The following is a 115343-nucleotide window of genomic DNA, read 5'->3' on the forward strand; positions in this document are numbered from 1 at the left end:
AGGTGTTCCACACCCGGCCCTGCTGTCGTGACGATGCCGGTGCGCATGGCGAATCTCCTCGCCGTCGAGTGTCGAGTGAGGTGGCTGAACCACTCGTGGTTGCGGTTCGCTCGGCCACCGGTGAGGAGGCGTCGAATCGGCTGATCCGTCACCGGTGCATCGTGCGACGGGCTGCCGACCGAGTCCGGGGGCGGACGACGAACGTGGCCTTCCCACCCCGGCCCGCTTCCACACATAGGGCGCCCGGGGATCCCGCACCCGCCGGCCCGAGAGACGCCTCCGAGCGGCGCTGTTTGACCTTGACACCGTGACAAGGTCTTCACTGCTCGTCCAGGAGGTGGTCGCGATGACGGTCACGAGGCAGGACGCGGACGGGACGCGGGCGGTTCAGGGGCTATCGGACGGCCGGGCGTCCGTGCGGCTGCGGGCGGCACTGGAGGTGGGGACGGCGCCCGACCCGCGCTTCGTGGACCAGGTCGTCGAGCGGTGTGCGGTCGAGCCCGAGTTCTTCGTCCGGGACATGCTGACCTGGGCGCTCACCCGTCACCCGGTGGTGGTGACGCTTCCCGCGCTGCTGCGCGAGACCCGTTCGGAGCGTGCGCAGGCGCGCAGCCAGGCGCTGCACACGCTGTCCAAGATCGGGGACCGGCGGGGGTGGCCCGCGCTCACGCGGACGCTGTTGTGCGACGGCGACGACGAGGTGGCGCGGAGCGCCTGGCGGGCCGCGGTCGTGCTCGTACCGGAGGGCGAGGAGCCCGCGCTGGCCGCGGTGCTGGCGACGCAGCTCGGGCGGGGTGGCCGGGAGACGCAGCTGAGCCTCAGCCGGGCCCTCGCCGCGCTGGGGGAGGGAATCGTTCCGGCGCTGCGGGCTGCGACGATGGCCCCTGACCCGCGCGTGCGCACGCACGCGCTCGCCACGGAACGCCTGCTGCGCGACCCCGACGCCGGATTCGAGCTCGCGGTCGAGGAGGCGAAGCGCGTCGTGGCTCTCCAAGGGCCCGGCCAGGAGGGACGGTAGGACGTGTTGATCGGTGAGGTGGCGCGCCGCTCCGGGGTGAGTGCCCGCATGCTCCGGCACTACGAGTCGCTCGGCCTGGTGCGCCCCTCGGTCCGTACGGGCTCCGGCTACCGGGAGTACTCCGGGGCGGACGTCCAGCGGATCTTCCACGTCGAGAGCCTGCGGTCGCTGGGGCTCTCGCTGCGCGAGATCGGACGCGCGCTCGACGACCCCGGCTTCACGCCCGCGGCGCTCGTCGACGACCTCATCCGTCAGACGCGTGAGCGCATCGCGGCACAGACCGAGCTGCTCACGCGGCTGCGCCGGATCGACGCGGCTGACCCCGCCGACTGGGAGGGCGTCCTCCAGGCCGTCGCGCTGCTCCAGGCGCTGGGGTCGAAGCGGGCCGACGTGCGCCAGCGGGCGGCCCTCTCCTCGGCCGACGAGGTGCCGGTGCCGGTGGAGGCCCTGGTCGAGGCGGCCCTGGGCGAGACCGACCCGAACGTCGCCGGGGCCCTGCGGTGGGCCCTGGCGCGCTCGGACGGCGACGGCCCGGCCCTGCTGGCCGAGGCCCTCGCCGCACCGGAGGCCGCGGTGCGCGAACGCGCCGTTCAGTGCCTCGCCGAGATGCCCGGCGACGAGGCCGCGGCGCGGCTGCGGGACGCCCTCGCGAGCTCCGACGCCGTGGTGCGCGGATATGCGGCACTGGCCCTCGGGGCATCCGGTGTGGCCGACGCCCTCCCCACCCTCGTCGACATGATCGTGGAGGGACGGCGCGACACGGACGCGGCCGACGCGCTGAGCGTGCTGGCGAGCGATACCGCGACGGCGGACCGGATCGCGGGCATGCTCGTCGACCGCCTCGCGCACGACGCGACCCGGGCGCCCGCACGCGGACGGCTGACCCAGGCGCTGGCGGGCGTCCCGGGAGGGACGGCCGCCCGCGCCCTCGTGGAGCTGTCGCACGACGCGGACCGTGCCGTGGCCGTGACCGCGGCGTATCTGCTCCAGCTGCGCGACGCCCGGTGAGGGGCCGTGCCGCGGCGCCGGTGCCATGGGCGCCCGCCTACCGGGCGAGTGCGGCCGGTTCGTCCAGGCGCGTCAGCTTCCGCGGATTGCGGACCACGTAGATCCGGGTGACCCGGCCGTGTTCCACCGCGAGGCTCACCGCGGCGGGTGCGCCGTCGAAGGCGACGCGGCCCGCGGGGGCGCCGTTGAGCCAGACCGGCCGCGCGTCGAGGGCGGTGACCACCCGGTGGGCGCGGGCGAGCAGGGGCGCTACCGCGTCCGCCCCGCGGATCGGGGTCAGCGCGGCGGCGACGAGGCCTCCGCCGTCGGCGATCATGACCACGTCCGGGGCCATCACCTCCATCAGCTCCTGGAGGTGCCCGGTGCGCAGCGCGGCCAGGAACCGGTCCACCACGGCCTGCTGCTCCGACCGGCTCACCCGCACCCGGGGGCGCCGGGCCGCCACGTGCTCGCGGGCCCGCCGCGCGATCTGCCGGACCGCGGCCGGGGACTTCCCGACGGCCCCGGCGATCTCGCCGTACGGCACCTCGAAGACCTCGCGCAGGACGAACACCGCCCGCTCCGTGGGCGCGAGCGTCTCCAGGACGGTCAGCATCGCGACGGAGACGCTGTCGGCGAGTTCGACGTCCTCGGCGACGTCGGGGCTGGTGAGCAGCGGCTCCGGCAGCCACTCGCCGACGTAGTCCTCGCGGCTGCGCGAGAGTGTGCGCAGCCGGTTGAGGGCCTGGCGCGTGACGAGCCGGACGAGGTAGGCCCGGGGGTCACGCACCCCCGGGCGGTCGACGTCGGCCCACCGCAGCCAGGACTCCTGGAGCACGTCCTCGGTGTCGGCCGCCGAGCCGAGCATCTCGTAGACGACGGTGAACAGCAGGCTGCGGTGGATGACGAAGGGGTCGTCGGTCATGACGCGGAGGCCGCGCCGGACCGCTGCGGACGAGCCGCCAGGGGGATCTCGCAGGCGGACGAGAAGCCCTGCGACTCCACCCCGTTCGCCACGTTGGCGCGGGTCGCCAGGTTGACGAAGGCGATGAACGCGGTGAGTTCGACCATCGCCGCCGGGCCGAGCCGCCCGAGCAGGCCCGCGTACAGCTCGTCGGTGACGGTCAGCGGTGTGCTGCTCATGGCCTCGGCGTACTCCATGACGTCCCGCTCCAGCGGGGTGAAGACCTCCGCGTCGCGCCAGCGCGGCACCTGGCTCGCCTTGGCCAGGTCCAGCTGGGCGTTGTGCGCCTGGAAGTAGCCGACGTCCAGGCACCAGCCGCACCCGACGAGGGCCGCGACGGCCATGTGCGCGAACGACTTGAGGCTCGCGTCGGCCGCGTCCCAGGCGCCGACCTTGCTGCCGAACTCCAGGTTGTCCCGGGCGACCTGGGGGCTGTGCCAGACGACTTCGACGTTCTCGGGCACGGCCCCGAGCTGGTCGATCATGTTCCGGGTGAGCTCGGCGGGGAGCTCGGCCTTCGGGATGCGCAGGGCCATGGCGGTTCTCCTTGGACGAGTGCCTGATCGGCTGTTCGCCATGAAGACACCGCCGGGCCCGCGGATGTGACACCCGGGGTCAGGACCGCGCCGCCACCTTCCGGGCCCACCGGTAGTCCGCCTTGCCGCTGGGCGAGCGCTGGATGTGGTCGGTGAACACCGCGGAGCGCGGGATCTTGTAGCCCGCGAGGCGGGCACGGCAGTGGGTCTGGAGGGTGTCCAGATCCAGCGGCGCGGCGCCGGCGCGGAGCTGGACGACGGCGGCGACCCGGGTGCCCCAGCGCTCGTCGGGCACCCCGGCGACCAGCGCGTCGTACACGTCGGGATGGGACTTCAGGGCCTGCTCGACCTCTTCGGGGTACACCTTCTCACCGCCGGTGTTGATGCACTGCGAGCCGCGTCCGAGGACCGTGACGATGCCCTCGGTGTCGACCGTGGCCATGTCGCCGAGCAGGACCCAGCGCTCGTCGCCGCGCTGGAAGAAGGTCTCGGCGGTCTTCACGGGGTCGTTGTAGTAGCCGAGCGGGACGTGGCCGCGCTGGGCGATGCGGCCGGGCTCGCCGACGGCGACCGGCTCGTGGGTCACCAGGTCCACCACCTGCGTACGGGAGTTGACCTGGATGCGGAAGCCGCGCTCGGGCCCCGAGTCGTCCGTGGCGGTGCCGTTGAAGCCGGACTCGGACGAGCCGAAGTTGTTGAGGAGCATGACGTTCGGGGCGAGCCGCGCGAACTGGGCGCGGACCGTCTCCGACATGATCGCGCCGGAGGAGGAGACGCTGAACAGGGAGGACAGGTCCGTGCCCGCGCAAGGCCCGGTCAGCGCGTCGATCAGGGGCCGCAGCATCGCGTCGCCCACCAGGGAGACGCTGGTGACCCGCTCGCGCTCGATGGTGCGCAGCACCTCTTCGGGGGCGAACCTGCGGTGGATGACCAGGCGTTGGCCGAAGTGGAAGCAGATGAAGGCGGTCAGCGTCGAGGTGCCGTGCATGAGCGGGGGCGTCGGGAAGAACGTGATGCCGTCGCCGCCCGTCGCCACCCGCTCGGCCACCTCCTCGGGCCGGGTGACCGGCTCGCCCGTCGGCGCTCCGCCGCCGAGCCCGGAGAAGAACAGGTCCTCCTGGCGCCACATCACGCCCTTGGGCATGCCGGTCGTGCCGCCGGTGTAGATGATGAACAGGTCGTCCGCGGAGCGCGGTGCGAAGCCGCGCGCGGGCGAGCCGGACGCCTCCGCCTCGGCGAAGGGCACCGCCCGCGGTCCGGCCGCGGCGGCCTCGCCGACCCGGATCAGATGCCGCAGCCCGGGCGCGCGGGGGAGCGCCGCCGCCACCCGCCCGGCGAACTCCGCGTCGAAGACGAGCGCCGCCAGGTCCGCGTCCCGGTAGAGATAGGCCAACTCCTCCTCGACGTAGCGGTAGTTGACGTTCACCGGCACCAGGCGGGCCTTGAGGCAGCCGAGGACCGTCTGGAGGTACTCCACGCCGTTGTACAGATGCAGGCCGAGGTGCTCGCCGGGGGTGAGGCCGCTGTCGATCAGGTGGTGGGCGACGCGGTTGGCGGCCGCGTCGAGCTCCGCGTACGTCAGACGGCGCTCGGCCCCGGTGCCCGGGTGGTCCAGATGCACGAGCGCCTCGCGGTCCGGCACCGCGTCGACGACTGACTCGAACAGGTCGGCAAGGTTGTACTCCACCGCTCCTCCTGACCCCGACGCCGTGACGTGCCGCTGTGGCGGTCATCAGAGCAGAGGCACCCGGAAGGCGGAAGGGGCCGTGCGGAAGAAATCTGACTGAGTGTCAGAATGCTATTGAACTGGCACCTCGCCTCCTGCAACCTGTTCCAGGTCTGAATGACGGGAGGACGGCCATGGGTGGCACGGAACATCTCTCCGTGCGGCGCGAAGGCGCCACACTGGTGCTCACATTGAACCGGCCCGAAGCCAGGAACGCGCTCTCGCTGCCGATGCTCGTGGGCCTGTACGACGGCTGGCTGGCCGCCGACGCGGAGGACGGCGTGCGGTCCGTCGTCCTCACCGGGGCGGGCGGGGCGTTCTGCGCGGGCATGGACCTGAAGGCCCTGGCGGGCAAGGGGATGGAGGGCGCCGAGGACGCGGCGTGCCGCGCGCGCCTCGCGGCGGATCCCGATCTGCACTGGAAGGCGATGCTGCGCCACCACCGGCCGCGCAAACCCGTCCTGGCCGCCGTCGAAGGGCCCTGCGTGGCCGGCGGCACCGAGATCCTCCAGGGCACCGACATCCGCGTGGCGGGGGAGTCCGCGACCTTCGGGCTCTTCGAGGTCAGGCGCGGGCTCTTCCCCATCGGCGGCTCCACGGTGCGCCTCCAGCGGCAGATCCCGCGCACCCACGCCCTGGAGATGCTGCTCACCGGCCGCCCGTACACCGCGCGGGAGGCCGCCGACGTGGGCCTCATCGGCCACGTCGTGCCGGACGGCACCGCCCTGGAGCGGGCCCTCGCCATCGCCGAGCGGATCAACGCCTGCGGCCCCCTCGCCGTCGAGGCGGTCAAGGCCTCCGTCTACGAGACCGCCGACCTGAGCGAGGCCGACGGGCTCGCCGCCGAACTCAAGCGCGGCTGGCCCGTCTTCGACACCGCCGACGCCAAGGAAGGCGCCCGCGCCTTCGCCGAGAAGCGCCCGCCCGTCTACCGGCGGGCCTGACCCGAGGAGCCGGCCCCGTGCCCGACGCGCTCAGCGCCCCCATGGTCGTGGAGTTCCCCTTCACCCGCTCCCTCGGCCCCGTCCAGTCCGCCTTCCTCACCGGCCTGCGCGCCCGCACCGTGCTCGGCGTGCGCACCACCGCGGGCCGGGTGCTCGTCCCGCCCGTCGAGTACGACCCCGAGACCGCCGAGGAGATCCGGGACCTGGTCGAGGTCGCCGCCACCGGCACCGTCACCACCTGGGCCTGGAACCCCGCGCCCCGGCGCGGCCAGCCCCTGGACACCCCCTTCGCCTGGGTCCTCGTCCGCCTCGACGGGGCCGACACCGCGCTCCTCCACGCCCTGGACGCGGCGGGGCCCGACGCCGTCCGCACCGGTCTGCGCGTGCGCGTCCGCTGGGCCGCTGAACGCACCGGCGCCATCACGGACATCGCCTGCTTCGAACCCTGCGAGGAAGGCCCGACGGATCATCAGGTCACCGCGCACGGCGGAGCGTTCGCGGGCGACGCCGTGACCGGGATCGTCGCCCCCGCCCGCCTCGACTACACCTACACCCCGGGCCGCGCCCAGACCGGCTATCTGGCCGCCCTGGCCGAGCGCCGCACCGTCGGCGAGCGCTGCCCGCGCTGCAGCAAGGTGTACGTGCCGCCGCGCGGCGCCTGCCCCACCTGCGGGGTCGCCACCGCCGAGCAGGTGGAGGTCGGGCCGCGCGGCACCGTCACCACCTTCTGCGTGGTCAACATCAAGGCCAAGAACCTCGAGATCGAGGTGCCCTACGTGTACGCGCACATCGCCCTGGACGGCGCCGACCTCGCCCTGCACGGACGCATCGGCGGCATCCCCTACGACCAGGTCCGCATGGGGCTGCGCGTCGAACCGGTGTGGTCCGAGGACGGGCGCCACCCCGACCACTACCGGCCGACCGGCGAGCCCGACGCCGACTACGACACGTACAAGGAGCTGCTGTGACAGGGGAGTTCACCGGCGCGCCCAGGAACGTGGCGGTCGTCGCCTGCGCCCAGAGCGACCACCGGCGCCGCACCGACGAGCTCTCCGAGGTGGAGATGCTCATGCCGGTCCTGCACGAGGTCCTGGAGCGGACCGGCCTGACCACCGCCGACATCGGCTTCACCTGCTCCGGATCCAGCGACTACCTCGCGGGCCGGGCCTTCTCCTTCACGATGGCGCTCGACGGCGTCGGCGCCTGGCCGCCGATCTCCGAGTCGCACGTGGAGACGGACGGCGCCTGGGCGCTGTACGAGGCCTGGGTGAAGCTCCTGACCGGCGACGCGGACACCGCGCTCGTCTACGCCTACGGCAAGTCCTCGCCCGGATCCGTACGGGACGTCCTCACCCGCCAGCTCGACCCCTACTACGTGGCCCCGCTGTGGCCCGACTCCGTCGCCCTCGCCGCCCTCCAGGCCCAGGCCCTCATCGACGCGGGCCACACCGACGAGCCCGCGCTCGCCGCCGTCGCCGCCCGCAGCCGGGACGCGGCCGACGGCAACGCCCACGCGCAGCTGCCCGGCGCGCGCCCGCAGGGGGAGTACGTCGTCCGCCCGCTGCGCACCGGCGACTGCCCGCCGATTGGCGACGGAGCCGTCGCCGTGGTCCTGGCGGCCGGGGACCGGGCCCGCGCGCTGTGCCCGCGCCCCGCCTGGATCCGCGGCATGGACCACCGCGTCGAGGCCCACTCCCTCGGCGTCCGCGACCTCACCGAATCGCCCTCCACGCGCCTGGCCGCCGAGCGCGCCGGAGCCTTCGCGCGGCCCGTCGACACCGCCGAGCTGCACGCGCCCTTCACCTCCCAGGAAGTCGTGCTGCGCAAGGCGCTCCGGCTCGACGACAGCGTCCTCGTCAACCCCTCGGGCGGCGCGCTCGCCGCCAACCCCGTCATGGCCGCCGGGCTCGTCCGCGTCGCCGAGGCCGCCGGGCGGATCCACCGCGGCGCGTCCGACCGCGCGCTCGCCCACGCCACCTCCGGCCCCTGCCTCCAGCAGAACCTGGTCGCCGTCCTGGAAGGGGAGGCCCGTGCCTGAAGCCGCCACAGCGAAGGAGCACGTCGCGGTCGTCGGGATCGGCCAGACCAAGCACGTCGCCGCCCGGCGCGACGTGTCCCTCGCCGGGCTCGTCCGCGAGGCCGCGCGCCGCGCGCTCGACGACGCCGAGCTGGGCTGGGCCGACATCGACGCCGTCGTCATCGGCAAGGCCCCCGACTTCTTCGAGGGCGTCATGATGCCCGAGCTGTACCTCGCCGACGCGCTCGGCGCGGTCGGCAAGCCCCTGCTGCGCGTGCACACCGCGGGCTCCGTCGGCGGCTCCACCGCGCTCGTCGCCGCCAACCTCGTCGCGAGCCGCGTCCAGCGCACCGTGCTCACCCTGGCCTTCGAGAAGCAGTCGGAGTCCAACGCCATGTGGGGGCTCTCCCTGCCCATCCCCTTCCAGCAGCCGCTGCTCGCGGGCGCGGGTGGCTTCTTCGCCCCGCACGTACGCGCGTACATGCGGCGCAGCGGCGCCCCCGACGCCGTCGGCTCCCTGGTCGCGTACAAGGACCGCCGCAACGCGCTGAAGAACCCCTACGCGCATCTGCACGAACACGACATCACCCTGGAGAAGGTCCGGTCCTCGCCCATGCTGTGGGACCCCATCCGCTACTCCGAGACCTGCCCGTCGTCCGACGGCGCCTGCGCCATGGTGCTCACCGACCGCGCCGGGGCCGCCCGCGCGCCCCGCCCGCCCGCCTGGGTGCACGGCGGCGCGATGCGCAGCGAACCCACGATGTTCGCGGGCAAGGACTACGTGTCCCCGCGCGCCGGGCGGGACTGCGCCGCCGACGTCTACCGGCAGGCGGGCATCGCCGACCCGCGCCGCCAGATCGACGCCGTCGAGATGTACGTGCCCTTCTCCTGGTACGAGCCGATGTGGCTGGAGAACCTCGGGTTCGCCGCCGAGGGCGAGGGCTGGAAGCTCACCGAGTCCGGCGTGACAGAACTGGACGGTGACCTTCCGGTGAATATGTCGGGCGGTGTCCTGTCGACCAACCCCATCGGCGCGTCCGGCATGATCCGCTTCGCGGAGGCCGCGCTCCAGGTGCGCGGCCAGGCCGGGGAGCACCAAGTCGACGGCGCCCGCAGGGCACTTGGGCACGCCTACGGCGGCGGCTCGCAGTTCTTCTCGATGTGGCTCGTCGGGTCCGCACCTCCCACGACCTGACGCGGGTGCTTCCGCCCCGCCGCCGTCCTCACGTCGCGGCCTGTGCGGCACCGGGGCGGAAAGCTAGGCTGGCGGCGGACGACGCACTGGGAGGAGCACGGACGTGGCCGACAGCACCACCACCACTCAGCAGCATCCGCTAGCGGGCTGGGAGAAGCCGGATCTGGACCTCAGCGCCGCCGAATGGCGGTCGAGCAGCGAGGGCCGCGGCGACGTGCAGATCGCCTTCGTCGAGGGCTTCATCGCGATGCGCAACAGCGGGCGTCCGGAGAGCCCTTCGCTGATCTTCACGCCCGCGGAGTGGGGGGCGTTCGTGCACGGGGCCCGGGAAGGGCGCTTCGACCTGACGTGACCCCGGGGACCGTCGGCCACCGGCGGTCACGTGTCAGCCGCGCCGCCTTGGGCGGGCGCGGACCGGAGGGGCCCGGCCCGGCACACCCGGCCCGGGGCGGGCGTCCGTCTCCGGGTCAGCCCGCGATGTCGCGCACCACGCGCAGCGCGACGTCCACGTCCCGCGGCGAGTTCATGACGCCGGTGCCGATCCGCGCGTACCCCAGACTGTCGTGGTACAGCGAGGACAGCCGGACCTTGCGTGCGGCCGCCCGCTCGACCACGGCGGAACCGGGAAGGTCCCGCACGCTGAAGCAGGTGATGCCCGCGGACATCCCCGGTGCCACGGGCGTGTGCAGCCGTACGCCCGGGATGCGGGCGAGACCCTCCTTGGCCCGCGTCGACAGCTCCGCGATCCGCCCGGCGACCCGGGAGCGGCCCAGAGCCTGGTGGAACGCGACGGACACCGGCAGGGCGAAGGCGTGCTCGTAGGCGAGGAAACCCCCCGGTGACAGCGGGGCGGCGCCGTCGTCCCCCATGAAGCTCGCGAACGTCGGGCGCACCTGCGCCAGCGCGTGCGGAGCCAGCCACACCAGGGCGGTGCCGCGCGGCCCGAGCAGCCACTTGTGCGTGCCCGCGACCACCACGTCGGCACCCAGGCGCGCGGCGTCGGCGTCCACCGCGGCGAGCCCGTGCACCCCGTCGACCACCAAGAGGCAGCGATCGGCCTCCGCGCGGCCCCGGTTGGCCTCCCGGACCACCTCGGCGACGGCCTCGACCGGCATCCGCACCCCGGTCCTGGACTGCACCCAGGTGACACCGAGGACACGGGTCGTGGGGCGCAGCTGCGCCCGGACCGCGCTCACCACCTCCTCGGCGGTGGCCTCCCCGGAGTCGGCGAACCACGGGACGAGGCGCACCCGGGCCCCGTGCTTCTCCGCGGCGAGGCGCGCGGCGCCCTGGTGCACCGTGTGGTCGTCCTCGCTGAGCAGGAACTCCTGGCCGGGGCGGACGCGCACGCCGTTGTACACGAGGCCGAGGCCGATGGTGGTGCTCGCGGCGAGCGCGATGTGCTCGGCCTCGCCGCCCAGGTACCCGGCGAGGGACTTCCGCACGCGGTCCCAGTCCGTCGGCCCGTCGGGCAGGGACAGCTTCGTCGGCACCAGCATCGGGTCGGCGTCGAGCTGCCGGGCCAGGTGGTCCACGGCCGCCCGCACCGCCCGCGGCTGCGAGGCCAGATAGAACGTCGCCAGATGGACCCAGGCCGGGTCGAGGCGGAACTGCGCCCGCACCGCCCCCCAGTCCGGCCGCCCGTCGGGCCCCAGCAGCCGCCGGCCGCCCGCTCCGGCGGTGTCGACCGCCTCGGCGACCCCGCCGCCCCACGCCGCCACCGCCGCGGAACCGACCGCACCCGCCAGCACACTGCGCCTGTCCACCCTGGTACCTCCCGACATCGGAACCCGGCCACGGACGAGGATCTCGTAGAGCAGGCGGTCGCGATGTCCCGATCGGCGTCGAACACCCCCCTGGGCACCCCCGGCCACCCGACCGACGGTAAGCACTCGAACGGAACGCCGGGAGGGCGTCAAGCCGGCGAACCAGTCATCATGACCCCCGCCGGAATCGTCAACTCCCCTATCTGGCGGGAGACTTGATCTGCACAATGCTTCCTGTGCCGCCTTACGACTACCTGGAGTTGACCCTCGACGACGGAGCCCACGTCCGTCTCGAACTGGCGGCCGCGGGGGAAGCCCCCGCCGCCGCGCCCGACGGAGTGGAGGCCGACCTGCCGAGAGGCATCTCCGGAGTGACCCCCGTGGGGAGCGGTGCGCGCGTGGGCGCCCTCGCCACGGACGCGCTGCGCTCCGTACTGAGCCCCCTGGGCCCCGTCCTGCAACAGGTGCACGACGCCGTGCGCGGCATCCCCGACCCGCCCCGCGAGCTCTCCGTGGACTTCGGCATCCAGATCGGCCAGGACCTGAGGCTCGGCATCGTCGGCGCGGGCGGCCAGGCGAGCATGACCGTCTCGGCGACCTGGGAGCTGTCCCCGCGGACCGAGAGATGAGCTGGTTCACGGCGACCGGCGACGACCGGCACGGGGACGCCCGCGGGGCACTGGTGCGCGTCCTGAGCGCGGACCGGACGCGCACCGCGGGCGCGGGCGTCTACCTCTGTGGACGCACCCTGCTGACCTGCGCCCACGTGGTCAACGCCGCCCTGGGGCAGCGCATGCTCAGCGCACGGGACCCCGGCGGCGTCACGCTGGACGTGTCCTTCCCCGTCCTCTCCGCCACCACCACGCGCCCCGCCCGCCTGGTGGCGTGGATACCGCCCCGCGCGCACCACCTCGGCCCCGTCCCCGACGGCGCCCTGAAGTGGGAGGGCGACCTCGCCGTCCTGGAGCTCAGGGAGGAGCCCCCGCCCCCCGTCGGCCCCGTCCGCTGGCTGGAGATGACGCGGGGGCAGGAGGTCAGGGCCTGGTACGGCGGCGGGCAGCCCTTCTCCTACGCCGACGCGCGCGTGGCCTCCTACGACGACGGCATCGGCTACCTCGACGGACAGCTGTCGGGCGCCGCCGTCGACGAGGGCTACAGCGGCGGACCCCTGTGGTGCGTCGCCGACGGCGCCGCCGTGGGCCTCGTCATGGGCCGCATCACCGCCCCCGACACCGCGCTCTCCGCCCAGCACACGGTCCGGCGCAGCTGGGGCCTCGGCTGGCAGTCCGTGCTGCTCGAACTGCGCCGCGCCGGAGCCCTGCCCGAGCCGTATCCGGCCGGTCTCGCGCAGCCCCCGGCAGCGCTCGCGGGGCCGGGGACCGCGTCCGACTCCTACGAGACCGTGCGGGACATGATGGTCGGCCCCCTGCACCTGCTGCTCGGCGACCCCACGGCCCGCGCCGCCCACGCCACCGTGCTCGCCGGTGAACTCGGCCTGCGCGCCCCCGCCGACGGCACCGCGCCCTCCGTGGCCGAACTGGCCCAGCTCCTCACCCGCACCGAGCGGGCGCTGCCCACCCTCGCCGAGTCCCTCGCCCCCACCGTGGCCGACGACCCGCGCGGCCGCGGCGAGCTCGACCGGCTGCTCGCCCTGGGCCGCCTCACGGGCGCCGCGGGACTTCTCTCGGTCGCCGAACACCGGCTGCTGCGCGCCAAGTTCGAGCACCTGTGCCGACACGACCCGGGCCTGCCGCACCGTGCCGCGACCGCCGCCCTGCCCTATCTGGACCTGCCGCACTCCCTGCACGCGGCCCGGCTCGCGCCGACAGCCGTCGACGGAGTGCTGCGCGAGCTGGAGACCTGGCCCGGCGACAGCTCCCCGGTGCCCGACGAGACGCCCCGGCTGCCCGCGCTGCTGCGGGTCGTCGAGTACGTGGCGGCCGAGACCGGCGGCCTGGCCTGCCGGGCCCTGCAGGAGTGGAGCGGCCGGGTCGCCGCCCGCCTCGGCATCCACGCCTCCGCCCTGCGCGAGCGCCGCGCCGACGCCGCACGCTGGTCGCAGCGGTCCGCCCCGGCCGGGGCGCGGATCCTGGTGGAGCTCGACCGGCACGCCAAGGACCCCGCCGGCCACTACCGCTGCGCGGTGTGGCGGCTGCGCGCCGACGGCACCGCGGCCCGCGCGGTCACCGGCACCGAACACCCCCGCGCGGGACGCGAGATCGCCCGGCTCGTCCGCGAGGTCGCGGGCGGCACCGAGGGCGCCGAGCGCGGCGTGGCCCTGGTCGCCGTCTCCGTACCCCCGGACGCCCTGGAGCTGGCGGTGGACGAGTGGGACGGGGCGGGCGCCGACGAGTACATCCCCGCGCCGCTGGGCGAGGACTTCCACCTCATCCTGCGCTGCCCGCGGCTGCGGCGGCGCTCCCGCACCGGAGCCGCCGACCTCACCCGGCGCTGGAACGCGCGCCACCGCGGCGACCCGCTGCGCGCCGACCGCACCGTCGGCGGCCGGGCGGGCCTCATCGGCCTGCTCAAGACGGTCCACCGGGACACCGCCCGCGTCCTGGTCCGGGGCACGGCCGCCCAGCGCCTCGAACTGCTCCCCGTCTGCCTGGTGATGGGCGTGCCCATCGTGCTGTGGGACCGCGGCCCCCAGGCCCCCGGGGCGGACCCGGACCTCGACGGGCTGACCCCCGACGGGCCCGTCGACCAGCTCCCCGAGCGCGTCCGGCACTTCCGGGTGCGCGCGTACGCCGATCCGCGGACCAGCACCCGCCCCGCGCTGGTGTGGGAGGACATCGAGATGCCGCTGCCCGACGAACTGCAGCTCGCCGACCCCGCCGAGGGCCTCGCGGGCCCCGCGGACGGCGGCGAGGGAACGGAGCGGGCGAGATGAGCGGGCACGACGACTGGCGGCTGTTCCGCGGCGACCGCGTCGCCCGGCGGGTGGAGCTGCCCGAGGCCCCGCCCTGGCGCCGGTTCCCCGACGGCTCCGGCGCCCGCCCGAGGCCCCGCCCGTACCTCATCGGCCGCGCCGAGGCCGACGTGGTGAGCGCGGCGCTGCACCTGCGCCGCCCCCTGCTCGTCACCGGCCACCCCGGCACCGGCAAGTCGTCGCTCGCGCACGCCGTGGCCCACGAACTCACCCTCGGCCCGGTGCTCCAGTGGGCCGTCAACAGCCGCTCGGCCCTCAAGGACGCCCTGTACGGGTACGACGCCATCGGCCGCCTGCGCGAGACCCATCTGCGCCGGGAGCGCGACGCGGGGGAGCCGGGCATCGGCACCTTCGTCCGGCTCGGCCCGCTGGGCACGGCCCTGGTGCCCCGCGACCGGCCCCGCGTCCTGCTCGTCGACGAACTCGACAAGGGCGACGTGGACCTGCCCAACGACCTCCTGACCGTGTTCGAGGAGGGCGAGTTCGAGATCCCCGAGCTGTCCCGGCTCCCGGACGACCAGTCCGAGGTGGCGGTCCTCACCCACGGAGCGGACGGCGACTGGGTCACGGTCACGCGCGGCCGGGTGCGCTGCCACGAGTTCCCCGTCGTCGTGATCACCAGCAACGGCGAGCGCGACTTCCCGCCCGCGTTCATGCGCCGCTGCGTGCGCCTGGCCCTGCCGGACCCCGACGAGGCCCGGCTGCGGGAGATCGTGTCGGCCCACCTCGGCGAGGCGGCGCTGGCCGGGGTGGACGACCTCCTGCACGCCTTCCTCAACCGCCGCGCCCCCGGCGAACTGGCCACCGACCAGCTGCTCAACGCCGTGTTCCTGCGCAAGGGCGGCGTCGACCTGGACGCCGAAGGGCTCCTGGACGCGGTGCTGCACCGGCTCGGCGGAGCGCTGTAGATGCCCCCCGGTGCCATGGGCCCCGCGGCCGGGGGGACCCACGGCGACCCGCCGCCCCGCGCCGGTGCGCCGTCCCCCGTGGTCCTCGGCGTGCTCGGCCGTCTGACCGGGCACGACCTGTCCATCCACGAACTGCTCGACGCCGTCTGGCTCGCGGCGCGCCTGCCCCCCGACGAGGACGCGCCCCTCGCCCGCGCGCTCGCCGGCACCGCCCTGCCCGCCCCGCCGCCCGGCCCGGCGCCGGAACCCGTGCCCGACGCCGCCCCGCACGCCACGGACGACCGACCCGCCGACGGCACCCCGGCGCCCGGCACCCCGGCGCCGCCCCCACCACCGGCCCAGCTGCTCGGCGCCCTGCACGCGGCCGCGGCGGCCCGCAGCGCCCCCGAGTTCGCCCGCCTCGGCACGGCCGACCGGCTTCCCGCAGACGACGGAGCGCTGCCGGTACGGGTGCCCGAGGAGAAGGCCCTCGGCGACGAGGAACTGCGCTTCGGCCGGGCGCTGCGGCTCCTGAAACAGCCCCAGCCGCATCCGCACCGGCGCGAGTTCGACGAGGCGGCCACGGCGGCGGCCCTCGCCGAGACCGGCCTTCCCGACGTGGTGACCCGGCCCGCCCGGCAGCGCTGGCTCGACCTGGTGCTGCTCATCGACGACGGCGTCTCGATGCTCCTGTGGCGGCGCCTGGCGACCGAGCTGCGCGCCCTCCTGGAGCGCCTCGGCGCGTTCCGCGGCATCCGCGTCCTCGGCCTGGACACCCGCACCCGGCGGGCACCGCTGCTGCGCGCCCGCCCCTTCGACGCGCACTCCCCGCTGCTGTCCCCGGCGTCGGCCGTCGACCCCTCCGGGGGCACCCTGGTCCTGGTCATCAGCGACGGCGTCGGCGCCTGCTGGCGCGACGGACGCATGCGCAAGGCCCTCGGCCGCTGGGCGCGCCAAGGGCCGACCGCCATCCTGCACGCCCTGCCCGCCCATCTGTGGGGCGGCTCGGGCATCCGCTCCGAACCCTGGCTGGTGACCACGCGGCGCCGGGGCGCCGCCAACGACACCTGGTACGTGTCCGACCCGCTGCTGCCCTCCGGGCTCGGCGAGGACTTCGCGGACGTCCCCGTGCCGGTGCTCGAACCGTATCCACCGGCCGTCGCCGCCTGGGCCCGGCTCGTGGCCTCGCCCGGCGCGAGCACCGAACTGCCCCTCCTCGTGCCGCCGCACGCCCCGACCCCGCGCGGCCGGGCCGACACCCGGGGCGCCGACGCGGCCACCGCCGTGCTCCGGTTCCGGGACGCCGCGTCGCCGGAGGCCTTCCGGCTCGCCGCGCACCTCGCCGCCGTGTCGCCGCTGACCGTGCCCGTGATGCGCCTCGTCCAGGCCGCGGTGGACTGGCGGGCGGACACCGCGCACCTCGCCGAGGTGTTCCTCGGCGGCCTCATGCAGCAGGTCGAACCGGCCGACGCGCGGCTGCCCGCGCAGCACCGCAGGTTCGGGTTCGCCCGCGACGCCCAGGACATCCTGCTCGACACGGCCTCCCCGATCGACCTGCTCCGCACCACCAGGACCGTCACCGAACGTCTGCGCGCGCTCGTCGGCCGCTCCCCGGACTTCCCCGCCTGGCTCGCCCACCCCTCCGGCACCAGCGAACTCCTGCCCGGCACCCGGCCGTTCGCCTGGCTGGAGGACCGGCTCCTGACCCACCTGGGCGCCCGCCCCATGGCGGCGCCCGCCCCCGAGGGGGCCGCGGTCGAGGAGGAGGTCCTGCTGCCCTCCGGCCTGGAGGCCGCCCCGTCCTGGCTGCCCCTGCGCCTCCAGGACCTGCACGCGCTCGGCCCTTACACGCTGCTGCGCAGGGACGGCGCCGGCGGCACGCCCACCGCGTACATCGCCGAGGACGAGGACGGCCTCCAGGTCCTGCTGCGCGTGTCCTCCTCCTCCGCCTCACCCGTGGCACGGGAGCTGCTGGACAACGAGCGCGGCGCGCTGCGCCGCATGGACGGCGTGTACGCCCCGGCCGTCGTGGCCAGCGACCTGCGCGACGTGCCCGTGCCCTGGCTCGCGCTGCGCCTGGACACCCTCGGTGACGGGCGGCCCGCGCCGACGCTGCGCGCGGTCCTCGACGCGGCCGGGCCGCTGGCGGGAACCCCGCTGTTCCTGTGGCTCGGCTGGCATCTGACGCGGGCCGTGAGCCGCTGCCACCGCCGGGGCATCGTGCACGGCTCCCTGACCCCGGGCGCGGTCCTGGTGACCGAGTCGACGCTGCACATCATCAGCTGGACGTCCGCGCGCATCGACGGGGCCTGGAGCGCCTCGGTCTCGGCGATGCCCCCGGCCTCGCCCTACCGGGCGCCCGAGGTGACGTACTGGGGCGAGTCGCGGATCACGGCCGGAGACGTGTACTCCCTGGGAGCCGTGCTGCTGCGCGCCGCGACCGGCCGCGCCTGGCAGGGCTACGAGCACGACGCCCTGCGGCGCGACCCGTGGTTCGGGGACCTCGACGGGGACCTCGCCGACCTGCTCCTGCGCTGCGTCACGGCCGAGCCGGAGAGCAGGCCCACGGTGCGGGAGGTGGCGGACGCCCTCGGTGCCCGGCTGCCCGGCGCGCAGCCGTGGGAGGAGACCGACGACGACGCGCTCGCCCCCGAGACGCCGCAGGAGCGGCAGCGCGCCGAGGAGCCGGAGGACGACGACAGCGAGACCTGGACCCGCACCGTCCGCGCGCCGCTGGCGAAGCCGCTGCGGATCGCGCTCGTCGGCGTCAAGGACGGCGCGGGCTGCACCACGACGGCGATGATGCTGGGCGCCGTCCTCGCCGACCAGCGCCAGGAGCGGGTCCTCGCGATCGACGCCGACAAGCACGCGGGGCGGCACGTGCGCATCGGCGGCCGCGTCTTCCGCGGCACTTTCGCGGGCCTGACCGATCTGGCGGCCTCCCTGCCCGAGGTGCGCCGCTTCGAGGACCTCAGCCTGTTCCTGTCACCGCACCGCTCGGGCCTGATGGTCCTCGCGAACGACTCGGTGTCGCGGCCCTCGGCGGGCGGCCAGTACACCGACCAGGACTTCCGCGAGGTGGTGCGGGCGACGCGGCAGTACTTCCGCCTCACCCTGATCGACTCCGACAAGCCCGTGTCCCTGGTCCTGGAGCACGCCGACCGCGTCGTCATCGTCTCCCGCGCCGACCCCGCCGGACTCACCCAGGCCCAGCAGACCATGGACCGCCTCGTCACCCTGAACCGCCCCGACCTCGTGGAGGAGGCCGTCGTCGTCCTCAACCACAGCCGCCCCGCCGCCGGTTGGACCCTCGACCCGGGCAACGTGCGCGCCCTGCGCTCGCGCTGCCGGGGCCTCGTCACCGTCCCCCGCGACGGCCACCTCGCCATGGCCAGCACCATCGAACTGTCCTGGCTGACCCCGGCCGCGTACAAGGCCTATCTGCGCCTTGCGGCGCTGCTGCTCGGGCGGCGGGCGATGTTCCCCTGACGCGCCGCCGGAGCCGCGGGCGCCGGGGCCGGTCCGCCCTCGCTGAGGCCGAAGCGGGCGTGGACGGCGCGCAGGAAGCGGGGCGCGTACCAGGCCGAGCGGCCGAGCAGGCGCATCGCGGCGGGGACGAGGACGCCGCGGACGGCGAGGGCGTCGATGAGGATGGCCAGACCGCTGCCCAGGCCGAAGAGCTGCATGAAGCTGATCTCGGCCGTGCCGAAGGCGAAGAAGCTCACCGCGAGCAGGACGGCCGCCGCGCTGACGATGCGGCCCGTGTGCCCGAGGCCGTCGGCCACGGCGGACTCGTTGTCCGCGCCGAGGTCGTGGAGTTCCTTGATGCGGCTGGTGACGAACACCTCGTAGTCCATGGAGAGGCCGAAGGCGACGCAGAACATCAGGACGGTCATCGACGTCTCCATCGGCTGCGGGGTGAAGCCGAGCAGGCCGGAGAGGTGGCCGTCCTGGAAGATCCAGGTCATGACGCCGATGGTCGCTCCCAGGCTGACCAGGTTGAGGACCAGCGCGCGCAGCGGCTGCACGACGCTGCCGGTGAACAGGAAGAGCAGCAGGAACGTGGTGACGGCGATGAGGCCGATGGCGAGCGGGAGCCTGCTGCCGATGGAGTCGTTGGAGTCGACCAGCTCGGCGTCGGCCCCGCCGACCAGCGGACGCGTCCCGGCGGGCGCGGCGGCCGTCCTGACCCCTTCGACCAGGTCCTTGGCCGCGTCGGACTTGGGCGTCAGGGAGCTCACCACGTTGAGCTGCTGCGCGCCGGGGCGGCCGAGCGCCGCGTTGCCGGGGCCGGTCGCCGTGGACTTCCCGTCGGCGTAGACCCCGGTGCTGGCCTCGACGCGGGCCACGCCCTCCAGGGCGGACAGGCCGACCGCGTACGACTCCAACGGGCCCCTGCCCACCGGCGCGTCGATGACGACGTGCAGGGCGGCCGCGTCGTTGCCGTCGAAGTCCTCCCGCAGCGCGGTGGCGACCTCGCGGCTGCGGGCGTCCTCGGGCAGCACGCGCTCGTCCGCCGTGCCGAAGGTGATGCCCAGCAGCGGGCTCGCCGCGGCGAGCAGCACCACGAGCACGGGCAGGGCGGTGAGGGCGGGCCGGCGCATCACGGTGCGGGCCAGGCGCCCCCACACCGGGGCCCCGGATCCGGACCGCCCCGGCTTCGCCCACGGCATGCGCCCGCTGTTGACCCGGTGCCCGAGGACGGTGAGGAGCGCGGGCATCACGAACAGGGTGGCGAGGGCCGCGATGACGACGACCCCGACCCCGGAGTAGCCGAACGAGCGGAGGAAGTACTGCGGGAACACCATCAGCGCCGCGAGGGCGGCCGCCACCGTCGCGGCGGAGAAGGCGACCGTGCGGCCCGCGGTGCTCATGGTCCGCCGGACGGCGTCCTCCACGCTCGCCCCCGCGGCGAGCTGCTCGCGGAACCGGCTGATCATCAACAGGGCGTAGTCCACGCCGAGTCCGAGCCCGAGGGCCGTGGTCAGATTGATCGCGAAGACGGACACGTCGGTGACGCTGCCGACGACGTAGAGCTCGGCGAACACTCCGACGACGGCGATGAGCGCGATGGCCAGCGGAAGCAGCGCGGAGACCACCGTGCCGAAGACGACCAGGAGCAGCAGCAGGATCAGCGGCACCGCGATGGTCTCCGCCAGGACGAGATCCTCCTCGGTCTGCGGCCCCATCTCGTAGCTCACTCCGGCGCTGCCTCCGGCCTTGACCGTCAGGCCGCCCTCGTAGGTGCCCGCGTAGGTGTCGATGACGCCCTTGGCGTTCTCCTGCTGCTCGGCGTCGTGACCCTTCACACGGGCGAGCACGAGGGCCTCGGCGCCGTCCTCGGACCGCAGGCCCGGGCTGTTGGTGTCCCAGTACGAGACCACGTTGGTGAGGTCCCGCTCCTTCTTGAGGTCGGCCACCAGCGCCTGGCCGCCGCGCCTGGCGGCCGGGTCGTCGACGCGGCCCCGGGAGGCCCGGACCAGCAGCACCAGGTTGGTCTCTCCGCCGAACTTCTCGTCGATGACCTCCCTGGCCCGGGACGACTGGGAGGCCGGGTCGTCGAAGCCGCCGCCCAGCAGCTTCCCGAACGCACCGGCGCCCAGCGCGCCCATGAGGGCCACCACCACGGTGGCGACGATGAGGACCAGCCGGGACCGACGGATCGCCAGCTCGGCCATGCGTTCGAACACGCGCTTTCTCCTTTGCGTTCCTGGGCAGCGGGTGCGGTGTCGCACTCTTCGGTGCCGCAGGACGACGGTAGGGAGACACAAGAAGATTTGGCAGTGTTAGATTTTTCTGGCACTTCATAGGATCCCGGTACACCGCCAGGCACTTCGGCGTACGGTCCTCGTATGACCGCAACGGACGAACTCGCCACGGCCCGGCCCTCCTTGCGCGAGCGGCGCCGCGCCGCGGCCACCCGGGAGATCCTGGAGGCCGCCGAGTCACAGATCGCCGAGCACGGGCCCGCGGCCCTGTCCCTGCGTGCCGTCGCCCGCAGCCTCGGCATGACGGTGCAGGCGCTCTACCACTACTTCCCGAGCCGCGACGACCTCGTCACCGCGCTCATCACCAAGACGTACGACGACCTGGCCGCAGCCATGCGGACGGGCCTCGACGCGGCGGCCGAGGAGCCCGGCACGCAGGGCGTGGTGGCCGTGACCGAGGCCTACCGCCAGTGGGCCGTCGACCACCCCGAGCGGTTCCAACTCCTGTACGGCACGCCCCTGCGGTACTACGCGGCGCCGCCCGAGGGCCCCACCACCCAGGCCGTGCGCCGCATGGGCGCGATGTTCGAGAGCGAGCTGTTCGGCGGGTTCACCAGGGAGCAACTCGCCGCGGCCGACGTGCCGGAGCTCTCGCCCGTGCTCCGGGAGCGCCTGGAGCAGCTGCCCGCGGACGGCATGGGGTCGCTGCCGCCGCCCGCGATCGCCCTGCTCATGAGCGCGTGGGGGCAGCTGCACGGCCTGGTCGTCCTGGAGGTGTTCGGGCACACCTCCTTCATCGGTGAGCACCAGGCCGAGGTCTTCCGCCTGGCGGTGCGGAACCTGATCGAGGATCTGCACCGCCGGATCCCGCCCGCGGGCGCGGACGTCACGTGACGTTGACGGCCGCCCAGGCGGCACCCACCGCACGGTGTTCGGCGCTGTCCGTGCCGTACAGGGCCGCGGCCGCGGCGAGCGTCGCGGTGCGCGCGGAGCGGTAGGTGCTGGAGGACGTCAGGTACTGGGTGAGCGCGCGGAACGAGATCCGCTCCGCCGCGGCCCGGCCGACGCCGGTGACGGGCTTGCCGTCGTACGTCGGGCTGTCGTAGCTGACGCCGCCCACGACCTTGGGGCCGCTGCCCTCGGCGAGCAGGTAGAAGAAGTGGTTGGCGGGCCCGGCGGAGTGGGCGGGCGGGAGCTGGCCGATGCCCGCGTACCAGTGGTCCTTGGACTGGCCGTCCCGGGAAGGGCGGTCCATGTAGCGCAGGGCGGTCTGGCCGCCCGCGTCGACGCGCTCGCCGAAGAGGTAGTCGCCGGGGTCGGCCGGGTTGGCCGCGCGGAACTCCACGGCGGCCGCGACGAGGTCGCTCGTCGCCTCGTTGAGGCCGCCCGGCTCCCCGGAGAAGCCGAGCCCCGCGGTGGCCGCCGTGACGCCGTGGGTCATCTCGTGCGCGCCGACCTCGATGCGGATCAGGGGCCTGGCGGGGTTCGACGTGCCGTCGCCGTAGGTCACGCAGTTGGAGGTGGACTCGTAGAAGGCGTTGACGTAGTCGCGGCCGTAGTGGACGCGGCTGCATCCGCCCTTGCCGTCGCCGCGCACGCCCTTGCGGCCGTGGACCTCCAGCAAGTAGTCCCAGAACACCGCGTGGATGTAGTGCGCCGCCACGGCGTCGGACTGGCGGCCGCCCTCGCACCAGGTGTTGTCGTCGTCGGTCACCACGGTGCTGGACCCGCCGGTGCCGTTCTGCATGTCGTACGTCTTGTGGTTGCCGCGTCTGGGGTCGTTGAGCTCGTAGCGTCCGGTGGTCGGGTTGTACGTGGTGTCGAGCGGGACGCGGCCCACGTTCGTGCCGCAGCCGACCCCGGCCACCGCGCGCGGCCCGGCCGGGCCCGCGTGGGCGAGGCCGCCCTGGAGGGCCGTGGCCATGACGACGGCGGACGCGAGCAGGAGCCGGGCTGCGGTGCGGCGGGTGCGACGGCGGGGAGTACGGGGCGGGGCCATGTCGGCTCCTTCCGGCGGCTGTGCGCGGGGCGGGTGGGGGAGTGCGCCGGGACGAGCCTGCCAGGGCGAGGGCAGATTGTCAGGACCGCGACAAGCCATCGCGGTGCGCTGGAACCCGGCGCCGGGGCCAGCGCCAGGGCCGGGCCGCCGGATCGTCCGGTCAGGCGGCGGCGTCGAGCTCCTCGCCCTCGACGAACGTCCGCACCACCTCGATGTCCCCGATGCGCCCCGGGTCCACCCGCCGCGGGTCGTCGCCCAGGACCACGAGGTCGGCGCGCTTGCCGGGGGAGAGGCTGCCCGCGCTGTCCTCCCAGCGGCAGGCGTACGCGGCGTCGACGGTGTACGCGCGCAGTGCCTCGTCGACGCTCACGGCCTCCTCGGGGCCGATGAGCCTGCCGGAGGCGGAGGCCCGCTCGACCATGAACTGGACGGCCCGCAGCGGCGCGCCGTCGGCGACGGGCCGGTCCGAGCTGCCCGCGAGGCGCACCCCGTGGTCGTGGAAGCCCCGCCCCCGGTACAGCCACGGCGCCCGATCGGGCCCCATGATCGTGGCGTAGTCGTCCCCGAAGTACCGCAGGAAGCTCGGCTGCACGACGGCGATGGCCCCGAGCTCGGCGAAGCGGCCGAGCTGGTCCGGGCGGACGAGGCCCGCGTGCTCCACGCGGTGGCGGGTGTCGGTGCGCGGCTTCGCGCGTCGGGCCGCGGCCAGGGCGTCCAGGGCGAGGTCGACGGCACGGTCGCCGATCGCGTGCACAGCGAGCTGCCAGCCCGCCCGATGGCCCTCGACGATGGTCTCGGTGAGCACCTCAGGGTCGGCCTGGAGCTGCCCGCTGGACGCGCTGCCCGCATAGGGCTCGGTGAGCGCGGCCGTGCGCGCCATCATGCCGCCGTCGGTGAACACCTTCAGGGCGCCGAGCGAGAGGCGCCCGTCGCCGAAGCCCGTGCGCAGTCCGAGGCCGAAGGACCGCGTCGTGGTGTCCTCGGGCGCCGCCTCGACCGGGCGCAGGGCGTCCGCCGCCACCATGAGCTGGACCCGCAGCGGCAGCCGTCCGGTCTCGTGGGCGAGCTGGAAGGCCGCGCCCTCGAGGGGGCTGTGCGCGAACAGCTCGCTGCCGATGCCCGCCTCGGCGCAGGCCGTGATGCCCTGGGACCGGCACTCGCGGCCGGACCGGGCGACGGCGTCGGCCAGTTCGGCCAGCGTGTGCGGCGGGCGCAGGGCGAGGGCGGCGCTCATGGCGTCCTCCGCGAGGAAGCCGTCCGGGCTCGCGACGTGTGGCGGCAGCTGTTCGAGGACGGCGGAGTTCACCAGGCACGCGTGCCCGGAGATGTGGCCCAGGTACACCTTGCGGCCCGCGCTCACCGCGTCGAGCTCGACGGCGGTCAGCGGCCGGTCGAGCATGCGCTGGTCGTAGCCTCCGAAGCTCACCCAGCCGCCCTCGGGAGCGGTCGCCACGGCGTGGGCCACGACCCCGAGGACGTCGTCGACCCGCCTGCTGGGCGCGACGCTCGGTGCCCCGGCTTTGAGGCCGGCCCAGATGAGGTGGACGTGGCTGTCGATGAATCCGGGAAGGACCGTGGCGCCGCCGAGGTCGAGGACGCGCCGCGCCGGAAGCCCCGCCACGTCGGAGTCGAGTCCCACGATCCGGCCTCGCCAGACGCCGAGTTCCCGGGCGGTGGGGCGGGCCGGATCCATCGTGAGGATGGTGGCGTTGGTGATCCTGGAGCAAAGCACGAACAGATCCCTTCGAAGGAGTGAATCTTCGTCCCGCGCGAGCTATTGTTAGGTGAGGCTAGCCTAAGTTTTGATGGTGGTGGGTGGGGTGGACGAGAGACGGGTGGAACGTCGGCGCGCGGCCTGTGCGCACCGGCTCGACGCCTGGGCCGATGGTGTGGTCGCGGGGCTCGACGCGCAAGAAGACGTCGAACGGTCCTTACTCCAGGCCCTGCGGGGCGACCCGAGCCTGCGCGAGGAGACCGCCGTGCGCCGCGCCGACGCGCTGCGGGCCGCCGCGCTCGGCCTCGGCCCGGCCGGATGCGCCGTGGCGGCGGGCGTCTCCGTTCGGATGCTCCGCGGCTGGCAGGAGCAGGACCCCGCGTTCGCGGCCGCCATGACGGCCGCGGCGGAGCTCGCGGAGCAGGAGCGGGAACGCGCCGCCCCGGTCGCGGCCGACGTCCCCGGTCTCGGACCCGCCGCGCTGCGCGTGGTCCTCAAGGCCATCAGGGAGGGCTCCGTCCAGTCCTCGGCCGCCGCCCTCGGCGGCTGGTCCGAGCAGTCCTTCCTCCGGCTGCGCCGCAAGAGCCCGGAGGTCGCCGCCCTGCTCGCCGCCGCGCGCCGGGCGCGCGCCAAGAAGGCGGACCGGCGCGGCCGTCCGCGCTTCGAGCGGGGATATCGACTGGTTCGCGTGGATGACGGCGATAGGGGCGGTGAGGCGGGAGGCGAGGTGGGCGCTGACCGGTCGGACGGTGGCGGCGCCGACAGCGGCAGTGCGGCCGCTGCCTCCGGGGCGTAGCCGCTCGGGGGCGGCTCGCCCATTTTTACACCTATATGAGGGATCTCGACCCCATGGGGGAGAACGGCGCGAGAGGTGGTAATTGGGGCACAAGAGTCGGCGCCCGCCGCGCGAACCGGAGTCCGTGCGGCGGGCGCCGACGGCCGGTCCCAGGGACCGGCAACGCGGGAGGCGTGTCAGGCGCGCTGGGTCAGGTAGCCGCCCATGGAGGTGAAGTACTCGGCCGCGGACAGCTCGCGGCCGTCCTCGGTCCGTACGCGCGTGATGGCCAGGCCGTGGTTGCGGCCGGTGCGGGCGTCGGCCCCGGCGACGATCACCACGCCCTCGCCCTCGCGGTAGAAGATGCGGCCGGGCGTGCCGCCGTAGCGCCCCTCGGAGACGACTGCGGCCACGACCTCGAGGCGCTTGCCCTTGTGGAAGGTGAAGGCGCTGGGGTACGGCTCCGACTGGGCGCGCACGAGCCGCTCCAGGTCCTCCGCGGGCCAGGTCCAGTCGATGCGGATGTCCTCCGTGGAGCGCTTGTGGAAGAAGGTCGCCTGGGACCGGTCCTGCCGGGTGAACTCCGTCTCGCCGGAGGCGATCAGGTCGAGCGCGCCGGTGGTGACTGGGGCGATGAGGTCGACCGTCTTGTGGAAGAGGTCGGTCGCGGTGTCCTTCGGGCCGACCGGCACGGCCTCCTGCCGGACGATGTCACCGGCGTCGAGCTCGTCGTTCATCATGTGCGCGGTGACGCCGACCTCGCTCTCGCCGTTGATCAGGGCCCAGATCAGCGGCGAGAAGCCCGCGTACTTCGGCAGCAGCGAGTCGTGGACGTTCAGCGTGCCGTGGCGCGGCAGGCCGAAGATGCGCGGGGGGATCCAGGTCCGCCAGTTGTTGGCGACGATGATGTCCGGGTCGGCCTCCTTGAGGCGCTCGAACAGCTCGTCGTCGTCGGGACGGTTGCGGATGAGGACCGGCACGTCGTGCGCCTCGGCGAGGTCGGCGACGGAGTCGCTCCAGATCTTCTCGTACGCGTGCTCGCTCTTGGGGTGCGTCACGACGAGGACCACGTCGTGCTCGGAGTCCAGGAGGGCTTGCAGGGTGCGGTGCCCCCAGGTCTGGTAACCGAACATGACGACCCGCATGGGGTTCCTCCTCAGAGCAGGGATTGACCGGCGGTAAGTAAAGCAAGGCTTACCTTGGTGTGCAATGGTCGCACGGGGTGCCGAAGTTGACGGCCGCCGGTGGGCGCGCACCGTGACGGGCCTCTCGACCCCGGTGCGAGTTTAGCTTAGGCTAGCCTAAGTGAAATGGGGAGGGGGGCTGCCGGGTGCCGACCGGCCCCGAGCCGCCGCCAGCTAGGGTGGCGGGCGCTCCGCAGCGCTCTGCCAGGGGACCAGGGCGGGGGCGGAGCCGTGGGCGCGTTCCTTGCCGGGCGCGAGGTGCCCCACCGGCCGCGCGTCCCCGCCCGAGCAAAGGGATAACGTACGTCGCATGGGCATAACTGCAGTTGAGCGCCTTGCGCCCACCGGTTCATCAGGGGTCCGCCGACGGCGGGTTGTCGGTCTGGGCGTGCTGGTGGCGGTCCTCGTCGTCGCGGCGATCGCGTCCTTGGCCGTCGGCGCGCGCGCGTTGAGCCCCGCCGAGGTGTGGCACGGTCTCTTCGCCTCGCGGGAGGCCGACCAGCGGCTCAATGAGATCAGGCTCATCGTGCAGACCGTGCGGGTGCCCCGGACGGTCCTCGCGATCGTCGCGGGCATCGCCCTCGGCGTCGGCGGGGCGTTGATCCAGGGGTACACGCGCAACCCGATCGCCGACACGGGCCTCCTCGGCGTGAACGCCGGCGCCTCCTTCGCCGTGGTCTCGGTGATCGCCGTGTTCGGGTTCACCAACCCGTTCCAGTACGTGTGGTTCGCCTTCCTGGGCGCGGCCGTCGCCGGTGTCGTCGTGTTCTCGCTCGCGAGCATCGGCAGAGGTGCGGGCAACCCGCTGACCCTCGCCCTCGCCGGGCAGGGCATCACGGTGTTCCTCACGGCGATGACCACCGCGATCGCGCTGTCGGACCAGAAGTCGCTGAACGCGCTGCGGTTCTGGAACTCGGGCTCCGTCACCGGCGTGAAGTTCGACGTGATCTGGCCGATCGCCGGGTTCGTCGCCGTCGGCCTCGTCCTCGCGGCGGTCACCCTGCCCTCGCTCAACCTGCTCAACCTGGGCGAGGACGTGGCCCGCGGCCTCGGCGTGAACATCGCGCTGAGCCGGACCCTCGGCATCGGCGCCATCACCCTGCTCGCGGGCGCGGCGACCGCGGCGTGCGGGCCCATCGCCTTCCTCGGGCTCATGGTGGCCCACATCGCCCGCTTCGTGACCGGCCCCGACTACCGCTGGCTGGTGCCGTACGCGGGTCTGCTCGGCGCGGTCGTCCTGCTGGTCTGCGACATCGTGGGGCGCCTGGTGGTGCGGCCGGGCGAGCTGGACGCGGGAGTCGTCGTCTCCCTGCTCGGCGCCCCGTTCTTCGCGGTGCTGGTGTGGCGTGGAAAGTTCAAGAGCGCGTGAACGGGGCGGACGTCGTGAACGGGACAGATGTGAAGTCGTCGGTGGCGCCGGGCATCCGGATCGGCCAGGTGTCGTTCGTGTGGCGGCCGTGGGTCGCGTTCGTCACGCTCGTGCTCACGGCGGCGACCTTCGTGGTCTTCTGCCTGTCCATCAGCATCGGGGACTTCCCCCTGGAGCTGTCGCGGGTGATCGCCACCCTCTTCGGCAGGGGCGAGCAGGTCGACGAGTTCGTGATCATGGACCTGCGGATGCCGCGCGCCCTCGCCGGGCTCGTCGTGGGCATCGCGCTCGGGGTCTCCGGCGCGATCACCCAGTCCATCGCCCGCAATCCGCTGGCCAGTCCGGACGTCCTCGGCGTCACCCAGGGCGCGAGCGCGGTCTCGGTGTTCCTGCTCACGGTGTCGGGCGGGGCGTCGGCGGCGGTCGTCGGCTCCGTGGGCCTGTCCGCGGCCGCGCTCGGCGGCGGTCTCCTCACCGGCCTGCTCGTGTACTTCCTGGCGTGGCGGCGGGGGATCGACGGCTTCCGGCTCATCCTCATCGGCATCTCGGTGAGCGCCGTGATGGAGGCGCTCACGACCTGGCTCCTGACCACGGCCGACATCAAGGACGTGGCCCGGGCGCAGTCCTGGCTCGTCGGCTCCCTGGACAACCGGTCGTGGGACGAGGTCTGGGTGGCGTTCTGGTGCTCGCTCGCGCTGCTCGCCGTCGTCGCGTGCGTCGCCTTCCAGTTCAAGCCCCTGCACTTCGGCGACGAGGTCGCCGCGGGCCTCGGCGTCCGCTTCCAGGCGGTGCGGGCGATCCTGCTCCTGTGCGCGGTCCTGCTCGCCGCCGTGGCGGTGAGCGCGGCGGGCCCCGTCCCCTTCGTCGCCCTGGTCGCGCCCCAGGTGGCGATGCGCCTCGCGCGCTGCCCCACGCCGCCGATGGTGGCCTCCGGCATGGTGGGGGCGCTGCTCCTGATCGGTGCGGACCTCCTCGCGCGCACGGCCCTGCCGGTCACGCTCCCGGTCGGCGTGGTCACCGCCGCGGTGGGCGGACCCTTCCTCATCTACCTCCTGGTGCGGGCGAACCTCAAATAGCCTGATACAAAGGTGAGGCATACCTAAATGCGCAGAGGGGGGCTTGTGGTCACTCAGTACATCACCGAGATCGAGTCCGACGTCGACGACGCCGCACGGCTCACGGCCAGGGGCGTCAGCGTCGGCTACGGCGCGCGGACCGTCATCGACGATCTCGACGTGGCGATACCGCCAGGGGTGATCACCACGATCATCGGCCCCAACGGCTGCGGCAAGTCGACGCTGTTGCGGACCCTCTCGCGGCTGCTCAAGCCGACCAAGGGGTCCGTCGTCCTCGACGGCCAGGACATCGTCCGGCTCAAGACCAAGGACGTGGCGAAGAAGATGGGCCTGCTGCCGCAGGCGCCCGTCGCGCCCGAGGGCCTGACGGTGTCCGACCTGGTCGCCAGGGGCCGCCATCCGCACCAGAGTTGGCTGCGGCAGTGGTCGTCGGACGACGCCGACGTCGTGGCGCGCGCCCTGGCCATGACCGGCGTGTCCGACCTGGCCGACCGTCCTGTCGACTCGCTGTCCGGCGGGCAGCGCCAGCGCGTCTGGATCTCCATGACCCTGGCCCAGGGCACCGATCTGCTCCTCCTGGACGAGCCGACCACCTATCTGGACCTGGCCCACGCGGTCGACGTGCTCGACCTCGTGGACGACCTGCACGAGTCGGGGTGCGCCGTGGTCATGGTCCTGCACGACCTCAACCTGGCCACGCGCTACAGCGACAACCTCATCGTGATGAAGGAGGGGACGATCCTGGCGCAGGGGCACCCGCGCGACGTCATCACCTCCGAGCTCCTCGACGAGGCGTTCGGGCTGCGCGCCATGGTGATGGACGACCCAGTGGGCGACCGGCCGCTCATCGTGCCCATCGGCCGTACGCACGTGCAGCTGGGCTGAGCCCTGCCCGTGCGGGCCCGCCGGCCCGTCCCCACACGCACGCCGGGGCCGCTCCGCGCGGGCTTGCCCCGGCGTGCGACTGCCCTTCACGCGCGGTGTGGTTGAGCCCCCTCTGCGTGGCGCGCCTCCGCGCTCCCGCGCCCGCCGGTGCGCCTCGGTGCCGCCGCACCGGCCCCCACCTGCGGCGCGACCGTGTCCGTGTCCGGGCGACCCGACTGACCCCGCGTACAGACAAGTTGAAAGTTAGGCTAGGCTTACCTCACAACCGCAAGGTAAGGTTTGGCTGCCCTGAGACAGGGGCGCACCGGACAGCGTGAAAGCAAGGGATCTCGGATGCATCTCCATCGAACGACGACCATGAGGCCCTGGCGGCGGATGGCGGCCGTGGTGTCCGCCGCGGCCCTCGGCGTCGGACTCCTCGCGGGATGCGGCTCGGACAAGTCGGACAAGGGCGACGACGCCGCTCCGGCTGCCGCCGCCGGCAAGTTCCCCGTGACCGTGGAGCACGCGTTCGGATCCACGAAGGTCGAGAAGGCCCCCAAGCGGGTCGTCACCGTCGGCTACACCGACGACCAGACCGTCCTCGCGTTCGGCACCAAGCCGGTCGGCATGACCGACCAGTACCCGAACCCGGCGGGCAAGTCCCCCGACATCAACACCCAGTGGCCCTGGGTGAAGGACAAGTGGGGCGACGCCAAGCCCGACGTCATCATGAAGAACGGTGACTCCGGCCCCAACTACGAGAAGATCGCCGCCCTGCGGCCGGACCTGATCATCGCGGTGTACTCCGAGATCGACAAGGCCGCCTACGACAAGCTCTCCAAGATCGCCCCCACGGTGGGCCGCACCAAGGGCGAGAAGGAGCCCTTCAGTGCTCCCTGGCAGGACAACGCCCTGCACATCGCCAAGGCGCTCGGCCAGGCCGAGAAGGGCGAGAAGCTCGTCAAGGACATCCAGGGCAAGCTCGACGCCGCCAAGAAGGCGCACCCCGAGTTCGCCAAGAAGAACGCCGTCGCGCTGTCCTGGTACAAGGACTCCGTCGCGCCGTTCACCTCCACCGACGTGCGCGGCCGCCTGGTGACGGGCATCGGCTTCCAGTACCAGACCAAGATCGACAAGGTCGCGGGCGGCAAGTTCTTCACCGTCCTGTCGCCCGAGCGCATCGACCTGGTCAACACCGACCGCATCTTCGTCATCAACGACAAGGCGGACCAGAAGGCGCTCAAGAAGTCCGAGCTCTTCAGCAACCTGGACGCCGTGAAGAAGGGCAACGTCTCCTACCTGCTGGACAGCGAGGGCCCCGCGGTCGGCGCGGCCATCTCCCAGGGCACCCTGCTCTCCATGCCCTACGCGATCGACGAACTCGTCAAGTCGGTCGGCTAGGTGTGAGCACTACCGCTACGAAGGTCGCCCCGGCGACCCTGCGCACGGCGACCGGCCGTGAGGCCACCCGATGGGTCACCACGCACTGCCGTGAGGTCCCCTGGCTGACGACGGCCACCGTGCTCACCACGGTGGTCGGCGCGGCCCTCCAGGTGCTCCCGGTGCTGCTGCTCGGCCGCGTCGTCGACGGCGTCGTCGAGGGCGAGTCGCGCTCGGTCCTGCTCACGGTCGGCGTCCTGATGGGGGCCGCCGCGCTGCTCGGAGCGGTGGCCACCGCGGCGTCGACGTATCTGATCGGACGGCTCGGCGCCGACCTGCTCGCGCGGCTGCGCGAAGGCGCCGTCCGCTCGGTGCTCGGGATGCCGAGCGCACGGATCGAGCAGGTCGGCCGCGGAGACGTCCTGTCCCGGGTCGGTGACGACGTGGCCGTCCTGTCCAAGGGCATCCGGATGGCCATCCCCACGGTGTTCTCCGCGGGCGTCCTCGTCTTCATCGCCACGGTCGGCATGTTCGGCCTCGACTGGCGGCTGGGCCTGGCGGGCGCGGGCGCGCTGCCCGCCTACGCCCTCGCCCTGCGCTGGTACCTGCCCCGGTCCGCCCCGCTCTACAAGAAGCAGCGGGTGGCCCAGGCCGACCGCGCGCAGGCGCTGATCAGCGGCCTGGACGGCATCGACACGGTCCGGGCGTACCGCCTGGAGGACTCCGTGCGCGAGCAGGTCACCAGCGAGTCGTGGCGCGTGCGCAACTACGGCATCGAGGTGTTCCGGTTCTTCGGCCGCTTCGTCGGCAGGGAGAACCGCGCCGAGTTCATCGGCCTCGTCCTCATCCTCGTCGTGGGGTACGCGCTCCTGGAGGCCGACGCCGCGACCCTGGGTGAGGTGTCGGCGGCCCCGCTGATGTTCCACCGGCTCTTCACCCCGCTGGGCGCCATCATGTTCACCTTCGACGAGGCACAGAAGTCGGGCGCCAGCCTGACCCGGCTCGTCGGGGTCCTCGGGGAGCCCGCGGAGGAGCGCCTCGTCGGCGACGCGGACGCCACCCCGGCGGACGCCACGCCCTACCCGGTGACGGTGCAGGGGCTGACGTATCGCTACCCCGACACCGAGCAGCCGGTCCTGAAGGACGTCGACCTGACGATCCCGGCCGGTGGTTCGCTCGCCCTCGTGGGCGCGACGGGAGCGGGCAAGTCGACCCTGGCCGCGCTCATCGCGGGCATCGGGACCCCGCAGGCCGGATCGGTGCGCGTCGGCACGACCGACCTCGCCGGTCTGGACGAGGCCGGGGCGCGCGCCCTGGTGAGCATCCTGACGCAGGAGACCCATGTGTTCTCCGGCTCGCTCGCCGACGACCTACGCCTGGCCGCGCCGGAGGCCACCGACGCCGAACTGACCGACGCCCTGCGCACGGTCGGCGCCGACGGCTGGGTCGAGGCGCTGCCCGAAGGGCTCGACACCCTGGTCGGCGAGGGCGGCGAACGCCTGGACGTCACCAAGGTCACCCACATCGCCCTGGCCCGCCTGGTGCTGAGCCGCTCCCCGGTGGTCGTGCTCGACGAGTCCACCGCCGAGGCGGGCAGCGAGGGCGCCGCCGAGCTGGAGCGGGCGGTGCGCGCCGCGTGCGCGGGCCGCACCACGCTGTTCGTGGCGCACCGGCTCACCCAGGCCATGGCGGCGGACCGCATCGCCGTCCTGGACGCGGGCCGCGTCGTGGAACTGGGCACCCACGACGAGCTCGTGGCCCTGGGCGGCCGCTACGCACGGCTGTGGCAGGCGTGGCGAGAAGGTAGTTAGCACATCTGACCCACGGTCAGGTCAACGTTCGTTCCTTGGAAGGAAACGCTGAGTCTTCGATGAACGCTGAGTCTTCGACGATGGAACCGGGCGCTCGTCGCGTACGGCTTTCTCCCGCGGCCCTGGCCGACGTACGCCGTCGAACGGGTGACCACTCCGACCGGACCATCGCCGCAGCGTGCGCCATCGGTCTCGCGTACTGGGCGACGGGCCAGGGCCCCGAGGGCATCGACCTGACCGAGGGCACGCTCTTCACCGACGTCCTCGCCTGGGTCGACAACGGCGGGGTCGCGCCCACCGGCTGGCAGGCCGACGCGGACGGCCGCGGCATCGCCGTCCCCGAGGGCGTCGCGCTCGCCGAGGCACAGCTCGCGCTCGACGACCTGGCCGACTTCCCGGACCGGCCGCTGGGCACCATCGGCCCGTCCGGTGCCACGGCCCGCCTCGCCGCCCTGGCCGAGTGGAACGACACCCACGCCGACCGGGTCCGCCCCACCATCGTGGAGATGTTCCTCGAACAGGCGCGGACCCGGCCGGACGCCGTCGCCGTCGTCGACGAGCACCGCTCGCTGACCTACGGCGAGGCGGCCGCGCTGTCCAGCCAGCTCGCCCACCACCTCATCGAGCGCGGCCTCGACCACGAACAGGTCGTCGGCATCTCGCTGGGCCGCTCCGCCGAGATGGTCATCGGGCTGCTCGGCGTGCTCCAGGCGGGCTGCGCCTTCGTGCCGCTCGACCCGCAATGGCCCGCCGCGCGCCGGTCCGTCGTCATCGCCGACGCCCGGGTCGTGCTCCAGCTCAACGACTCCGGCGCCCACGAAGCGAGCGAACCGGAAGCCGCCGCCGTCGACCTCGGCGACTGGAAGTACGGCTCCTACCCGGCCGGGGGCACCGGCGTCACCGTCCGCGGCGACGCCCTGGCGTACGTCATCTTCACGTCCGGTTCGACAGGACGGCCCAAGGGCGCCATGATCCGCCACGAGGCGATCAGCGAGCGCCTGCTGTGGCAGGTCGGCGAGATCCTCGGCTTCGGCCACGACGACGCCTCCCTCTTCAAGGCGCCGCTGTCCTTCGACATCTCCATCAACGAGATCTTCCTGCCGCTGGTGTGCGGCGGCCGCCTCGTGGTCCTGCGGCCCGGCGGCGAACGCGACCCCCACCACCTCCTGAGCGTGATCGCCGAACAGCGCGTCACCTTCACGTACCTGGTGTCGTCCATGCTGGACGTGCTGCTCGAAATGGCGGGCGAGTCCGGGCGCCTGGACAGCCTGCGCCACGTGTGGTGCGGCGGCGAGGTCCTCACCCCGGAGCTGTACGAGCGGTTCCGCACCCGGCTCGACATCCCCATGTACCACGGCTACGGCCCGGCCGAGACGACGATCGGCGTCTCCCACGTCATCTACCGGGGCGCCGCCGAGCGCCTGTCGACGTCGATCGGCAAGGCCAACCCCAACACCCAGCTGTACGTCCTCGACGACGAGCTGCGCCCGGTGCCGGTCGGCGTCGGCGGCGAGCTCTACGTGGGCGGATTCCTCCTCGGCCGCGGCTACGTCAACGCGCCGGGCCTGACGGCGTCCCGGTTCGTGGCGAACCCCTTCGCCGCCGACGGCTCCCGGCTCTACCGGACCGGTGACCTCGCCCGGTTCGCCCCCGACGGCTCCCTGGACTTCCTCGGCCGGGCCGACAACCAGATCAAGATCCGTGGCATGCGCCTGGAGATCGAGGACGTCGAGGCGGGCCTCGCCGAGCACCCCCGCGTGCGGCACACCTGCGTCGTCGCGAAGAAGAACGCGGCGGGCGGCACCTACCTCGTGGGCTACGTGATCCCGGCCGCCGGGAGCGAGGACCTGACGGCCGACGACGTCAAGGCCTGGGCCGCCGCGCACATGGTCGAGTACATGGTGCCCGCCCACGCCGTCGTGATGACGGAGTTCCCCCTCACCGCGAACGGCAAGCTCGACCGCAACGCGCTTCCGGAGCCCGTGCTCACCACCGGCTCCCTCGTCGCGCCCGCCACCGAGAACGAACGCGTGGTGTGCACCGCGGTCGCGGCCCTGCTCCAGCTCGACGAGGTCGGCGCCGACCAGGACTTCTTCCAGCTCGGCGGCGACAGCATCCTGGCGATCTCGCTGCTGAGCGCGCTGCGCGACGCGGGCCTGTTCGTCACGGCACGGCAGATCTTCAGCAACAGCGTCCTCGGCGCCCTCGCCGCGGTGGCGAGCCGCGAGGACGTCGCCACCGTGGACCACGGCGACACCGCCACCGGCACCGTCGTGGGCTCGCCCATCGTGCAGTGGCTCGGCGAGACCACCGACGCCATCGACGGCTTCGTGCAGTCGGTCGTCCTCAACACCCCGGCGGACCTGACCGCCGACACCCTCGACGCCGTCCTCACCGCCGTGGCGGGGCGCCACGACATGCTGCGCGCCAAGCTGGTGCGCGCGGAGCGCTGGAGCTTCGACATCCCCGAGGCGGACGGGTCCGCCGTCGGCTGGCAGGAGAGCGACCGGCCCCTGGAGGAGTGCGTCGCGCTCGCCACCGAGGCCCTGGATCCGGCGGACGGCGCGATGCTGCGCGCCGTCTGGCGCCGCGCGGACCGCCAGCTGGTCCTGGTCGCCCATCACGTGGTGATCGACGGCGTGTCCTGGCGGGTCCTCATGGAGGACCTGGCCACCGCCTGGCGGCAGTGCGCCGGGGGCGCGCCGATCGAACTGCCCCCGGTGGGCACCTCGTTCCGGCGCTGGACACAGCTCCTCGGCCGCACCGGGTTCGACGCCGACCGCGCCTACTTCCAGCGGCCCCTGCCGGGCGCCGACGAGCCGGTGGGCAGGCGCGCCCTGACCGCCGCCGACACCGTGGCACGGGAGCGCATACGCACCGTCTCCGTCAGCGCCGAGGCCACGGCCGCGCTGCTCGGCGAGATACCCGCGAAGTTCCACGCGGGCGTCAACGACGTCCTGCTCACCGCGCTCGCCGTCACCCTCGCCCGGTGGCGCCGCGACCTGGGGCAGGACCAGACGTTCGCCCACATCGAACTGGAGGGCCACGGCCGCGAGGGCCAGTTCGTCGCCGACGCCGTCGGCTTCGAGCCGGACCTGTCGCGCACCGTGGGCTGGTTCACCACCCTGTTCCCGGTGACCGTGGACCCCGGGGCCACGACCGACCCGACCGCGCCCGGCTACCTCGCCGCCGCCCTCAAGGCGGTCAAGGAGGACCTCGCCCGGGTGCCGAGCAACGGCGTCTCCTACGGCGCCCTGCGCTACCTCGCCGACACCTCCTTCGACGCGCCCGCACCGCAGGTCCTCTTCAACTACCTGGGCCGCTTCGACGCGGGCGCCGCCGGGGACTGGCAGCTCGCGCACACCACCGGGCAGCTGGGCGAGAAGCGCGACCCCGCGATGCGCCTGCCGCGAGCCCTGGAGTTCAACGCGATCGCCGAACCCGCGGCGAGCGGCGAGTACGAGCTCGTCACCACCATCTCCTGGCCCGACGGGATGTTCACGGACCAGGACATCACCACCATCGGCGGCTACTTCCAGGAGGCCCTGGCCGGGCTCGCCGCGCTCGACGAGGGCGGCCACACGCCCAGCGACTTCCCCCTCGTGCCCCTGACCCAGGCTGACGTCGACGCCCTGGAAGGACCGGCGCTGCGGGACGTCCTGCCGCTGACCCCGCTCCAGGAAGGCCTCTACTTCCACTCCGTCTTCGACGACGAGTCCGCGGGCGCCTACGTCGAGCAGCAGCTCCTCACCCTGGACGGCGAGGTGGACGCCGACCGGCTCGCGGCCGCGGCCACCCGGCTGCTCACGCTGTACCCGAACCTCGCCGCGCGCTTCGTCGCCCTCGCCGACGGCCGCGTCGTCTCCGTCCTGGACGGCGGCGCGGAGGCGCCCTTCACCACCCTGGACCGCCCCGGCATCACCGACGCCGAGCTGCGGGAGTACGCGGAGCGGGACCGCCGCGCGGGCTTCGACCTGGCCACCGGACCCCTGATGCGCTACACGCTGGTCCGCGCGGGCTCCGGCCGTACCGTCCTTGTGCAGACCGTGCACCACATCATCGCCGACGGCTGGTCGGTGCCCCCGATGCTGCGCGCGCTCCTCGCCGAGTACCACGCGCCCGGCACCGTGTACCCGCTCGGCGGCTTCGCCGACTACGTGCGCTGGCTCGGCGCACGCGACGACGACGAGAGCGACCGGGTCTGGCGCGAGGAACTCGCCGACCTGCCGGCCGCCTCCCTGGTCGCCGAGGGACACAGCCCCTCCGAGCGGTTCGCCGACACCGTCGTGGAGCCGCGGGAGGACATCGACGCGGCCGTCCGCTCGGCCGGCGTGCCGCTGAGCGTGGCCGTGCACAGCGCCTGGGCGATCACTCTCGGCGGCATCCTGCACGGCAGGGACGTGGTGTTCGGCTCCACCGTCTCCGGGCGAGACGCGGACGTGCCCGGCATCGAGGACATGGTGGGCCTGTTCATCAACACCGTTCCCGTGCGCGCCCGCTGGTCCGGGGCCACCACGGCCCGCGACCTGCTCGCCGCCGTGCGCGAGCACCAGAGCGCGGTCCTCGCGCACCAGCACGTCTCGCTCGCCAGGATCGGCCGCCAGACCGGCTCCGGCTCCCTGTTCGACACCCTGGTCGTCTTCGACGTCGCGACCGACGTCGAGGCCCTGCGGCGCCCCGACGACACGCTCGTCGTCGCCGACATCGTGAACGAGGGCGCCCCGCACTACCCGCTGACCCTGGTGGTGGAGCGCGCCCTCGACGGCCGACCGCGCTTCAACCTCATCTACGACGGCGCACTCCTGGGCGAGACGGCCGCGCAGGCCATGCTGCACACCTTCGCCCGGACCCTCACCGGCCTGCTCACCCGCCCGGACGCCCTGGTCGACGACCTGGCCGCCGAGAGCGCCCGGCGCCCGGCCCCGGTCACCCCGACGACCCTGGGCGCCCTGTTCGACGCCGCCGCGCGCCGCGACCCCGCCGCCACCGCCGTCACCCAGTGCGGCCTCGACGGCGACACCAGGTCGCTGACCTACGGCGAACTCGCCGCCGCGAAGGACGACCTGGCCGCGGCCCTGCGCGCGGCCGGGGTCGGACCGGGCAAGCGGGTCGCCGTCGCCGTGCCGCGCTCCGTCGAGCAGGTCGTCGCCCTGGTCGCGATCGTCAGCGCGGGCGGCGCCTACGTACCCCTGGACCTGGCCTACCCGGACGACCGCCTGGAGTACGTCCTGGCCGACGCCGCCCCGCAGGTCGTCCTCGTGGACGCCGACCAGCGGGACCGCTTCAGCGACCTCCTCGCCCGCGCCGGAGTGGATGCCCGCGTGCTCGTCCAGGGCGACGAGCCGCCGCAGGCCCCGGCCGGGCCCGCGCCCGAGGCCCACTGGCACGACCCCGCGTACGTGATCTACACGTCCGGTTCGACAGGACGGCCCAAGGGCGTCGTCGTCCCGCACTCCAGCGTGGTGACGCTGCTCGCCAACACCCGTGCCGACATGGACTTCGGCCCCGACGACGTATGGGTGCAGTTCCACTCCTACTCCTTCGACTTCGCGGTCTGGGAGCTGTGGGGCGCCCTCGTCCACGGCGGCGAACTCCTCGTGCCCGAGTACGCCCTGACCCGCTCCCCGGTCGACTTCCACCGTCTCGTCCGCGAGCGCGCGGTGACCGTGCTCAACCAGACCCCGTCGGCCTTCTACCAGTTCATCGAGGCCGACCGGATCGCCGAGCGGCCGGTCACGGCGCTGCGCCGGATCGTCTTCGGCGGCGAGGCCCTCGACCTCGGACGCCTGCGCGGCTGGGTCGAGCGGCACGGCACCGCGGCGCCCGAGCTGGTCAACATGTACGGGATCACCGAGACCACCGTGCACGTCACCCACCGGGTGCTCACCGACGAGGACTTCGGCCCCGGCGACGACGTCAGCCCCATCGGCGGTCCGATCCCCGGCCTCGCGACCTATCTGCTCGACGACCGGCTCCGGCCGGTGCCCCCGGGCCGCGTGGGCGCCATCTACGTCGCCGGTGACCAGGTGTCGCTCGGCTACCTGGGCCGGGCGGGGCTCACCTCGGGCCGCTTCGTGGCGGACCCCTTCGCCGCCGACGGCTCCCGCATGTACCACACGGGCGACCTCGCCCGCCGCACGCTCGGCGGTGAGCTCCAGTTCGCGGGCCGCGCCGACGACCAGGTGCAGCTCAAGGGCTTCCGCATCGAACTCGGCGAGGTGGAGTCCGCGGTCCGGGAGCTCGACGGCGTGGTCGACGTGGCCGTCACCGTGGCCGCCACCGGCGACCACCTGGTCGCCCACGTCGTGGGCCGCGTGCCCGGCGACCTCTCCGCGCTCCTCGCCACGAAGCTGCCCGTGCACATGGTGCCGGGCCGGGTCCTGACGGCGGACGCGCTGCCGCTGACCGTCAACGGCAAGCTGGACCGCCGGGCCCTGGCCGAGCGGGCCGAACAGTCGCAAGGGGGCGACGTCCCCGTCGCGTCGTCGGCCGCGGGCGCGTCGGGTCCCGCCGCGCAGTTCCCCGCGCCCCTGACGGGGCGCGACACCGCGTCCGTGCTCGCCACCCTCGTCGAGCTCTTCGCCGAGACACTGCCCGGCCCCGCCGTGGACGCCGACACCGACTTCTTCAAGGCCGGGGGCGACAGCATCGTCGCCATCACCTTGATCAACCGGGGCCGGACCCTCGGCCTGCACTTCGCGCCCCGCGACGTGTTCCTGTTCCGGACGCCGCGCGCGCTCGCCGAGCACCTGGACGCGCACGCGCAGCGGCCCCCGGTCACCGCGGCCACGCCCGCCCGCCGCGAGGACGGCCCCCTGACCCCGACGCCGATCATCCTGCGCCAGCGCGAACTGGGCGGCTCCCTCGCCCGGTTCGCCCAGGCCAGGACCCTGGTGGCGCCCGAGGGCACCGGATTCGCCGACGCCCGGCGCGCCGCGAACGCCGTGGTCGCCGCGCACCCCGCCCTGCGCCTGCGGCTGCGCGCCGAGCACGGCACCTGGGCCCTGCGCACCGAACCGGCCCGCGACGTCACCGTCGTACGCCCCGCTGGAACCGACGCGACCGACGCGACGGCCGTGGCGAACGACGCCGCCGGACGCCTCGACCCCGAGACCGGGGACGTCATCGCGTTCGCCTGGCTGGAGGCCAGCAGGACCCTGGTCGTCACGGTGCACCACATCGCCGTCGACTCGGTGTCCTGGCTCGTCCTCCTGGACGACCTGACCACCGCCATGAACGGGGCGGACCTGGCGCCGCCGACCACCTCCTACGCCGAGTACGCCGAAGCCCTGGCGCTCCGCTCCACGCAGGCGATCGACGGGCTCGGGCACTGGATCGACACGCTCCGGGCGCCCGCCCTCGTCCCGGCGGTGGGGGAGGTGCGCGAGCGGACCGTCGTGCTCGCGCCCGAGGCGAGCGACCGCGTGACGCGCACCGCGCCCGCCGCGCTCGGCGTCGGCCTCACCGAGCTGCTGTGCGGCACGCTGCGCAGCGCGCTGACGGCGATCCAGGCCGAGCCCACCGACCTCGCGGTCGAGCTGGAGCGGCACGGCCGCGTCCCCGTCGAAGAGCACCACGACTACACCCGCACCGTCGGCTGGTTCACCGCCATCGCGCCCGTGCGGCTGAGCGCGCACACCGACCCCGTCGCGGCCGCCCGCGAGGTCGCCGAGCGCCAGCCCGACGAGGACGGACACGTCGCCTACGGCCGGCTCCGGTACCTCAACCCGCAGACGGCCTCGCTGCTCACCGCCCGCCCGCAGGTCCTGTTCAACTACCTCGGCCGGGGCAGCGAGTCCCAGGCCCTGCACATCACCGGCGGCGACCAGGGCAGCCCCTACGCGGTCGAGGTCAACGCCTGGACCGACGCGGCCACCGGCAGCCTGCACGCGGCCTTCACCCTCGCCGACGGCATCCCCGACGCGATCACCGAGCACTGGCTGAGCGCCCTCGCCCGGGTCGCGGAGGCCGCCACGACGGCCGAGCGCACGGCACCGGTCACCCCGCTCCAGCGCGGTCTGTTCTTCCAGGCCCAGCTGGCGGGCACCGCCGGACACTACGTCGCGCAGAGCTACTTCACCTTCGACCGGCGCCTGGACACCGACGTCCTGGCCGACGCCATGGCGCACGTGATCGCGCGGCACCCGGTCGTCGGCGCGGGCTTCGCCACCGACGACGACGGCAACCCCGTCCAGGTCCTCAAGGCGGGCCGACGCGTCGACGTGCGCACGGTCGACCTGGCCACCGACGCGGAGGTCGAGGAGCTGCGCGCCCGGGACCGCGACACCGGCTTCGACCCGGCCGAGCCGCCGCTGATCCGCCTCACCGTGGTCCGCAGGCCCGACGAGCGCGACGGACTGCTCCTGAGCTACCACCTGCTGCTGTGGGACGGCTGGTCCCGCGAGATCGTGCTGCGCGACCTGTTCGACGCCTACGAGGCCATCGGCGCGGGCAGGACCCTCGACGCGACCCCCGCCGCGCCGGGCTTCGAGGACTACGCCCGCGCCCTCGACGCCAAGGACGCGGCCGCCTCCGAACGGTTCTGGGCGGAGCACCTGGCGGGCCTGGCAGGCCCGACGCTGCTCGCCGGACCGGCCCCGGCCCTGTCGGACGAGCTGCCGCGCGCCCTCGTGCACACCCTGTCCGCGGAACAGTCGGACCTGCTGCGGGACGCGGCCAAGACGCACGGCGTGACCTTGAACTCGGTCCTCACCGGCGCGTTCGGCCTGCTGCTCGGCGCCCACACGGGCCGCAGCGACGCCGTGTTCGGCGTGACCGTCTCCGGCCGTGACGGCGAGGGCCTGTCCGACATCGTCGGCGTGCTGCTCAACACCGTGCCCCAGTGGACGCGGGCCCGCCCCGGCGACACCGTCCGGGACTACCTGGAGGCCGTGCAGACGGCCCGGGTCGAGGCGATGGAGCACGAGCACGTCGGCCTCGGCGAGATCCAGCGCGCCAGCGGACACGACACCCTCTTCGACAACCTGTTCGTGCTCCAGAACTTCCTGGACATGGACGCGTTCGCCGCGATGAACTCCCGGCACGGCATCACCTCCGTGCAGGCCGACGACTCCACCCACTACCCGTTCACCTGGGTGGTGACGCCGGGCGAGAGGCTCACGGTCAAGCTGGAGCACCGCGACGGCGACACGGACAACGCCCGCCGCCTCCTCGCCGACTACGTCCGCGTCCTTGAGGACCTGGCCCGCTCGACCGGCCTCGTCGGCGCCCTGCCCGGCCTGGGCGAGGAGCCCCGGCCCGCCGAGCGCACGGACATCGGCACGGACACGGTCGTCGACCGCTTCGACCGGGCGGCGGAGAAGAGCCCGCAGCGGGTGGCGCTCGTCGCCCACGGCGCGACCCTGACGTTCGCCGAGCTGCGCGACCGCAGCCGCGCGGTGGCGGGCGTCCTCGCCGCGCGGGGCATCGGCCCCGAGACGACCGTGGGTCTCGCGATCCCGCGCTCCCTCGACTCGATCGTGGCGCTGTTCGCCGTGCTGCGCACCGGCGCCGCGTACGTACCGCTGGAACTGGACCACCCGGACGAGCGGATCGCCGCGATCGTCGCCGACGCGCGGCCCGCGGTGATCCTCACCGTGAGCGCCGTGGCGCCCCGGCTCACCGGCGACCTGATCGATCTTGACCGTCCGCTGCCCGCCGCCGAGCCGTACGTGACGTTCGCGCCGGACGACCCGGACCGGCTGCGGCACCCCGCGTACACGATCTACACCTCCGGTTCGACCGGGAAGCCCAAGGGCGTGGTCACCGAGTACGCCGGGCTCACCAACATGCTGATCAACCATCAGCGGCGGATCTTCGAGCCGGTCCTCGCCGACCACGGCCACCGGGTCTTCCGGATCGCCCACACCGTGTCGTTCGCCTTCGACATGTCGTGGGAGGAGCTGCTGTGGCTCGCCGACGGCCACGAGGTGCACATCTGCGACGAGGAGCTGCGCCGCGACGCTCCGCGCCTGGTCGCGTACTGCCTCGAACACGGCATCGACGTCATCAACGTGACGCCCACCTACGCGCAGCAGCTGGTGTCCGAGGGACTGCTCGACCACCCGGAGCGGCGCCCGGCCCTGGTGCTCCTCGGCGGCGAGGCCGTCACCCCGACGCTGTGGCGGCGGCTCGCCGAGACCGAGGGCACGGTCGGCTACAACCTCTACGGGCCCACGGAGTACACCATCAACACCCTCGGCGTCGGCACCTTCGAGTGCCAGGACCCGGTGGTGGGCGTGGCCATCGACAACACCGACGCGCACGTGCTCGACCCGTGGCTGCGGCCGCTTCCGGACGGCGTCCCCGGCGAGCTGTACGTGGCGGGCATCGGCATCGCCCGCGGCTACCTCGGGCAGCCCGGCCAGAGCGCGGACCGCTTCGTGGCGTGCCCGTTCGGCGCGCCCGGCGAGCGCATGTACCGCACCGGTGACCTGGTGGTGCGGCGGCCCGACGGGAACCTGATGTACCTGGGCCGCACCGACCAGCAGGTCAAGATCCGGGGCCACCGCGTCGAACTCGGCGAGGTCGAGGCCGCGTTCGCCGCGCACCCGGCGGTGCGCTTCGTCGCCGCGGTCGCCCAGCCGGACCCGCAGGTCGACGGCGCCCACCGGCTCGCCGCGTACCTCGTCCTCGAAGGCGCCGACCTGGCGGCGGTGGCCGCCGAGGTGGGCACGGGTCTTCCGGACTTCCTGCGGCCGACGCACTATGCCCAGGTCGACAGCATCCCGCTGACGGTCAACGGGAAGGCGGACACCAAGGCGCTGCCGGAGGCCAAGCCGCTCGGCGCGCTGACCACGGCGACGGAGCGGCGCCCGGCGACCGAGACCGAGACCGTGGTGTGCGAGTACTTCGCCGAAGCACTCGACCTGGATGATGACGAGGTGAGCGCAGTGAGCGACTTCGTGTCCCTCGGGGGGCACTCCATGCTGGCGGTGCGGCTCATCGGGCTGCTCCGCCGCGAGTACGGACCTGTGATCACCATCCGCGACCTGTTCACCCTCAAGACCCCCGAAGCGATTGCCCGCCACCTCGATGACCACTCCTGATACGCAGCGGCCCCGCCCCGGGGCAGACATCCTGCGCACCGCACTGCGCCGCAACGTCGGCGCCATGGCCGCCGGTACCGTCCTCATGGGCCTGTACCAGGCGGGTGAGACCGCCTTCCCGATCGCGCTCGGCCTGATCGTCGAGCACACGATGAGGGACCGCAGCCTCGGTGCCCTCGGCCTGTCCATCGGCGCGCTCGCCGTGATCATCACGACGGTCTCGCTGTCGTGGCGGTTCGGCATGCGCGTCCTGCAGAAGGCCAACACGACCGAGGCGCACCGCTGGCGCGTGCAGGTCGCCTCCTGCGGCCTCCAGCCGGTGGCCCGGGACGTCGACCTGAAGTCGGGCGAGGTCCTCACCATCGCCACGGAGGACGCCGACCAGACCGCCGACATCGTCGAAGTGGTGCCCCTGCTGATCAGTTCGCTGGTCGCGGTGGTGGTCGCGGCGGTCGCCCTCGGCCTCGCGGACTACCGGCTCGGCCTCCTGGTCGTCGTGGGCACGGTCGCGATCCTGTCGGTCCTGAGCGTGATGTCGAAGCGGATCGGCTCCAGCACCCAGGAGCAGCAGGCCCGCGTGGCACGGGCGGGCGCGAAGGTCGCCGACCTGATCACCGGCCTGCGCCCGCTGCACGGCTTCGGCGGCAACCACGCGGCGTTCCGGTCCTACCGGAAGGTCAGTACGGAGGCGAAGCACCAGGCGATCACCGTCGCCCGGGTGAACGGCGTGTACGCGGGCACCGCGCTCGCCCTGAACGCGATCCTCGCCGCCGCCGTCTCCATCACCGCGGGGTGGCTGGCGTTCGAGGGGCAGATCACGATCGGGGAGCTCGTGATGGCCGTGGGCCTCGCGCAGTTCATCATCGAGCCGCTCAAGATGTTCTCCGAGATGCCCAAGTACGTGATGATCGCGCGCGCCTCGGCCGCGCGGATGGCCCTGGTGCTCTCCGCCCCGCCGCTGACGACTCCGGGCCCCGGCCGCCCGGCCCCGGGCGGCGACCTGGAGGTGGACTGCGTCCGCCACGGCTCGCTGCGCAAGCTGAAGTTCCAGGTGGCGGCGGGCGAGTTCGTGGCGATCGCGCCCTACCAGCCGCGCGCGGCAGCCGACCTCGCGTCGGTCCTCGCCGTGCAGGTCCCGCCGCACGCGTACGACGGCGTGGTACGGGTCAGCGGCCAGGAGGTCGCCGACCTGTCGATGGAGGCCGTGCGCGAGCACATCCTGGTGAACCCCTACGACGGGGAGATCTTCGCGGGCACCCTGCGCACGAACATCGACCCGTCGGGCACCAGCCGGAGCGTCGACGCGGCCGTGGAGGCGTCCATGCTGACCGACGTCGTCGCCCTGCACCGCGACGGCCTCGACTACACGGTCCGCGACCGCGGCGCCAACCTCTCCGGCGGGCAGCGCCAACGCCTCTCCCTGGCGCGGGCCCTGGCCGCCGACACCGAGGTCCTGGTCCTGCACGACCCGACGACGGCGGTCGACGCGGTCACCGAGCAGCTCATCGCGCGCAACGTGGCGAAGCTGCGCCGGGGCCGCACCACCATCGTCATCACCAGCAGTCCGGCCCTCCTGGACGCCGCCGACCGCGTGCTCGTCCTGGACGACGGCGTCATCACGGCCGAGGACACCCACCGGAACCTGCTCGCCACGGACGAGGGGTACTGCCGGGCCGTGGCACGGTGATGGCCCGAGGCCCTGACGCGTCGGCGTCCTGACGCCGTGACACACACAGCCTGACGCACACAGCCTGACGCACACAGCGGTTCCGGGGAGGTTCTCCACCTCCCCGGAACCGCTGTTGTCGTACGGGGCCGCCGCCGCGGCCGGACGCTCAGCCGGTCAGCCGCTCGGCCGGTCAACCGGTGGCGTTCAGGAGAGCGCCCAGGCAACGTCCCGGAGCAGCGCCTGCCGCCAGCCCGCGCGGTCGTGGTCCGCCGCGGAGCGGGAGACCCGCACGGTCGCACCTGCCCGCTCGGTCAGGGTCTCGGTCAGCTCGCAGTGGGGCAGCATCCGCGTCTCGTGTTCCCCCACGTCGAACGCGACCCGCAGCCCGGACAGGTCGGGGCGCTCCCGCAGCCGCGCGGCGACGGCGCCGCCGACCGGACCGCCCAGCGGGTCCGCCGCGTCCATGGCGTCGGGCGTCCACCAGAACGACCCCGACTGGCAGGCGACGCGGGACACCAGGTCCGGGTACTCCAGGGCCGCGTACAGCGCGCTCAGCCCGCCGAGGCTCTGCCCGGCGACCACGAGACGGTCCGGCTCCGCGGGTACGCCGCACTCCGCGACCAGCGGCAGCAGTTCGTCGCGGACGGCCTCCCACAGGTCGGCGCGGCACCCGAACTCGGCCGCCCTGTCCTTGGCGGGCAGGAACACGAGGGTGCAGGCGGGCATCTCACCAGCGGCGGCGGCCGCGTCGAACGCGGTCATGGCGGGGTGCAGGTACAGCCAGTCGTCCCCGTCGAGCAGCAGCACCACGGGCCCGCCGCCGCCCACCGGGTGGACGCGCACCGTGCGCCGCCCGCCGAGCCGTTCGCTGGCCCAGCGCAGCCGGGTGCGGGGCAGCGGCAGTACGTCGTCGGGGGCGACGAGGGGCCAGTGCGGCTGGGCCGGGGCGTCCGGTGTGGCGGCGATGGAGCGGTCGCCGCCCGCGCCGGCCGGGTTGAAGGGGTCGGCGTACGCCGCGTCGCCCGCGCGGAACTGATAGGTGACGCGCAGCCGCGCGGGCACGCGCACCTTGGCGTACCAGCAGTCCGTGTCGTCCAGGCGGAGCAACGGGACCGGCGCCGACCAGCTCTCGAAGTCGAGGGTCGCGGGGGAGCCGCGCCACAGGAAGAGGGTCACCCAGCCGCCGTCGCCGTCGGGGACCGACGCGGGAGCTCCGACAGCCGCCCAGAACGCTTCGGTGCCGGGTGCGCCGGGCAGACCGAACTCGGCGAAGGGGGCGTCGATTCCGGCGGCGAGGCCGGAGGCAGGTTCCGTCACGACAGGACCGCTCCTTGTGAGAGGGATGGGGAAGGAATAGGCTAATCTTAATTAGGTGAGCCTAACCTAATTGTGGCGCGCCTCTCCCTTTCCGGCGCGTGCCGACGAGCTGCAGAGCATGCTCGGCGCGGCCGACGCCGGCCCGTCGACCCCGAGGAGACAACGAACATGAGCACGAACCCGTTTGACGATACCGAAGGCCGCTTCCTGGTCCTGGCGAACGAGGAGGGGCAGCACTCGCTGTGGCCCTCGTTCGCCGAGGTCCCCGGGGGCTGGACGGTCGTCTTCGAGGAGAACTCCCGGGACGCGTGCCTGGAGTACGTCGAGACCCACTGGACCGATCTGCGCCCCCGCTCCCTCGCGGCGTCGATGGACGCCTGACGAGGTCGAGCCGATCGGCCGCCCGCCGGTGCGGCGCGGACCAGGCACGTGAACGGTAAGGCTGCCCTTACTTTGATGCCCCGTCAGGGGAACGCGGCCACGCGCCGCTCTTCGATCGTGGAACCGAGGAAGGAAAGCCTTGATCACGGCTACGCCGCGCCCTGCGCCGCAGGAGCACGCCCGGCCCGCGCCGCCGCACGCCGTGCGCACCGCCCGCCAGGAGGACGCGCCCGCGCTCGCCGAACTGTCCCGCCCCTTCGTGCGCTCGGGCGCGCTGCGGGAGCGGCCGGTGGAGCTCTACGCCGCGCACGCGGCCGACTTCCTGGTGGCGGAGGCGGCCGACGGCACCCTCGCGGGCTGTGTGGGCCTGCGCACGCACCGGGCGGCCCCCGCGGAGGGCGGCGGCCGTGCGGGCGTCGTGTACAACTTCTGCGTGGCCGGGCACCGGCAGGGGAGCGGAGTGGGGGCCGCCCTGCTGCGGGCCGTGCTCGCGACGGCGCACGCCCAGGGCCTCGGCGCCCTGTTCACGGCCACCACCGGCGGTGGCGGCCTGTTCCTGCGCTACGGGTTCGCGCCCACGACGGCGCGCCTGGCGCCTCCGTCGTGGGCGGCTTCCCTGGATCCGCGCCGCAACGCCCGGATCCTCACGAAGTCCTTGTGACGGTCCGCCGCTCGTGCGCCAGGGCGTCGTCGGCGACCACGGTGGTGCCGGGGCTCATCGGCGCGAGGACGCTGCGCAGCACCGCGTGCGGCACCCGGCCGTCGACCACGTGCGCCTTGCGGACGCCGCCGCGCACGGCGCGCAGGCAGCCCTCCATCTTGGGCAGCATCCCGCTCGCAAGGCCCGGCAGGAGGCCGCTGAGGGCATCGGCCGTCAGGTGCTCGACGACCTCGGTGCTGTGCGGCCAGTTCGCGTACAGGCCCTCGACGTCGGTGAGCATCACCAGGCGCTCGGCGTCGAGGGCCACGGCCAGGGCCGAGGCCGCGAGGTCGGCGTTGACGTTGTAGACCTGCCCGTCCTCGCCGCGCGCCACGGGGGACACCACCGGGATGTGGCCCTGCTCCAGGAGCGTGCGCACCATGTCCGGGTTCACGTCCACGACCTCGCCGACGAGGCCGATGTCCACCGGCTCGCCGTCCACCCACGCCGGTCGCGGGACCGCGGTCATCGTGTGGGCGTCCTCGCCGGACATGCCGACGGCCAGGGGGCCGTGGGCGTTGATGTGGCCGACCAGCTCGCGCTGGACGCGGCCGGTGAGCACCATGCGGACGACGTCCATGGTCTCGGGCGTCGTCACCCGCAGGCCCGCTTCGAACCGCGTCTTGAGGCCGAGGCGGTCGAGCATCGCGCTGATCTGCGGTCCGCCGCCGTGGACGACGACCGGGCGCAGGCCCGCCTGCCACAGCTCCACGACGTCCTGGGCGAACGTGCGTTGCAGCTCGGCGTCCACCATGGCGTTGCCGCCGAATTTGACGACGACCACGCTGTCCCGGAGCTCCTCCGGCCAGGGAAGGGGGTCGCCGGATTCGCTGATCCTGGCGGGCACCCCGCTGGTGGGCCATCCCCGGGCAGCGGTCACGCTCACGGAGCCACTCCATTTCATGGGCGGGCCCGCCTCTTCGGGCGGGCCGATCAAGATTGGGTTTAGCTTAGCCTAACCTAAGTTCTATGGTGGGCCCGTGTTCTGCCCCGCGGTCCGGGAGGGCGCTCAACGGCCTTTCGGGTCGCGGTGTGTGCGGATCGGAGGGCTTTTCGCTTCCTGTCGCCGACCGCGCGTGCAGGCGGGCGAAGTGACCGATGTGTGCTGTATATCCGCACGCTCGATGGCGGGACTCCCGCGTCTGCGGGAGGCGAGGGGTCGTGTACGTTCGACGTGCCGTGGTGACGGTGGCCGGAAATGTTCTGTGGCGTTCGCGCGCCCCGTGAGTCGGCGGCGACCGGGCCGGGGTGCGGAGTTGGATGCCTGATCGCCCTGGGGTCCATGTGTGCGTGGTCACTTCCCCGGGCGGACGTGCCGCTCTCGAAGTGAGTGGCGGTGGGGTCCACTCCCCTTCCGGGGCAAGGCGAAGCGCCCTCGGAATCAAGCAAGGTCCGCGGTGCCCGGCACCCCCGGATCCGGTGGTCGGGGGCGGCGTCCCGCATATGATTCCTCCTCAGACATTGCAAGGTAAGGCTAACCTTATCTAACATGTGGCTGCTTAAGGAGGCGATGAAGCGGGTGAATGCCGTGCACAGTGGGCCGGAGACGCGTGATGAGCACAGGGGGACGGACGTGATGTATGACGTCCTGGGGATCGGATTTGGGCCATCGAACCTGGCGCTCGCGATCGCGGTCCACGAACACAACGCGCGGCTCGGCGAGAGCGACCGGATACGCGCCGGATTCCTGGAGAAGCAGCCGCGGTTCGGCTGGCACCGGGGGATGCTGATCGACGACGCGACCATGCAGGTGTCCTTCCTGAAGGACCTGGTCACGATGCGTGATCCGAAGAGCTCCTTCAGCTTCCTGTGCTACCTGCAGGAGCGCGACAGGCTGGTGGACTTCCTCAACCAGAAGACGCTGTTCCCGCTGCGCGTCGAGTTCCACGACTACCTGGAGTGGGCCGCGGCCCGCGTCGACGACCTCGTCGACTACTCGGCCGAGGTCGTCGCCGTACGCCCCGTGACAAAGGACGGCGAGGTCACGCACTTCGAGGTCGTCAGCCGGGACGCGAACGACCCGGAGCGGACCGTCGTACGCCGTGCGCGCAGCATCTGCGTGGCCACGGGCCTGGAGCCGCACCTGCCGCCCGGCATGGAGAACTCCGAGCGGATCTTCCACAACAGCCAGCTGATCCCGCGCGTGGCCGCGCTCAAGGAGACCGCGACGCCGGTGCGCCGGGCCGTCGTGCTCGGCGCCGGGCAGAGCGCCGCCGAGTGCGTCGACTACCTGCACCGGAACTTCCCGGACGCCGAGGTCTGCTCGGTGTTCGCCAAGTACGGCTACACGCCCGCCGACGACAGCCCCTTCGCCAACCGCATCTTCGACCCCGAGGCCGTGGACCTCTTCTACCACGCGCCCCGGGAGGTGAAGCAGTCGCTGTTCGACTACCACCGCTCCACCAACTACTCGGTCGTGGACATCGACCTGATCGAGTCCCTGTCGAAGACCATGTACCAGGAGAAGGTCCAGGGGCGGGAGCGGCTGCGCATGCTGAACGTCACCCGCATCCGCGACATCGACGCGCACCCGGACCGCCTGGACATCGGCGTGGAGTTCCTGCCCACCGGGGAGCGCGAGACGCTGGCCGCCGACGTGCTCGTCTACGCCACCGGCTACCGGCCGCGCGGCCTCGGCGAACGCCTCGGCGAGGTCGACAAGCTGTGCCGCCGCGACGACGAGGACGAGCTGGTCGTCAGCCGCGACCACCGCGTGGCCACCAACGCCAACGTCAGCGCCGCCGTCTACCTCCAGGGCGGCACCGAGCACACCCACGGCCTGACGTCGACGCTGCTGTCCAACACGGCCGTGCGGGCGGGGGAGATCCGCGACTCACTCCTCGCCCGCCGTCAGCGCCAGAGCGTCTGACAGGCGTACGTAACCGCCGTCGTGGTGCACCAGCGGGCGTCCGTCCGCCGCGTGCCACGCCCTGGTCACCCGACCGATGACCAGGGCGTGGTCGCTCACCAGGAGGCGGTCGACGGGCGCGAGCGCCAGCCGGGCCAGGACCCCGTCCAGGACCGGCAGGCCGTGCGCCCCGCGGCGCCAGCGCGTGTCCGGGCCGAACTTGGCCCGCCCCGCGCCGCCGAAGACGCGGGCCACGGACTCCTGGCCCGCGGCCAGGAGGTGCACCATCACGTGGGAGGCGCCCTCCACCACCGGCCAGGACGCGGAGCGCAGGCCCACCGTGAACGACATCAGCGGCGGGGCGAGCGACAGCGACGTGACGGACGTGGCGCAGAAGCCGACCGGCGGGCGCCCGACGCCCGCCGTGACGACGGCGACGCCCTTGGCGTGATGCCGCAGGGCGCGCCGCACCAGATCGGGGTCCGCGCCACCGCCGGGCGAAAGGGCCGCGGCGGGCTCCGCTCGCCCCAGGGCCTCGCTGTCCCTCACCCGACTCCCTCCCGTATCTCCGCGAGGGTCAGGTCACCGGCCCGCAGCTCGATCTCCTCGCCGCGCGGTGACGTCTCGCCCGGGCCGAAGGCCTTCAGATGGGCGCGCCAGTCCGCCAGGGCACCCCGGGTGTCGGCCAGGGCGTGGCGGCTGAGACCCCGCAGATAGAACACGTCCGGGTCGTCGGCGCCCAGGGCGGCGACCGCCACGTCGAGGTCGGCGAGCGCGCGGCGGTGCTCGCCGAGGTCCTGCAGCGCCACGGCACGGTTGGTCCGCAAGGTGGCGTCGTCCTCGATGCGCAGCGCCGCGTCCAGGTCGGCGACGGCCTGCTCGGGCCGGCCGCTGGTGTAGGCGAGCACGGCGCGGTTGGCCCAGGCGGGCACGAACGCGGGCTCGGTCACCAGTGCCGCCGAGTAGCTCTCGTACGCGGCCTCCGCGTCCCCGGTCGCCTCCAGGAGCGCGCCCTGCGCGGCGAGCAGCGGGGCGTGGCGCGGCTCGATGGCCAGGCCGTGCTCCACGTCGCGGCGGGCCCCGGCCGTGTCGCCGCGTTCCAGGAGCAGCTCCGCGCGGTGCGTGAGGGAGCCCAGGTGGCCCGGCTCCAGGTCCAGGGCGTAGTCCAGGTCCCGCAACGCGCCCTCGTCGTCGCCGAGTTCGAGCAGCAGGTCGGCGCGGTTGAAGTGCGCTTCGTAGAACGGCGGGGTCAGCCGGATCGCCGTGGCGTAGTCCCGCAGGGCCTCGTCGTGGCGGCCGAGCGCCCGGTACTGCGCGGCGCGCTCGAAGTAGTAGTCGCCGTAGTCCGGGTCGCGGCGGATCACGTCGTCGTAGTCGCGCAGCGAGGCCGTGTGGTCCTCGCGCGCGGCCCGCACCTGCGCGCGGTTGTACAGCAGGACGGAGCGGTGCAGGAGCTGCTCGTCCGGGGCGAAGCCGGCGTCGGTGAGGGCGATCGCCTCCTCGACGAGCGCCAGGGAGCCGTCGGCGTCACCGCGGTGCAGCTGCACCAGCGCCTTCGCGTTGCGCATGAACGCGCGGGCCAGCACCCGCCGTTCGGGGTCGGGATGGCTGTCGGCGAACGCGATGGCCGTGTTCACCCAGGCGAGCGCCAGGTCCTCGTCGTGCTCCTCCCGGGGCAGGAAGCGGGTGTAGAGCATCGCCGACAGATACGCCGTGCCCATGTGCACGTCCGGGTCGGCCGTGCTGCGGCGCATCTCCTCCAGATGCGCGAACGCCTCCTGGCCGCGCCCCAGATAGCACAGGCACGCGGCGGCCTTGTGCGTGAAGGTGCGGTACGCCTGCGACCAGCCGCCGTCGGCCGCGAGCCGGCGCCCGCGCGCGGCCAGGTCGGCGACGGCCTCGTACAGACCCGCGGCGAAGCAGCTGTTGACGGCCTCGACGAAGGCCGCGACACCCGCGCCCGCCGGATCGGAGCCGTGCTCCAGGTGGTACGGGACGGCACCGAGGCGCAGCGTCGGATCGTCCAGGTCCCGCAGGGCCTCGGCGCGCGCGGTGTGCCTGCGGGCCCGCTCCGTCGGCGGCAGGGCGTAGTAGGCGTTCCGCGCGGCCGGGTCGCGGCTGGTGCCGTCGGAGTCGATGAACAGCTGGGCCAGGTCGGCGCCCGCACGCCGGGACGACCGCGGCCGCGGTGGCCGCGCGGCACGGACGGTGTACGTGGTGAGCGCGCGGGTGAGCGCGTCGTCGTGGTCGCCGTGGCTCTCCGCGACCACGGTCAGCAGGGCGGGGTCGCAGCGGCGCAGCAGGATGGCCACGAGCTCGCGGTCGGTGGGGTCGGCCTCGTCCACGTCGTGGAAGGCGATGACGGCGCCTTCGGGGCGGAGCAGGCGCGCCCAGTCCAGGGCGAGTTCGGCCACGCCGTGAGCGAGGCGCAGGGCGCGCGGCGCGGGGTAGAAGCGGGTGCGCTCCTTGGCGTCGGCCAGCTGGGTGAGCGTCTGCGGCGTGCGCGGGACCAGGGGCGCGAGGTCCGGGGCGATCACGGTGATCTCGGTGGCACGGGCGGCCACCGACTCGGCGTCGCGGGCGAGCAGTTCGGGCACGACGCTGCGCAGCAGAGAGCCGCCGCCGGTGAACGGCCCGCGCAGCCGCCGGTGGCAGCCGACCTCCAGGTCGGGGCGCGGGGGCGCGGGCAGCTCGCCGGTCGGTTCCGGGTCTTCGGTGGTGAGGATCCAGCGGTGATGGGGCGGCAGGGCGGTCATGCGGATGACGCTCCTCGGCGTGGGGCGGTGGCGGTGCGGGCCTTGGCGCGCCGGTCCCGCACGGTGACGTAGAGCAGGAGGCTCAGTTCGAACGCCGTCAGGGTGACGAAGAACGCGGCGTCGACGAGGTCGGCGACCGGCGTCCCCGCACGGGTGAACCGGTCGACGGCCGTGGACCAGAAGGTCAGCGCGGTGGGCACGGCGGCCCAGGCGAGGCTGGCGAGCGAGAAGGCGTAGCCGGACACCAGGACCGGCGCGTAGCGGCGCGCCATGGCGCGCTCGTGGTCGGACCACTCCCGGTCGGCCCGTGGCGGCGGGCGGCGCAGCCTTCGCCGGACGAGGGCGCGCAGGTGGAAGCGGGTGGCGTTCTGCAGGTCGGTGCAGCGCAGGGCGGTGGTGGCGACGTAGTACAGATCCGTCTCCAGATGGAACAGGAACTGCCAGACCAGCCGCAGCACACAGGTGAAGGAGACCGCGAGGCACAGCGCGGGGATCCAGCCGGGCGCACCGGTCCGGCCGAGGCCGGCGGAGGCGAGCGTGAGCACGCTGACCAGCAGCACGTCCGCGAGCATGCCCGCGAGGAACGGCAGGTAGCGGCGGCGCCGTTCGACGCTGAGGAGCGTGTCCATGCGGGTCTCGGCGACGAGGTAGTACAGCCGCCGTCCGATGCCGAGCGTCGAGGGCAGCCCGAGCCTGCGGCCCGCGAGCGCGTGGAAGCCCTCGTGCGCCAAGATGCAGGGGATCGCCGCGGCGAACAGGCTGACGGCGATCAGCGAGATGTGGCTCGTGAACATCAGCTGGTGGTACGAGGGCCGCAGCGCCGGGTCGTGCACCATGGCGGCCAGCGCCACCGCGACGAGCACGCCGTAGCACGCCCCGGCAGGGCGCGAGAACGTCCAGCGGCCGAGCCGCTGCCAGCGCACGGGCGCGGGCCCGGACTCCCCGGCGTCCGGGGCGTCCCCGTCGGCGCGCAGGAAGCCGAGGTCGTCGACGGCGGCGAGGAAGTCCTCCATGTCGAGGGTCTCGCCGCAGGTGCGCGCGTACCAGTCGGCGGCGTCGGCGACGGACCCCCCGGCGTCGAGCAGCCGCAGGACCTGGGCGCCTTCCTCGGGGAACACCGCGTACGAGCCGGTGTCGGGGCGGCCGACCATGACGCCGTCGGCCTCGGCGACCATCGTGAGGCGGTGCAGGCGGACGGTGGCGCCGCCCGGTGCGGTCACGCTCATCCGGCGTGCCTCTCTGCCAGGGGGCCGGGCGGACCCGGCCGGGGAGGGCGGGGACGGAGCCGGGCCCGGACCGGGGCCCGGCTCCGCGGTGCTCAGTGCTCGGCGCACGCGTAGTAGCAGGCGGTCGTCAGACGGATCGGACCGGCCTTGCGGATCGGCATCCTCTTCATGGGTCACCTCCTCTCGGTGGCTGGTCCCCATGGGGTGATGTGACCTGGCGGCCGGCGGCCGGGCCGGGGCCCGATGGCTCATCCGGTGAGCCGCGGAGTCGGCGGCGGAGGGGAACTCCGCCGCCCGGAGAGGAATGACGCCCGGATCCGGCGTCGCCAGGTCACTCGGTGGAACGTGCCGTGCCGCGCCCGGCTCCGGACGGAATGGTCCCGGGTCGCATCCAGACGGCGCGCGCCATGGCTGTTCCTTTCTTCGGGTGGCAGCCCCGGGCGGCACGCCCCCGAATCGATAAAGGGCGCGGAAATCCACCCGCGGGAAATGTGCCAGGACCCCAGTGAAATCGATGGGAGTGGCATATCTAGATCCCTCGTCACTGGTCCACGGACAGCTTGGTGCGGCGCCGCCTTTGATGTCAACCCGGGAATGCGGGCATCCGTATACCGTCTCCGCGAGGTCAATTCAACGGTGGGCAAAGTCCCTTGGGGTCTCTCCGGCGATCCTGCATATGGGCAGGTCGCAGGCGTGCGGGTGGCCCGAAAGGCAAAGGAATGCCCGCTTCGGAAATCTCCCTATACCTTTGGACAGTTAACGCGGCCGCGCTTTAAGTCAAGGAATTCTCTGCCCGGTGCGGGCCGTTCGGCCGCGGCGTGCACGGCTCAGCGCAGCACCACACAGCCGCGGGCGCGCAGGGCCGCCGCCGTGGAGTCGTCGTCCGGTACCTCGTTCCAGCGGAGATCGAGTTTCTCAAGGGCGGGCAACTCGGTGAGCCAGCCGGGAAGTTCGCGCAGTCGATTGGCCCGCAGATCGAGGCGCCGCAGCAGGGGGAGTCCGCGCAGCGCGTCGGGCACCGCGGCGAAGGCGTTCTCGCGCAGCTCCAGTTCGCGCAGCGCGCTCAGCCCCCGCACGGTGGCGGGCAGCGAGGTGAGGGCGTTGCCGCGCAGCCACAGTTCCCGCAGGGAGCGCAGGCCGCCGAGAGAGGCGGGGAGTGAGCCGAGCCGGTTGTGCTGGGCGCGCAGCTCGACCAGGCCCCTCATGTCCCCGACGGTGTCCGGCAGTTCGGAGAGCCGGTTCTCGCCGACGTTCAGATAGGCCAGGCGCGTCAGCCGGCCCAACTCCCCGGGCAGGGAGGTGAGGCGGTTGTCGTGCAGGTACAGGAAGTCACTCAGCGCGGTGAGGTCGCCGAGCTCGCGCGGCACGGACGTGAGCTGGTTGTGGCCGAGGTCGAGGGTGCGCAGCGAGGCCAGTGTGCCGAGGCGGGCGGGCAGCCGCGTGAGCTGGTTGCCGGGCAGCAGGAGCACGTCCAGACGCGGATGGCGCCACACCTCGTCGGGTACGTCGGTGAGTCCGGCCTTCCAGTAGTTCAGTACGGTCGCGCTGGTCACCGGCACCTCTTTCCGGGGCGCGCCCGCGGCCCTGACGCCGACCGGGCGACGCCCGCCGTGAAGGGCTCCCGCCGTGCGAGGCTTCCGCGGTGAAGGGCTCCCGGCGCGGCCCGGCGGACCCGCGCCCCGGCCCCGGCGGGCTCCGCGGGAAACCCGCCTAATGGATGCGGCGGAACCTATCATTAGCCCATGCCCGCTCCGCCCCAGGCCTCCGCACCGGCGCCCGGCCCCACCCGGCTGACGCTCGACCTCGCCGCCACCGTCCGCCACGACGGGCGCGGCGGGGTCGCCGACGACCTCGACGCGCCCGAGGGCCTCACCGCCTGGGTGCGCGACCACGCCGACGCGCTGCCCGAAGCCCTGGCGCCGGGCCGCTACCGCGCGGACGCCGCCGGGCTCGACCGCGTACGGGCGGTGCGCTCCGCCGTCCGCGCGCTCTTCGCCCGGGCGGTCCTGCCGGGCGAGCCGAGCCCCGCCGACGCCCACCGCCTCCTGCCGCCCGCCGAGGCCGTCGCCCGGCTGAACGAGGCCGCGGCGAAGGTGCCCACCGTGCCCGTGCTCACCTGGCCGGGCGGTGCCGCTCCCCGGCTGCGCGACGAGCCCGTGCCCGCGGCCGGCCCTGCCTCGCCCGACCGGCGCGCCGACCTGCTCGACGCCGCCCTGGCCCGGGCCGCGCACGCCTTCCTCGCCGGACCCGACCGGCGGCGCCTGCGCGCCTGCCACGCGCCCCGCTGCGTGCGGTACTTCCTCAAGGAGCACCCGCGCCAGGAGTGGTGCAAGCCGTCCTGCGGCAACCGGGCCCGCGTGGCCCGCCACCACGAGCGCGGCCGCGGCCCGGCCTGACGCGCCGTGCCGCCCTCGGCGGAACGGCGCGCGCGACGATCTCGCACACCCCCGGCGCCCGCCGTGACCACGGGTTTCTCCCTCGCGGCCCCCGCGCCGGAAACGACTCCGCGGGCACGTACCATGGCCGCATGTCCTTCCTCCGCCGCCGCAGCTCCGCCACCCCCGCCGGGCCGGACTTCGATGTCCTCGCCATGGATCCGGGCGACTGGCCCGGCAACCTCGGTGCCGGCCTGCTGCCCGCCCCCGACGGCAGCTGCCAGGGCGTCTTCCTGCGCTACGACCTGTTCGGCGGCCGCGGCCCCGCGATGATCATCGGCAATCTGCCGGAGGGCTCCCCGGCCCGCGAGCTCGCCGACGGCGAGGTGCCCTTCGAGGTGGCCCAGCTCCTGCTCGCGCTGGAGAACGACGAGGAGGTCACCGTCGTCTCCAGCGAGGACGTGCCGGTGATGCAGGGGGACAACCTCCTGATCGTGCGCCGTCTGCGGCTCTCCGAAAGCCGCATCTCCTGCGTCCAGTTCGACCGCAGCGACAACGTCCTGGTGACCATCGCGGCCTGGGACCGCCCGATCACCGACGACCTGTACGCACTCCTCAAGCCGCTGCCCGCCGAGCTGTTCCAGCAGGGCTGAGCCACCACCCTCCCGGTCCCCGCGCGGCGGCGTCACACATCTCGGTCCGCGCGGGGCGCACCGCCCCGTCCCGCCTGGCCGGTACCGGCCTTGGACAGGGCCCCGGGCCCGCCGACGCGGCGCCGGATTCGCGCCGCTTCGTCACCCGGTGACAGGCGCTCCGTACCGCCCAACGGGCTGGTGGAGAGCTTTCGTCGGCTGGCGGTTTCCTACCGTTCGTACCCTCGTGTTCAGGCTGGCGTGCTCTGTTCTCAAGCGCGGGGCGCCACCGCGCCTAGCGTCGTGGGGGAGCGGGGTGTCCGCCCATCTCGACAGGGAGGGAAGTCGCGTATGAGCAACAACGACGTCTATCCGAACACACCGTCGAGCACGATCTACCGCAACATGGCCTGGACCTCCGGGAACGGCCACACGCTGCTCCGGCTCCAGGAGGACGGCAACTTCGTCGTCTACCGGGACAGCGTCGAGAAGCCCGTGTGGTCGCCGGACACCCGCCCGGACGGGTACCGCGCGGTCATGCAGGGCGACGGCAACCTCGTCGTCTACGCCCAGGACGACCGCCCCGTGTGGGCGTCGAACACCTCCGGGCGTCACGGGGCCATCCTGTCCGTCCAGGACGACGGCAACGTGTGCATCTACTACCAGGGCCAGCCCATCTGGTGTACGGAGACCGCCGGCTGACCCACGCGGCCGCGTGTCCTCGGTAGCGCATGCGCCGGGCCCGGACCTGCCCCCACGACAGGCCCGGGCCCGGCGGTTCCCGGGGCCGCCGCGGCTAGGTGCCGGACGGCACCACCGTGACGTCGGCGGCGCGCACGAACGCCACCCGGTGGCCGAACTGGATCTCGTAGTAGACGTCCTTGCCGCGCACCACGCGGTGCGGCTTCAGATCGAACGTCGGCGCGTAGAAGTACTCACCGGGCACCTTGTCGCCGATGGCGTACTTCTGGCCCGCGAGCAGCTTGTACGGCAGCGGGGAGACCGACTGCACCGGGACCTCCGGCGGATACGCCTCCTTCTCCGGGTAGGCGCGGCCGTACACCGGGACCTCGCTCGCGCCGTCCTTCGGCGTCACCGTCCAGCCGCGCGCGTCGACGGCCGTCGGCTGCTTCCTCGGGTTCTTGAACCACGCCTTCTGGCCGAGGTACCACACGGCCGTCCAGTCGCCCTGGCGGTCCGCGACCGCGTACCGCTGGCCGGTGGACAGGCGCGAGCCCATGTCGTTCACGTCGATCGTGGACGGCTCGCCGCCCGGACGGAGTCCGATGTCCTTGACGAGCGGCGCGTCGTCACGGGGCTCGGTGTGCACGCGCACCGCGCTGGAGCCGTGCGGCAGGCACTTCTCGCCGGGCTTGACGCAGCCGGTGAACTCCGGCTGGTTCCTGCTGAACTCGGGCGCCACCGTCACCAGACCGCCCTTCGGGCCCGCCGTGCGGTGCAGCGGCTTGCCGAGGAGCTGGAAGTAGTGCTGCCAGTCCCAGTACGGGCCCGGGTCGGTGTGCATGCCCCGGATGGTGGCCGCCGTGGTGCCCGGGACGGTGTCGTGGCCGAGGACGTGCTGCCGGTCCAGCGGGATGTCGTACCGCTTGGCGAGGTACTTCACCAGGCGCGCCGACGAGCGGTACATCGCCTCCGTGTACCAGGTGTCGGGTGCCGTGAGGAAGCCCTCGTGCTCCAGGCCGACGGACTTGGAGTTCACGTACCAGTTGCCCGCGTGCCAGGCGACGTCCTTGGTGCGCACGTGCTGGGCGACATGGCCGTCGGACGAGCGGAGCGTGTAGTGCCAGGACACGTACGTCGGGTCCTGGACGAGCTTCAGGACGCCCTCCCACCTGCCCTCCGTGTCGTGCACCACGATGTACTTGATGCCTTGGGAGCCGGGCCGTTCGGCCTTGTCGTGGTTGCCGTAGTCGTTGTCGCCGAACTCCTCGTACGGGGCCGGGATCCACTCGCAGGCGAGGGACCTGGGGCAGTCCGTCTCCGCCGCCGGTGCCTTGCGCAGGCCCATGCGCTCGACCTGCGCCGCGTCGGGCCGCAGGCCGGGCCGCGGGGCGAGCCGCACCCGCTGTCCGGCGTCGGTCGTGCGCCGCTCGCCGTCGCGGATCACCGCGAACACCTCATTGGCGTACGAGGCGGCGCCCGCCTGCTCGTCCGCGCCGGAGAACGCGGCGACCGCCCCGTACCAGTCGGCCGGGTCGTCGCTGAACGGCCTGTCGAGCCGCTGCTGCGCGGCGGCGAGGAGGGCGGCACCGCCGCGGACGTTCGCCGCGGTGTCCTCGCGCAGCTCGCGCTCGGGAATGCCGCTGAGCCGCGCGGCGCGCTTCAACGTCTTGAGCCGGGCGGGCAGTTGGGCTTCGTCGGGCACCTGGCGCGGCTTCAGCGCCGGGCGGGACGCGTCGCCGCGCGGGTCCTCGTCGCCCTCGCTGTGGTGCGGGGCCGAGGCCAGCGCGGTGCGCGCGTCGGTGAGGTGCATCGGGCCGTAGCCGCCGGTCACGCTCGGGGCGCCGTCGTGTGCGTCCCAGCGGGACTGGAGGTAGGACACGCCGAGCAGCACGCTCTGCGGCACGTCGTACTCGGCGGCGGCCGCAGCGAACGCGCGCTGGAGGGAGTCGGGTCCCGCGGGCGCGGCCGCGGACGGTGCCGGGGCGGCGCCGATGAGCGGCACCAGCAGGGCGGCCGACGCCAGGGCGCCCGCCGTCCTCACGGTGCGTCTGCGCGCGGCGGATTCAAAGCGGTGGGCGGATCCTCGCAAGGCAGCCTCCTGAGACCTCTGGGCCGGTGCGGCGGAACGGGGCACGCGGGGCCGGGCGTGCGTCAGTGGTACCCGCTCTCCGACGATCCGTCAATCAGGCCCAGAAGAAGGGATTTCCCATGTCAGCGGCGTTTCCCCGGGTTTTCGCCCCGGGTAGCGCGATCGCCTGCCGCGCGTCAGTGGAATGGACCAATGCGAGGGCGCGGCCGCGCGGAGCCGCGGCTGCGGCCACCGGCCCTTCACCGCCCGTGTCACCGTCTTGGCCGGACGGTGGTTCTCCGGCCCCGCGCCGTAGCCGGACGGGAAGCCGGAGCGGGGCCGCGTGCAGGCGTAGGCCGCCCCGGCCGCGAGCGCGGTGCGGGCGGCGCTCGACGCTACCCGCGCCGGGGCAGCGGTGCGCGGGCTGTGGTGAATTGGCCACGTACCGTCATCGAAGCTGGCACAGTACCCCGCACGCAGGGGTCGTGCGCGGAAAACCGAACTTCACCAGACGACCAGGGGGACGCAGTGGAAACACGGCGCAAGTGGCTCGCCACGGCGGTAGGGGCACAGGCGGCCGCGGCCACGGTCACGAGCCTCACCCACGTGCCCCTGCACGCACTGCTCCTGCTCGGGCCGCTCCTCGGGGCCCAGCGGCTCTCGGCGCGCGTCACCGCCGCCCTGGGCACCGTCGCCGTCGGCCTGACACTCCTGGACGCGTCGCCCCTCACGCTGCGCGATCTGGCCTCCCCCCTGAACATCACGGCCGTCTCCGTGTGGGCCGTGGTGACGGCGTACTCCCGCGTACGCGCCGAGCGCGCGCTCGACCGGATGACCCGACTCGCCGACACCGTGCAGGAGGCCCTGGCCCGCCCGCTGCCCGACCGCGTCGGCCACATCGGCCTGGCCGTGCACACGCGCCCCGCCGACCCGCACGCCCGCATCGGCGGTGACGTCCACGACGCCGTGCTCACCTGCGCGGGCCCGCGCGTGCTGCTCGCCGACGTCAAGGGGCACGGCGTCCAGGCCCTGCGGGTGGCCGCCGCCGTCCTCGCCGCCTTCCGGCGCACCGCCGCCACCGAACCCGACCCGGTCCGGCTCGCCCGGACCCTCGACGAGCACCTGGGCCCCGAACTCGGCCCGGAGGACTTCGTGACCCTGCTGCTCGTCGACTTCCACCCCGGCGAGGCCCGCATCGTCAACTGCGGTCACCCGCCGCCCCTGCGCACCGGCCGCCGCCTTCACCTGCTCTCCCCGCCGCGGCCCTCGCCCCCGCTGGGCCTGCACCCCGCCCCCTGTCTGCAACGGGTCCAGCTGGCGCACGGGCAGCGGCTGCTCCTGTACACCGACGGCCTCACCGACGCCCGCGACGCCGACAGCATCCCCTTCCCGCTCGACTCCCCGCGGTGCCACGCGGCCCTGACCGCGCCCGACCCGCACGACGCCCTGCGGTGCCTGACCGACCTGCTGCACCGCCACACCGGCGGCACCCCGCTCGCGGACGACCTCACCCTGCTGCTCGCCGAGCCCGTCCCCACCGCGCTCGGCCGACCGCGCGACGCGCCCCCGAGGCCGGCGGACCGCTCCTGGACGCTGTGACCACGAGCGTGTCCGCCGACCTTCCCCGAGCACCGGGCCGACCCCCTGGACCTAGCGGGCGCCCCCTGCCCGCAGCGCGTTGTCCACCAGGCGCCGCGTGGCGGCGTCCTGGGCCTCCTGTCGGGTCCCGTCGGTGCGCAGGGTGAACGTCGCCGTCGTCACGGCGCGGGTGCCGTCCTCGGTGACGCCGGACTCGGAGACCACGCCGAGGTGGGTCCCGCCGTGGAACCACAGGCCCGAGCCGCTGCCCGCCACCGGCCGCCAGGCGATGCCGAGGCCGTAGCGGACGCCCTTCGCCCGGATCCAGTCCTCGGCCGGGACGGTCCGCCGCATCGCCGCCAACTGCGCGGGGCGCAGCAGCCGTCCGGCCATCAGGGCGCGCAGGAAGACGGCGTGGTCGCGGGTCGTGCTGATGAGGGCGCCGTCCGCGCCGCCGACGGCGGCGAGCGTGGTGTCGGTCAGTTCCTTGCTCCCGGGGAACTGCGTGTACGCCGTCGCCGTCGGCTGCGGGACGTAAGGGGAGGTTCCCGGGATCAGCGTGTGCCGGAGGCCGAGCGGTTCGATGATGCGCTCGTGGACCTCCTGCGCCCATGGACGGCCCGTCACCGCCTCGATGACCAGGCCCGCGACGACGTAGTTGGTGTTGGCATAGCCCCAGCGCCGCTCGGCCGCCGGGGCGTCGCGGCGCGGGAGCCACTGCGGCGGCTTCGCGAGGGCGGCCGCCAGCTGCTCCCGGGGCGTGTGCGTGCGGAACCGTCCCTTGCGGTACCCCTCGGGTGTGAACTCCCCCTCCGCGATGGTGACGTAGTCGTTCAGGCCGCTGGTCTGGCGCAGCAGATTGGCGACGGTGATCCTGCCGCCGTCGTTGCCGTTGCCCCGGACCGCGCCGGGCAGCCAGCGCTCGACCGTGTCGGTGAGCGCGAGCCTGCCCTCGCCGACCAGCTGGAGGGCGACCACGGCGGTGAAGGTCTTGGTGTCGCTGCCGATGCGGTAGTACGCGTCCCAGGGCACCGGTCGGCCGGACTCCAGGTCCGCCACTCCGGCGCGTGCCGTGGTGCGGCCGTGCGGGGTCTGCACCTCGGCGATGACGCCGGTGGCCCCGGTCGCCCGGACGGCGTCGACATCGGCCTGGAGAGCGTGGCGCCCGCGCCCCGGGGCGGTGGGCGCCGTGTCGTGCGGAGCCGCCGCGGCCTGCGGGGCCGCGCCCGCCAACAGGGCCCCGGCGGCGGCCGCCATGGTGGTGCGCCGGCTCATCGTCGGGCCGGTCCCGGTCATCGGGTCACCTCCGTGGCGGCGCAGGTCACGTCGGTGGTGGGCAGATCCCCGCCGCGCAGATAGTCGTTGACGGCCCGGTCGGCGCACGGAACGGGGCGGTATCCGTCGAGACCGCGTCCGTACACGCCGTGCGCGCGGATGTCCGCCGTCACCAGACGGGAACCGGTGAGCTTGCGGTGCAGGGCGAGACCGCCCTCGTAGGGAACGTTGTTGTCACGGCGGGCCTGGAGCATCAGGACGGGCACGCTGTTGCCGATCCTGGTGCCCGGCTCGCGCGGCTCGGCGCCCCAGAAGGCGCACGGGGCGATCATGCCGTTGACGTACGGGCCGAAGACCGGCTGGGTGGCGCGGCTGCGCACGCTGTTGCGCCAGTACGTCTCGGGGTCCGCGGGCCAGCCGCCCGCGGGCCAGCCCCCGTCGCCGCACATGAAGACCGCACCGCCCACGAAGCTGTCCGCCAGTTCCGGGGAGGAGAGCAGCTCCAGCATGGCGGCGAGTTCGGGTCCCGGCTCGACCGGCTTGCCCGCGGCGGCGTCGACGAGGTCCCGCACGATGGCCGCGAGCGCCGGGTCGTTCTCCTGGTGCTGGATGGGCTGCTTCAGGATCAGCCGCAGGACGGGGGCGTTGAGCCGCAGGCCCGCGAGGGCCACGGGCCGCCGCTCGGCCCGGTCGAGCAGCCGCTGCACGGTGGCCCGCACCTGGGTGGCGGTGCGGCCGAGCCGGTAGGTGCCGTGGTGCCGGGCGGCCCACCCGGCCCATTCGTCGAGGGACTTCTCCAGCGGCTCTCCGGAGCGCCGGAACAGTTCGTACTGGGTGGCCGCCGGGTCCGTGGAGGAGTCGATGACCATGCGGTCCGTGCGGCGCGGGAACATCTGTGTGTACACGGCGCCCAGATCGGCGCCGTAGGAGACCCCGTAGTACGACAGCTTGCGCTCGCCGAGGGCGGCCCGGATGGCGTCCATGTCCCGTGCCACGTTGCGGGTGGAGGCGTGCGGGAGGAGTGCGGCGTTGTCGCCGTGCTCGCGGCAGCGCCGCGCCTGGTCCCGCGCGGACCGCACCGAGGCCTCGAAGTCCTTGCGGGCGGACGTCGTCGGCGCGGGCGGTGTAGGCGGCCCGGCCGGGGTGCAGGAGATCGGGCTGCTGTCGCCGAGGAACCGGGGGTCGAAGCCGATCAGGTCGTAGCGGTCCGCCACGTCCTTCAGCGCCGGGCGCAGGGCGAGGGTGGTGGCGAGCCCGGTACCGCCCGGGCCGCCGGGGTTGGACAGCAGGATGCCGCGCCGCTCGCTGCGATTCTTGGCCTTGATGCGGGAGATCGAGAGCTGGATCGTACGGCCGCCGGGCCGGGCGTAGTCGAGGGGGACGGTCACCCGGGCGCACTGCGCGCCCGCCTCGTTGAGCTCCTTCTGCTCCGCGGGGCAGGCACGCCAGTCGAGGCGCTGGTGCTGTTCGGAGCGGACGGGGGGCGGGGCGGGGGAGGCCGTCGCGGGGACGGCTCCGGCCAGCAGGCCGACGAGGCCGAGGCCGATGGTGGCGGCGGGTGCGACGCGCATGGTGCTCCTTTGGATCAAGCGGTGTCGCCCTTGACACTAGGAGCACGCGCCGTGCCACGACATGGGGCTACCCCTAGATCTTGGCTGGGGGCAACCTCAGGGGCGGCTGTGGGAGTTGCCCCGGCGACACGGCGACACGGCGACACGGCGACACGGCGACACGGCGACGTGCGCACGCGGGCCCTGCGCACACGCGGCCCCTGCGCACGCGACCCGAGCGCGCGCGAAAGCCCGTGGTCCGCCCCGAGCAGGGCGTACCACGGGCCTGCGTCCCCGTCAGCGCGTGCCGACCGCCGCCCGCACGGCCCGCCGGGCCATCTGGCAGTCGTCGTGCAGCCGCCGAAGGAGCAGGCGCTGCTCCTCGCCGGACGGCACGGCGACCGGGTGGGGCATGCCCACCGGTGCCGTCGGGGCGGCGTCGTGCAGCGTGCGCTGCACCGCCGTCTCGCACATCCTGATCTCGCGCGTGAGTACCAGCATCAGGTTGACGAGGAACGCGTCGCGTGCCGCCGGGCCCGCCTGCTGGGCGAGTTGGCTGATGTCGCGGCGCGCCACCGGGGCGTCCCCGAGGACCGCCCACAGCGTCGCCAGGTCGTAGCCGGGCAGGTACCAGCCCGCGTGCTCCCAGTCGACGAGCACGGGACCGGCCGGGGACAGCAGCACGTTCGACAGGAGCGCGTCCCCGTGGCAGAACTGCCACATGGCCTGCGGCTGCGAACCGTACGCGTGCGCTATGCCGTGCAGCAGCTTCTGGAGGTCGCCCATGTCCCGGTCCGTGAGCAGCCCCAGCTCGTGGAAGCGCGCGATCCGCCGGGGGTAGTCCAGCGGCTTGCCGAACATGTCGTTCGGCGGGCGCCACTGGTTCAGGCGGTGCACGGCGCCCACCGCCGCCCGCACGTCCGCCCGGGGCGGGGCCTCCGTGGGGTGCCGCAGCAGCGCCGCGACCCGGCCCGGCATCCGCTCGATCACCAGGGTGCAGTCGTCCGGGTCGGCCGCGATGAGCCGCGGCGCGCGCACGGGTGGACGATGCCTGACGAACGAGCGGTATGCAGCTATTTCGTGCCTGATGCGCTCGGTCCAGCCGGACGAGTGGTCGAGGAGGCACTTGGCGACGGCTGTGCTGCGGCCCGTCGTGCCGACGAGCAGGACGGTGCGGCCGCTGCGGCGCAGCACCTGCACCGGGTGGAACTCCGGACAGATGCGGTGCACCGACGCGATGGCCGTGCGCAGCTGCGCGCCTTGGGGGCCGGACAAGTCGAGTCTCCCGCTGAGCGGCCCGTTCGCGGTCGCCGGCGCGCGCCGCGGCCGGCCCGGAGCGAGCGTCGCCGACGCGGCGCGCGCCGGGGCCAGATAGGGACCGCCGCCCTGGAGCGGGGCCTCCGCCGGGCGGGCGGGACCGCGGGACGGCGAGTGGGGGCGCAGCGGCCGGGGCGGGGCGGACACGGAGGACGATGCTGCGTACATGGGCGATACAGATCCCTTCGTGTGCCTGCGAGTTGCGGCGCCCTCCCGCCCCGGCCTTCCGTGGGTGCACCCTGGGGAATGCCCCGTGGGGGCCGGGTCGGGGTGGCGCACTCCTACCTGACACCCCGAGGCCCCTGGCACACCATGTGGCGCACCCTGGCGAACCCTGGCGAATAGTCGCTCAGCAACTGACAGACGGTTACTGTCAACTCAGCCGAGAACCTGGGGGCTTGACGTGAACGGACAACCCAACACCCGCCTGTCGGACCTCTTCGGCCTCGCCGGCTGGTCCAAGGGCGAACTCGCCAGACTGGTGAACCGGCAGGCGGCCGCGATGGGTCATCCGCAGCTGGCCACCGACACCTCACGGGTGCGGCGCTGGATCGACATGGGAGAGATCCCGCGCGATCCTGTGCCACGGGTCCTGGCGGTCCTGTTCACCGAGCGTCTCGGCCGTGTCGTGACCATCGAGGACCTCGGTCTGGTCCGGCACGGGCGCGTAGGCAAACAGCGCGCCGACGGGAGCGTGGAGCACCCGGACGGCGTGCCGTGGGCGCCCGAGCGAACCGCCGCGGTCCTCACCGAATTCACGGGAATGGACCTCATGCTCAACCGACGCGGCTTGGTGGGCGCGGGTGCCGCGCTCGCCGCCGGCTCCGCACTCAGCAGCGCCATGCACGACTGGCTGCACACCGATCCGACCCTGAAGGCCGACGCCCCCCGTCTCGACGATCCCCTGTACGCCGATCCCGCCGGGTTCGACCGCTATGAGGCCGCTCCCATCGGCTCTCAGGAGATCGAGGAACTGGAGCGCTCGGTCGAGGTCTTCCGCGCCTGGGACGCGTCCCGTGGCGGAGGGCTCCAGCGCAAGGCGGTGGTGGGCCAGTTGAACGAGGTGGGCGGCATGCTCGCCTACCGACATCCCGACCACCTCCAGCGGCGCCTGTGGGGCGTCGCCGCCAACCTCGCCGTCCTCGCCGGGTGGATGTCCCACGACGTCGGCCTCGAACCCACCGCCCAGAAGTACTTCGTGATCGCCGCGCACGCGGCCCGCGAGGGCGGCGACCGGCCGCGCGCCGGTGAGGCCCTGTCCCGTGCCGCACGCCAGATGGTGCACCTGGGCAAGCCGGACGACGCCCTGGACCTGATGAAGCTCGCCAGGTCCGGCTCGGGCGAGCAGACCCTGCCGCGCACCCAGGCGATGCTGCACACCATCGAGGCCTGGGCCCAGGCGTCCATGGGCAAGGGGCAGGCGATGCGCCGCACGCTCGGCCGGGCCGAGGACCTGTTCGTCTCCGACAAGGGGGACGTGCCGCCGCCCAGCTGGATGCAGATGTTCGACGAGGCGGACCTGCACGGCATGCAGGCCCTCGCCTACCGGACCCTCGCGGACCACGACCCGTCCGTCGCACACGTCGCCCAGCGCCACGCCAAGGAGGCCATCGCCCTGCGCACCCAGGGCCGCGACCGCTCCACGATCTTCGACTACATCTCGCTGGCGTCGGCCTGCTTCATCGCCGACGACCCCGAACAGGCCGACCGGTACGCCCGGCTCGCACTGGTGTCGATGGGTTCGAACTCCTCGCACCGCACGTGGGACCGGCTACGGGAGATGTACCGGCTGACCGCCCAGTACGCGGGCTACCCGAAGATCGAGGACCTGCGCGAGGAGATCAAGCACGCCCTGCCCAAGGCCGCGGGCAGGCCCGGAGGAGGGAAATGGGCGCGGGCGTGAGGAACGCCGGGCACGGCGGCAGGAGGCCGGGGCCAGGGCTTCGTGACACTAGGTGTCGACCCTGGCCACCAGCAGACAGGCGTCGTCCTCGCGCGGGGCCACGCCGAACTCCTCGACCGTGAGGCGCACACAGTCCTGAGCCGTCCTCGCTTCGGCGAAGCGCGGCGCGAGGGCGAGCAGTCGGCTGGTCGCGGCATCTCGGGAACGCCGCGGCACCAGGCCGTCCGTGTGCAGCAGGAGCAGGTCACCGGGGCGCAGTGGCTCGTCGGCCTGTTCGTACGTCGCGCCGGACGTCGCGCCGAGCAGTACGCCGTCCGGAGGTGTCAGGGGGCGCCCCGTCCCGTCGCGGAACAGCAGCGGGGCGGGGTGCCCGGCCTGGGACCAGGTGAGCACGTGCCGCTCGGGGTCGTACAGACAGCAGACGGCGCTGCCGAGGGCGGGCTGCGCCGAGGTGTCGAGGAGTTGGTTGAGCCAGGCCATCAGCTGGCCCGGCTGCGTGCCCGCGACGGCCATGCCGCGCAGCGCGCCGAGCAGCATCGCCATGCCCGAGGTCACCGTGACGCCGTGGCCGGTGAGGTCGCCGACGCTCAGCAGCATCCGGCCGTCGGCCAGCTCCAGGGCGTCGTACCAGTCGCCGCCGATGAGGGCGCTCGACGACGACGGCAGATAGCGGGCGGCGAGGTCGAGGCCCGCCGGGCCGCCCTGCGGGAAGCGCAGCGAGCCGTGCCACGGCGGCAGCACGGCTTCCTGCAGCTCGACGGCGAGCCGGTGCTCGGTCTGGGCGAGGTGGTGCTGGCGCTGGAGCGAGTCGCTGCTCTCGCTGACCGCCAGCTGGCTGCGGCGCAGCTCGCTGACGTCCCGCAGGACCGCCCACATGGAGGCGGTGGAGCCGTCGGCGGCGAGCACGGGCTCGCCCATCATGTGCACCTGGCGCTCGCCGCCGTCGGGGCGCACGACGCGGAACTCGCCGTCGATCGGCTTGCCGTCGACCAGGCAGTCCGTGACCATCGCGGTGAGCAGCGCGTGGTCGTCGGGGTGCACGAGCGAGGGCAGCTCGTCGAGGGAGAGCGGCGGCGCGGCCGGGTCGCGGCCGAGGATCTGGAACAGCTCGCCGGACCAGGTGGCCTCGTCGGTGAGGAGGTTCCACTCGGCACTGCCCACGCGGCTGAGCAGGGAGCCGGGCGGCGGCTCCGGCCGCGCGGCGCCGCCGTGCGGGCGGTGCGTGCGCGGCGGGCCGTCCCGCAGCTGGGCCAAGTGTCCGTGCAGGTCGTTGAGTTGGTGGACGGCGAGGTCGCACAGGGCGCGCTGCCAGCGGCCCGTGGGGTCGCTGTGGTCGGCGGTGGCGTCGCGGCGCACGGCGTCGACCTCGCCGCGGAGCCGGCGCGTCTGCGTGATCAGCGCGTCGACCGGGCCGCGCTCGGGCGGCTGGGCGGTTCGGTCCGCGAAGACGTGGGACGGCATGGGGGCTCCGTAGGCGATGCGATGCGGCCGGGCCGGCTCGCGGGGGCCGCGCTGGTGGGGGCAGCGGGCTTCCTGGCCGGCCGCGCTGTCGGCTTCCGTGCTGACTTCAGAAACAACTCTTCGACCGGTAACGACTCTGGCACAGCGGACTCAGGCACGTAAGGGATTTGGCAACACCCGATGTGGTGGTGCTGGGGTCATATGCCAGTGTCCTTAGATGAAAAGGCGACCGTACGCACTCCGGGGCCGGCGGGACGGGGGGTGCGCCTGGTGGTTCCGGGCCGCCGCGCCGCGCTCCGGCACGCGCTCTTCGGCATGGCGCACCCGACGGTGGCGCGGCTTCCACGCGAACGGAACATGGCGCGAAGGTGCTGGTCCTCCGGCTTGTTCGTCACACCCGGCGCATACTGCGGGCGTTCGGTGGAGGCCGGATCCCGCAGCCGTCGCGCTCAGTACGCTGGTGTCCGAAAATCGCGGGTGAAGCCCCAACTCTCGTACGGAGGCGGGGTGGTGGGGGGAAGCGCATGGACATGGCCCACGACGTGCTCCGCATACTGCTCACCGGGGAACCGGGGCTCGGCCGGGACGCGACACGGCCCGAGCACCCGCTCGTCGCGAGCGCCCGATCCCTCGCGACGGGCGAGCCCCGACGGGCCCTGCGCCGCCTCGCGGGCGTGCGCGAGCCGGGCGGCGTCGACGACATGGCCGCGGCGCTGCGCGTGGCGGCACACGCCCTCGACCTGAACTGGTACCCGGGCGACGGGGGCGCCGTCCTCGCCGAGGGCGACGCCGAACGCCTGGCCGCGGGAGCGCCCCGGGCGGCCGCCCCGGAGGCGGCCCTGGTGGAGTTCTGCGCCGCCCGCTTCCTGCCCCGGCTCCTCTCGGCCCGGGGCATCGTGGAGAACGCCCGCACCAGCGGCGACCACTGGGCCATCGCCCACGTGCTGCGCGACACGGAACGGCAGGCTAACGACGTGCCCGAGGCGGATGCCGCGCTGGTGCGCTGGGTGCGGGCGCACGTGCACCTCGCCGCCGCCGACGTGGCCCGCCGCGCGGGCCGCGACGCCGACGTACTTGCCGCCCTCGACCGGTGCCGGCACGACGCACACGGCGACCCCTGGGTGCTCGCCCGGGTCTACCTCCTCCAGGGGGACGCGGCCCTGACGCCCTGCTCCCACCCCGACCTCCTGGGCCTGCGGCTCGGCCCGGTGCCCACGGCTCAACCGGGCAGCGCCCCCGAGGACATACCCGTCGATCCGGCCATGGCCCGAGCCCACTACGAGGCGGCCGACGCCCTCTACGCGCGCCTGCCCGCCCCGCGCGGCCGCGCCCGCGTCGCCCTGCGCCTGGCCCACCTGCCCCGCACGCGCGGCGACGGGCCCGCCCGCGCGCAGGCGGGCAAGCGGGCCGCCGCCCTGGCCGAGCAGTCGGGCGCGGGCGCGCTGACCGCGCTCGCCACCACCCACCGCCTGCTCGACCGCCTCGCCGACGGCCACGACGCCGACCGCAGGGACCTCGACGAACTCGCGCGCTGGTGCCGCGACGACGGCAGCTTCAGCTACCTCAAGGGCCTGGTCCGCCTGCTGCTCGCACGGGCCGCCGCCTGGCAGCGGGACGGACTGACCCTGGCCGCCCTGCGCTGTCTGCGGGCCGCGCGCTTCGTCACCGCCCGGATCACCGCCCCGCCGGAGGCGGACCTCACCGACCGCGCGTACGTCGACCTCGTCGACCGGCTCAACTTCCGCCAGGCGTCGACCGTGCTCCTCGCCGCCGACACCGCGCACGCCACGACCGCCCTGCGCGAACGGGGCGCCGACGAGCGCGGCTGGCTGCGCGCCGCCGAACTCGCCCTGGCGCTCGACCGGGCCGTGGAGGCGCTCGCCGACCCGGACCTGAAGGGCGTCGCCCAGGCGCGGCTCGGCGAGGTGGCCGCCACGGCCGAACGCCTCGCCGGATCCTGGCCGCCCGCCCGGCAGGCCATCGACATCGTGCGCGAGAGCCTGCGGCGCGCCCCCGCCCAACTGCTGCGCCACCGGGGCCGCCAAGCCCTGGAGGCCGGTTTCCGCGACGAGGCGCACGCCGTGCTCCGCGCCGCGCTCGACCGGGCGGGGGACGACGCGCTGCTGCGGACGGTCCTCCTGTACGAACTCGGCCGGCGCCAGCAGGCCCACGCCCTCGCCTCCCGCCTCTTCCGGAGCGGCGGCCTGCACCCCGACCACGCCGTCAGCCTCTTCCTGCGCCTCGGCGACCCGCACACCGCCCGCCACGCCCTGGGCGTCCTCGACGAGACCTCCTGGTGCGGCGACCCGGAGCGCCCCTGGGAGGACCTGGCGCGCCGCGCCGAGCTCGCCGAGGCCTTCGGCGACCACACCACCGCCGCCCGGGTGGGCGAGGACGCGGTGGCCCGCTTCGAGCGCTGGTCGGACCAGCTCGTCCGGGACGTCCTGCGCACCTCCATGACCGACGACGTGAACGTCGCGGCGATGTACCACATCGCGGCCCGCGCCCACCTCGGCCGGGCCGACGAAGCCCGCCTCGGCCGGGCCGACCAGCACCGCGAAGGCCCGCACGACACCGTCGACCCGGACGCCGAACGCGCCCTCGCCTTCGAACTCTCCGACCGCTGCCGCGGCATCGCCGTCGACGTGCTGCGCGCCCTCGACGACCTCCCGCAGGGGCCGCCGCTGGACGCCGCCCGCCGCTGGCTGCGCGCCGGTTCCGCGTGGGCGGCCGCCTACGAGGGGCTCGTGGACAGCGTGACCGGCGACGTCGCGCACACCCCGTCCTCCGCGCGCCTGCGCGCCACCGTGCTCGCCGCCGAGGACGAGCTGGAGGCCGCCGAGGCCCACGTGGCCACGCACGCGCCGGGCCTGCTGCGCGGGCGCGCCGACGGCGAACGGCGGATCCGCGGCACCCGCCTGGACGCGGTGCGCGCCGCCCTGCCCGACGACGCGCTGCTCCTGATGTACGAGACGTTCGACGACGACCTGGTGACGTGGGCGGTCGACCGGCACGGCGCCCGGCACGCCCGCAGGACCGTGCACCACCGCGATCTCGCCTGCGCCGTACGGAGGTTCCACTCCGCGTGCGCGAGCGGCCACCACGACACCGCGGACGCGGGCGCCCTCGCGCGGCTGCTCCTCGGCCCCGTCGCGGACGCCGTGCGCGGGCGCCGCCGCCTGTACGTGGTGCCGCACCGGGCGCTCACCCTCGTGCCGTTCGCCGTCCTGCCCCTCGACGACGTGCCGCTGGGGGAGCGGTGCGTGATCTCCCAGCTGCCGTCGGCCTCGCTCATCACCCGGCCCGGCGGCGGCCGGCCCCCGCGCCGCGACGCGCCCGCGCTGCTCGTCGGCGACCCCGCGTACGCACCAGGTCGCGGCCTCGCCCGACTGCCCGGAACGGCGACCGAAGTGCGGGCCATCGCCCGGCTCCTCGGCACCGAACCGCTGCTCGGCGACGCCGCCACGGCCGCCGCCGTCACCGCGTCCGCCCCCGGCCGCGCCGTCCTGCACCTGGCCACCCACGGCGTGCTGCACGAGCGCGGCCCGCACCGCAGCCACGTCGCGCTCGCCGGGCACGACCGGCTGACCGTCGGGGACGTCACCGGACTCGACCTGACCGCCGACCTCGTCGTGCTCTCCGCCTGCCACACCGGGCGCGGCACAGCCACCGCGGGAGGCGACGTCATCGGTCTGGTCCGCGCCGCCGTCGCGGCGGGCGCCCGGCACGCGGTGGTGTCCCTGTGGCCCGTCGACGACGCCTCGGGAGCCGTCCTCATGACGTACTTCTACGAAGCACTGCTCGCCCGCCCCGGCACCCCCGTGGCCGACGCGCTCACCACGGCGCAGCGCCGCCTGCGCGCCCTGGACGCCGACGGGCGCGCCACGGCGTACGAGCGCCTGCGCGAGACCACCGGCGGCGCCGCCGCGGCCGCGTGCGCACGCGACGGGCGCCCGCCCACGGCCCTCACCCGCCACACGTCCCCGCTGCCCTACCACTGGGCCCCGTTCATCCACATCGGCGTCTGACACGTGCCGCGGACGCGGGGGTGACCGGGGTGGTCCGCCGTGCCATCCTGGCTGCCACGGCGCGCGTCACGGGGGGCTGCGATGCGTCAACGGGCACTGCTCATCGGCTGCCGCACCGGAGTGCTCCGCGGCGTGGACGCCGATGTCGCGCTGATGGCGGACACCCTCACGCCCCTCGGCTTCGAGGTGACCCGGGCCACCGGGCGGGGCGCGACCCGGCGCGGCCTCATCGAGGCCTACCGCGCGCTCGTCGACGCCACCGAGGCCGGGGACGCCGCCGTCGTCTACTACTCGGGCCACGGCGGCCAGGCGCGCGCCCCCCGCTCCGCGCCCGCCGCCCCCGGGCGCCCCGACCGCCTGCGGTACCTGTGCCCCACCGACATCGACGAGCCCGGCCCGCCCGGCCCGTTCCGGGGCCTGTTCGCCGACGAGCTGAGCCTGCTCCAGGACGAGTTGAGCGCCCGCACCGCGAACGTCACGACCATCATCGACAGCTGCCACTCCGCCCGCATGGCCCGCACCGCCCGCCAGATCCCCAAGGCCCGTACGGACGGCCGCGACTGGGCGACGGTGTACCGGGCCTGGCGGACGGCCGTGCGGGCCGCCCCGCCCCGCACGGGCCGCCCCGCCGCCGAGTCGAACCCGTCCGTCGTGCGCCTCGTGGCCTGCGAACCCGACGCCAGCGCCTACGAAGTCGAGCTGCCCGGCTTCGACGGCCCGCGCGGCCTGCTCACCGCGAGCCTCGCCCGGCTCCTGCGCGCCCCCGGCGCCGACCGGCTGACCTGGCGCACGCTGCTGGGCCTGCTGCGGCCCGCCGTCCTCGACGTCGTCCCCTTCCAGCGGCCGGAGGTCGAAGGGCCCGCGGACCGGCTCCTGTTCGACACCACCGAGCAGCGGGCCACCGGCGTGCTCCCGGTGGGCTTCGACCGGGACGGGGCGTATCTGACCGGCGCGGAGCTGTTCGGCATCGCCGTGGGCGACCGGTACGCACTGGTGCCCCCGGGCGGCGACCCGCAACGGCCGCTCACCACCGCCGTGGTGGACCGCGCGGAGGCCGGGACGGCACGGCTGCGCCTCCAGGTCGCAGGGGCGGCCGACCAGGCACCGGGCGGCGAGACCCGCCCCCCACCGGGCACCGAGGCACACCCGCTGCACGTCTCCTTGGGCCGCCGCCCCGTCCTCCTGACGCCCGCGGACCACCCCGACCACGCCCGTGTGGCCGCGCGGCTCAACGCCTGCGCCCACCTGCGGACCGCCCGGAGCGACGAGCCCGCCCTGGCCGTCCTCACCCTCACCGCCGACGGGCTGCGCCTGGCCGACGCCGAGGGCGAGCCGCTGCGCTCCGCCGCCACCCCCACCACCGACACCGCCCTCGACTCCCTCACCCTGGACCTCCAGCAGCTCGCCCGGGCCGCCCACGTCCGCGCCCTGGCCTCCGGCACGGGCCCGGCCGCGCTGCCCGACGACGTCACCTTCCACTACGCGCTGCTGTGCGCCGACGGCACCCAACAGGCCCTGGACCGCGACGGCGCCGACGCCTTCCACGGCTTCCAGGCCTTCCATGCCTTCCATGGAGACGAGATCGTCGTCCGCCTCCACAACCGGGCCGCCGAACGCCGCTACGTCTCCGTGTTCGACATCGGTCTGCGCGGGGCCGTCACCCAGCTCACCACCACCGAGCCCGCGGGCGTCGGCCTCGGCCCCGGCGACCACTACGAGCTGTTCCGGCTCCCCGGCAGCCACCGCCTCGCGGGCATCGAGCTGTACTGGCCCGACGGCCTGCCCCGCGGCGCGCCACGCCCCGAGACCCTCGTCGCCGTCGTCACCGACCGCCCGCAGGACCTGACGCGGCTCGCCCAGCGGGGCATCGCCCGGCGCGGGCCCGGCGGTTCGGCCCTCCAGCGGCTGGTCGACGACGTCCTCACCGGCGTCCGCGACGCCCGGACGCCCGGGACCGCGGAGCCCCGGGTGCGCTACCGCGTCACGCGCTGCGACGTCCTCCTGCACCACGGGCGCCGCCCCGCCCACGACCCGGACGCCGGGAGGTGACCGTGCCCTACCAACAGCGCATCGACCGGCGGCGGCCCGGCTGTTTCCTCTTCCTCGTCGACCAGTCCGGCACCATGCAGCAGGCCATCGGCGGCAGCGCGCAGGTGCGCAAGGGCCAGGCCCTGAGCGACACCGTCAACGACGTGCTGTACGCCGTGCTCATCGAGTGCACCAAGGACGTGCGCGAGGAGGAGCCCCGGCACTACTTCGACGTCGGCGTCATCGGCTACGGCGGACCCGGCACGGTCGTCCCCGTCGTCGGCGGCGACGGCCGCGACCCGCTCGTGCCGAGCGCCCATCTGCCGCGCTACGCGCGCGTGGAGACCCGCGAGAAGCTCCTCCCGGACGGCGAGGGCCGCTACCGCCCGGTCAGCCGCCGCAGCATGGTGTGGCTCGACCCGGTCTGGCACGGCTCGACACCGATGTGCGCGGCGCTCCAGTACGCGCACAAGGTGCTCAAGCGCTGGGCGGCCCGGCACCGGGACTCCTTCCCGCCCATCGTGCTGCACGTGACCGACGGCATGGCCACCGACGGCGACCCGCGCCGGGCCGCGGCCCGGCTGCGCAGGCTGCGCACCGCCGACGGACGCCTGCTCCTGTTCAACCTCCATCTGTCGGCGCGCGGCGAGCAGGCCGTGTACTTCCCGTCCGCGCCCGTCGGCGGCGCGGACCCGGCGACCGCGCTGCTGTACGAGATGTCCAGCGAACTGCCCGCGGGCCTCGTGGAGGAGGCGGGCTACGCCGACCGCATCGCCCCCGGAGCCCGCGGGTTCGTGTACAACGCGGACGTGCCCGAGCTGGTCGACTTCATGCGGATCGGCACCGCCACCACGGGCCGGGTGCGGGCCGGGTGACCGGATCCGGGCCACGGCTCGCGCTCGTCGGCGCCGAGGTGCTCGCCGTGCCCAAGTCGGCCACGGAACCCAGCGAGGACGCCGCCGCCCTCGACCCGGCGCGCGGACTGATCGCGGTCTCCGACGGCGCGACGCGCGCCCTCGCCTCAGGGCCTTGGGCACGCTGCCTCGTCAGCCGGTTCGTGGCGCGGCCGCCCGACGGCTTCGACGCCCCGGCGCTCAGCGGCTGGGTCCGCGCCGCCGCCGAGGAGTGGTCGCGGTGCGTACGCCTGCCGCCGCAGGCGCCCCCGTACCTCTGGGACGCCGTCGAACGCGGCAGCTACGCCACCCTCCTGGGGCTCGTGACGGAGCCCGCCCCGCCCGGCGCCGACACCCTCCGGTGGAAGGCCGTGGCCGTCGGCGACACCTGCCTGGTCACCCTGCGCGCCGACGCGCCGACCCTGTCGTTCCCCCTCCACCGCCCCGAGCAGTTCACGTCCGCCCCCGCCCTGCTCCCGACCTCGGCCACGGCACTGCCGGACGCGGTGACCGCCGCCCGCGTCACCACCGGAGCCGGAGCCGCGGGCGACGACCTCCTCGTCATGACGGACGCCCTGGCCCGCTGGGCCCTGACCGAGACCGCGCACGGCCCGCACGTGTGGCGCTTCCTGCGCCGGTGCGACGAGGCCGACCTCACGGCGAAGGTGCGGGCGCTGTGGCGACGAGGCGAACTGGAGGAGGACGACATCACGCTGGTGCGCTGCCGCGTCGCACAGGTGTGAGACGGGCTCCGGCTTCGGGGACCACCGGCACCGCGGTCGGCACGGAGGACGACCGAGCCGGAGTCGTGCGGCTCGGGTGTCAGCCCCGCAGGGTCGCGATGGCCTTCTCGATGCGCCGTTGGCGCGTGTCGGGCCTCTTCGCGCTCTCGACGGCACGCACGTGTTCGCGCTTGCGGCTGTGGGTGAGGTTGTCGTACGCGGCCCGGGCGGCGGGGTCGTCGTCCAGGGCCCGGGCGAAGTCCGGGGGCTCGACGACGACGCGCGGCCGGGTGTCGAGCTCGACGTCGACCTCGACCTCCTCGCCGATCGTGACGCCCGCGGCCTGCCGGTTGGCGTTGCTGAGGCCGAGCAGGTGGCGGCCGCGCAGGATGGCGACCCGGCTCTGCCAGGAGTGCCCGTTGACCGTGATCGTCACCGGTGGCCGGGCGCCTCCGCCGAGCGCTGCCACCACCTCGGGCGGCACTTCCAGGCCCCGCATGGGCTCGGGCGGCTCGACGTGGGTCCAAAACTTCATGATCTTCCTTCTGTGGTTCAGGACGGCGTGGGGGCGTGCGGCGCGGCAGCCTCCCAGGCGAACCCGTCCGGGTCGGTGAAGGCGCCGGCGGTGCCGCCGATGACGACGCGGTGCGAGCCGGTGCCGTCGACGGGCACGCCGAGGTCCTTGGCCAGGGCACGGCGCTTGTACAGCGCCAGCTTGACGGGACTGGACTGGCCGGGGGCGAACTCGACGTACTTGCCGCCGACGCTCTTGGCCACGGTCAGGCCCCGCTCGGCGTAGAACTGCTTGGTGGCCTTGACGGCCTCGACGCCGAGCAGGAGAACGACCTCGTCGATCCGGCGGGTGTCGGGGCCGGTGTCCTTCTTCGCCGAGGTCGCGATCTTCCAGATCGTCCCGTCCGGGGCCCGGACGACGCCGCTGTAGCCCCACAGCGACTTCGCGGCGGGCTTGAGGACCGTGGCCCCGGCGTCCACGCCGGCGCCGAAGAAGCCGTCGACGGTGGCGGGCCCGGACACCGTGAGCCCCAGGGTGAAGCCGCGGAATCCGGTGGAGTGCGCCGCGGACGCCCGCAGGCGTACGTACGCGTCCACGCCGAAGGCGCCGTAGAAGCGGTGAGCGGCATCGAGGTCGGCCACCTCAAGGGTGACGGACGCGAGGGACGTGGGGGCCGCGGTGGACGTGGTGGTTGCCATGACCCTCACGCTAGGGGCTGTGCGGCGGCCGGGGCTTCTCGAATCCTGACCGGTCTCGAGACCTGCTTCGCCACGCACGCGGGCATCCCCTCCACCTCGATCGCCGCCCCCGCGTCGCGGGTCGTCCCCGCGGCGTCGGCTGCCGCGTCCGCCGCCCGGCGCCGGAAGGCCCCGGGCGGCATGCCGACCAGCTCGGTGAAGCGGATGGTGAACGTGGCGAGGGACGCGCAGCCGACCGCGCGGCAGACCTCGGTGACGCTGAGGTCGCCCCGCCGCAGCAGCGCCGTCGCCCGCTCGATGCGACGCGTCATCAGATACGCGTACGGCGACTCGCCGTACGCGGCCCGGAACCGCCGGCTCAGCTGTCCGGCGGACATGTTCACGGCATGGGCGAGCGCCTCCACGTCCAGCGGCCGCGCGTACTCCCTGTCGATCCGGTCGCGGACGCGGCGCAGCCGCGCGAGATCGGCCAGGCGCTGGGCCTGGACGCGCGCACGCCGCCATTCGGGCCTACACATGGGAACCCCCCTTCATCGACACCCGCACGGCTCAGCGCAGCTCCTGGATCCGGATCAGATTGCCCGCGGGGTCGCGGAACGCGCAGTCGCGGACGCCGTACGGCTGCTCGGTCGGCTCCTGGACGACCTCGGTGTCACCGGCCTGCACCTTCTCGAACGTGCCGTCGAGGTCCGGGGTGGCCAGCAGGATCCAGCCGTAGGTGCCCTTGGCCATCATCTCGGTGATCGTGCGGCGCTCGTCCTCGGTGACGCCGGGGTCGGCAGCGGGCGGCGCCAGCAGGATCGACGTACCCGGCTGCCCGGCCGGGCCGACCGTGATCCAGCGCATCCTGCCCTGCCCCACATCGCTGCGGACCTCGAAGCCGAGGACGTCGCGGTAGAAGGCGAGCGACGCGTCCGGGTCGTCGTGCGGAAGAGAGACCGTGTGAATGGTGATGTCCATGACGAGCAGGCTAGACGCAGCTCCGTGGGCGCGCTTCTCGGTTCCTGATGGATCCATCCGGGCACCCCCCGTACGTTCACGGGTGCAGGGCGGACACCAGCTCCTCCGGAGTGCCCGCCTGGCCGGGGGCGCGCTCGCAGTCGGTGGCGAGGCGGGCGGCCAGGGCCGCCACGTGAGGGTCGGGGGAGCGGGCGAGGCGGTCCCACAGGGGAGTGCCGCGCGGGCGGGCGAAGTCGGCGGCCCGGAAGATCAGGTTCTCCTGGGTGTGCAGCTTCCACAGGCCCGGGTCCGCGGCCACGGCCAGCGTCGACAGGAAGATGACGGAGGCGGGGAAGGCGTCCAGGCGCACCCCGCGCAGCCCGCCCTCCTCCTTGGGGTGGCGGTAGTCGGGGTGACCGGCGTCGGCGCGCGGCCACTCCTGCCCGACCGGCACCCACACCCCGTCCAGGTCGACCAGCTGGAGCCGCAGCTCGTCGTCCACCAGGACGTTGCCGTGCTGGAGGTCGCCGTGACCGATGCCGGCGCGGTCCAACTGGCGCAGCGCCACCCGCCAGTTGGCGGCGAGGTGCCGCAGGGCCCGCGGCTCGCGCAGCCGCCGGGACAGCGCGATGTCGAGGGTGTCCCCGGGCACCCACGGCATCAGGACCACCGGCCACCAGACGCCGTCCACGCGGATGCCCCGCTCCAGCCACGTCGCCGGGGTCAGCGCGGGGCAGGCGCGGCCCTGGAGATAGCGGCTCAGCGCGTCGTAGCGCTGGGCGCCCGCGGCGGGCGGCCGCGTCATGCAGCGCACCGCGCAGGCGCCGCGCGGCCCGAGCAGCCGGAACACCACCGCGCTCCGCCCGGAGCTGGTGCGCGGCATGCCGAGCCGGTTGAGGTCGAGGACGCCCCCGGCCAGCTCCGGTTCCGCGAACGCCGCGGCCGGGTCCTGCACGGCCTCCGCGTACTCGGTCTTCGTCGGCCAGCGCGCGGGGCGGCCCGGCGCGGGGCTCATACCGCGCTCCCTGCGGGGCTGCCCTCTCCTGCGGGCCTGCCGTCTCCTGCGGGCCTGTCGTTTCCCGCGGGCCCGCCGTTCGTGCCGCGCGCCGCCTCGGGCCCACCGCGCCGCCGTCGCCTCATGCCCGGTACACCGCCCGGCCCGGCAGCTCGCGGCCGTCGACGTGTGCCCACAGCCGCAGCCCGGCGAGCACCTGGCCCTTGCGCCCGCCCGCGTCCAGGGGGATGTCGTTGCCCCCGGTGCGGCGGCGCGCCTCGCGATAGGTCGGGGCGAGCACCTGCACGGCGACGTCCGCGCCGCTGTCCCGCACCCGGCGCCGCAGTTCCAGCACGGCCCGCTGGGACGCCTCGGCGACCCGCGCCCACCAGCTGCCGGGGGCGGCGGGCGGCAGATGGAGGACCGAGCACAGCGCCTCGTCCACCGCGAGGGCGGCCCGCAGCTCCTCCGGGGAGCCCGGCGGCTGCCGGGCCAGGCGCCCGAGCCGCTGGGCGAGCTCCAGCCGGTAGGCCGCGCGGTGCTCGGCGTCGTACAGCGGCGCCACGCCCCGGCGCGTCACGCTCTCCAGGCAGTGGTGCAACTGGACGTCCAGGCAGGCCAGCTCGGTCACCCAGCCGGCAAGGACGACGCCGACGGCGAGCGGTGACCGCAGCTCACCGACGGCCCCGGGCGCGCCGTGCTCGCCGTCCGCGGCGGCCACCGCCCAGTGCGCCAGGGACCCCGTCGCGCCGAGACGCACGCCGGTGACCCCCGCCCGGGGCAGGGGCGGCAGCAGGACCTCGACGCCGTCGAGCGCCCGCCACTCGTCCCACCGCTCCTCGGTCGCGTCCCGCGCCGCCACCGCCAACTGGTCCGCCCGCGCGCGCCACCGCGTCGCGTACGCCCCCGGCAGGCGCAGCAGCGTCAGCTGGAACCACCGCCACAGCGCGGCCGTGTCGGCGTCCCCGGGCACGGCGAGCGGGCCGAGGAAGGCGGCGCTCTCCTGACTCCGTGCCAACTCCACCGCCAGGGCGGCCAGTTCGGGGTCGACGTCCGGAGCGCTCGGGGAGGGACGCACCACCGGCTCAGGAGGTACCGAGGCGACCGGCTCCCGCGCGACCGGCACGGACGTGCCCATCGGCGGGGTGCTCTCGTCGGACTCCGCGGCGTCGGCGGAACCGCCCGTGGCCTCGGTGGCCCGCGCGGCTTCGCCGGACGCGGGGGCCCGCCCCGGGGGCGAGCCGACCGCCCCCTCCGGTGCCAGCGCCGCCGCCACCTCCGCGAGCGCGGCCCGGCACTCCCGCGCGCCCGCGTCGTCGGGCAGCGCCTCCAAGGCCACGCCCAACGCGGCCCGCAGCCCCGCCAGATGGGCCCGCGCCAGCGCCGCCAGATGCGAATCGGGCAGTCGGCTGAGCCTGCGCAGCGCGTCCACGGCGGTCAGTGCCCGCCGTTGAACGGGTCGCGCTCGGCGATGTACGAGGCCTTCGTGTCGCTCATGTCCACCCGGAACACCGAACCCGGCGCGCCCCACATCCGGGCGAGCGAGTCGGCCCTCCAGTACGGCACCGGCGCCCGGTGCACCCGCAGCCGCCCCTGCTCGTCGAGCGTCGCCACGTACGGGACTCCTTCCTCGGCCTCCACCCCTTCCGTGCCGTACGCCCCCTCCGTGCCGCTCCGCTCGGGCACCGGCACGACGCCGAGCAGGTCCCACTTCCGGTCGGGCTCGCCGGGGTAGCGCAGGTAGAACGACCAGCCGTCGTACGGGGGCGGGCCGAGCGGGCCGCTCGTCATGCCCCGCGTCGCCCGCGCGCCCGGGCCCGCGCCCGGCACCCGGAACACCTGGTCGAAGCGCGGCGCCTCGGCCCCCGCCGCACCGGGACGGCGCGGGTCCCGCGGCAGGCTGAACACGACCACGCCCTTGTCAGGACGGTCCCCGGCCACGCGGTTGTCGGCGACGACCTCGACCGGCACCCACTCGCCTCCGGCGCCGCCGAGGTCGATCTGGACCGGGGCCGGTCCGTCCACCTCGTACTGCGGCGCGCCGCGCGCGAGGTGCACGGCCAGGTCGAGGTCGGCGTTCACCTCCACCTGGAACCTCGCCTCGCGGGTCCACTCCGCCATGTTCAGGCGGAAGCCGGGCTCCTCCAGGCGCACCCAGGCGTCCGGGTCGAAGGCGCCCCACTCCTTCCATCCGGTGCCGATGTTGCGGTGGATGCGCAGGCTCGCGGGCAGGCTCTGCCACTTGCTGCGCACGGCCCAGGTGCCGCCGGGGCCGATGGGGCTCAGCCGCGCGCCGACCTGGAGCAGGGCGTGCGTGGGGTCGTTGGCCGCCAGCTGGTACGTCGGCCCGAAGTCGCACGGCAGGTAGTAGCTGAGGTTGTCCACCTCGATGCGCAGCACATAGCGGCCGCGGCCGAGGACGCCCCGGGCGTTGCGCACGGTGTGGGCGAAGCGGCGCACGTGGTGGCCCCAGCAGGCCCCGATCGACGTCGCCTTCTTGCCGTACTCCTCCTCCACGGCGATGCCCGCCGGGTTCCAGCGGACCTCCCTCTCCTGCCGCAGCCGCCGCTCCAGGGCGTGGCGCACCAGCGGCATCCGGCTGCTCTTGCCGGTGAGGAAGATCCGGTCGAGCTCGGTGCCCGTCACGATGTTCTTCGTGAGGGCGACCACGAGATCCATGATCTCCTTGAGGTCCGGCGCGAGGAGCCCCGCGAACGTCGCGGCGTCGAGCACCGGCACCCACGCGCCGCCCGCCTCCCCGGGCGCGCCCGCCGCCCCGAGCCGCCCCAGGAGCACCTCCAGCGTCTCCGGCAGCGGCTGGTAAGCGGCCTCGCCCGCGCCGAGCCGGAACTTGGCGTCCTCCGCGAGCTCCCACAGCAGCCAGAACGTCTGCTCCGCGTCCTCCCGGGAGACCGTCACCACGGTCTCGGCGCTCCAGCGCGTCGGCACCACGCGGTCCACCAGGTCCGCCGGATAGCCCTCCATCTCGGGGTCGCGGTCGAGCAGGGTCCGCGGCACATAGCGGCCGTCCACGGCGTACGGGCCCTTGAGCGAGCCCACGACGTGCTCGAAGCGCTCCGGCTGGCTGGTGAGCAGATGGTCGGCGAAGGCCGCCTTGTACCAGCGGAAGAGGCGCAGCGTCATCAGGTCGCCGCCCAGCTGGAGGTGCCCGGTGGAGCCGAGCAGCGTGGGCGTGAGGACGTACAGGCGGCCGGTGAACCGGGGGTCCTGACCGGGCACCGGGTCGGGCGTCGCGTCCTTGAGCCGCAGATTGATCAGGGCGAGGTCCGTGGTGCCCCCGCCGATGTCGATGACGAGGACGTTCTGCTGCCAGGCCCGGTCCGTGCCCGGCAGCGGACGGCAGCGCGCCCGGAACGCCTCGACACCCGCCACGAAGTCGCCGCCGAAGTCCCGCATGATGAAGAACAGCGCGGCCGCCACCGCCTCGTCGAACTGGGTGTCCACCAGCGTGACGCCGAGCCCGTCGCCCGCGCCGCCCGCCCCCGCCCCGACCAGCTCCCGCAGCCTGCGGCGCACCGCGGGCGGCGCCACCGTCGGGTACGTCATGACGACGTGGTCGAGCCTGCCCTGGTGGAACTCCTTGGGGTTGGCGGCGAGGTACTCGTCGGCCTGGTCGAGCAGATAGCGCAGGCCCTCGCGGATCAGGTCGTCGGCCGTGAAGGGCTCAAGGCCCGGCATCACGTGATCGCGGCCCAGATACTGCTTGACGCCCCGGTGCGACTGGGCCCCGCCCATGGGCAGGCCCCCCACCGGGATCCGCTCCGGGCCCATGCGCACCCGCAGCTCCGGATCGGTGGCGACGACCTCGATACGGCTGGCCAGCTCCGTGGTGCCCGACTGGTCGAGGTCCACGGGGAACAGCCTGAGCACATCGAGCGGCAGCACGTCGAAGGCCCGGTGGTAGCACTGGTGCAGGAGCGGGGTCGCCGCCCGGCGCAGCCGCTCGTCCCGGGACGCGACCCGCAGTTCGAGCGCGGTGTACAGCGCGTGCACCCAGCCGTCGCCGCCGTGGCCGCTCTCCAGGGCGTCGGCGAGCGCCTGACCGCCGTCCGCCCCGGGGCGCGGAGCGTCGCCGTCCGTGAGGTACTGCCGGGCGACGTCGGTGAGCAGCTCGCGCCACTGCGCCCGCTCGCCGCCGCACGCGTCCGCATCGGCGAGGAGCTCCCTCAACTCCTCGCGCAGCCGCGCCTCCTGGTGCCGCGACATGGCGCGTACGTCGAGCTGGCGCATGTCGTGCACGGTGACCGTGGAGTTCGTGGTGCCGAAGTCCACCGCCGCGAAGCCGAAGTGCCGCACGGCGCCCTCCGGCACCCGGCGGGCACCGGGGCCGCCGGGCGCGGGCGCGGGGGCGGGCGGCGCGCTCTGGGAAGGTCCGGGCGCCGCGTGCGCGGGGCCGCGCCCGGGCGCGGCCCCGGCCGGGGTGCGTGACCACAGGGTGGCGTCGTACCACTGCCCGGAACCTGATTCCTGCGCCGGAGCGGCCTGGGAGACCGGCGGGGCCGACGGGACGGGCGGGGACACGGCCATGTCCAGCCGGAGCGTGGTGGCGAGCTCGGTGGTGGCGTGGATGGTGCCGACGGGACGCCCGGTGACCGGATTGATCTCGTGGTGCGTGAAGCGCACGACCAGCGGCAGCGCGGTCACGCCCGGCGGCCCGGCCAGTGCCACGGGGCCGTGTGCCCGTACGGTCGTCGGCGCCTGGACGACCTGGCCCTCCACGGAGCGGAACGCCCCGTCGAGCGCGGCGGCGTCCAGCGCCGGGAGACCGGGGTCCGTGCGCAGCACCTCGGCCTTGCTGACGACGACACCGCCGCCGGTCGGCCGCAGCTCCACATCGGGCAGCTGGACGGCCGACAGCGGGCCGAGCAGGGTGAATCCGCCGCCGTGGGCGTCCGCCACACACGACGGCCCCGAGGCTACGAAACGGGCGTGCAGTCCCATGGCGTCTCCGTGGATCAGGCCTCGCGCGGGGCGTCGGGCGGTGTGGCGGGGCTCTTGACGGTGGACACTCGCGCGCCCTGGGGCGCCCCGGAGTGCGGCGACGGCCGAGGCAGGGGCATCGCTTCCAGGCGCCCGGCCAGGTCGAGGGGCGTGGCGCCCCGGGCCGCGCCGTCGGCCCGCAGCCCGGACAGGAGCAGCTCGGGCGTGTCCGTGGCGTTCACGAACCGCTCGCCCTGCGCCAGGGCCTTGCCCGCCTGCCGCGCGAACTCCGCCTGGTGCGCCGCCAGATGTCCGTGCACCAGATCCACGAGCGCGGCCACCAGCTCACGCCGCATCCGGACGACGTGCGCGACGTGGCGCTCCAGCGGGTCGCGGTCCTCGGGCTGGTCCGGATGCCACGGGAAGCAGCGGTCGAGGCGCAGCGGGAAGCCCGCGTCGACATCCGCCGGATCAGGCTGCGGAGGCACCGTCTGCCGCAGCTCGGCGCGGTACCACTCCGGGTTGGTCGTCGCGATGAGCGCGCCGAGCCGGTCCCGGCGCGGCGGCGCCAGTCCCCCGCGCCGCTGCTCTTCGGCGGTGATCTCGATCCAGCCGCGGCGCAGGTCCTCCAGCACCCCGGCGTGCTCGTCGAGCCGCTCCTCGTACGCGGCCCGGATCCGGTCGTGGACGAGGGCCAGGAGCGCCTCGTGGGACCCCCGGAACGCCACCAGAAGCTCCTCGGGACCATCCGGAATGCCCGGCGCCGGATCGCTCTCCGCGGCGGGCTCCTGGGTGAAGAGCCCGAGGAGCGCCAGCTCGTCCTGGATGTGCTGGGCGAAGTCCGCGTCGCCCTCGGTGGCGTGCGGGACCACGACCAGGTGCCGCTCCCGGTCCACCGCGGCGAACAGCTCCTTCCACTGCGGCCACGCGGCGACCGCCATGGCGGCCTCGTCGACCAGGTACCGGCGCAGCGCGTCGTCCCCGCGCGCCCCGTCGGTGGCCCGCTCCAGGACCAGCACCTCGCGCAGCGCGGCCAGCGCCTGCCGGGTGGCGTGCAGGGTCCGCTGGATCTCCTGGTACGCGGGCGGGTACTCCACCTCCGGGTGCGCCGAGCGCTCCGCGGTGATCAGCGCGAGCCGGGCCCGGTCCACCGCTGTGGCCCGGCGGCGCACGGCGCCGGCCTTGAGGGTGCCGCCGTGCTCCCGGGCGTGCCCGGTGAGTTCACCGCGGAGCAGCCGCAGCCCGCCGTCGTGGGCGTACTCCCGCAACGCCCGGATCAGCCGGCTGCCCGGGGCATCGGCCTCGAGCCGGTCGGCGACGCGCGCCCACAGACCGGTCAGCGCCGGCTGCCCGGCGCCGCCGTCGGCCTCGCGCACGCGGGCGCGCGCCCCGCCCGCCCCCTCGCCGCCGAGGGCGCCGGAGGCGCGCAGCGCGGCGAGGCCCACCATGGGCGAGACCAGGATGAGCTGCTTGTGCTGCCCGGCGGGCAGCAGCGACTGCGCGGCCTCGACGATGGTGTCGAGCATCGCGGTGTCCGGCTGGCCGCGCAGCCGTCGCTCCGTCAGCCGCTCGGGCGAGTCCAGGAGCGCGGCCCGCAGCCCGGCCGGGTCGTCGACGGGCAGCTGGTCGAAGCGCCCGCCCGCGACCAGGATGCTCTCGCGCAGCTCCTCGTCCGACCTGCGCTCGCGCCCGTCCGCCGTGGGCTCGCGCAGCATGTCGAAGAAGTCCTGCTCACTGCCCACGGGTCCGCGCTGGGCGTTCATCAGGACCAGCACGGTGTGGATGTCCCGCAGCTCGCGGCGGCTCAGGAACCGGTCCCGCTCACCCGACATCTGGCTGTTCAGACCGGGGAAGTCGAGGAGCGTGAGGGCGCCCACGTCCGCCAGGTCCCACACGGCCCGCGGCACCCGCACCCGCAGCTCGATCTTCCTGATCAGCGGCACGCACGCGGCGAGCACGTCGTCCGGGATCCGGCCGCCCGGCGCCACCGCGTCGCGCCGGTCCCAGCCGCCGCCCGGGTCCGCCGGCGCGTCGGGAAGGGACATGGCCCGCTTGGCCTGCGCGTCGGTGAGGTCGTAGCGTCGCCCGAGCAGCGGCGCGCCCTCTTCGTACGCGTCGTGCAGGCGCAGGGTCTCCGCGGCCACCGCGGCCATCTTGGAGCCTTGCGCGAAACGGCCGTGGCGATGGCACCAGTCGACCAGCGGCTGCCACCCCTCGGATCCCGGGCGCGCCGCGCGTAGCGCGTCGAGCTCCCGCTCACCAAGCCCTTCCAGGCCTGCCAACTCCCCGATCCTGCGGTGCAGATGCGCCATCAGCTCGGCCGTCTCGGGCGCCGTGCAGTAGACGACCGAGCGTTCCTGGAGGGTCGGCCCCGGCTCGTCGTCGCCGGACTGGTCGATGCGGATGGCCGTCACGTTGCCCGTGGTCGGCACGTGGCTCACCGACAGGAGGCCCGGCATCCCGAGCAGCGCCTCGATCAGCAGCGACTTGCCCGCGCTGAACTCGCCGACGATCCCGATCGACAGCGGATCGCGCGCCTCGCCCAGCAGATGGGCGACGCCCGAGCGGAACTCCGCCCGCCGGGAGGCCAGGGCGCCCTCGTCCCTCTCGTGCGCCGGAGCGCGCTCCAGGGCCTCGAGCATGCCGACCGCCCACTGGGCGTACATGTCCGTGCTGGCGCCCATGACAGCGGACCTCCCCCCTGCGCCGCCCCGCGCGTGGTGCCGCAGGCCCCCGGGAACCGTGACCAACCCGCCGCGGTCGGCGCTCAGGGCAATGTCCCGCGAAACGCCCCCGTTGGGCAACAGGATGTGTCAATTTCCCTGAATTCGCACGGAGTTGTACTCAGCGGGACATCCACCTGGCACCCTCGGGCTATGGCCACGCCGCGCCAGGGACATCAGGGGGACCCCTACGCGCGGGACCCGGGCGAGTTCCAGATCCCGTACTCCTGGGTCCCCGAGCCGGACGCGCCCACCGGACGACATGCGGACGGACCGGGCCGCGCCCGCTCCGCCACCCCGCGCCGCCGTCGCGTGCGGCGTGGCGCCCTCGTGCTGGTGGCGGTGCTCGCTCTGGGCACGTCGGCGGCCGCCGCACTCAGCCGCGAGGCCCTGCCGAACGACTGGCTGCCCGCATGGGGCGTGGGCCCGTTCCCCGACCGCACCCATGGGCCGCACACCCCCACCGACACGGACACGACCACAGCGGCGGCAGGGGGAGGAGACACCTCGTCGGACACCGACACACCTGCGGACACCGACACCCCCTCCGACACCGACACCACGCCCGGCACGGAGACGGACCCGGGCACGGAAACGGATCCCGGCACAGGGACAGGCACCGCCACCGACAGCCCCTGGCCCTTCGTCACCCCCTCCGGTACGCCGGTCAGCTGGGCCGATCTCGAAGTGGGTGACTGCGTGGCCGGACGCGAGGCCCGCTCCACCGCGCTGCGCGTCGACTGCGACGAAGCCCACCACTTCGAGCTCTTCGCCACCGCCCCGCGCTACCGAGCCGACACCTACCCCGGGGACGCCCTCGCCCAGGCCCAGGCGCGACAGTGGTGCGCACGGCGCTTCACGGCCTTCACCGCCGCCTACCTCGGCACGGACGAGCTGAGCTGGACCACCGGCACCGTCAGCCGCACGTCTTGGAGCCTGGGCCGCCCCGTCGTCTGCTACCTCATGGAACGCTCGAAGCTAGCCCTGCACGGCTCAGCCACGACGGACGCACCCGGCTTCTACACCTCCGACTGACCTGCCCGCCAGGGGCCGACCCGTCGAAGCTGAGGGTCCGTCAAGCCCGCAGATGGCGGATCACCGCGAGCACCCGACGGTTGTGGTCGTGTGACGGGGGCAGCCCCAGCTTGTCGAAGACCGACGCCACATGCTTCTCCACCGTGCCCGCCGACACCACGAGGGCCTGCGCGATCGCCGCGTTCGAACGGCCCTCCGCCATCAGCTTCAGGACCTCCCGCTCCCGCTCGGTCAACGACGCCAGCTCCGCCGCCCGGTGGCTCGCCCCGGCGAGCTGGGTGACGACCTCCGGGTCCAGGGCGGTGCCGCCCGCCGCCACGCGCTCCAGGGCGTCGGTGAACTCCGCGACGTTGGCCACCCGGTCCTTGAGCAGATAGCCCACACCCGCCGAGCCGTCCGCGAGCAGCCGTGTGGCGTACTTCGTCTCCACGTACTGGGAGAAGAGCAGCACCCCGGTGCCCGGGTGGGTGCGGCGGATGTCGATGGCGGCCCGCAGGCCCTCGTCGGTGTGCGACGGCGGCATCCGGATGTCGACGACGGTGACGTCCGGTTGGTGCTCGGCCACCGCCCCGCGCAGCGCGTCCGCGTCACCGACGGTGGCACACACCTCATGGCCCCGCTCCATGAGCATCTGGGCCAGCAATTCCCGCAGCACAGCGGCGTCCTCGGCGATCACTACACGCATGGCGGCATGCTCTCACGCGTGCATCGGCAGCTCGACGACGGCTGTCGTCGGTCCGCCCTCGGGGCTGTGGACCAGCAGTCGGCCGTCGACGGGCCGTACCCGCTGGACGAGTCCGGTGAGCCCGCTGCCCGCGCCGATCGTCGCACCGCCCCGGCCGTCGTCGACGACTTGGAGCCGCAACATCCCGTCGTGGCACTCGTCCACCGTGAGGATCGCCTGTGTGGCGCCGCTGTGCTTGATCACATTGGTGAGCAGCTCGGCCGCGCAGAAGTACGCGATGGTCTCGATGGCGGGGGTGGGACGCCGGGGCACATCGGTGGTCAGCTCGACGGGGATGCTGCTGCGGGCGGCGAGCGTGGCGAGCGCGTCCGGCAGGCCGTCGTCGAGCGCAGGCGGGTGCAGCCCCCGGGCGAGGTCGCGCAGCTCGGTGAGCGCCTCCGTGGCGTTGCGATGGGCCCCGTCCACGAGTTGCCGTACGCGGACCAGGTCGATGGAGTCGCCGTCGCCGGTGAGAGCGGTTCTGTGCTCCGTGCCCGGTGGGCCGAGCCGCTCCTTGATCATGTCGAGGCTCATGGCCACCGCGACGAGCCGGACCTGTGCCCCATCGTGCAGGTCGCGCTCCACGCGGCGCAGCAGCGCCACCGAGTCGTCGACCGCGAGGGCACGGGTTTCCTCCAGGTCACGTACCCGGTCGGCGAGTTGACTGGTGCCCAGCAGGGCGTGCAGCAGCCAGCGGTCCGCCCCCACCACCAGACGTGTCGGCCAGGGCGCGAGCAACAGCAGCACCACGCCGAGCGCGAGGGCCCCGAACGTCCCGGCGAAGGTGTCCACCGCGAGCCCACCGGCCGGAACGGGCGTGAGGACGGGCATGCCGTCGTCACCGGGGCCCGGCTGCTGTCCGAGGACCGCCCACCGCAGCGGAGCCGTGACATTGACCAGACCGGTCAGCCACCACAGCACCGCGTACATCCCGAGCGCGCTCACCGGCAGTTTCACCAGGACGTAGGACACGGCCCGCCAGCCCGCGCCGTCCCGCAGCCCCGCGTCGAGCCGTCCGAAGAGCCCCGTGCCCGCATGCGGCGGCTCCAGTGCCGGCAGTCGCTCGCCGAGGAACGCGGAGGCCATGCGTCGGTGCACGCCGCCGAAGGCCCGTGCCAGCCGCACCCCCGTGACGAGGATCAGGACGCCGACGACCGCGCCCAGCAGTGACACCGTCAGGCCCGCGCCCAGGGCGAGCAGCACCGTCAGGACCACACCGCCCACCAGACCCAGCGGAAAGGCGAGCAGGCAGTACGCCACTTCTCTCCCGGCGCGCCGGGTCAGCGGTGCCCGCAGCACCATGAGGAGGAAGGACCGTGCCGGGGCGGTGGGGGAGGGTGAGCGCGAAGGGGTCTTGCAGGAGTCGTGCATAGTGATCATTTTCCCTGTCAGGCGTCGCGTCGGGCCAGCAGCCGCGCACCCACACCGAGGACGACGGCCGTGTACAGACACAGAACGGTGAACCCGGTCCACGGCGCGAGCATGTCGGAGACGGGCTTGGCGACCGCGAGGGAGTTACCGGCGATCATGGTCGGAAAGTACTTGGCGACGGTGGGGCCCGATATGCCGCCGATGAGCGCGGGCAGGACGAACGTGACGCCGACGAGCGAGGCGATGGCGCTCGCGGTGTGTCGGGTGATCGCGCCGATTCCCACGCCCATCAGGCCGATCATCGCCAGATAGGCGCCGGACATCAGCACGGCCCGCAGCACGCCGGAGTCTCCGATGCCCGGCCTCGGCACCCCCTGGGCGAGCGCGGCACGTCCCGCGAAGAACGTCAGGAACGCGACGGCCTCGCCCACCAGGAGCACCATTCCGCCGAACACGGACGCCTTGGCGGTCAGCAGCAGCCGACGGTCCGGGATCGCGGCGAGCGTGGAGCGTATGGACCCGGAGGAGTACTCGCCGGTGATGATGAGGACGCCGAGGATGCCGATGAGCAACTGGCCCAGGGCGACACCCGCGAGGACATTGTTCGTCGGGTCGAACGCGGCTGCCTTGTCCGGCGACGGCGCCTTGGTGTTGGCCATGGTGACCACGCCGATCGCGACCATGCCGACCACGGTGAGCAGCAGCGCGTAGAACGTCGAGCGGAGGGTCCGCAGCTTGACCCACTCCATGCGGGCGGCCTGCCGGAAGCCGTACCCGGGGGAGGCGTGCGCGGTGGTGATGAGGGTGGTCATCGCGGGTTCCTCTCGGTGTCGCTGGGCTTGGTGACACCGCGGCACCGCTGGGTGGTGCTGGGGAGCGGTGGGGTGGTGACACCGCGGTACTCGGCGGAGCCGCTGGTCAACGCGAAGAACGCCTCTTCGAGGGAGCGGCCGTGCGCGGTGAGCTCCCGCACCGAGGTGTCGGCGAGGAGCCGCCCCTGCCCGATCACCACCAGGTGGTCGGCGGTGAGTGCCATCTCGCTGATGAGGTGGCTCGACAACAGGACGGTGCGGCCATCGGCGGCCAGGGAGCGCATCAACTCCCGGATCCAGCGCACACCTTCCGGATCGAGGCCGTTCACCGGCTCGTCGAAGAGGAGCACCTGGGGATCGCCGAGCAACGCGGCCGCGACCCCCAGCCGCTGGGCCATGCCCAGCGAGAACGTCCCCGCACGCCGCCCGGCGACGTCGCTCAGGCCGACGACGCCCAGCACTTCGTCCACCCGCGCCCGCGCGATGCCACCACCCGCGGCGAGCGCCGCCACATGCGCCCGCGCGCTGCGGCCCGGGTGGAACGTGCGGGCTTCGAGAAGCGCCCCTACTTCGCGCAGGGGCCAGCTCAGCTCGCCGTACGGACGTCCGGCGATCCGGGCCCACCCCGTGTCGGGTTTGTCCAGGCCCATGATCATGCGCATCGTGGTCGACTTGCCCGAGCCGTTCGGCCCGAGGAAGCCCGTCACGGCTCCGGGGCGCACCTCGAAGCTCAAGGCGTCCACGGCGGTGGTGGGCCCGTACCGTTTGGTGAGTCCTTGGACCTCGATCATCACAACTCCTGCGGCAAGCCCGGCCTGCGCCCGGCGTGGTCAACACCCCTCACGCTAGGCCGCCCACCAACACCGCAGGAACGGTGATTTCCTCCGACTGACCTGGGGGTTTTCCCCCAGAGACCGGCCACGGCGGCGCCGACCACGGTGGCGCCGAAGCGGTCGCCGGTCCCGGCGGCGCTGACCACAGCGTCGGCAGCCACGGCCACCACCACGACGACCGCACCCCCCGGCCCCGCCGCCACACCCGCACGATCCGGCCAACGAGCCCCCTGTGCGCCGCTCCCGCTCGTGTGGGTGATGGACGGGCGTACGGCGTGGACCGCACGATCCGGAGGTGTCCGGACGAGTACCGGCGAGCACCTGAGCGTGCTCGGGACACCGTGCTCGCGACACGAGGAGCCGAACCATGACGTACCCCAAGACCACCCTGCGCATCGCCCTGACCTGCGTCCTCGCGCTGGGTCTCACCGGCATCGCGCAGACGGGCGGCGCGGCCGGGTCGAAAGCGGCGGCCGAGGCCCGAGAACCCGCCTGCCCGCCGCCCGGCGGCGGAAGCTGCTACTTCGAGTACTACGACAGCAACGGCCTGCGCACCATCGAGTTCGACCCGGAGGTCGGCCGCTGCTACAACACGTCCTCGGCCGGAGCCGTCCGCGGGACCAACAAGACCAACCGCAGGGTCCACCTGTGGCCCACCAGCAACTGCTCGGGCAGCGCGACCGCACTGGTCGACCCGGGCTTCTCCTGGAACGACCCGTCCCACCACTACTACTCGTTCCGGCCGATCCGCTGACGCCGGGGCCGGGCGGACGCGGGGCCCCGGCGTCAGCCGCGGACCCGCGCCCGCCCGGGCCGCCTCAGCCGAACTGGCCGACCTGGTAGTCGCCCCCGGGGTTCGCGGTGATGACGTTCAGGCGGTTGAAGGCGTTGATGAGGGCTATCTCCGCCACCAGCGCGGCCAGTTGGTCCTCGTCGTAGTGCTTGGCCGCGTTGGCCCAGGCCTCGTCGGTGACCCCGCCCGCGGCGTCGGCGATGCGGGTGCCCTGCTCCGCGAGTTCCAGGGCGGCGCGCTCGGCCTCGGTGTACACCGAGGCATCCCGCCAGGTCGCGAGCAGGTTGAGGCGCGTGGGGGTCTCCCCGGCATGCGCGGCCTCCTTGGTGTGGATGTCGGCGCAGAAGCCGCAGCCGTTGATCTGGCTGGCGCGCAGCGCCACCAACTCCCGGGTCGCGGCGGGCAGCGCGGACTGCGTGAGTGCCCTGCCCGCCGCGGAGAGGTGCTTGAGGGCGTTGCCCGAGACCGGGTTGGTGAGGAAGTTGAGACGGGGTTCCATGGTGATCTCCTAGGTAGGCGCGGCTGAGGTAGGGCCGCGCCGAGTCGATGAGCCGCTGTTCACGGGACCGAATGCGCCCCACGGGTACGAGCCGTGCTCGCTCCACACCTCCGACGAGGCAGCCCCTGGAGATGTGAGGCCCCGCGCCGATCTCACATTTCGGCGTGCTGTTTCGTCGTATGGGTGACCGCGGTGTATGGACGACCGCGGCGTATGGATGACCGCGTCGACTGGATGACGGCGGAGACGGCCAGAGGAGCAGCGACACCATGAGCACCCCGAGCAGTGAGGGCACCCCGAGCGGCGAGTGCATCCCGAGCAGCGAGAGCCTCGGGAGCAGCGACACCACGACGACCTCGTACGAGTCCCAGGACGACAGGCTCGACCCGGGCTTGAGCGCGATCATGAGTGAGCGGCGTCAGCTGATCAATGTCGCGTACCGGTTGCTCGGCTCCCTCGCCGACGCCGAGGACGTCGTACAGGAGACGTACGCCCGCTGGTACGCGATGTCCCGGCAGCAGCGGGACGAGATCGTGTCGCCCGGGGGCTGGCTGACGAGGGTCGCGAGCCGCGTCTGCCTCGATCTGCTCGGCTCGGCGCGGGCCCGGCGCGAGAGCTATGTGGGCCAGTGGCTTCCGGAGCCGGTGCCGGACCACAGGGAGTGGGCCGACGCGCGGTCAGGCGGCAGGGCGGCCGATCCGGCCGACCGGGTCACTCTCGACGAGTCGGTGAACATGGCGTTCCTCGTGGTCCTGGAGTCGATGACTCCGGCCGAGCGGGTGGCGTTCATCCTGCACGACGTCTTCCGCTACTCCTTCGCCGAGGTTTCCGAGATCGTCGGCAGGACACCGGCGGCGTGCCGCCAGCTGGCCTCGTCGGCCCGTCGCCGCATACGTGCCTCGGACGCGCCCGCGCCGACCCCGGCCGCACAACGCGCCGCGTTGGTCAGGAGCTTCAAGGAGGCGTGGGAGGCCAAGGACATCAGCGCCCTCATCGGGCTCCTCGACCCCGACGCCGTGGGCGTCGCCGACGGCGGAGGCCTGGTCAGCGCGGTGCCGCTCACCGTGGGGAGCGAGCACGTCGCGCATCAGCTCGTCATGATCATCAACCGGGTGCCGGACCTGACGATCCTGGAGCGGACGGTCAACGGCGAGCCCGGCCTGGTGATCGAGCACGAAGGCGCTGTCGCCTCGGTAGTGGCGTTCGACTTCGCGGGCGACCGGATCAGGCGCTTCTGGTCGGTGCGCAACCCCGAGAAGCTCCGGCCCTGGACGACGGGCTGAGGCGGGCGCCCGGCGGCGGCTCAGTGCTCGATCGAGTCGATCAGCTCCCGCGCCCCCTGCCGCAGCAGGGTCACGGCCACCGAGGTGCCGAGCGTCGCGGGGTCGAGGGGGCCCGCCCACTCGTGGGCGTTGAGGACCCGCTTGCCGTCGGGCGTGAAGACCCGTGCGCGCAGCGACAGATCGCCCCCCGCGTCGCAGCGGGCGTACCCGGCGATCGGCGAGTTGCAGTGCCCCTGGAGCACGTGCAGGAACATCCGCTCGGCCGTGGCCTCGCGCCAGGCGTCACGGTCCCCGAGCCCGCTCACCAGGTCGATGGTGGCGACGTCGTCCTCGCGGCACTGGAGTGCGAGGATCCCGGCGCCGATCGGCGGGCACATCGTCTCCACGGACAGCACCTCGGACGCCAGGTGCATCGAGTCGAGCCGCTCCAGGCCGGACACGGCGAGCATCAGGGCGTCGGCCTCGCCCGCCGCGAGCTTCTGCAGCCTGCGGCCCGCGTTGCCGCGCATCGGTACGCACGTCAGATGCGGGTGGGACGCGGCGAGCTGGGCGACGCGGCGCACCGACGACGTGCCGATGCGGCTGCCCTGCGGCAGCTGGTCGAGCGTGAGCCCGTCGGGGTGGATGAGCGCGTCGCGGATGTCGTCCCGCTTGAGGAACGCGGCGAACGTCGTGCCCTGTGGCAGCGGCCGGTCCGCGGGCACGTCCTTCACGCAGTGCACGGCGAGGTCGGCCTCACCGGCGAGGAGTGCCGCGTCGACCTCCTTGGTGAACGCGCCCTTCCCGCCGAGCTGCGCCAGGTCGCCCATCCAGCGGTCCCCGGAGGTCGTCACGGGCAGGACCTCGGTGCGGACTCCGGGGTGCAGGGCGGCGAGTTCGGTGCGTACGCGCTCGACCTGGGCCAGGGCCATGGGGGAGGAGCGGGAGACGATGCGGATCAGCTCGGGAGCGGACATGACGTACACGATAGGCCCTCGCGGTCACGCCCCCGGCACCGGCGCGTCATCTAACTGGGCTACGGCACCTGGCGATTGACGGACGTGAGCCGTCCGCTCTCGCGGCGCCGGGCCGCGGACCCGGCCGCTCCGGGAGCCGGGACCCCGCGCCGAAGAACCATCCAGGTGGCGGACAGGTCCGGGGGCCGTGGGGCCTCGGACCGCGGCAGCCCCAAGGGGGCCGGTGGCCCGGCCCCGTCGTCGTAAGGGAAGCCCCGCGGAGCCCCCCCGGCCGCTGTCGAGGAACGCCAGGACCTCTCCGCCCCGCGTGGTCTCTGTCCGGATCCCGTACACGGGCCCGCGTAGGGGATCCGCACAGGGACCGCGTACGCGGGCCCGCGCCGTCCGCCCCTCTCACGTGGGCCGCGGGCCGCGCTCGTCGCCCTCGCCGCCGCACACGCCCGGCTCCAACGGCGGCGCCGACACCGCGACATTGGCCTTGCAGTGCGGTTCGTTGCCCGCCTCGGCGTGCCAGTCCGCGGGGCGCGGCCGGACGAAGGCCACCGCCGCGAGCGCCGCGAGGACGAACAGGCCCGCGCAGCCCCACGCCGCTTTGCCGAAGGCCGTGTCCAGCGCGTCGGGATCCGCGTACGCCGTGCCGCTCAGGCCCACGGCGAGCGGCAGGGCCGCGACCACGAGGAGTTGGGCGATGCGCGCGGCCGTGTTGTTGACGCCGCTGGCGAGCCCGGCCCGGGAGGCGTCCACCGAGGCGAGGACCGTCGCCGTCAGGGGTGCCACGAACACGCTCATGCCCACGCCGAGGACGACGACCGCGGGCAGCACGTCGGTGGCGTACGAGGAGTGGGGGCCGATCCGCAGCATCAGCAGGACCCCGGCGGCCGCGACGAGCGGGCCCAGGGTGAGGGGCAGACGCGGTCCGACGCGGCGGGCCAGGTCGCCCGCCGACGCCGACAGGAGCAGCATCAGGACGGTGATGGGCAGCGTCGCCGTGCCCGCCCGCAACGCGTCGTAGCCGAGCGTCGTCTGCAGTTGGACGGGCAGCAGGAACAGGATGCCGCCGATGGCGGCGTACAGGCACAGCGTCATGACGTTCGCCGCCGAGAACAGGCGGGAGCGGAACAGGCCGAGCGGCAGCATCGGGTCGCGGCGCCGGTGCTCGACGGCGAGGAAGGCGGCGCCCGCGAGCAGGCCGCCGATCCCCGGCAGGACGGCGGCGGCGACCGACGCGTCGCCGGACGCGCCGATCAGCGCGAAGCTCACGCCCGCCAGGAACAGCGCCGCGAGTACGGCGCCCGGCACGTCGAACCGCTGGGTGGCGGTGTGCTCGTCGCGGCTCTCCGGCACGTGCCGGGCCGCCAGGAGGACCACGGCGGCCAGCGGGATGTTGATGAGGAAGATCCAGCGCCAGCCCGGCCCGTCGATCAGCCAGCCGCCGAGGAAGGGCCCCACCGCCCCCGCGACGCCGCCGAGCCCCGACCAGGCACCCACCGCCTTGGCCTGGTCGCCGGGCCGGAACGAGGACCGCACCAGGGCCAGGGAGCCGGGAGTGAGCAGGGCGCCGCCCACGCCTTGCAGGGCGCGCGCGGCGATCAGCGTGCCCGCGTCCTGGGCGAGCCCGCACAGCGCGGAGGCCAGCGCGAACCACACCACGCCGATGACGAGCGTGCGCCGGCGCCCGATGCGGTCACCGAGCGCGCCGCCGAGGAGCAGCAGCGCGGACAGCGTCAGCATGTAGGCGTTGACCACCCACTGGAGGCCGGAGATCGACGCGTCCAGGTCGCGGCCGAGGGTCGGCAGGGCGACGTTGACGACCGTGCCGTCCAGCATCGCCATCCCGGAGGCCAGCACCGCGCACGCGAGGACCCAGCGGCCGCGCGGCGAGGCCAGGGCCACACCGGCGTCGTCGTCCGCGGACGGCCCCCGGGGAGGTGGTCCCGCAGAGGGGCCGGGGGAGGCGGGCTCGGGGGCGGAGTCCGCTGTCATCGCTCACCCTTCTCCCTGCTCATGCGGGCCCGCTCACATGTGGACCGCGCCTTCGCTCAGGTGCCCGCCCGCGGGACGGCCCCTGCGGTACAGGACGAACGTAACGACCAGTCCGATCGCGAAGAAGAGGGCCGACCACCAGTACGCGGTCTCGTAGCTGTGCATCTGCGCCTGGGCCTGCACGGCGGGCGTCGGCTTCCTGCCGGTCAGGTAATTGGTCGCGGCGCTGGTGGCGAGGGTGTTGAGCAGCGCGGTGCCGATGGAACCGCCCACCTGCTGGGTGGTGTTGACCATCGCGGAGGCCACGCCCGCGTCGTGCGCGGCGACGCCGGAGGTGGCCATGCTCATCGCCGGGGCGAAGATGAGCCCGAGGCCGAGGCCCATGACCAGGAGCGGCGGCAGCACGTGCGCCCCGTAGCCACTGGTCGTGTCGAGCGCCGTCAGCCAGACCATGCTCGCCGCCGAAAGGCCCATGCCGAGCGGCACGATGGGCTTGGCGCCGAACCGCGGCACGAAGACGTTGGTCGTGAGGACGGACACCACGACCATCACCGCGACCATCGGCAGGAACGCGAGACCGGTCTTGATCGGGGTGTAGCCGAGGATCTGCTGCATGTAGTACGTGAGGAACAGGAACACGCCGAACATGCCCGCGCCGGAGATGAACATGGCGAGGAAGGAGGCGCCGCGGTCCCGGTCGAGCACCACCCGCAGCGGCAGCAGGGGATGCGCGGCCCGCGTCTGCCACCAGGCGAACGCGGCGACCAGTACGACACCGATGGCGAGGAAGCCCCACGTCATCCAGTCGCCCCAGGAGTGCGTCTCGGCGTTGGAGAAGCCGTACACGATGCAGAACAGGCCCGCGGAGACCAGCAGCGTGCCGGGCACGTCCAGCTTCGGCCGGTCCGGCGGCGCCCCCGGGTGCAGCAGCCGGGCGCCGCCGACGATGGCGACCGCGGCGAAGGCCAGGTTCACGTACAGGCACCAGCGCCAGTCCAGGTACTCCGTCAGGACGCCGCCGAGCAGCAGGCCCACCGCCGCGCCCGACCCGGCGACGGCGCCGTAGATGCCGAAGGCCTTGGCGCGTTCGCGCGGGTCCGTGAACGTGGTGGTGAGCAGCGAGAGCGCGGCGGGCGCGAGCAGCGCGCCGAACACGCCCTGCAGGGCGCGGGCGAGCACCAGCATGGTGAAGCTGGTCGCGGCGCCGCCGAGCGCGGAGGCGAGCGCGAACCCGGCGAGCCCCGCGATGAACACGGCCTTGCGGCCCACCAGGTCCGCGATGCGCCCGCCGAGCAGCAGCAGGCTGCCGAAGGCGAGGGCGTAGGCGGTGACGATCCACTGCCGGTTGCCGTCGGTGAAGCCCAGGTCGCGCTGGGCGGACGGCAGCGCGATGTTCACGATCGTCGCGTCCAGGACCACCATGAGCTGCGCGATGGCGATGACCGCGAGGATCAGCCACCGGTGCTCGTGCTTGCCGCCCGTGTGGTACGCGGTGTGCGCCGGGGGCGGGACGGCCGACTGGGGCGTCGGGTCCGCCGTATGGGCGATCGGTTCCGCCCCGTGGGGTATCGGGTCCGGGGTGTCCCGCGGCGCGGGCTCGGGGCCGGGCGTGTGGTCCATGGTGGCCTCCAGACCCCCCACCTCGAAAGACACCCCCGTCACACGCTAAGCGCCCCGCGCAGCCGCCGCGACCTGGGCGGGGAGGGGGCCGAGTGCGCCGGAGCGGCACGCCGGAGGCGGTGCGCGGGGGCGTCGGCGCGCAGGGACGGCCGCCGGGGCCGGGGCGTGCCGCCACGCCCCGGCCCCGGCGGCCTTACGGTCGAGCGGCGCTCAGTCCACGTCGATGACCTCGGAGGCGCGCGGCTCGGCCACCGGGGCGCGCTCGTCGGGCCGTTCGGCGGGGGAGCGCTCCGCGGGGGCGCACTCCCGCTCCCGCACCTGGTCGTCCCGGCGCCGGGACAGGCCGCCCGCGAAGGCGGCGATGGGCTCCACGAAGCGAGCGGTGAGCGGCCCGGCCACCACCAGGATCAGGACGTACGCCGTGGCCAGCGGGCCGAGTGACGGCTCGATGCCCGCGGAGACCGCGAGCCCGGCGATCACGATGGAGAACTCGCCGCGGGCCACGAGCGCGCCGCCCGCCCGCCAGCGCCCCTTGACGGAGATGCCGGCGCGCCGCGCGGCCCAGTACCCGGTGGCGATCTTCGTACAGGCGGTGACGACGGCGAGCGCGAGGGCGGGAAGGAGCACCGGAGGGATGCTCGCCGGATCGGTGTGCAGGCCGAAGAAGACGAAGAACACGGCGGCGAACAGGTCGCGCAGCGGCGCGAGGAGGGTGTGCGCGCCCTCGGCGGCCTCGCCCGACAGCGCGATGCCGACGAGGAACGCGCCGACGGCGGCGGACACCTGCAACTGCTGGGCGATGCCCGCGACGAGGATGGTCAGACCGAGGACGACCAGGAGCAGCTTCTCCGGGTCGTCGCTGGAGACGAACCGCGAGATGAGCCGGCCGTAGCGCACCGCGACGAAGAGCACGGCGCCCGCCGCGCCGAGGGCGATCGCGAGGGTGAGGCTGCCCGCGGCCCAGCCGACCCCGGCGAGCAGGGCCGTGATGATGGGCAGATAGACGGCCATGGCGAGGTCTTCGAGGACCAGGATGCTCAGGATCACCGGGGTCTCCCGGTTGCCGAGCCGCCCCAGGTCGCCGAGCACCTTGGCGATGACGCCGGAGGACGAGATCCAGGTGACTCCGGCGAGGACGACCGCGGCGACCGGACCCCACCCCATCAGGAGGGCGGCGGCCGCCCCCGGCACCGCGTTGAGCGCGCAGTCGACGATCCCGGCCGGGTACTGCGTCTTGAGATTGCTGACCAGATCACTGGCCGTGTACTCCAGGCCGAGCATGAGGAGCAGCAGGATGACGCCGATCTCGGCGCCGATGGCGACGAACTCCTCGCTGGCGCCGAGCGGCAGCACGCCGCCGGTGCCGAACGCGAGCCCGGCGAGGAGGTACAGCGGGATGGGGGAGAACTGGAACCGCCCGGCGACCCGCCCGAGCAGGCCGAGCGCGAGGATGATGGCGCCGAACTCGATCAGTAGGACAGCAGAATGCACGCGCTCACTCCCTGCCGAGTATCGTCGCGGCGCTCTCCACGCCTTCGCGGGTGCCGATCACGATGAGCGTGTCCCCGCCCGCGAGCCGGAAGTCCGGCGCGGGCGACGGAATGGCCTCCGCCCGGCGCAGCACCGCCACGACCGACGTGCCGGTCTCGGTGCGCAGCCGGGTGTCGCCGAGCAGCCGCCCGTTCCAGTGCGAGCTGCCCGCGATCTCGACGCGCTCGGCGACCAGGCCGAGGTCGGTGGTGTGCAGCACCGTGGAGCACTGCGGCGCGGGCAGCAGCGCGTCACCGAGCGCCGCCGCCTCGCCCGAGGTGAGCCGGAGCGACAGCGCGCAGGCGTCCGGGTCGTCGGACCGGTAGGCGCTGAGCGTGCGCCCGCCGTCCCGGTGCGCCACGACGGACAGCCGTCGCTGCTCACGCGTGGCGAGGTCGTAGCGCGTTCCGATGCCGGGCAACGGGGTGCGGCTCAAACGTGAAGCGGACACAGCTCTCCCTTGGTGCTGGTGGGCGACTTCGTGTTCATGCCACCCTATCGGTCCGGATTTTGCCGATCCTTGGCCGGTACTTGGTGGTACGCGGAGGGAGGTCATGGGCGGGGTCGTGGCCGGTGCGGGCGCGGGTGCGGGGGCCCGCGCCGTCGCGGGCCCCGCGCCCCCGCGGCGGGGCTAGGCGTCGGCGGACACCACGCTGTCGTGCGGCTCCGCCGCGACCACCAGCACGCCCCGCTCCCCGCCGACCGGCAGCGACGCCCGCCGGATCAGCGGCTCCCACTCCGAGGGCCACGCGGTGGCCGCGTCCCACTTGATGCCCTCCAGCTGTACGCCGTCCAGCCTGGCGTCCCGCAGGTCGGCTCCGACGAAGTCCGTGCTGGCCCGTTCCACGTCGCTGATCGCGCGGCAGAGGGTCACGGCCTGGTCATGGGCGTCGGCCAGGTCGTCCACGAGGTCCTGCGCCACGACGTCGGCGCCGAGGGGGTAGCCGGGCACGGCGGCGTGCTCGCCCGTCCTGTCGTGTTCGTCCGGCCCGTCCCGCTCCTCCGGCCAGTCCCGCTCCTCCGGCCCGTCCGGCTCGTCCGTGAGGCAGGGCGTGAGCTCCTCGTCGAGCAGCAGCCGTACGTCCCGTACCGCCCGGACGAGCTGTTCGGCTCCCGGTGCGAGGAAGTCCTCCACGGCTGCCAGGTAGCTCCTGCCGATCACGGGCGAGGCGCGGCGCCGGGGCGCGGGCGGGAGCCGCACCTGGGCGAGGCGCGCGGCCAGGCGGCGGACGGACTCGTGCGCCCCGGCGGGCGCCGTGTCCGCCTCCAGGAGCTGCGCGAGGCACCGCGCCTCGCGCAGCGCGGCCCGCAGGGAGTCCAGAAGGTCCACGGGGCCGAAGGAATGGGCGATCCGCAGCGCCTCCAGACGGTACTTGAGGCGCACCGCCGCCGGCCGCCGCAGCAGCGCGTTGTCGGCGGGCGCCTCGGGCCCCTGTGCCGCCCTCGGCTCCCCGGCGGCCGCGCTCTCCCGGTCGAGCCGCGTGGTGACGGCGAGTTCGGTCTGCCGGTACGTGGTGGCGAGCATCCGGTCCAGGGCCAGGTCGGGGTCGCGGAGCTCGGGCGGGCCGCCCTGCCCCATGATCCGGTCGTGCACGGCGATGCCGACACGGAGGTGCGCGGCGGCCAGCAGGGCGTCGAGCGCGCGGTCGGCCTCGCGCGTGCCCTCGTGGCCGGGGCCCTTCGGGAACGCCCGGCCGTGGCTCGTCGTGCCCGCGTCGCGGTTCGTCGTGCCCCCGTCGTGGCTCATCGCTGCCCCTCGTGTACGTCGCCGACGCCGACGCCCTCCAGGCCGAGGCCCGCCCGCAGCGCGGCCCTGGCCCGCGCCAGGTTCTGCCGGACGGCGGCCTGGGTCGTCCCCATGGCGCGAGCGCTCTCCTGCGTGGTGAACCCGTCGAGGTGCCAGGCCATCGCGGCCCGCTGCTTGGCGGGGAGGCCGAGCAGGAGGGCGGTGACGTGCCGGGCCTCCTCACCGAGCTCCGCCGCGTGCGCGGGCGTCTGCCACCGCACGAGCACGCGCGGCTCCGGCGGCTCCGCGCAGCTGTCCTCCAGGCTGACGTGCTGCGCCACCCACGAGCGCCAGGCCACCGTGCGCAGCCAGGCCTTGGGGTGGCGGATGGCCACGCCCGGCGCGCACATCTGCGTGAACGCGTCCTGCGCGGCGTCCTGCGCCTCGTTCCAGGAAGCCCCGTGGAACAGCAGGAACCGCACCAGGGCCGGGTACTCGGTCTCGTGCAGCTCCTCGGCCAGCTCCCGGCCGGGCAGCGCGACCGCGTCGGCCTCCAGTGGCCGTGGCGGACTCAGCTCAGCGCTCGCGGCTTCCTCCACGACGGCCACCCCCGATCACCGGGGCCGAGGGACGGCCGGGGCGGGCCGTCTGCCGCGCCACGGCGACGACCTGTACGTGATGGCCGTCGCGGTACTCCCGCAGCGACGCCCACGGAGCGGTGCAGCGCACCCGCTCGGTCAGGGCCTCGTGGGTGATGCGCGCCAGCTCCACCTCCCTGTCGAGCCACTGGCGGACTGTCTTCACCACACCGCTGACGACACTGACGAGCACCGTCGCCACTGCCCCGGCCACCACAGGATCCACTCGCGTGCCCTTTCTCGTCTCCGCGCCGCCACCGCGCGGCGCCGCACGCTCAACAGTGGCCCTGTAGCGGGGAGTTGTGACAAGACGCTGGTCACCCCCAGCGACGGTCGAGGGTGAGCACAGCACGACGCGGCGCCCCGGTTTCCCGGGACGCCGCGTCGTCACGCACGGGAGGTGCTAGAGGGCGCCCGCGCCCTTCGCGACCTCGCCGACCTTGCCTGCGGCCCTGGTGGCGTCGGCCTTCTTCAGCTTCCCCGCGGTCTCGTCCACGGTGCCGACGACCTTCTTCACGTCGACGGCGTCGAGCGGGGTCTTGTTCCCGGTGACGGCGGTGTCCAGCAACTGCTGTCCTCCGCCCAGCGGTTCGGCGGCGACGGCGGGAGTGACGGCCCCGAGGGCCATCGCGACGCCGACGACACCGAAGGCGGCCTTGGCGATCTTCACGATCGTTCTTCCTTCCCGGCAGTGGCGGCCTGCGGAACGCGACGGCCATGCCGTCGGAGCGTCGAGGTCGGACACTCATCTCGCCCTGCCGCAACCCGTAACCGTTCCTCGGCCGCAAAGGTGACCGTTCGTCACCCGTTTGGCCGCGTCGCGCCACTGAGCGGCTCGTAGGCGCTGATGACGTACAGGGCCTCGTCGTCGATCGCCTCCTCCTCCCAGTCCAGGGTGATCCGCGCCGGATGCCCGTCGGCCGCGTACTCGGTCTCGGCCGTGTGCGCCTTCTCGCGCCTGGCCTGCTCGACCTCCTCCAACAGCTCGCCGATGGTGGGCACTTGCTCCGGCAGCTCCTTGACGACGCGGCGCCCGCTGTCGTCCAGGCCGACCGCCTCGCTCACCTTCCCGGCGCGCACCGTCACGCGGAACGTCCCGATCAGCGCCCGCTCGCCCGCACCGGACCTGAGCGTGTACGCGTACGAGGACGGCTCCTCCCAGTCACCCCCGCCCGATGGCGCGGCAGCCGCGGGCCCCGCTTTCCCGACGAGCGCGGCGGGCTCGTCCCCACAGGCGGCGGTCGTGCCCCCCACCCCCACGACCAGCACGGCGAAGGCCACGAAGCGGACGGGAACACCAGGACGCGCGGCGGTCATGTCGGCCCTTTCGACGACGGATACCGCTATGACGCCGCCGGGGTCAGGAACGTTCGTGTCCGACATCGGCGACCAGCGCGGCGTAGTCCTTCCGCTTCACGCCCTCGCAGACCTCCGGGCGCCCCTCGGCCCCCGCGTCGTTCCGCTCGCGGAGCGCGTGGGCGCAGTCCTGGACGCGGTCGTCGTACGAAGAATCGTACGAGGGAGGGGTGAGCCAGAGGACGGTCCCCGTGAGGACTCCGGCGACGGCCAGAACGCCGGTGGGAATGAGGATCGTGGAGCGGCGCATGGGTCCCCCCGAGGCAGTGTGAGGGCCCCGGAGCGTAGCGCTGCCACGGTGGTGATCGGGCCGGAACGGGCAAGCCCGGCCTGCGGCGGTGACCGGGCGTCGCCCGGTCACCGCCCTGCACGCCGTGTCCGCTGCCGCCGACGTCGTTTCCTCGCGCTGCCAGGTCTCCAGCACCTGTAGGCGACCCGGGCCGCGCGAGCGCGGTGGCGGCGAGCGGGGGGACGGCGCGGCTGTGCTGCCGTCCGCAACCACTCGAAACTGACAGCCGTATGTCTTTCTACCGGCTCGGCGGGGAGGACACCGTGCCCGCGAGGGGGCTTTCTGTGACCGCTTCTGCCTGGGAGAGCGCTCTCATCCTCGGTGTTCAGAGGGAGGACGGGAGCGCTGCCGGACCGGAATCGTGCCCGTTCCCCGCGCCGAGTTCGCCCGTATCACGCCCGCCTGCCGGTGCCGTGACATCGTGGTGCCATGGTCATCAAGGTGCGTCCGGCATCCGTGTACGAGGACGTCCGCGCGCTGGTCGGTCCGAAGGCGCCGGGGGCGAACGTCTGCTGGTGCCTGAGCTATCGGATCCCGTCCAAGCTCAACAACGAACTCCGCGGGCCCGCCCGGGGCGCGTACGTCGCCGAGCTGTGCCGCGCCGACCCGCCGCCCGGGGTGATCGCCTACGACGGTGACGAGCCGGTCGGCTGGGCCGCCGTGGCGCCACGCACGGACACCTCGTTCGCCCGCAGCCGGAAGATCCCGTACGTCGACGACCTGCCGGTGTGGTCGCTGTGGTGCCTGCGCGTCCGCCCCGGCCACCGCAAGCAGGGCGTCTCGCACGCCCTGATCGCCGGTGCCGTCGCGTTCGCCCGTGACCGGGGCGCGCCGGCGATCGAGGCGTACCCGCTCGACAACGGCGACGCGCGGGTCGACCTCACGATGGCCTACGCCGGGATCCGCAGGAACTTCGAACGCGCCGGGTTCACCCACGCCGCCGACACCACCTCGGTGCTCGCCGGGCACCCCCGGGTCGTCATGCGGCTCGACCTGCGCTGACGGGCCGGGCGCCGCCGCGGAGGGGATTCGGTCATTTGCCTGGCGCGATGACGTTGTTTCGGGGGAGTTGACGGAGCGGCCCCGAGAGCTGGTTAGGATCACGGCGTGGTTACGGCTTGGTCACCCCGGCGCACGGCGCGGGACCGTGCTGGCGCGGAACCCCGTGGTGCGACGGGTCCGCTGCTGCGGCTCCTGGCGCTCGCCGCGCTGCTGTTCGCCGTGGCCCTCGCGCACGGGGCGAGCCCCGACAACGCCGGGGCGCACCTGGCCACCAGCGCCGTGTCCGTGACGGGCCCGGCCGTGGACGCGCCCGCGGCCGCGGCCGAGGCGGCCGCCCTGGCCGCGGACGACGGCTGCCACGGGGAGCACGGCTCCGTGCACCCGGACGAGCAGTGCGCCTCGGGGCAGCCCGCACAGGGACCGGCCCTCACGGCGCCCGGCCTGGCCGCCTCGGTCGGGCAGCAGGGCGCTTCCGGGCGCCCGCCCGCGAGCCGCGCCACGGGCGCGTACGCGTACGCGCTCGCACCCTCCGTGGCCCTCAAGTCATCCGTGGTCCAACAGGTTTAACCCGCGACGCCCGGCCCCGGCCCACCCTCCGCCCGTCCGTCTGCCCGTCCACCCGTGTGTCTGTCCGTGTGTCCGTCCGCGGACGGCGGGTGCGGCAGTTGTCCGTCCGCGGACGGCGGGAGCGGCCGTCGCCGGAGGCCGCTCGCTCCCCCCACCCCCCACTCACATCCGTCGTCGCCCCCTGCACGGCCGCCGCCGTCGAGGAGGCGCACGACCGGAGGACCCGTGTCCGTAACCCCCCGCGTGCCCGCCTGCCCCCGAAGGCGGCGCACACCGTGGCGGCGCAGGATCGCCGTGCTCGTGCGCGGCGCCCTGCTCGCCGTCATGGTGCTGTGCGCCCTCGTCCACGGACCGCTGGACGAGAACCACGGGCCCCAGCGCCCGCTCGTCGTGGCCACCACCGCCGTTGCCAGTGCGGGAGACGCCGCCCCGCACAGCCCTCACCAGCACCACGGGTCCGAGGAGTGCGCCCCGGACGGCCCCCTGCGCACCCCCGCCGCCCCGGCGGCGGACCCCCCGCCCGCCGGAGCGGGAGCCCTCACCGCCGCGGCGGCCTGGGTGGTGCTCGTGGCGCCGGGGCCCCGCGCGGCACAGCGGCGACGAAGAACACGAACGGGCCGGACGACTCTCGTCCGCACGGCCCGGTGGCGCATCTAGACCGCCCGCCCGCAGCCGCACCCCCGGCTGCCGCGCCCGCGGCCCCGCGGACACGGACCGCCCGTCCGCCGCGAGACCGCGACGCGAGATGAACACGCACCGCGCATTCGTCGAGCGAGAGCGAAAGAGATGCAGTCACCGATGAACATCGCCAGGACCACCGACCGTTCCGCCCTGTCGGCCCTCGTGGGGGACACACCGCTGCTGCGCGTGTCCGAGCCCCTCGCACCCGCCGGACACGGCTTCTGGGCGAAGCTGGAAGGCTTCAACCCCGGAGGCATCAAGGACCGGCCCGGCCTGCACATGGTGGAGCGGGCCCGCGCCCGGGGCGAACTGCGCCCCGGCGGCCGGATCATCGAGTCCACCAGCGGCACCCTCGGCCTCGGCCTCGCCCTGGCCGGAATGGTCCACGGCCACCCCGTCACCCTCGTCACCGACCCCGGCCTCGAACCGTCCATGACGCGCCTGCTCACCGCCTATGGAGCGAGCGTCGACATCGTCGCGGAGCCGCACCCCACCGGCGGTTGGCAACAGGCCCGCCGCGACCGCGTCACCGAACTGCTGCGCGCCCACCCCGGCTCGTGGTGCCCCGACCAGTACAACAACCCCGACAACACCAGCGCGTACACCCCGCTCGGCCTCGAACTGGCCGCCCAGCTCGGCCACATCGACGTCCTCGTGTGCAGCGTCGGCACCGGCGGCCACTCCGCGGGCGTCGGCCGCGTGCTGCGCCAGCTGTACCCGGACATCGAGATCGTCGGCGTCGACACCATCGGCTCGACCATCTTCGGCCAGCCCGCCCGGACCCGCGTCATGCGCGGCCTCGGCTCCAGCATCTACCCCCGCAACGTCGCCTACGACACCTTCCGCGAGGTCCACTGGGTCGCCCCGCACGAGGCCGTGTGGACCTGCCGCCGCCTCGCCGCCTCCCACTACGCCACCGGCGGCTGGAGCGTCGGCGCCGTCGCGCTCGTCGCGGGCTGGCTCGCCCGCACCCTGCCCGCCCACACCCGCATCGCCGCGATCTTCCCCGACGGACCGCAGCGCTACCTCAGCACCGTGTACGACGACGACTACTGCGCGCGGCACGGCCTGCTCGACAGCCCGCCGGCCGCCGAACCGGAGGTCATCGGCCGCGCCGACGAGAAGGAGGTGCACCGCTGGACCCGGTGCGCCGAGGTCGTCGACCCGCTGACCCTGACCGCGCGGCCGGAGGCGGGCCGGTGAAAGCCACCCTCGTCCAACTGCGGTCCTACGAGCGCAGCGTCCAGCTGCTGATGGTGAACCAGTTCACCATCAACCTCGGCTTCTACATGCTGATGCCCTATCTGGCCGCCCACCTCTCCGGCACGCTCGGCCTGGCGGGCTGGCTCGTCGGCCTTGTCCTCGGCGTACGCAACTTCAGCCAGCAGGGCATGTTCCTGGTCGGCGGCACGCTCGCCGACCGGTTCGGCTACAAACCCCTGATCGTCGCGGGCTGCGTCCTGCGGACGGTGGGCTTCGCGACGCTCGGCCTGGTCGACTCGCTGCCCGCGCTGCTCGCCGCGTCGGCCGCCACCGGGCTCGCGGGCGCGCTGTTCAACCCGGCGGTGCGCGCGTACCTCGCGGTGGACGCGGGGGAGCGCAGGGTCGAGGCGTTCGCGCTGTTCAACGTCTTCTACCAGGCCGGGATCCTGCTGGGCCCGCTGGTCGGCATGGTCCTCACCGGGGTCGACTTCCGCATCACCTGCCTGGTGGCGGCCGCGATCTTCGCCCTGCTCTCCGTGGTGCAGATCCGTGCCCTGCCGGTCCGCGGCGGACAGCGCGCCCAGGGCGCGGGGGAGCGCGTGCTCACCCAGTGGCGGGGCATCCTCACCAACCGGCCGTTCCTGCTGTTCTCCACCGCCATGATCGGCTCGTACGTCCTGTCCTTCCAGGTCTATCTGGCGCTGCCCCTGGACGTGCGCAGGGTCGGCGGGGACGGGCAGTTCGGCACCGTGGCGGTGGCGGCGCTCTTCGCCGTCAGCGGACTGAGCACCATCGTCGGCCAGACCAAGGTCACCGCCTGGTGCAAGGCCCGCTACGAACCCGGTGAAGCCCTGGTCAGGGGCCTCGCGGTGATGGGCGTCGCGTTCGTGCCGCTGCTCCTCGCCACCGCGCTGCCCGTGCCCGGGTCACGCATCGGGCTGTGGGCCCTGGCCGCCGTGCCGCCCGCGCTCGCGGCACTGCTCCTGGCCCTCGGCACGATGATCGCCTACCCGTTCGAGATGGACACCATCGTCCGCCTCTGCGGCGATCGTCTCGTCGCCACCCACTACGGCCTCTACAACACGGTCTGCGGAGTCGGCATCACGCTCGGGAACCTCCTCACCGGCGCCGCCCTGGACGCCGCCCGCGAGGCGGGGCTCCCCGCGCTGCCCTGGGCCGCGCTGCTCGCACTCGGCCTCGGCTGCGCGAGCGCGCTGTACGGCCTGCACCGCACTGGCCGATTGGCGCCGCCCGCGCCGCGGCCCGCGGCGGCCTGACCCACTGACCCGTGGCGGACGGGGGCAGACGTCGTCTGACGCCTGCCCCCGGCAGGCCGCGCCATCCCACAGGAGTGCCCCATGTCCACCTCCGACCTGACCGTGCCCGGCCCGACTCCGCCGCGCCTGCGCCCCTTCCGGGCCGTGCGCTACGACGAGGACCGCGCCGGTGACCTGTCCGCGCTCGTGGCCCCGCCCCACGACGACCTCGAACCGGCCCACGCGCGGTCCCAGCGCGTGCGCCCGCACCACATCGCGCGCCTGATCTACGCGTCCGACCCGCAGGCCGCGGCGGGACAGCTCCAGCGCTGGCTGCGGCGCGGCGTACTGCGGCGCGACGAACACCCCGCCCTGTACGTGTACCAGCAGCAACGCGGCGCCCGGATCCTGCAGCGCGGAGTGATCGGCGAACTGCCGCTTCCGCACCCGCGCGGCACGCCCCGGGACCTGCTGCCGCACGAGGACGTGTCCGCCCACGTCGTACGCCAGCGGGCCGCGCACATGGCGGGCCTGCGCGCCCAACTGGAGCCGCTGCTCCTGACGTACCGCGGCACGCGGTCGACGGCCACGCAGATCACGCACCACATCACCCGGCGCACCCCGACGGCCGTGGCCCGCGTCGGCGACACCACCCACCTGGTGTGGGCGTGCCACGACGAGGCCGAGACGGCCCTGCTGAGCGCGGGCGTGGAGACCGACCAGGCCCTCATCGCCGACGGCCACCACCGCCACGCCGCCTGTCTGCGCCTGGGCGTGGAGCGGAGCAGCCCCTGGGCCAGCAGCCTGGCCCTGTTCGTGGACACCGTCGCGTATCCGCCGCGGCTCGCCGCGATCCACCGGGTGCTGCCCGGACTCGACCCGGAGAAGGCGGCGTCGGCGGCCGCGGAGGTGGCTCGCGTCCGGCGGCTGCCGCAGGGGCCGCGCCCGCCCGCGCCCGACGAGATGGTCCTCACCGGCGGGGGCAGGGCCTGGACCGTCAGCGATCCGGAGCCCGGCGCCCTGCGCGACGCCCTCGCCGGGCGGCCGCCGCAGTGGGCCGCGCTTCCCACGGCCGTCAGCGACCACCTGCTCATCGGCGCCGCCTGGTCGGTGCCGGAGCTGCCCGGCGCCGTACGCCACCACCACGACGCGGCCAGGGCCGTCGCGGCGGTGGCCGCGCCGGGCCGGGGCAGCGCCGTGCTGCTGCCCGCGCTCGGGGAGGAGCAGGTGCGGGAGTTGGCGCGGGCCGGGGTGCTGCTGCCGCGCAAGTCCACGTCGTTCGGCCCGAAGCCCGCGATCGGCCTGGCCCTGCGGGTGCTCGGCCTGTCGTGACGGCTGTCCTTCGGCCGTTCCCCGCACCTGCCCGCCGAGCCGTGGCACAGCCCGTACGCGGACGTCATGGCTCCAGCACACGGGCTCGCCAAGCTGGCGTGATGACGGCGACGGCACCGGCTGTGCGCCGGACGCGGGGGGCGGCGTGAAGGACGGACACATGCCTCGAAGGCGGGGGCCGCGGGGGCGATGACCCCGCGGCGACGACGAGAGGCGCGAGCCGATGCCCGACCGTGGAGAACACGGTCGGGCATCGTCGCGCCGGGACCGTGCCGGGAGCTACCGCGCGTCGACCAGGACGCGGCCGTCGGTGGGCGTGTGCGCTGCCGCGCCGCTGCGGTACGCGGCTTCGACCCGAGCCTGTTCGGCGGCGTCGGGAACCGCGTTCTTGCAGGAGACCCCGCCGGTGGAGCCCGACATCAACTGGGAGCACGGGCCGGGCTTGGTGTCGGGAAGGCCCAGGTTGTGGCCGATCTCATGGGCGGCGATACGGGTCTTGTCGTAGCCCTGGGTGACGGCTTCCTGGCCGAGTTGGACGACGCCACGGCCGCCGGGGCGGACCGGTCCGAGGGTGGCCTGCGGCCAGCCGCTGGTGGCCACGATCTGGATCTCGGCACGGGTGCCGGGTGCGGCCTTGACCAGTTTGACGTTGTCGACGTTCGTGTTCCAGGAGGCGACTCCGGCCGTGATCGCGGCCTCCCAGCCGGCGGCCCGGGTGTCGTCGTAGCGGAGCGTCACCACGGCGGACGCCTTGCTCGTGCGGGCGGGCTCCGGTGTCGCCAGGGCGTGCGCCGTCGGTAACGCCGTGAGGACGACCGCCGCCGCGGTGCCGGCTATTCCCAGCCGTATGTAATGCCGCATTGCTGTCCCTTCATTCGTGAGGCCGGCTCCCTCGGGAGCCGGAACTGTGGGGGGTGTGGACAGGCTGTACGCGGTGTTGATGGCAAGGGGTGGGTCAGCGACGGACGCCGTCTGGGGTGCATCCGATCGGGGGGCCGGACATGCGCCGCTCCCTTCCACGCCACCGGACTTCGCCCGAGACGGTACAGCGCTGAGCGCGCTCGCAACAGCAGTCACAGGCATGTGAAATTCCGCAGGGCACCCCCCCAACTCCGCACCGGCGCCCGGGAAGCGCGGTTTCACGTCACGCGTGCGGGGCCCGCTCGGTGAGGGCGAGCACCGCGTCGAGCAGGGTGGCGGTCAGGGCGGGGAGCCGGTCGGGGGACTCGGAGAGCAGGAACAGCCAGGCGAAGACGGGGCCGACCACGAGGGCGTTGAGGGCGGCCGGGTCGGGGCGGGCGGCGAGTTCGCCGCGCGCGGCCGCGCGGTCCAGGATCTTCGTGAGGGTGCGGCGCTGGGCTCCCAGGTACTTCTCGTCGAACCTCTCGCGCAGGACGGGATCGGCGTGGAGGTCGGCGAGGAGGCCGGGAACCGTCCCCTGCGGCGGAGCGGTCATGGCGTCCGCGACCTCGTCGAGCACGGCGGCCAGGTCGGCGCGGAGGGAACCGCGGTCGGGTGCCACGGCCAGGAACTGGTCCGGCAGCAGCACGTCGAAGATCATTTCTTGTTTGGTGGCGTGGCGGCGGTAGATCGCCGCTTTGCCCACCCCGGCCCGCGCGGCCACCTCGGCCATCGTGAGCCGCATGTACCCCACCTCGCCCAGGAGTTGAAGGACGGCGGGGGCGATGGCGTCGTCGACGCGGCTGTCCCGGGGGCGGCCCCCCGGGTTGCGGGCTTGCTTTCGGGCGGACATGAGCGCATCATACGGAACCAGTAGTAACGATACCAGTGGTTCCGGAACTGACGGATCCATTTCTTCGGTACGGGATGACCGGCGGCGCCGTCCTCGCGTCCCCGTGCCACCGACAGGGCACACCGGCTGGGAAGGAATGACCGATGCGCATCCCGAAAGCCACTCACATCGCACAGCCGTGGCGGATACACGAGTTCGCCGAGGACTTCCGGATCGAGGACGTGTGGTCCTTCCGCGCGCCCGACGCCGGTCCCGACGACTTCCCCGTGATGGTCAAGGCGCTGAAGACGGCGTACGACATCCGGGAGGAGCCCGCCGCGGTCCGGTTCCTGTTCGCGGTGCGCTGGAAGCTCGGCGGCCTGCTCGGCTGGGACTCCGAGCGGGCGGGCGTGGGCGGCCGGGTCGCCTCGCTGAGGGACCGCCTCCCGCCTGACCTGGCCCGGACCGCGAGCGACGCGGTCCCCTGCACCGACCCGTTCTCCGAGGTGTACCAGCTCGACAACGAGGCGGCCCGTGAACTGGGCAACAAGACCGTCCACGCCATCATGCACGTGGGCTGGGTGCGGACCGACGAGGGCGGATACGAGCTGCGCATGGCGGCCCTGGTCAAGCCGAACGGGCGGTTCGGGCGGATCTACATGGCCTGCATCCTGCCGTTCCGCTACCTCATCGTCTATCCGGTGCTGACCCGTCAATGGGAACGCGCCTGGCTCGACCACGGCCGCCCGAACCGGCGCGGCTGGTCCGTCGGCCCGGACTGACGCGCGGTGCGGCCGCGTCGGCCGAAGGGGGCCTCAGGCCGGGTGCTGCTCCAGGACCGTGGCCACGGTGTCCGCGTCCGCCGGCTGCTTGTCCTCGCGGTACCGGACGACCCGGGCGAACCGCAGCGTGACGCCGGCCGGATAGCGCGAGGACTTCTGCAGGCCGTCGTACGCGATCTCCACGACCAGTTCGGGGCGGACGGTCACGACGGAACCGTCGTCGCTGACGGCCAGTTCCCGCAGGCGCCCGGTCTGCCAGGCGAGCATCGCGTCCGTCATGCCCTTGAAGGTCTTGCCGAGCATGGCGAACGTGCCGTCGGGGCGGCGGGCGCCCAGATGGAGGTTGGAGAGCTTGCCGGTGCGCCGCCCGTGGCCCCACTCGGCGGCCAGGACCACCAGGTCGAGGGTGTGCACGGGCTTCACCTTCAGCCACGCGGCGCCGCGGCGGCCCGCGCTGTAGGGGGCGTCCAGGCCCTTGAGGACGACGCCCTCGTGGCCGCGCGCGAGGGTGGCGGCGAAGAAGTCGTCGGCGGCGCGGCGGGCCGCCTCGTCCGCCGGGTCCTCGACGGTGAGGCGGCGCACCCGCATCGGTGCGGGCACGAGCCGGGCGAGCACCGTGTGCCGCTCCCGCAGGGGGAGTTCGAGGAGGTCCTGGCCGTCGACGGACAGCGCGTCGAAGAAGACCGGGGACAGGGGCACTTCCGCCGCCGCGGCGGCCACGTCGAGACGGGAGCCGACTCGGCCGGCGATCTCCTGGAACGACCGGGGCCGCCCGCCCGCGTCGAGCGCGATGACCTCGCCGTCGAGAATGAACCGCGCACCCGGCAACTCGCCCGCGAGGGCCGTCAGCTCGGGCAGCCGGTCCGTGATGTCGTCCAGGGTGCGCGTATAGACGCGTACGCCGTCGGCGTCGCGGTGCACCTGGACGCGGATGCCGTCGAGCTTCTCCTCGACCGCGCACGGCCCGAGCTTGTCGATCCCCTCGCCGACGGACGGCGCGCTGTGCGCGAGCATCGGCTGGACGGGGCGGCCGACGGTGAGCCGGAAGTCCGCGAGGGCGTCCACCCCGCCGTCGAGCACCGCCCGGGCGACGGGGGTGAGGCCGCCCGCCAGCATCACGGCCCGCCGCACCTCGGCTGCCGGGGCTCCGGTGGCCCGCGCGAGCCCCTCCACGGCGACCGCGTCGAGGGCGCCCTGGCGTACCTCGCCGGTGAGCA

General features: G+C 74.0%; 88 protein-coding genes and 2 pseudogenes (2 of these 90 running past the window's edge). 42 read left to right on the plus strand and 48 right to left on the minus strand.

Annotated elements, in window-relative coordinates; translation table 11 throughout:
- Positions 1–47, minus strand: the start of a protein-coding gene (locus C9F11_RS39945) for an LLM class flavin-dependent oxidoreductase (protein WP_138965054.1). The gene continues 1000 nt to the left of window position 1, outside the view; only the first 47 of its 1047 coding nucleotides appear in the window; it begins with the start codon at positions 45–47; its stop codon lies beyond the left edge, outside the window.
- 299 nt (positions 48–346) lie between these two features.
- On the opposite strand from C9F11_RS39945, the gene C9F11_RS39950 reads away from it, so the two are divergent.
- Both C9F11_RS39950 and C9F11_RS39955 read left to right on the plus strand, forming a co-directional pair.
- Complete coding sequence (locus C9F11_RS39950; RefSeq protein WP_138967555.1) at positions 347–1018, plus strand: HEAT repeat domain-containing protein; 672 nt, start codon at positions 347–349, stop codon at positions 1016–1018.
- Positions 1019–1021: 3 nt separating this feature from the next.
- Entirely contained in the window at positions 1022–2026 is a 1005-nt protein-coding gene (locus C9F11_RS39955) for a MerR family transcriptional regulator (RefSeq protein WP_138965056.1), read from the plus strand.
- A 37-nt stretch (positions 2027–2063) separates the two neighbouring features.
- Here the strand turns inward: C9F11_RS39955 and C9F11_RS39960 are convergent, their stop codons facing one another.
- The 3 genes from C9F11_RS39960 to C9F11_RS39970 form a co-directional block, all read right to left on the minus strand.
- Positions 2064–2930: an RNA polymerase sigma-70 factor gene (locus C9F11_RS39960; protein ID WP_138965058.1), complete on the minus strand. Its 867-nt coding sequence runs from the start codon at positions 2928–2930 to the stop codon at positions 2064–2066.
- Positions 2927–3505: a carboxymuconolactone decarboxylase family protein gene (locus C9F11_RS39965; RefSeq protein ID WP_138965060.1), complete on the minus strand. Its 579-nt coding sequence runs from the start codon at positions 3503–3505 to the stop codon at positions 2927–2929. The genes C9F11_RS39960 and C9F11_RS39965 overlap by 4 nt, the downstream gene beginning before the upstream one ends.
- 79 nt (positions 3506–3584) lie before the next feature.
- Positions 3585–5192: an acyl-CoA synthetase gene (locus C9F11_RS39970; protein WP_138965062.1), complete on the minus strand. Its 1608-nt coding sequence runs from the start codon at positions 5190–5192 to the stop codon at positions 3585–3587.
- Between the two features lie 173 nt (positions 5193–5365).
- On the opposite strand from C9F11_RS39970, the gene C9F11_RS39975 reads away from it, so the two are divergent.
- The 5 genes from C9F11_RS39975 (at position 5366) to C9F11_RS39995 (ending at position 9739) form a co-directional block, all read left to right on the plus strand.
- Positions 5366–6175, plus strand: coding sequence for a crotonase/enoyl-CoA hydratase family protein (locus C9F11_RS39975; protein ID WP_138965064.1), 810 nt, complete (start codon positions 5366–5368; stop codon positions 6173–6175).
- 17 nt (positions 6176–6192) lie between these two features.
- Positions 6193–7143 carry an OB-fold nucleic acid binding domain-containing protein gene (locus tag C9F11_RS39980; protein WP_138965065.1) on the plus strand — a complete coding sequence of 317 codons (951 nt, stop codon included), beginning with the start codon at positions 6193–6195 and terminating at the stop codon, positions 7141–7143.
- Positions 7140–8213, plus strand: coding sequence for a thiolase domain-containing protein (locus C9F11_RS39985; protein WP_138965067.1), 1074 nt, complete (start codon positions 7140–7142; stop codon positions 8211–8213). The genes C9F11_RS39980 and C9F11_RS39985 overlap by 4 nt, the downstream gene beginning before the upstream one ends.
- The gene (locus C9F11_RS39990) at positions 8206–9387 is read left to right on the plus strand and encodes a thiolase domain-containing protein (RefSeq protein ID WP_138965069.1); all 1182 of its coding nucleotides are present in this window, start codon (positions 8206–8208) and stop codon (positions 9385–9387) included. Before C9F11_RS39985 ends, C9F11_RS39990 begins: the two co-directional genes overlap by 8 nt.
- A gap of 103 nt (positions 9388–9490) precedes the next feature.
- Positions 9491–9739 (plus strand): DUF397 domain-containing protein, encoded by a 249-nt coding sequence (locus tag C9F11_RS39995; protein ID WP_138965071.1) that lies wholly within the window; start codon positions 9491–9493, stop codon positions 9737–9739.
- Between the two features lie 115 nt (positions 9740–9854).
- Here the strand turns inward: C9F11_RS39995 and C9F11_RS40000 are convergent, their stop codons facing one another.
- Positions 9855–11153, minus strand: a complete 1299-nt coding sequence (locus C9F11_RS40000; RefSeq protein WP_249402080.1) for an aminotransferase class V-fold PLP-dependent enzyme — start codon at positions 11151–11153, stop codon at positions 9855–9857.
- Positions 11154–11389: 236 nt separating this feature from the next.
- Between C9F11_RS40000 and C9F11_RS40005 the strand changes: the two genes are divergently transcribed.
- From C9F11_RS40005 to C9F11_RS40020, 4 genes are read left to right on the plus strand one after another with little or no spacing between them, the layout of a single operon-like run.
- Positions 11390–11782 carry a CU044_2847 family protein gene (locus tag C9F11_RS40005; protein WP_138965075.1) on the plus strand — a complete coding sequence of 131 codons (393 nt, stop codon included), beginning with the start codon at positions 11390–11392 and terminating at the stop codon, positions 11780–11782.
- The gene (locus C9F11_RS49760) at positions 11779–14046 is read left to right on the plus strand and encodes a trypsin-like peptidase domain-containing protein (RefSeq protein WP_138965077.1); all 2268 of its coding nucleotides are present in this window, start codon (positions 11779–11781) and stop codon (positions 14044–14046) included. Before C9F11_RS40005 ends, C9F11_RS49760 begins: the two co-directional genes overlap by 4 nt.
- Positions 14043–14993 (plus strand): MoxR family ATPase, encoded by a 951-nt coding sequence (locus C9F11_RS40015; protein WP_138965079.1) that lies wholly within the window; start codon positions 14043–14045, stop codon positions 14991–14993. The genes C9F11_RS49760 and C9F11_RS40015 overlap by 4 nt, the downstream gene beginning before the upstream one ends.
- On the plus strand, positions 14994–18461 hold the full coding sequence (locus C9F11_RS40020; RefSeq protein WP_138965081.1) for an SAV_2336 N-terminal domain-related protein: 3468 nt from the start codon (positions 14994–14996) through the stop codon (positions 18459–18461).
- Here C9F11_RS40020 and C9F11_RS40025 read toward each other — a convergent pair.
- On the minus strand, positions 18410–20662 hold the full coding sequence (locus C9F11_RS40025) for an MMPL family transporter (RefSeq protein WP_138965083.1): 2253 nt from the start codon (positions 20660–20662) through the stop codon (positions 18410–18412). The genes C9F11_RS40020 and C9F11_RS40025 overlap by 52 nt on opposite strands.
- A 162-nt stretch (positions 20663–20824) precedes the next feature.
- Here C9F11_RS40025 and C9F11_RS40030 point away from each other — a divergent pair, with 162 nt between their 5' ends.
- The gene (locus C9F11_RS40030; protein ID WP_138965085.1) at positions 20825–21574 is read left to right on the plus strand and encodes a TetR/AcrR family transcriptional regulator; all 750 of its coding nucleotides are present in this window, start codon (positions 20825–20827) and stop codon (positions 21572–21574) included.
- Here C9F11_RS40030 and C9F11_RS40035 read toward each other — a convergent pair.
- Together C9F11_RS40035 and C9F11_RS40040 are read right to left on the minus strand one after the other, a co-directional pair.
- Positions 21567–22679: a M4 family metallopeptidase gene (locus tag C9F11_RS40035; RefSeq protein WP_249402081.1), complete on the minus strand. Its 1113-nt coding sequence runs from the start codon at positions 22677–22679 to the stop codon at positions 21567–21569. The genes C9F11_RS40030 and C9F11_RS40035 overlap by 8 nt on opposite strands.
- A 160-nt stretch (positions 22680–22839) precedes the next feature.
- Positions 22840–24411 carry an amidohydrolase gene (locus C9F11_RS40040; RefSeq protein WP_138965089.1) on the minus strand — a complete coding sequence of 524 codons (1572 nt, stop codon included), beginning with the start codon at positions 24409–24411 and terminating at the stop codon, positions 22840–22842.
- A gap of 88 nt (positions 24412–24499) precedes the next feature.
- Between C9F11_RS40040 and C9F11_RS40045 the strand changes: the two genes are divergently transcribed.
- Positions 24500–25189, plus strand: coding sequence for a hypothetical protein (locus C9F11_RS40045; RefSeq protein WP_212767877.1), 690 nt, complete (start codon positions 24500–24502; stop codon positions 25187–25189).
- Between the two features lie 176 nt (positions 25190–25365).
- On the opposite strand, the gene C9F11_RS40050 is transcribed toward C9F11_RS40045, so the two are convergent.
- Positions 25366–26313 (minus strand): methionyl-tRNA formyltransferase, encoded by a 948-nt coding sequence (locus C9F11_RS40050; RefSeq protein WP_138965090.1) that lies wholly within the window; start codon positions 26311–26313, stop codon positions 25366–25368.
- A 349-nt stretch (positions 26314–26662) separates the two neighbouring features.
- Between C9F11_RS40050 and C9F11_RS40055 the strand changes: the two genes are divergently transcribed.
- The 7 genes from C9F11_RS40055 (at position 26663) to C9F11_RS40085 (ending at position 45590) form a co-directional block, all read left to right on the plus strand.
- Complete coding sequence (locus C9F11_RS40055) at positions 26663–27721, plus strand: iron ABC transporter permease (RefSeq protein ID WP_138965091.1); 1059 nt, start codon at positions 26663–26665, stop codon at positions 27719–27721.
- Positions 27722–27735: 14 nt separating this feature from the next.
- Positions 27736–28797: an iron chelate uptake ABC transporter family permease subunit gene (locus tag C9F11_RS40060; protein ID WP_171076005.1), complete on the plus strand. Its 1062-nt coding sequence runs from the start codon at positions 27736–27738 to the stop codon at positions 28795–28797.
- Between the two features lie 45 nt (positions 28798–28842).
- On the plus strand, positions 28843–29682 hold the full coding sequence (locus C9F11_RS40065; RefSeq protein ID WP_138965093.1) for an ABC transporter ATP-binding protein: 840 nt from the start codon (positions 28843–28845) through the stop codon (positions 29680–29682).
- A gap of 333 nt (positions 29683–30015) precedes the next feature.
- On the plus strand, positions 30016–31065 hold the full coding sequence (locus C9F11_RS40070; protein WP_138965095.1) for an iron-siderophore ABC transporter substrate-binding protein: 1050 nt from the start codon (positions 30016–30018) through the stop codon (positions 31063–31065).
- Between the two features lie 2 nt (positions 31066–31067).
- Positions 31068–32855 carry an ABC transporter ATP-binding protein gene (locus C9F11_RS40075; protein ID WP_138965097.1) on the plus strand — a complete coding sequence of 596 codons (1788 nt, stop codon included), beginning with the start codon at positions 31068–31070 and terminating at the stop codon, positions 32853–32855.
- 59 nt (positions 32856–32914) lie between these two features.
- Positions 32915–43903 carry a non-ribosomal peptide synthetase gene (locus C9F11_RS40080; protein ID WP_249402082.1) on the plus strand — a complete coding sequence of 3663 codons (10989 nt, stop codon included), beginning with the start codon at positions 32915–32917 and terminating at the stop codon, positions 43901–43903.
- The gene (locus tag C9F11_RS40085) at positions 43890–45590 is read left to right on the plus strand and encodes an ABC transporter ATP-binding protein (protein WP_138965099.1); all 1701 of its coding nucleotides are present in this window, start codon (positions 43890–43892) and stop codon (positions 45588–45590) included. The genes C9F11_RS40080 and C9F11_RS40085 overlap by 14 nt, the downstream gene beginning before the upstream one ends.
- Before the next feature lie 186 nt (positions 45591–45776).
- Here C9F11_RS40085 and C9F11_RS40090 read toward each other — a convergent pair whose 3' ends face one another.
- Entirely contained in the window at positions 45777–46889 is a 1113-nt protein-coding gene (locus C9F11_RS40090; protein ID WP_138965101.1) for an alpha/beta hydrolase-fold protein, read from the minus strand.
- A 168-nt stretch (positions 46890–47057) separates the two neighbouring features.
- On the opposite strand from C9F11_RS40090, the gene C9F11_RS40095 reads away from it, so the two are divergent.
- Together C9F11_RS40095 and C9F11_RS40100 are read left to right on the plus strand one after the other, a co-directional pair.
- Positions 47058–47270 carry an MbtH family protein gene (locus C9F11_RS40095; RefSeq protein WP_138965103.1) on the plus strand — a complete coding sequence of 71 codons (213 nt, stop codon included), beginning with the start codon at positions 47058–47060 and terminating at the stop codon, positions 47268–47270.
- 142 nt (positions 47271–47412) lie between these two features.
- Positions 47413–47931 carry a GNAT family N-acetyltransferase gene (locus tag C9F11_RS40100; RefSeq protein WP_249402277.1) on the plus strand — a complete coding sequence of 173 codons (519 nt, stop codon included), beginning with the start codon at positions 47413–47415 and terminating at the stop codon, positions 47929–47931.
- Here the strand turns inward: C9F11_RS40100 and argB are convergent.
- Positions 47915–48805: an acetylglutamate kinase gene (argB, locus tag C9F11_RS40105; RefSeq protein ID WP_269078148.1), complete on the minus strand. Its 891-nt coding sequence runs from the start codon at positions 48803–48805 to the stop codon at positions 47915–47917. The two genes, C9F11_RS40100 and argB, sit on opposite strands and share 17 nt — an antisense overlap.
- Positions 48806–49480: 675 nt before the next feature.
- Between argB and C9F11_RS40110 the strand changes: the two genes are divergently transcribed.
- Positions 49481–50839 carry a lysine N(6)-hydroxylase/L-ornithine N(5)-oxygenase family protein gene (locus C9F11_RS40110; RefSeq protein WP_138965109.1) on the plus strand — a complete coding sequence of 453 codons (1359 nt, stop codon included), beginning with the start codon at positions 49481–49483 and terminating at the stop codon, positions 50837–50839.
- Here the strand turns inward: C9F11_RS40110 and C9F11_RS40115 are convergent.
- From C9F11_RS40115 to C9F11_RS50000, 5 genes and pseudogenes are all read right to left on the minus strand, one after another.
- Entirely contained in the window at positions 50804–51367 is a 564-nt protein-coding gene (locus tag C9F11_RS40115) for a flavin reductase family protein (protein ID WP_212767878.1), read from the minus strand. The genes C9F11_RS40110 and C9F11_RS40115 overlap by 36 nt on opposite strands.
- Positions 51364–53574, minus strand: coding sequence for a tetratricopeptide repeat protein (locus C9F11_RS40120; protein WP_138965111.1), 2211 nt, complete (start codon positions 53572–53574; stop codon positions 51364–51366). Before C9F11_RS40120 ends, C9F11_RS40115 begins: the two co-directional genes overlap by 4 nt.
- Positions 53571–54800 carry a hypothetical protein gene (locus tag C9F11_RS40125; protein WP_138965112.1) on the minus strand — a complete coding sequence of 410 codons (1230 nt, stop codon included), beginning with the start codon at positions 54798–54800 and terminating at the stop codon, positions 53571–53573. The genes C9F11_RS40120 and C9F11_RS40125 overlap by 4 nt, the downstream gene beginning before the upstream one ends.
- Before the next feature lie 827 nt (positions 54801–55627).
- Positions 55628–56236, minus strand: a complete 609-nt coding sequence (locus tag C9F11_RS40130; protein ID WP_346347466.1) for a leucine-rich repeat domain-containing protein — start codon at positions 56234–56236, stop codon at positions 55628–55630.
- Positions 56220–56291: pseudogene (locus tag C9F11_RS50000) on the minus strand (hypothetical protein); the annotation flags it as partial. The gene C9F11_RS40130 and the pseudogene C9F11_RS50000, both read right to left, overlap by 17 nt.
- 251 nt (positions 56292–56542) lie before the next feature.
- Between C9F11_RS50000 and C9F11_RS40135 the strand changes: the two are divergent.
- The 3 genes from C9F11_RS40135 (at position 56543) to C9F11_RS40145 (ending at position 58509) form a co-directional block, all read left to right on the plus strand.
- The gene (locus C9F11_RS40135; protein ID WP_138965116.1) at positions 56543–57196 is read left to right on the plus strand and encodes a CGNR zinc finger domain-containing protein; all 654 of its coding nucleotides are present in this window, start codon (positions 56543–56545) and stop codon (positions 57194–57196) included.
- Between the two features lie 131 nt (positions 57197–57327).
- Complete coding sequence (locus C9F11_RS40140) at positions 57328–57828, plus strand: hypothetical protein (RefSeq protein ID WP_030675137.1); 501 nt, start codon at positions 57328–57330, stop codon at positions 57826–57828.
- A gap of 330 nt (positions 57829–58158) precedes the next feature.
- Positions 58159–58509, plus strand: coding sequence for a hypothetical protein (locus C9F11_RS40145; protein ID WP_138965118.1), 351 nt, complete (start codon positions 58159–58161; stop codon positions 58507–58509).
- 94 nt (positions 58510–58603) lie between these two features.
- Here C9F11_RS40145 and C9F11_RS40150 read toward each other — a convergent pair whose 3' ends face one another.
- Positions 58604–60580, minus strand: coding sequence for a peptidoglycan recognition family protein (locus tag C9F11_RS40150; RefSeq protein ID WP_138965120.1), 1977 nt, complete (start codon positions 60578–60580; stop codon positions 58604–58606).
- A gap of 507 nt (positions 60581–61087) precedes the next feature.
- Here C9F11_RS40150 and C9F11_RS40155 point away from each other — a divergent pair.
- Positions 61088–62158, plus strand: coding sequence for a PP2C family protein-serine/threonine phosphatase (locus C9F11_RS40155; protein WP_138965122.1), 1071 nt, complete (start codon positions 61088–61090; stop codon positions 62156–62158).
- 51 nt (positions 62159–62209) lie between these two features.
- Here the strand turns inward: C9F11_RS40155 and C9F11_RS40160 are convergent, their stop codons facing one another.
- The 3 genes from C9F11_RS40160 to C9F11_RS40170 all read right to left on the minus strand — a co-directional run bounded on the left by C9F11_RS40160 (position 62210) and on the right by C9F11_RS40170 (position 66447).
- Complete coding sequence (locus C9F11_RS40160; RefSeq protein ID WP_138965124.1) at positions 62210–63433, minus strand: serine hydrolase domain-containing protein; 1224 nt, start codon at positions 63431–63433, stop codon at positions 62210–62212.
- The gene (locus tag C9F11_RS40165) at positions 63430–64983 is read right to left on the minus strand and encodes an alpha/beta hydrolase (RefSeq protein ID WP_138965126.1); all 1554 of its coding nucleotides are present in this window, start codon (positions 64981–64983) and stop codon (positions 63430–63432) included. The genes C9F11_RS40160 and C9F11_RS40165 overlap by 4 nt, the downstream gene beginning before the upstream one ends.
- A gap of 276 nt (positions 64984–65259) precedes the next feature.
- Positions 65260–66447, minus strand: a complete 1188-nt coding sequence (locus C9F11_RS40170) for an aminoglycoside phosphotransferase family protein (protein WP_138965128.1) — start codon at positions 66445–66447, stop codon at positions 65260–65262.
- A gap of 235 nt (positions 66448–66682) precedes the next feature.
- Between C9F11_RS40170 and C9F11_RS40175 the strand changes: the two genes are divergently transcribed.
- Positions 66683–68182 carry a hypothetical protein gene (locus tag C9F11_RS40175; RefSeq protein ID WP_138965130.1) on the plus strand — a complete coding sequence of 500 codons (1500 nt, stop codon included), beginning with the start codon at positions 66683–66685 and terminating at the stop codon, positions 68180–68182.
- A 48-nt stretch (positions 68183–68230) separates the two neighbouring features.
- On the opposite strand, the gene C9F11_RS40180 is transcribed toward C9F11_RS40175, so the two are convergent.
- A complete protein-coding gene (locus C9F11_RS40180) occupies positions 68231–69643 on the minus strand; it encodes a SpoIIE family protein phosphatase (protein WP_138965132.1) in 1413 nt (470 codons plus the stop codon).
- Between the two features lie 524 nt (positions 69644–70167).
- On the opposite strand from C9F11_RS40180, the gene C9F11_RS40185 reads away from it, so the two are divergent.
- The 4 genes from C9F11_RS40185 to C9F11_RS47800 all read left to right on the plus strand — a co-directional run bounded on the left by C9F11_RS40185 (position 70168) and on the right by C9F11_RS47800 (position 77335).
- Positions 70168–73671 (plus strand): CHAT domain-containing protein, encoded by a 3504-nt coding sequence (locus C9F11_RS40185; RefSeq protein ID WP_138965134.1) that lies wholly within the window; start codon positions 70168–70170, stop codon positions 73669–73671.
- Positions 73672–73752: 81 nt separating this feature from the next.
- Positions 73753–75720 (plus strand): caspase family protein, encoded by a 1968-nt coding sequence (locus C9F11_RS49765; protein WP_138965136.1) that lies wholly within the window; start codon positions 73753–73755, stop codon positions 75718–75720.
- 2 nt (positions 75721–75722) lie between these two features.
- The gene (locus C9F11_RS47795; RefSeq protein ID WP_171076006.1) at positions 75723–76574 is read left to right on the plus strand and encodes a vWA domain-containing protein; all 852 of its coding nucleotides are present in this window, start codon (positions 75723–75725) and stop codon (positions 76572–76574) included.
- Positions 76571–77335 carry a protein phosphatase 2C domain-containing protein gene (locus C9F11_RS47800; protein ID WP_171076007.1) on the plus strand — a complete coding sequence of 255 codons (765 nt, stop codon included), beginning with the start codon at positions 76571–76573 and terminating at the stop codon, positions 77333–77335. Before C9F11_RS47795 ends, C9F11_RS47800 begins: the two co-directional genes overlap by 4 nt.
- Positions 77336–77414: 79 nt before the next feature.
- On the opposite strand, the gene C9F11_RS40200 is transcribed toward C9F11_RS47800, so the two are convergent.
- The 8 genes from C9F11_RS40200 to C9F11_RS40230 all read right to left on the minus strand — a co-directional run bounded on the left by C9F11_RS40200 (position 77415) and on the right by C9F11_RS40230 (position 88084).
- Positions 77415–77849 (minus strand): YdeI/OmpD-associated family protein, encoded by a 435-nt coding sequence (locus tag C9F11_RS40200; protein WP_138965140.1) that lies wholly within the window; start codon positions 77847–77849, stop codon positions 77415–77417.
- A gap of 17 nt (positions 77850–77866) precedes the next feature.
- Entirely contained in the window at positions 77867–78526 is a 660-nt protein-coding gene (locus tag C9F11_RS40205; protein WP_171076008.1) for a glyoxalase, read from the minus strand.
- A gap of 5 nt (positions 78527–78531) precedes the next feature.
- Entirely contained in the window at positions 78532–79044 is a 513-nt protein-coding gene (locus C9F11_RS40210; protein ID WP_138965145.1) for a helix-turn-helix transcriptional regulator, read from the minus strand.
- 31 nt (positions 79045–79075) lie between these two features.
- Positions 79076–79486: a VOC family protein gene (locus C9F11_RS40215; RefSeq protein WP_138965147.1), complete on the minus strand. Its 411-nt coding sequence runs from the start codon at positions 79484–79486 to the stop codon at positions 79076–79078.
- A 76-nt stretch (positions 79487–79562) separates the two neighbouring features.
- Positions 79563–80480 carry a hypothetical protein gene (locus C9F11_RS40220; RefSeq protein ID WP_138965149.1) on the minus strand — a complete coding sequence of 306 codons (918 nt, stop codon included), beginning with the start codon at positions 80478–80480 and terminating at the stop codon, positions 79563–79565.
- A gap of 121 nt (positions 80481–80601) precedes the next feature.
- Entirely contained in the window at positions 80602–81891 is a 1290-nt protein-coding gene (locus tag C9F11_RS49770) for a hypothetical protein (RefSeq protein WP_138965151.1), read from the minus strand.
- Positions 81892–81896: 5 nt separating this feature from the next.
- The gene (locus C9F11_RS47805; protein WP_171076009.1) at positions 81897–85379 is read right to left on the minus strand and encodes a hypothetical protein; all 3483 of its coding nucleotides are present in this window, start codon (positions 85377–85379) and stop codon (positions 81897–81899) included.
- 56 nt (positions 85380–85435) lie between these two features.
- On the minus strand, positions 85436–88084 hold the full coding sequence (locus tag C9F11_RS40230) for a dynamin family protein (protein ID WP_138965153.1): 2649 nt from the start codon (positions 88082–88084) through the stop codon (positions 85436–85438).
- A gap of 192 nt (positions 88085–88276) precedes the next feature.
- On the opposite strand from C9F11_RS40230, the gene C9F11_RS40235 reads away from it, so the two are divergent.
- Positions 88277–89158, plus strand: a complete 882-nt coding sequence (locus C9F11_RS40235) for a septum formation family protein (protein WP_138965155.1) — start codon at positions 88277–88279, stop codon at positions 89156–89158.
- Between the two features lie 40 nt (positions 89159–89198).
- On the opposite strand, the gene C9F11_RS40240 is transcribed toward C9F11_RS40235, so the two are convergent.
- The 4 genes and pseudogenes from C9F11_RS40240 to C9F11_RS40255 all read right to left on the minus strand — a co-directional run.
- Complete coding sequence (locus C9F11_RS40240; RefSeq protein ID WP_138965157.1) at positions 89199–89843, minus strand: response regulator transcription factor; 645 nt, start codon at positions 89841–89843, stop codon at positions 89199–89201.
- 12 nt (positions 89844–89855) lie between these two features.
- On the minus strand, positions 89856–91253 hold the full coding sequence (locus C9F11_RS40245; RefSeq protein WP_138965159.1) for a sensor histidine kinase: 1398 nt from the start codon (positions 91251–91253) through the stop codon (positions 89856–89858).
- A 17-nt stretch (positions 91254–91270) separates the two neighbouring features.
- On the minus strand, positions 91271–92065 hold the full coding sequence (locus tag C9F11_RS40250) for an ABC transporter permease (RefSeq protein ID WP_138965161.1): 795 nt from the start codon (positions 92063–92065) through the stop codon (positions 91271–91273).
- A gap of 158 nt (positions 92066–92223) precedes the next feature.
- Positions 92224–92856: pseudogene (locus tag C9F11_RS40255) on the minus strand (ATP-binding cassette domain-containing protein); the annotation flags it as partial.
- A 409-nt stretch (positions 92857–93265) separates the two neighbouring features.
- Between C9F11_RS40255 and C9F11_RS40260 the strand changes: the two are divergent.
- Entirely contained in the window at positions 93266–93652 is a 387-nt protein-coding gene (locus C9F11_RS40260) for a hypothetical protein (RefSeq protein WP_138965163.1), read from the plus strand.
- A gap of 64 nt (positions 93653–93716) precedes the next feature.
- Here the strand turns inward: C9F11_RS40260 and C9F11_RS40265 are convergent, their stop codons facing one another.
- Positions 93717–94190 (minus strand): carboxymuconolactone decarboxylase family protein, encoded by a 474-nt coding sequence (locus C9F11_RS40265; protein WP_138965165.1) that lies wholly within the window; start codon positions 94188–94190, stop codon positions 93717–93719.
- 404 nt (positions 94191–94594) lie between these two features.
- Here C9F11_RS40265 and sigJ point away from each other — a divergent pair, with 404 nt between their 5' ends.
- Entirely contained in the window at positions 94595–95473 is an 879-nt protein-coding gene (gene sigJ / locus C9F11_RS40270) for an RNA polymerase sigma factor SigJ (RefSeq protein WP_249402280.1), read from the plus strand.
- Between the two features lie 20 nt (positions 95474–95493).
- Here the strand turns inward: sigJ and hemC are convergent, their stop codons facing one another.
- The 11 genes from hemC to C9F11_RS40325 all read right to left on the minus strand — a co-directional run bounded on the left by hemC (position 95494) and on the right by C9F11_RS40325 (position 105532).
- A complete protein-coding gene (gene hemC / locus C9F11_RS40275; protein WP_138965169.1) occupies positions 95494–96429 on the minus strand; it encodes a hydroxymethylbilane synthase in 936 nt (311 codons plus the stop codon).
- 393 nt (positions 96430–96822) lie between these two features.
- The gene (locus C9F11_RS40280; protein ID WP_138965171.1) at positions 96823–98412 is read right to left on the minus strand and encodes an MFS transporter; all 1590 of its coding nucleotides are present in this window, start codon (positions 98410–98412) and stop codon (positions 96823–96825) included.
- A gap of 33 nt (positions 98413–98445) precedes the next feature.
- A complete protein-coding gene (locus tag C9F11_RS40285; RefSeq protein WP_138965173.1) occupies positions 98446–100032 on the minus strand; it encodes an MFS transporter in 1587 nt (528 codons plus the stop codon).
- A 210-nt stretch (positions 100033–100242) separates the two neighbouring features.
- Positions 100243–101523 carry a cation:proton antiporter gene (locus C9F11_RS40290; protein WP_249402083.1) on the minus strand — a complete coding sequence of 427 codons (1281 nt, stop codon included), beginning with the start codon at positions 101521–101523 and terminating at the stop codon, positions 100243–100245.
- A gap of 4 nt (positions 101524–101527) precedes the next feature.
- A complete protein-coding gene (locus C9F11_RS40295) occupies positions 101528–102013 on the minus strand; it encodes a TrkA C-terminal domain-containing protein (RefSeq protein ID WP_138965175.1) in 486 nt (161 codons plus the stop codon).
- 180 nt (positions 102014–102193) lie between these two features.
- Complete coding sequence (locus tag C9F11_RS40300; protein WP_249402084.1) at positions 102194–103309, minus strand: hypothetical protein; 1116 nt, start codon at positions 103307–103309, stop codon at positions 102194–102196.
- Positions 103306–103887, minus strand: a complete 582-nt coding sequence (locus C9F11_RS40305) for a sigma-70 family RNA polymerase sigma factor (protein ID WP_138965177.1) — start codon at positions 103885–103887, stop codon at positions 103306–103308. Before C9F11_RS40305 ends, C9F11_RS40300 begins: the two co-directional genes overlap by 4 nt.
- Positions 103865–104152 carry a hypothetical protein gene (locus C9F11_RS40310; protein ID WP_138965180.1) on the minus strand — a complete coding sequence of 96 codons (288 nt, stop codon included), beginning with the start codon at positions 104150–104152 and terminating at the stop codon, positions 103865–103867. Before C9F11_RS40310 ends, C9F11_RS40305 begins: the two co-directional genes overlap by 23 nt.
- Positions 104153–104329: 177 nt before the next feature.
- Complete coding sequence (locus C9F11_RS40315; protein WP_138965182.1) at positions 104330–104596, minus strand: hypothetical protein; 267 nt, start codon at positions 104594–104596, stop codon at positions 104330–104332.
- Positions 104597–104727: 131 nt separating this feature from the next.
- Complete coding sequence (locus C9F11_RS40320; protein WP_138965184.1) at positions 104728–105243, minus strand: DUF6174 domain-containing protein; 516 nt, start codon at positions 105241–105243, stop codon at positions 104728–104730.
- A gap of 43 nt (positions 105244–105286) precedes the next feature.
- Entirely contained in the window at positions 105287–105532 is a 246-nt protein-coding gene (locus tag C9F11_RS40325) for a hypothetical protein (RefSeq protein ID WP_138965186.1), read from the minus strand.
- Positions 105533–106000: 468 nt separating this feature from the next.
- Between C9F11_RS40325 and C9F11_RS40330 the strand changes: the two genes are divergently transcribed.
- From C9F11_RS40330 to C9F11_RS40355, 6 genes are all read left to right on the plus strand, one after another.
- The gene (locus tag C9F11_RS40330; RefSeq protein ID WP_138965188.1) at positions 106001–106573 is read left to right on the plus strand and encodes a GNAT family N-acetyltransferase; all 573 of its coding nucleotides are present in this window, start codon (positions 106001–106003) and stop codon (positions 106571–106573) included.
- A gap of 105 nt (positions 106574–106678) precedes the next feature.
- The gene (locus tag C9F11_RS40335; protein ID WP_138965190.1) at positions 106679–107140 is read left to right on the plus strand and encodes a hypothetical protein; all 462 of its coding nucleotides are present in this window, start codon (positions 106679–106681) and stop codon (positions 107138–107140) included.
- A 225-nt stretch (positions 107141–107365) separates the two neighbouring features.
- A complete protein-coding gene (locus C9F11_RS40340; RefSeq protein WP_138965191.1) occupies positions 107366–107797 on the plus strand; it encodes a hypothetical protein in 432 nt (143 codons plus the stop codon).
- Between the two features lie 141 nt (positions 107798–107938).
- A complete protein-coding gene (locus C9F11_RS40345) occupies positions 107939–109024 on the plus strand; it encodes a PLP-dependent cysteine synthase family protein (RefSeq protein ID WP_249402085.1) in 1086 nt (361 codons plus the stop codon).
- The gene (locus tag C9F11_RS40350) at positions 109021–110301 is read left to right on the plus strand and encodes an MFS transporter (RefSeq protein WP_138965196.1); all 1281 of its coding nucleotides are present in this window, start codon (positions 109021–109023) and stop codon (positions 110299–110301) included. The genes C9F11_RS40345 and C9F11_RS40350 overlap by 4 nt, the downstream gene beginning before the upstream one ends.
- A gap of 81 nt (positions 110302–110382) precedes the next feature.
- Positions 110383–111612: a DUF1015 domain-containing protein gene (locus C9F11_RS40355; RefSeq protein WP_138965198.1), complete on the plus strand. Its 1230-nt coding sequence runs from the start codon at positions 110383–110385 to the stop codon at positions 111610–111612.
- A 279-nt stretch (positions 111613–111891) separates the two neighbouring features.
- On the opposite strand, the gene C9F11_RS40360 is transcribed toward C9F11_RS40355, so the two are convergent.
- Positions 111892–112473 carry a snapalysin family zinc-dependent metalloprotease gene (locus C9F11_RS40360; RefSeq protein ID WP_138965200.1) on the minus strand — a complete coding sequence of 194 codons (582 nt, stop codon included), beginning with the start codon at positions 112471–112473 and terminating at the stop codon, positions 111892–111894.
- 283 nt (positions 112474–112756) lie between these two features.
- Complete coding sequence (locus C9F11_RS40365) at positions 112757–113365, minus strand: TetR/AcrR family transcriptional regulator (protein WP_171076011.1); 609 nt, start codon at positions 113363–113365, stop codon at positions 112757–112759.
- 143 nt (positions 113366–113508) lie between these two features.
- On the opposite strand from C9F11_RS40365, the gene C9F11_RS40370 reads away from it, so the two are divergent.
- Positions 113509–114126: a DUF2867 domain-containing protein gene (locus C9F11_RS40370; RefSeq protein ID WP_138965204.1), complete on the plus strand. Its 618-nt coding sequence runs from the start codon at positions 113509–113511 to the stop codon at positions 114124–114126.
- A gap of 33 nt (positions 114127–114159) precedes the next feature.
- Here C9F11_RS40370 and C9F11_RS40375 read toward each other — a convergent pair whose 3' ends face one another.
- Positions 114160–115343, minus strand: the 3' portion of a protein-coding gene (locus tag C9F11_RS40375; RefSeq protein WP_138965206.1) for an ATP-dependent DNA ligase. It continues 355 nt past the right edge of the window; 1184 of the gene's 1539 nt are visible here — the last part of the coding sequence; the start codon falls outside the window, past its right edge; the stop codon is at positions 114160–114162.

Origin of the sequence: Streptomyces sp. YIM 121038 (genome assembly GCF_006088715.1) — a bacterium.
Lineage (GTDB): Bacteria > Actinomycetota > Actinomycetes > Streptomycetales > Streptomycetaceae > Streptomyces.

Excerpts from the sequence above, each read along its gene's own strand:
- C9F11_RS39950 (WP_138967555.1), top strand. The coding sequence starts at position 347 with ATGACGGTCACGAGGCAGGACGCGGACGGGACGCGGGCGGTTCAGGGG.
- C9F11_RS39960 (WP_138965058.1), bottom strand. The coding sequence starts at position 2,930 with ATGACCGACGACCCCTTCGTCATCCACCGCAGCCTGCTGTTCACCGTC.
- C9F11_RS39965 (WP_138965060.1), bottom strand. The coding sequence starts at position 3,505 with ATGGCCCTGCGCATCCCGAAGGCCGAGCTCCCCGCCGAGCTCACCCGG.
- C9F11_RS39975 (WP_138965064.1), top strand. The coding sequence starts at position 5,366 with ATGGGTGGCACGGAACATCTCTCCGTGCGGCGCGAAGGCGCCACACTG.
- C9F11_RS49760 (WP_138965077.1), top strand. The coding sequence starts at position 11,779 with ATGAGCTGGTTCACGGCGACCGGCGACGACCGGCACGGGGACGCCCGC.
- C9F11_RS40015 (WP_138965079.1), top strand. The coding sequence starts at position 14,043 with ATGAGCGGGCACGACGACTGGCGGCTGTTCCGCGGCGACCGCGTCGCC.
- C9F11_RS40020 (WP_138965081.1), top strand. The coding sequence starts at position 14,994 with ATGCCCCCCGGTGCCATGGGCCCCGCGGCCGGGGGGACCCACGGCGAC.
- C9F11_RS40030 (WP_138965085.1), top strand. The coding sequence starts at position 20,825 with ATGACCGCAACGGACGAACTCGCCACGGCCCGGCCCTCCTTGCGCGAG.
- C9F11_RS40035 (WP_249402081.1), bottom strand. The coding sequence starts at position 22,679 with ATGGCCCCGCCCCGTACTCCCCGCCGTCGCACCCGCCGCACCGCAGCC.
- C9F11_RS40050 (WP_138965090.1), bottom strand. The coding sequence starts at position 26,313 with ATGCGGGTCGTCATGTTCGGTTACCAGACCTGGGGGCACCGCACCCTG.
- C9F11_RS40055 (WP_138965091.1), top strand. The coding sequence starts at position 26,663 with ATGGGCATAACTGCAGTTGAGCGCCTTGCGCCCACCGGTTCATCAGGG.
- C9F11_RS40070 (WP_138965095.1), top strand. The coding sequence starts at position 30,016 with ATGCATCTCCATCGAACGACGACCATGAGGCCCTGGCGGCGGATGGCG.
- C9F11_RS40080 (WP_249402082.1), top strand. The coding sequence starts at position 32,915 with ATGAACGCTGAGTCTTCGACGATGGAACCGGGCGCTCGTCGCGTACGG.
- C9F11_RS40085 (WP_138965099.1), top strand. The coding sequence starts at position 43,890 with ATGACCACTCCTGATACGCAGCGGCCCCGCCCCGGGGCAGACATCCTG.
- C9F11_RS40095 (WP_138965103.1), top strand. The coding sequence starts at position 47,058 with ATGAGCACGAACCCGTTTGACGATACCGAAGGCCGCTTCCTGGTCCTG.
- C9F11_RS40110 (WP_138965109.1), top strand. The coding sequence starts at position 49,481 with ATGAAGCGGGTGAATGCCGTGCACAGTGGGCCGGAGACGCGTGATGAG.
- C9F11_RS40120 (WP_138965111.1), bottom strand. The coding sequence starts at position 53,574 with ATGACCGCCCTGCCGCCCCATCACCGCTGGATCCTCACCACCGAAGAC.
- C9F11_RS40125 (WP_138965112.1), bottom strand. The coding sequence starts at position 54,800 with ATGAGCGTGACCGCACCGGGCGGCGCCACCGTCCGCCTGCACCGCCTC.
- C9F11_RS40135 (WP_138965116.1), top strand. The coding sequence starts at position 56,543 with ATGCCCGCTCCGCCCCAGGCCTCCGCACCGGCGCCCGGCCCCACCCGG.
- C9F11_RS40140 (WP_030675137.1), top strand. The coding sequence starts at position 57,328 with ATGTCCTTCCTCCGCCGCCGCAGCTCCGCCACCCCCGCCGGGCCGGAC.
- C9F11_RS40145 (WP_138965118.1), top strand. The coding sequence starts at position 58,159 with ATGAGCAACAACGACGTCTATCCGAACACACCGTCGAGCACGATCTAC.
- C9F11_RS40160 (WP_138965124.1), bottom strand. The coding sequence starts at position 63,433 with ATGACCGGGACCGGCCCGACGATGAGCCGGCGCACCACCATGGCGGCC.
- C9F11_RS40165 (WP_138965126.1), bottom strand. The coding sequence starts at position 64,983 with ATGCGCGTCGCACCCGCCGCCACCATCGGCCTCGGCCTCGTCGGCCTG.
- C9F11_RS40170 (WP_138965128.1), bottom strand. The coding sequence starts at position 66,447 with ATGTACGCAGCATCGTCCTCCGTGTCCGCCCCGCCCCGGCCGCTGCGC.
- C9F11_RS40180 (WP_138965132.1), bottom strand. The coding sequence starts at position 69,643 with ATGCCGTCCCACGTCTTCGCGGACCGAACCGCCCAGCCGCCCGAGCGC.
- C9F11_RS40185 (WP_138965134.1), top strand. The coding sequence starts at position 70,168 with ATGGACATGGCCCACGACGTGCTCCGCATACTGCTCACCGGGGAACCG.
- C9F11_RS49765 (WP_138965136.1), top strand. The coding sequence starts at position 73,753 with ATGCGTCAACGGGCACTGCTCATCGGCTGCCGCACCGGAGTGCTCCGC.
- C9F11_RS40200 (WP_138965140.1), bottom strand. The coding sequence starts at position 77,849 with ATGAAGTTTTGGACCCACGTCGAGCCGCCCGAGCCCATGCGGGGCCTG.
- C9F11_RS40205 (WP_171076008.1), bottom strand. The coding sequence starts at position 78,526 with ATGGCAACCACCACGTCCACCGCGGCCCCCACGTCCCTCGCGTCCGTC.
- C9F11_RS40210 (WP_138965145.1), bottom strand. The coding sequence starts at position 79,044 with ATGTGTAGGCCCGAATGGCGGCGTGCGCGCGTCCAGGCCCAGCGCCTG.
- C9F11_RS40215 (WP_138965147.1), bottom strand. The coding sequence starts at position 79,486 with ATGGACATCACCATTCACACGGTCTCTCTTCCGCACGACGACCCGGAC.
- C9F11_RS40220 (WP_138965149.1), bottom strand. The coding sequence starts at position 80,480 with ATGAGCCCCGCGCCGGGCCGCCCCGCGCGCTGGCCGACGAAGACCGAG.
- C9F11_RS40230 (WP_138965153.1), bottom strand. The coding sequence starts at position 88,084 with ATGGGCGCCAGCACGGACATGTACGCCCAGTGGGCGGTCGGCATGCTC.
- C9F11_RS40235 (WP_138965155.1), top strand. The coding sequence starts at position 88,277 with ATGGCCACGCCGCGCCAGGGACATCAGGGGGACCCCTACGCGCGGGAC.
- C9F11_RS40240 (WP_138965157.1), bottom strand. The coding sequence starts at position 89,843 with ATGCGTGTAGTGATCGCCGAGGACGCCGCTGTGCTGCGGGAATTGCTG.
- C9F11_RS40245 (WP_138965159.1), bottom strand. The coding sequence starts at position 91,253 with ATGCACGACTCCTGCAAGACCCCTTCGCGCTCACCCTCCCCCACCGCC.
- C9F11_RS40250 (WP_138965161.1), bottom strand. The coding sequence starts at position 92,065 with ATGACCACCCTCATCACCACCGCGCACGCCTCCCCCGGGTACGGCTTC.
- C9F11_RS40260 (WP_138965163.1), top strand. The coding sequence starts at position 93,266 with ATGACGTACCCCAAGACCACCCTGCGCATCGCCCTGACCTGCGTCCTC.
- C9F11_RS40265 (WP_138965165.1), bottom strand. The coding sequence starts at position 94,190 with ATGGAACCCCGTCTCAACTTCCTCACCAACCCGGTCTCGGGCAACGCC.
- sigJ (WP_249402280.1), top strand. The coding sequence starts at position 94,595 with ATGAGTGAGCGGCGTCAGCTGATCAATGTCGCGTACCGGTTGCTCGGC.
- hemC (WP_138965169.1), bottom strand. The coding sequence starts at position 96,429 with ATGTCCGCTCCCGAGCTGATCCGCATCGTCTCCCGCTCCTCCCCCATG.
- C9F11_RS40280 (WP_138965171.1), bottom strand. The coding sequence starts at position 98,412 with ATGACAGCGGACTCCGCCCCCGAGCCCGCCTCCCCCGGCCCCTCTGCG.
- C9F11_RS40285 (WP_138965173.1), bottom strand. The coding sequence starts at position 100,032 with ATGGACCACACGCCCGGCCCCGAGCCCGCGCCGCGGGACACCCCGGAC.
- C9F11_RS40300 (WP_249402084.1), bottom strand. The coding sequence starts at position 103,309 with ATGAGCCACGACGGGGGCACGACGAACCGCGACGCGGGCACGACGAGC.
- C9F11_RS40320 (WP_138965184.1), bottom strand. The coding sequence starts at position 105,243 with ATGACCGCCGCGCGTCCTGGTGTTCCCGTCCGCTTCGTGGCCTTCGCC.
- C9F11_RS40325 (WP_138965186.1), bottom strand. The coding sequence starts at position 105,532 with ATGCGCCGCTCCACGATCCTCATTCCCACCGGCGTTCTGGCCGTCGCC.
- C9F11_RS40330 (WP_138965188.1), top strand. The coding sequence starts at position 106,001 with ATGGTCATCAAGGTGCGTCCGGCATCCGTGTACGAGGACGTCCGCGCG.
- C9F11_RS40345 (WP_249402085.1), top strand. The coding sequence starts at position 107,939 with ATGAACATCGCCAGGACCACCGACCGTTCCGCCCTGTCGGCCCTCGTG.
- C9F11_RS40355 (WP_138965198.1), top strand. The coding sequence starts at position 110,383 with ATGTCCACCTCCGACCTGACCGTGCCCGGCCCGACTCCGCCGCGCCTG.
- C9F11_RS40360 (WP_138965200.1), bottom strand. The coding sequence starts at position 112,473 with ATGCGGCATTACATACGGCTGGGAATAGCCGGCACCGCGGCGGCGGTC.
- C9F11_RS40365 (WP_171076011.1), bottom strand. The coding sequence starts at position 113,365 with ATGTCCGCCCGAAAGCAAGCCCGCAACCCGGGGGGCCGCCCCCGGGAC.
- C9F11_RS40370 (WP_138965204.1), top strand. The coding sequence starts at position 113,509 with ATGCGCATCCCGAAAGCCACTCACATCGCACAGCCGTGGCGGATACAC.